Source organism: Paraburkholderia jirisanensis, assembly GCF_054782355.1.
The window spans coordinates 115,344-229,230 of sequence record NZ_BAAGSQ010000012.1 but is presented as its reverse complement, the minus strand read 5'-3'; the positions used below and the strand labels follow the sequence as shown (position 1 = coordinate 229,230).

At 64.4% G+C, this 113,887-nt stretch carries 104 protein-coding genes, 4 tRNA genes and 2 pseudogenes (2 of these 110 only partly in view); 70 read left to right on the top strand and 40 right to left on the bottom strand.

Annotation, left to right across the window (positions count from 1 at the left end; all coding sequences use genetic code 11):
* The 3 genes in view from ACYVNQ_RS07730 to ACYVNQ_RS07720 are tightly spaced (at most 49 nt apart) and all read left to right on the top strand, a layout consistent with a single transcriptional unit that may run on beyond the window.
* Positions 1-1,375, top strand: the 3' portion of a protein-coding gene (locus ACYVNQ_RS07730; RefSeq protein ID WP_460901897.1) for a TadG family pilus assembly protein. The gene continues 419 nt to the left of window position 1, outside the view; 1,375 of the gene's 1,794 nt are visible here — the last part of the coding sequence; its start codon lies beyond the left edge, outside the window; the stop codon is at positions 1,373-1,375.
* Between the two features lie 11 nt (positions 1,376-1,386).
* Positions 1,387-2,778 carry a sigma 54-interacting transcriptional regulator gene (locus ACYVNQ_RS07725; RefSeq protein WP_460901896.1) on the top strand — a complete coding sequence of 464 codons (1,392 nt, stop codon included), beginning with the start codon at positions 1,387-1,389 and terminating at the stop codon, positions 2,776-2,778.
* Positions 2,779-2,827: 49 nt separating this feature from the next.
* On the top strand, positions 2,828-3,547 hold the full coding sequence (locus ACYVNQ_RS07720; protein WP_460901895.1) for a DUF2968 domain-containing protein: 720 nt from the start codon (positions 2,828-2,830) through the stop codon (positions 3,545-3,547).
* Positions 3,548-3,813: 266 nt separating this feature from the next.
* On the opposite strand, the gene ACYVNQ_RS07715 is transcribed toward ACYVNQ_RS07720, so the two are convergent.
* On the bottom strand, positions 3,814-4,011 hold the full coding sequence (locus tag ACYVNQ_RS07715) for a hypothetical protein (protein WP_460901894.1): 198 nt from the start codon (positions 4,009-4,011) through the stop codon (positions 3,814-3,816).
* 350 nt (positions 4,012-4,361) lie between these two features.
* Between ACYVNQ_RS07715 and ACYVNQ_RS07710 the strand changes: the two genes are divergently transcribed.
* Positions 4,362-4,589, top strand: coding sequence for a hypothetical protein (locus tag ACYVNQ_RS07710; protein ID WP_460901893.1), 228 nt, complete (start codon positions 4,362-4,364; stop codon positions 4,587-4,589).
* A gap of 240 nt (positions 4,590-4,829) precedes the next feature.
* Here the strand turns inward: ACYVNQ_RS07710 and hfq are convergent, their stop codons facing one another.
* Entirely contained in the window at positions 4,830-5,345 is a 516-nt protein-coding gene (gene hfq, locus ACYVNQ_RS07705; RefSeq protein WP_460901892.1) for an RNA chaperone Hfq, read from the bottom strand.
* A gap of 361 nt (positions 5,346-5,706) precedes the next feature.
* Here hfq and ACYVNQ_RS07700 point away from each other — a divergent pair, with 361 nt between their 5' ends.
* The 6 genes from ACYVNQ_RS07700 to ACYVNQ_RS07675 all read left to right on the top strand — a co-directional run bounded on the left by ACYVNQ_RS07700 (position 5,707) and on the right by ACYVNQ_RS07675 (position 10,165).
* Positions 5,707-5,847: a hypothetical protein gene (locus ACYVNQ_RS07700; protein WP_460901891.1), complete on the top strand. Its 141-nt coding sequence runs from the start codon at positions 5,707-5,709 to the stop codon at positions 5,845-5,847.
* A 38-nt stretch (positions 5,848-5,885) separates the two neighbouring features.
* The gene (locus ACYVNQ_RS07695) at positions 5,886-6,407 is read left to right on the top strand and encodes a sigma-70 family RNA polymerase sigma factor (protein ID WP_460901890.1); all 522 of its coding nucleotides are present in this window, start codon (positions 5,886-5,888) and stop codon (positions 6,405-6,407) included.
* Positions 6,404-7,192: an anti-sigma factor family protein gene (locus tag ACYVNQ_RS07690; RefSeq protein WP_460901889.1), complete on the top strand. Its 789-nt coding sequence runs from the start codon at positions 6,404-6,406 to the stop codon at positions 7,190-7,192. Before ACYVNQ_RS07695 ends, ACYVNQ_RS07690 begins: the two co-directional genes overlap by 4 nt.
* Before the next feature lie 307 nt (positions 7,193-7,499).
* On the top strand, positions 7,500-8,045 hold the full coding sequence (locus ACYVNQ_RS07685) for a hypothetical protein (RefSeq protein ID WP_460901888.1): 546 nt from the start codon (positions 7,500-7,502) through the stop codon (positions 8,043-8,045).
* A gap of 18 nt (positions 8,046-8,063) precedes the next feature.
* Complete coding sequence (locus ACYVNQ_RS07680; protein WP_460901887.1) at positions 8,064-9,653, top strand: FAD-binding oxidoreductase; 1,590 nt, start codon at positions 8,064-8,066, stop codon at positions 9,651-9,653.
* 92 nt (positions 9,654-9,745) lie between these two features.
* Positions 9,746-10,165, top strand: coding sequence for a hypothetical protein (locus tag ACYVNQ_RS07675; RefSeq protein WP_460901886.1), 420 nt, complete (start codon positions 9,746-9,748; stop codon positions 10,163-10,165).
* A gap of 13 nt (positions 10,166-10,178) precedes the next feature.
* On the opposite strand, the gene ACYVNQ_RS07670 is transcribed toward ACYVNQ_RS07675, so the two are convergent.
* The 8 genes and pseudogenes from ACYVNQ_RS07670 to ACYVNQ_RS07635 all read right to left on the bottom strand — a co-directional run bounded on the left by ACYVNQ_RS07670 (position 10,179) and on the right by ACYVNQ_RS07635 (position 22,436).
* On the bottom strand, positions 10,179-11,180 hold the full coding sequence (locus ACYVNQ_RS07670; RefSeq protein ID WP_460901885.1) for a DUF1571 domain-containing protein: 1,002 nt from the start codon (positions 11,178-11,180) through the stop codon (positions 10,179-10,181).
* 51 nt (positions 11,181-11,231) lie between these two features.
* Positions 11,232-13,014, bottom strand: a pseudogene (locus ACYVNQ_RS07665) (AMP-binding protein).
* Positions 13,015-13,100: 86 nt separating this feature from the next.
* Entirely contained in the window at positions 13,101-14,402 is a 1,302-nt protein-coding gene (locus ACYVNQ_RS07660) for an acetyl-CoA C-acetyltransferase (protein ID WP_460901884.1), read from the bottom strand.
* Positions 14,403-14,469: 67 nt separating this feature from the next.
* Complete coding sequence (locus tag ACYVNQ_RS07655; protein WP_460901883.1) at positions 14,470-15,414, bottom strand: MaoC/PaaZ C-terminal domain-containing protein; 945 nt, start codon at positions 15,412-15,414, stop codon at positions 14,470-14,472.
* A gap of 2 nt (positions 15,415-15,416) precedes the next feature.
* Positions 15,417-16,901 carry a 3-oxoacyl-ACP reductase gene (locus ACYVNQ_RS07650; RefSeq protein WP_460901882.1) on the bottom strand — a complete coding sequence of 495 codons (1,485 nt, stop codon included), beginning with the start codon at positions 16,899-16,901 and terminating at the stop codon, positions 15,417-15,419.
* A gap of 124 nt (positions 16,902-17,025) precedes the next feature.
* Positions 17,026-19,524 carry an acyl-CoA dehydrogenase gene (locus ACYVNQ_RS07645; protein ID WP_460901881.1) on the bottom strand — a complete coding sequence of 833 codons (2,499 nt, stop codon included), beginning with the start codon at positions 19,522-19,524 and terminating at the stop codon, positions 17,026-17,028.
* Between the two features lie 484 nt (positions 19,525-20,008).
* Positions 20,009-20,881 (bottom strand): TetR/AcrR family transcriptional regulator, encoded by an 873-nt coding sequence (locus ACYVNQ_RS07640; protein WP_460901880.1) that lies wholly within the window; start codon positions 20,879-20,881, stop codon positions 20,009-20,011.
* Between the two features lie 328 nt (positions 20,882-21,209).
* On the bottom strand, positions 21,210-22,436 hold the full coding sequence (locus ACYVNQ_RS07635) for an MFS transporter (protein ID WP_460901879.1): 1,227 nt from the start codon (positions 22,434-22,436) through the stop codon (positions 21,210-21,212).
* A 418-nt stretch (positions 22,437-22,854) separates the two neighbouring features.
* Between ACYVNQ_RS07635 and ACYVNQ_RS07630 the strand changes: the two genes are divergently transcribed.
* Both ACYVNQ_RS07630 and ACYVNQ_RS07625 read left to right on the top strand, forming a co-directional pair.
* Positions 22,855-23,349, top strand: a complete 495-nt coding sequence (locus ACYVNQ_RS07630; protein ID WP_460901878.1) for a helix-turn-helix domain-containing protein — start codon at positions 22,855-22,857, stop codon at positions 23,347-23,349.
* Positions 23,346-24,623, top strand: a complete 1,278-nt coding sequence (locus ACYVNQ_RS07625; RefSeq protein ID WP_460901877.1) for a type II toxin-antitoxin system HipA family toxin — start codon at positions 23,346-23,348, stop codon at positions 24,621-24,623. The genes ACYVNQ_RS07630 and ACYVNQ_RS07625 overlap by 4 nt, the downstream gene beginning before the upstream one ends.
* A 286-nt stretch (positions 24,624-24,909) precedes the next feature.
* Here ACYVNQ_RS07625 and ACYVNQ_RS07620 read toward each other — a convergent pair.
* Together ACYVNQ_RS07620 and ACYVNQ_RS07615 are read right to left on the bottom strand one after the other, a co-directional pair.
* Positions 24,910-24,996, bottom strand: a tRNA-Leu gene (locus tag ACYVNQ_RS07620).
* A 206-nt stretch (positions 24,997-25,202) separates the two neighbouring features.
* Positions 25,203-25,289: transfer RNA gene (locus ACYVNQ_RS07615), tRNA-Leu, on the bottom strand.
* A 301-nt stretch (positions 25,290-25,590) separates the two neighbouring features.
* Between ACYVNQ_RS07615 and rnr the strand changes: the two genes are divergently transcribed.
* From rnr to ACYVNQ_RS07540, 15 genes are all read left to right on the top strand, one after another.
* On the top strand, positions 25,591-28,038 hold the full coding sequence (rnr, locus tag ACYVNQ_RS07610; protein ID WP_460901876.1) for a ribonuclease R: 2,448 nt from the start codon (positions 25,591-25,593) through the stop codon (positions 28,036-28,038).
* Between the two features lie 156 nt (positions 28,039-28,194).
* The gene (gene rlmB / locus ACYVNQ_RS07605; RefSeq protein WP_460901875.1) at positions 28,195-28,950 is read left to right on the top strand and encodes a 23S rRNA (guanosine(2251)-2'-O)-methyltransferase RlmB; all 756 of its coding nucleotides are present in this window, start codon (positions 28,195-28,197) and stop codon (positions 28,948-28,950) included.
* Positions 28,951-29,081: 131 nt separating this feature from the next.
* A complete protein-coding gene (locus ACYVNQ_RS07600; protein ID WP_460901874.1) occupies positions 29,082-29,957 on the top strand; it encodes an N-acetylmuramoyl-L-alanine amidase in 876 nt (291 codons plus the stop codon).
* A gap of 108 nt (positions 29,958-30,065) precedes the next feature.
* Entirely contained in the window at positions 30,066-30,761 is a 696-nt protein-coding gene (rpiA, locus tag ACYVNQ_RS07595; protein WP_460901873.1) for a ribose-5-phosphate isomerase RpiA, read from the top strand.
* A gap of 241 nt (positions 30,762-31,002) precedes the next feature.
* Positions 31,003-31,689, top strand: a complete 687-nt coding sequence (locus tag ACYVNQ_RS07590) for a hypothetical protein (protein WP_460901872.1) — start codon at positions 31,003-31,005, stop codon at positions 31,687-31,689.
* An 85-nt stretch (positions 31,690-31,774) separates the two neighbouring features.
* A complete protein-coding gene (locus tag ACYVNQ_RS07585) occupies positions 31,775-32,107 on the top strand; it encodes a RebB family R body protein (RefSeq protein WP_460901871.1) in 333 nt (110 codons plus the stop codon).
* Positions 32,108-32,245: 138 nt separating this feature from the next.
* On the top strand, positions 32,246-32,641 hold the full coding sequence (locus ACYVNQ_RS07580; protein WP_460901870.1) for a RebB family R body protein: 396 nt from the start codon (positions 32,246-32,248) through the stop codon (positions 32,639-32,641).
* Between the two features lie 190 nt (positions 32,642-32,831).
* A complete protein-coding gene (locus ACYVNQ_RS07575) occupies positions 32,832-33,164 on the top strand; it encodes a RebB family R body protein (protein ID WP_460901869.1) in 333 nt (110 codons plus the stop codon).
* A 283-nt stretch (positions 33,165-33,447) separates the two neighbouring features.
* Positions 33,448-33,969 (top strand): Crp/Fnr family transcriptional regulator, encoded by a 522-nt coding sequence (locus ACYVNQ_RS07570; protein ID WP_460901868.1) that lies wholly within the window; start codon positions 33,448-33,450, stop codon positions 33,967-33,969.
* A gap of 254 nt (positions 33,970-34,223) precedes the next feature.
* Positions 34,224-34,781: an RNA polymerase sigma factor gene (locus ACYVNQ_RS07565; RefSeq protein ID WP_460901867.1), complete on the top strand. Its 558-nt coding sequence runs from the start codon at positions 34,224-34,226 to the stop codon at positions 34,779-34,781.
* Positions 34,782-34,897: 116 nt separating this feature from the next.
* Positions 34,898-35,188, top strand: coding sequence for a RebB family R body protein (locus ACYVNQ_RS07560; protein WP_460901866.1), 291 nt, complete (start codon positions 34,898-34,900; stop codon positions 35,186-35,188).
* 31 nt (positions 35,189-35,219) lie between these two features.
* On the top strand, positions 35,220-35,831 hold the full coding sequence (locus tag ACYVNQ_RS07555) for a hypothetical protein (RefSeq protein ID WP_460901865.1): 612 nt from the start codon (positions 35,220-35,222) through the stop codon (positions 35,829-35,831).
* 751 nt (positions 35,832-36,582) lie between these two features.
* The gene (locus tag ACYVNQ_RS07550) at positions 36,583-37,608 is read left to right on the top strand and encodes a helix-turn-helix domain-containing protein (protein ID WP_460901864.1); all 1,026 of its coding nucleotides are present in this window, start codon (positions 36,583-36,585) and stop codon (positions 37,606-37,608) included.
* 149 nt (positions 37,609-37,757) lie between these two features.
* Positions 37,758-39,290, top strand: a complete 1,533-nt coding sequence (locus ACYVNQ_RS07545) for a mannose-1-phosphate guanylyltransferase/mannose-6-phosphate isomerase (RefSeq protein WP_460901863.1) — start codon at positions 37,758-37,760, stop codon at positions 39,288-39,290.
* Between the two features lie 173 nt (positions 39,291-39,463).
* Positions 39,464-40,534 carry a sugar transferase gene (locus tag ACYVNQ_RS07540; protein ID WP_460901862.1) on the top strand — a complete coding sequence of 357 codons (1,071 nt, stop codon included), beginning with the start codon at positions 39,464-39,466 and terminating at the stop codon, positions 40,532-40,534.
* A gap of 126 nt (positions 40,535-40,660) precedes the next feature.
* Here the strand turns inward: ACYVNQ_RS07540 and ACYVNQ_RS07535 are convergent, their stop codons facing one another.
* Entirely contained in the window at positions 40,661-40,981 is a 321-nt protein-coding gene (locus ACYVNQ_RS07535; RefSeq protein ID WP_460901861.1) for a hypothetical protein, read from the bottom strand.
* Between the two features lie 375 nt (positions 40,982-41,356).
* Between ACYVNQ_RS07535 and ACYVNQ_RS07530 the strand changes: the two genes are divergently transcribed.
* The 10 genes from ACYVNQ_RS07530 to ACYVNQ_RS07485 all read left to right on the top strand — a co-directional run bounded on the left by ACYVNQ_RS07530 (position 41,357) and on the right by ACYVNQ_RS07485 (position 55,055).
* Positions 41,357-42,517 (top strand): polysaccharide biosynthesis/export family protein, encoded by a 1,161-nt coding sequence (locus ACYVNQ_RS07530; protein ID WP_460901992.1) that lies wholly within the window; start codon positions 41,357-41,359, stop codon positions 42,515-42,517.
* Between the two features lie 97 nt (positions 42,518-42,614).
* A complete protein-coding gene (locus ACYVNQ_RS07525; RefSeq protein WP_460901860.1) occupies positions 42,615-44,837 on the top strand; it encodes a polysaccharide biosynthesis tyrosine autokinase in 2,223 nt (740 codons plus the stop codon).
* A 4-nt stretch (positions 44,838-44,841) separates the two neighbouring features.
* Positions 44,842-45,879, top strand: a complete 1,038-nt coding sequence (locus ACYVNQ_RS07520) for a glycosyltransferase family 2 protein (protein ID WP_460901859.1) — start codon at positions 44,842-44,844, stop codon at positions 45,877-45,879.
* 26 nt (positions 45,880-45,905) lie between these two features.
* Complete coding sequence (locus ACYVNQ_RS07515) at positions 45,906-47,009, top strand: glycosyltransferase family 4 protein (RefSeq protein WP_460901858.1); 1,104 nt, start codon at positions 45,906-45,908, stop codon at positions 47,007-47,009.
* On the top strand, positions 46,997-48,265 hold the full coding sequence (locus ACYVNQ_RS07510; protein WP_460901857.1) for a glycosyltransferase family 4 protein: 1,269 nt from the start codon (positions 46,997-46,999) through the stop codon (positions 48,263-48,265). Before ACYVNQ_RS07515 ends, ACYVNQ_RS07510 begins: the two co-directional genes overlap by 13 nt.
* A gap of 1 nt (position 48,266) precedes the next feature.
* Positions 48,267-49,217: a glycosyltransferase family 2 protein gene (locus ACYVNQ_RS07505; protein WP_460901856.1), complete on the top strand. Its 951-nt coding sequence runs from the start codon at positions 48,267-48,269 to the stop codon at positions 49,215-49,217.
* An 84-nt stretch (positions 49,218-49,301) separates the two neighbouring features.
* The gene (locus tag ACYVNQ_RS07500; protein WP_460901855.1) at positions 49,302-50,930 is read left to right on the top strand and encodes an O-antigen ligase family protein; all 1,629 of its coding nucleotides are present in this window, start codon (positions 49,302-49,304) and stop codon (positions 50,928-50,930) included.
* A 254-nt stretch (positions 50,931-51,184) separates the two neighbouring features.
* Complete coding sequence (locus ACYVNQ_RS07495) at positions 51,185-52,321, top strand: DegT/DnrJ/EryC1/StrS family aminotransferase (protein ID WP_460901854.1); 1,137 nt, start codon at positions 51,185-51,187, stop codon at positions 52,319-52,321.
* A 264-nt stretch (positions 52,322-52,585) separates the two neighbouring features.
* Positions 52,586-53,767 (top strand): glycosyltransferase family protein, encoded by a 1,182-nt coding sequence (locus tag ACYVNQ_RS07490; RefSeq protein ID WP_460901853.1) that lies wholly within the window; start codon positions 52,586-52,588, stop codon positions 53,765-53,767.
* Between the two features lie 34 nt (positions 53,768-53,801).
* Positions 53,802-55,055, top strand: coding sequence for a flippase (locus ACYVNQ_RS07485; RefSeq protein WP_460901852.1), 1,254 nt, complete (start codon positions 53,802-53,804; stop codon positions 55,053-55,055).
* Positions 55,056-55,129: 74 nt separating this feature from the next.
* Here ACYVNQ_RS07485 and ACYVNQ_RS07480 read toward each other — a convergent pair whose 3' ends face one another.
* Entirely contained in the window at positions 55,130-56,203 is a 1,074-nt protein-coding gene (locus ACYVNQ_RS07480; RefSeq protein WP_460901851.1) for a glycosyltransferase, read from the bottom strand.
* A gap of 153 nt (positions 56,204-56,356) precedes the next feature.
* Positions 56,357-57,241, bottom strand: a pseudogene (rfbA, locus tag ACYVNQ_RS07475) (glucose-1-phosphate thymidylyltransferase RfbA); the annotation flags it as partial.
* Positions 57,242-57,583: 342 nt separating this feature from the next.
* On the opposite strand from rfbA, the gene ACYVNQ_RS07470 reads away from it, so the two are divergent.
* Complete coding sequence (locus ACYVNQ_RS07470) at positions 57,584-58,750, top strand: glycosyltransferase family 2 protein (protein WP_460901850.1); 1,167 nt, start codon at positions 57,584-57,586, stop codon at positions 58,748-58,750.
* 156 nt (positions 58,751-58,906) lie between these two features.
* On the opposite strand, the gene ACYVNQ_RS07465 is transcribed toward ACYVNQ_RS07470, so the two are convergent.
* A complete protein-coding gene (locus tag ACYVNQ_RS07465; RefSeq protein WP_460901849.1) occupies positions 58,907-61,009 on the bottom strand; it encodes an acyltransferase family protein in 2,103 nt (700 codons plus the stop codon).
* A 332-nt stretch (positions 61,010-61,341) separates the two neighbouring features.
* Here ACYVNQ_RS07465 and ACYVNQ_RS07460 point away from each other — a divergent pair, with 332 nt between their 5' ends.
* The gene (locus tag ACYVNQ_RS07460; RefSeq protein ID WP_460901848.1) at positions 61,342-62,379 is read left to right on the top strand and encodes an acyltransferase family protein; all 1,038 of its coding nucleotides are present in this window, start codon (positions 61,342-61,344) and stop codon (positions 62,377-62,379) included.
* A gap of 167 nt (positions 62,380-62,546) precedes the next feature.
* On the opposite strand, the gene ACYVNQ_RS07455 is transcribed toward ACYVNQ_RS07460, so the two are convergent.
* Positions 62,547-65,753 carry an acetoacetate--CoA ligase gene (locus ACYVNQ_RS07455; protein WP_460901847.1) on the bottom strand — a complete coding sequence of 1,069 codons (3,207 nt, stop codon included), beginning with the start codon at positions 65,751-65,753 and terminating at the stop codon, positions 62,547-62,549.
* A 584-nt stretch (positions 65,754-66,337) separates the two neighbouring features.
* Positions 66,338-67,072, bottom strand: coding sequence for a Crp/Fnr family transcriptional regulator (locus ACYVNQ_RS07450; protein WP_460901846.1), 735 nt, complete (start codon positions 67,070-67,072; stop codon positions 66,338-66,340).
* Between the two features lie 1,230 nt (positions 67,073-68,302).
* Between ACYVNQ_RS07450 and ACYVNQ_RS07445 the strand changes: the two genes are divergently transcribed.
* On the top strand, positions 68,303-69,016 hold the full coding sequence (locus ACYVNQ_RS07445; RefSeq protein ID WP_460901845.1) for a FadR/GntR family transcriptional regulator: 714 nt from the start codon (positions 68,303-68,305) through the stop codon (positions 69,014-69,016).
* Positions 69,017-69,515: 499 nt separating this feature from the next.
* Positions 69,516-70,514, top strand: a complete 999-nt coding sequence (locus tag ACYVNQ_RS07440; RefSeq protein ID WP_460901844.1) for a Gfo/Idh/MocA family protein — start codon at positions 69,516-69,518, stop codon at positions 70,512-70,514.
* A gap of 241 nt (positions 70,515-70,755) precedes the next feature.
* Here ACYVNQ_RS07440 and ACYVNQ_RS07435 read toward each other — a convergent pair whose 3' ends face one another.
* From ACYVNQ_RS07435 to ACYVNQ_RS07420, 4 genes are all read right to left on the bottom strand, one after another.
* Positions 70,756-71,793, bottom strand: coding sequence for a quinone-dependent dihydroorotate dehydrogenase (locus ACYVNQ_RS07435; RefSeq protein ID WP_460901843.1), 1,038 nt, complete (start codon positions 71,791-71,793; stop codon positions 70,756-70,758).
* Positions 71,794-72,002: 209 nt separating this feature from the next.
* Entirely contained in the window at positions 72,003-72,827 is an 825-nt protein-coding gene (locus ACYVNQ_RS07430; RefSeq protein WP_460901842.1) for an arginyltransferase, read from the bottom strand.
* Between the two features lie 177 nt (positions 72,828-73,004).
* Positions 73,005-73,742, bottom strand: a complete 738-nt coding sequence (gene aat / locus ACYVNQ_RS07425; RefSeq protein WP_460901841.1) for a leucyl/phenylalanyl-tRNA--protein transferase — start codon at positions 73,740-73,742, stop codon at positions 73,005-73,007.
* Positions 73,743-73,754: 12 nt separating this feature from the next.
* The gene (locus ACYVNQ_RS07420) at positions 73,755-74,300 is read right to left on the bottom strand and encodes an NUDIX hydrolase (RefSeq protein ID WP_460901840.1); all 546 of its coding nucleotides are present in this window, start codon (positions 74,298-74,300) and stop codon (positions 73,755-73,757) included.
* A 217-nt stretch (positions 74,301-74,517) separates the two neighbouring features.
* Here ACYVNQ_RS07420 and ACYVNQ_RS07415 point away from each other — a divergent pair, with 217 nt between their 5' ends.
* Positions 74,518-74,691 carry a hypothetical protein gene (locus tag ACYVNQ_RS07415; RefSeq protein WP_460901839.1) on the top strand — a complete coding sequence of 58 codons (174 nt, stop codon included), beginning with the start codon at positions 74,518-74,520 and terminating at the stop codon, positions 74,689-74,691.
* A gap of 535 nt (positions 74,692-75,226) precedes the next feature.
* On the opposite strand, the gene ACYVNQ_RS07410 is transcribed toward ACYVNQ_RS07415, so the two are convergent.
* Positions 75,227-75,300, bottom strand: a tRNA-Met gene (locus ACYVNQ_RS07410).
* 267 nt (positions 75,301-75,567) lie between these two features.
* On the opposite strand from ACYVNQ_RS07410, the gene ACYVNQ_RS07405 reads away from it, so the two are divergent.
* Together ACYVNQ_RS07405 and ACYVNQ_RS07400 are read left to right on the top strand one after the other, a co-directional pair.
* The gene (locus ACYVNQ_RS07405; protein ID WP_460901838.1) at positions 75,568-76,065 is read left to right on the top strand and encodes a heme-degrading domain-containing protein; all 498 of its coding nucleotides are present in this window, start codon (positions 75,568-75,570) and stop codon (positions 76,063-76,065) included.
* A gap of 10 nt (positions 76,066-76,075) precedes the next feature.
* Positions 76,076-76,408 carry a DMT family transporter gene (locus ACYVNQ_RS07400; RefSeq protein ID WP_460901991.1) on the top strand — a complete coding sequence of 111 codons (333 nt, stop codon included), beginning with the start codon at positions 76,076-76,078 and terminating at the stop codon, positions 76,406-76,408.
* Between the two features lie 57 nt (positions 76,409-76,465).
* Here ACYVNQ_RS07400 and ACYVNQ_RS07395 read toward each other — a convergent pair whose 3' ends face one another.
* Both ACYVNQ_RS07395 and ACYVNQ_RS07390 read right to left on the bottom strand, forming a co-directional pair.
* Positions 76,466-76,828, bottom strand: a complete 363-nt coding sequence (locus ACYVNQ_RS07395) for a hypothetical protein (RefSeq protein ID WP_460901837.1) — start codon at positions 76,826-76,828, stop codon at positions 76,466-76,468.
* Positions 76,829-76,957: 129 nt separating this feature from the next.
* Positions 76,958-77,155, bottom strand: a complete 198-nt coding sequence (locus ACYVNQ_RS07390; RefSeq protein WP_460901836.1) for a hypothetical protein — start codon at positions 77,153-77,155, stop codon at positions 76,958-76,960.
* A 333-nt stretch (positions 77,156-77,488) separates the two neighbouring features.
* Between ACYVNQ_RS07390 and ACYVNQ_RS07385 the strand changes: the two genes are divergently transcribed.
* Positions 77,489-77,764 carry a hypothetical protein gene (locus tag ACYVNQ_RS07385; RefSeq protein ID WP_460901835.1) on the top strand — a complete coding sequence of 92 codons (276 nt, stop codon included), beginning with the start codon at positions 77,489-77,491 and terminating at the stop codon, positions 77,762-77,764.
* A gap of 137 nt (positions 77,765-77,901) precedes the next feature.
* Positions 77,902-78,189 (top strand): DUF1488 family protein, encoded by a 288-nt coding sequence (locus ACYVNQ_RS07380; RefSeq protein ID WP_460901834.1) that lies wholly within the window; start codon positions 77,902-77,904, stop codon positions 78,187-78,189.
* 80 nt (positions 78,190-78,269) lie between these two features.
* Here the strand turns inward: ACYVNQ_RS07380 and ACYVNQ_RS07375 are convergent, their stop codons facing one another.
* Positions 78,270-79,238 carry an NAD-dependent epimerase/dehydratase family protein gene (locus ACYVNQ_RS07375; protein ID WP_460901833.1) on the bottom strand — a complete coding sequence of 323 codons (969 nt, stop codon included), beginning with the start codon at positions 79,236-79,238 and terminating at the stop codon, positions 78,270-78,272.
* A gap of 116 nt (positions 79,239-79,354) precedes the next feature.
* Here ACYVNQ_RS07375 and ACYVNQ_RS07370 point away from each other — a divergent pair, with 116 nt between their 5' ends.
* Together ACYVNQ_RS07370 and ACYVNQ_RS07365 are read left to right on the top strand one after the other, a co-directional pair.
* A complete protein-coding gene (locus ACYVNQ_RS07370; RefSeq protein WP_460901832.1) occupies positions 79,355-80,074 on the top strand; it encodes a TetR/AcrR family transcriptional regulator in 720 nt (239 codons plus the stop codon).
* Between the two features lie 146 nt (positions 80,075-80,220).
* Entirely contained in the window at positions 80,221-81,351 is a 1,131-nt protein-coding gene (locus tag ACYVNQ_RS07365; protein ID WP_460901831.1) for an enoyl-CoA hydratase/isomerase family protein, read from the top strand.
* Positions 81,352-81,421: 70 nt separating this feature from the next.
* Here the strand turns inward: ACYVNQ_RS07365 and ACYVNQ_RS07360 are convergent, their stop codons facing one another.
* Complete coding sequence (locus ACYVNQ_RS07360; protein WP_460901830.1) at positions 81,422-81,847, bottom strand: hypothetical protein; 426 nt, start codon at positions 81,845-81,847, stop codon at positions 81,422-81,424.
* Positions 81,848-82,422: 575 nt separating this feature from the next.
* Between ACYVNQ_RS07360 and ssuD the strand changes: the two genes are divergently transcribed.
* Genes ssuD through ACYVNQ_RS07340 form a run of 4 tightly spaced genes read left to right on the top strand, consistent with a single transcriptional unit; the run spans position 82,423 to position 85,714 of the window.
* On the top strand, positions 82,423-83,580 hold the full coding sequence (gene ssuD, locus ACYVNQ_RS07355; protein ID WP_460901829.1) for an FMNH2-dependent alkanesulfonate monooxygenase: 1,158 nt from the start codon (positions 82,423-82,425) through the stop codon (positions 83,578-83,580).
* A gap of 17 nt (positions 83,581-83,597) precedes the next feature.
* On the top strand, positions 83,598-84,431 hold the full coding sequence (gene ssuC, locus ACYVNQ_RS07350; protein WP_460901828.1) for an aliphatic sulfonate ABC transporter permease SsuC: 834 nt from the start codon (positions 83,598-83,600) through the stop codon (positions 84,429-84,431).
* Positions 84,428-85,456, top strand: a complete 1,029-nt coding sequence (locus ACYVNQ_RS07345; protein ID WP_460901827.1) for an ATP-binding cassette domain-containing protein — start codon at positions 84,428-84,430, stop codon at positions 85,454-85,456. Before ssuC ends, ACYVNQ_RS07345 begins: the two co-directional genes overlap by 4 nt.
* Positions 85,457-85,498: 42 nt before the next feature.
* A complete protein-coding gene (locus ACYVNQ_RS07340) occupies positions 85,499-85,714 on the top strand; it encodes a TOBE domain-containing protein (protein ID WP_460901826.1) in 216 nt (71 codons plus the stop codon).
* Between the two features lie 96 nt (positions 85,715-85,810).
* Here ACYVNQ_RS07340 and ACYVNQ_RS07335 read toward each other — a convergent pair whose 3' ends face one another.
* Positions 85,811-86,071 (bottom strand): hypothetical protein, encoded by a 261-nt coding sequence (locus ACYVNQ_RS07335; protein WP_460901825.1) that lies wholly within the window; start codon positions 86,069-86,071, stop codon positions 85,811-85,813.
* 280 nt (positions 86,072-86,351) lie between these two features.
* Between ACYVNQ_RS07335 and ACYVNQ_RS07330 the strand changes: the two genes are divergently transcribed.
* Complete coding sequence (locus tag ACYVNQ_RS07330) at positions 86,352-86,549, top strand: hypothetical protein (RefSeq protein ID WP_460901824.1); 198 nt, start codon at positions 86,352-86,354, stop codon at positions 86,547-86,549.
* Between the two features lie 65 nt (positions 86,550-86,614).
* Complete coding sequence (locus ACYVNQ_RS07325) at positions 86,615-86,866, top strand: DUF6566 family protein (protein ID WP_460901823.1); 252 nt, start codon at positions 86,615-86,617, stop codon at positions 86,864-86,866.
* Between the two features lie 82 nt (positions 86,867-86,948).
* Here the strand turns inward: ACYVNQ_RS07325 and ACYVNQ_RS07320 are convergent, their stop codons facing one another.
* The 7 genes from ACYVNQ_RS07320 to ACYVNQ_RS07290 form a co-directional block, all read right to left on the bottom strand.
* On the bottom strand, positions 86,949-87,230 hold the full coding sequence (locus ACYVNQ_RS07320) for a hypothetical protein (protein WP_460901822.1): 282 nt from the start codon (positions 87,228-87,230) through the stop codon (positions 86,949-86,951).
* 318 nt (positions 87,231-87,548) lie between these two features.
* Positions 87,549-87,836: a hypothetical protein gene (locus ACYVNQ_RS07315; protein WP_460901821.1), complete on the bottom strand. Its 288-nt coding sequence runs from the start codon at positions 87,834-87,836 to the stop codon at positions 87,549-87,551.
* Between the two features lie 88 nt (positions 87,837-87,924).
* The gene (locus ACYVNQ_RS07310; RefSeq protein ID WP_460901820.1) at positions 87,925-88,287 is read right to left on the bottom strand and encodes a phage protein NinX family protein; all 363 of its coding nucleotides are present in this window, start codon (positions 88,285-88,287) and stop codon (positions 87,925-87,927) included.
* 238 nt (positions 88,288-88,525) lie between these two features.
* Positions 88,526-88,601, bottom strand: a tRNA-His gene (locus ACYVNQ_RS07305).
* Positions 88,602-88,687: 86 nt separating this feature from the next.
* The gene (gene dusA / locus ACYVNQ_RS07300) at positions 88,688-89,689 is read right to left on the bottom strand and encodes a tRNA dihydrouridine(20/20a) synthase DusA (RefSeq protein WP_460901819.1); all 1,002 of its coding nucleotides are present in this window, start codon (positions 89,687-89,689) and stop codon (positions 88,688-88,690) included.
* A 299-nt stretch (positions 89,690-89,988) separates the two neighbouring features.
* Complete coding sequence (locus tag ACYVNQ_RS07295; RefSeq protein ID WP_460901818.1) at positions 89,989-90,201, bottom strand: DUF3820 family protein; 213 nt, start codon at positions 90,199-90,201, stop codon at positions 89,989-89,991.
* A 28-nt stretch (positions 90,202-90,229) separates the two neighbouring features.
* Entirely contained in the window at positions 90,230-91,666 is a 1,437-nt protein-coding gene (locus ACYVNQ_RS07290; protein ID WP_460901817.1) for an MFS transporter, read from the bottom strand.
* Positions 91,667-91,927: 261 nt separating this feature from the next.
* On the opposite strand from ACYVNQ_RS07290, the gene mnmH reads away from it, so the two are divergent.
* From mnmH to ACYVNQ_RS07275, 3 genes are all read left to right on the top strand, one after another.
* Positions 91,928-93,019, top strand: coding sequence for a tRNA 2-selenouridine(34) synthase MnmH (gene mnmH, locus ACYVNQ_RS07285; RefSeq protein WP_460901816.1), 1,092 nt, complete (start codon positions 91,928-91,930; stop codon positions 93,017-93,019).
* A gap of 155 nt (positions 93,020-93,174) precedes the next feature.
* Positions 93,175-94,227, top strand: a complete 1,053-nt coding sequence (locus ACYVNQ_RS07280) for a permease (protein ID WP_460901815.1) — start codon at positions 93,175-93,177, stop codon at positions 94,225-94,227.
* A gap of 311 nt (positions 94,228-94,538) precedes the next feature.
* A complete protein-coding gene (locus ACYVNQ_RS07275) occupies positions 94,539-94,961 on the top strand; it encodes a hypothetical protein (RefSeq protein WP_460901814.1) in 423 nt (140 codons plus the stop codon).
* Positions 94,962-94,974: 13 nt separating this feature from the next.
* Here ACYVNQ_RS07275 and ACYVNQ_RS07270 read toward each other — a convergent pair whose 3' ends face one another.
* Positions 94,975-95,805 (bottom strand): ABC transporter permease, encoded by an 831-nt coding sequence (locus tag ACYVNQ_RS07270; protein WP_460901813.1) that lies wholly within the window; start codon positions 95,803-95,805, stop codon positions 94,975-94,977.
* 55 nt (positions 95,806-95,860) lie between these two features.
* Entirely contained in the window at positions 95,861-96,775 is a 915-nt protein-coding gene (nodI, locus tag ACYVNQ_RS07265; RefSeq protein ID WP_460901812.1) for a nodulation factor ABC transporter ATP-binding protein NodI, read from the bottom strand.
* A 365-nt stretch (positions 96,776-97,140) separates the two neighbouring features.
* Here nodI and ACYVNQ_RS07260 point away from each other — a divergent pair, with 365 nt between their 5' ends.
* Positions 97,141-97,605 carry a universal stress protein gene (locus ACYVNQ_RS07260; RefSeq protein WP_460901811.1) on the top strand — a complete coding sequence of 155 codons (465 nt, stop codon included), beginning with the start codon at positions 97,141-97,143 and terminating at the stop codon, positions 97,603-97,605.
* A gap of 54 nt (positions 97,606-97,659) precedes the next feature.
* On the opposite strand, the gene ACYVNQ_RS07255 is transcribed toward ACYVNQ_RS07260, so the two are convergent.
* The 3 genes from ACYVNQ_RS07255 to lexA all read right to left on the bottom strand — a co-directional run bounded on the left by ACYVNQ_RS07255 (position 97,660) and on the right by lexA (position 99,708).
* On the bottom strand, positions 97,660-98,301 hold the full coding sequence (locus tag ACYVNQ_RS07255) for a DUF2939 domain-containing protein (RefSeq protein WP_460901810.1): 642 nt from the start codon (positions 98,299-98,301) through the stop codon (positions 97,660-97,662).
* Positions 98,302-98,617: 316 nt separating this feature from the next.
* Entirely contained in the window at positions 98,618-99,031 is a 414-nt protein-coding gene (locus ACYVNQ_RS07250) for a hypothetical protein (RefSeq protein WP_460901809.1), read from the bottom strand.
* Positions 99,032-99,057: 26 nt separating this feature from the next.
* The gene (gene lexA, locus ACYVNQ_RS07245) at positions 99,058-99,708 is read right to left on the bottom strand and encodes a transcriptional repressor LexA (protein ID WP_460901808.1); all 651 of its coding nucleotides are present in this window, start codon (positions 99,706-99,708) and stop codon (positions 99,058-99,060) included.
* A 331-nt stretch (positions 99,709-100,039) separates the two neighbouring features.
* Here lexA and ACYVNQ_RS07240 point away from each other — a divergent pair, with 331 nt between their 5' ends.
* From ACYVNQ_RS07240 to ACYVNQ_RS07185, 12 genes are all read left to right on the top strand, one after another.
* Entirely contained in the window at positions 100,040-101,080 is a 1,041-nt protein-coding gene (locus ACYVNQ_RS07240; protein WP_460901807.1) for a sulfate ABC transporter substrate-binding protein, read from the top strand.
* A 129-nt stretch (positions 101,081-101,209) separates the two neighbouring features.
* Positions 101,210-102,109 (top strand): sulfate ABC transporter permease subunit CysT, encoded by a 900-nt coding sequence (gene cysT, locus ACYVNQ_RS07235; RefSeq protein WP_460901806.1) that lies wholly within the window; start codon positions 101,210-101,212, stop codon positions 102,107-102,109.
* On the top strand, positions 102,106-103,080 hold the full coding sequence (cysW, locus tag ACYVNQ_RS07230) for a sulfate ABC transporter permease subunit CysW (RefSeq protein ID WP_460901805.1): 975 nt from the start codon (positions 102,106-102,108) through the stop codon (positions 103,078-103,080). The genes cysT and cysW overlap by 4 nt, the downstream gene beginning before the upstream one ends.
* Positions 103,081-103,092: 12 nt before the next feature.
* Positions 103,093-104,154, top strand: a complete 1,062-nt coding sequence (locus tag ACYVNQ_RS07225; RefSeq protein WP_460901804.1) for a sulfate/molybdate ABC transporter ATP-binding protein — start codon at positions 103,093-103,095, stop codon at positions 104,152-104,154.
* 26 nt (positions 104,155-104,180) lie between these two features.
* A complete protein-coding gene (locus tag ACYVNQ_RS07220) occupies positions 104,181-105,119 on the top strand; it encodes a CysB family HTH-type transcriptional regulator (RefSeq protein ID WP_460901803.1) in 939 nt (312 codons plus the stop codon).
* A 245-nt stretch (positions 105,120-105,364) separates the two neighbouring features.
* Positions 105,365-106,393, top strand: a complete 1,029-nt coding sequence (locus tag ACYVNQ_RS07215; protein WP_460901802.1) for an asparaginase — start codon at positions 105,365-105,367, stop codon at positions 106,391-106,393.
* Positions 106,394-106,802: 409 nt separating this feature from the next.
* Positions 106,803-107,813 carry a putative 2-dehydropantoate 2-reductase gene (locus ACYVNQ_RS07210; RefSeq protein WP_460901801.1) on the top strand — a complete coding sequence of 337 codons (1,011 nt, stop codon included), beginning with the start codon at positions 106,803-106,805 and terminating at the stop codon, positions 107,811-107,813.
* 255 nt (positions 107,814-108,068) lie between these two features.
* A complete protein-coding gene (locus tag ACYVNQ_RS07205) occupies positions 108,069-109,391 on the top strand; it encodes an FAD-binding protein (protein ID WP_460901800.1) in 1,323 nt (440 codons plus the stop codon).
* Positions 109,388-110,128 carry an SDR family oxidoreductase gene (locus tag ACYVNQ_RS07200; RefSeq protein ID WP_460901799.1) on the top strand — a complete coding sequence of 247 codons (741 nt, stop codon included), beginning with the start codon at positions 109,388-109,390 and terminating at the stop codon, positions 110,126-110,128. The genes ACYVNQ_RS07205 and ACYVNQ_RS07200 overlap by 4 nt, the downstream gene beginning before the upstream one ends.
* Positions 110,129-110,162: 34 nt before the next feature.
* A complete protein-coding gene (locus ACYVNQ_RS07195; RefSeq protein ID WP_460901798.1) occupies positions 110,163-110,588 on the top strand; it encodes a GtrA family protein in 426 nt (141 codons plus the stop codon).
* A 175-nt stretch (positions 110,589-110,763) separates the two neighbouring features.
* A complete protein-coding gene (locus ACYVNQ_RS07190) occupies positions 110,764-112,185 on the top strand; it encodes a UbiA family prenyltransferase (RefSeq protein WP_460901797.1) in 1,422 nt (473 codons plus the stop codon).
* Between the two features lie 7 nt (positions 112,186-112,192).
* Positions 112,193-113,887, top strand: partial view of a hypothetical protein gene (locus ACYVNQ_RS07185; RefSeq protein ID WP_460901796.1) — the 5' portion only. Its footprint extends 285 nt past the window's final position; the window shows 1,695 of its 1,980 coding nt (coding positions 1-1,695); its start codon is at positions 112,193-112,195; the stop codon falls past the right edge of the window.

Sequence of the window (113,887 nt, the reverse complement as noted above, 5' to 3'; positions counted from 1 at the left end):
CCAGCAGCAGGTTCCGTTCATGTTCCTCGGGCCGGCACGCACCGTGAGCGCGAGCGCCACCGCCAAGGCCATCGACATCGGCACGTTTTCGCTCGCCACCGGCACGGTCGCGCTGAGCGGCGGCATGCTGAACAATCTGTTGAACTCTCTGCTCGGCACCAACCTCGCGTTGGGTGTGCTGACATATCAGGGGCTGGCCACGACCCAGGTGAAACTCGGCGATCTGGCCGCCGCGCTCGGCGTAGGTTCGGTCGATGCATTGCTGAACACCACGGTGAGCATCCAGGACCTGGTCCAGGCGATGATCACCGCCATCACCGCGAACAGCACGGTAAGCGTGGATGTCGCAAGCGCGCTTGCCACCATCAAGGCGACCGTGCCGAAAGGCCTGCAGGTGAAGCTCGGCGACACGGCGACGGGGCATGGCTTGCTTGCGATCGGCCTGGAAAATCCGCAAGGGGCGCTGTCGTCGAAAATCAGCGTGCTCGACGCGCTGCTGGTGTCGGCTGAAATTGCCAACACGCAGTCGGCGATCAACCTTGGCGCCGCGCTGAATCTCGGTGCGCTCGGCGCGGTCAGCACCAAGCTCGCGATCATCCAGCCGCCGGTCATCGCGATCGGCGAAGCGGGTGTCGACGCGAACGGCAATCCGCGCACCAGCGCACATTCCGCGCAGGTGCGGCTGGCGTTGAGCGTCAGCCTGTTGCCCAGCATCGATCTCGGGGTGCTGGCCAATATCAGCGTGCTGAACCTGCCGCTTTACATCGAGGTGGGAGATGCGACGGCGCACCTGCAAACCACCCAGTGCACTGCGTCGCGCGACACCAGCAGCAGCACCATCCTTACGCAGACAGGGGTGGCCGGCATCTGCATCGGCGGCAATGCGGCGGCCAATTTCACCGACAGCACGACGCCGCTCGCGTGTTCGCAGCAGATCGACATCACCAGCGTGCAACTGCTTTTGTCGCTGGTCCAGATTTTCGTATCGGTCGACAGCCTGAACCTGCAGTTGAACAATCCCCAGTCGACGCCACTAACCTTCGACGCCAGGGCCGGCAACAGCGACGACTATCAGTCGATCAATACGAACGGCCTGGGCGGTGCGACTGCCGGGCTGCTTGGGCAGATCCTCACGCAATTGCCGGGCGCGCTGCACGTGCGAGGCAAACTGCTGGGCTTGCCATTCGACTTGAGCACGGAGCCGGACAGCCTGATCAGCAACTTGCTGGCCGGCGTAGTCAATGCGCTCAGCCCCGTCCTCACCGAGCTCGACAAACTCCTCGTGCCGCTGCTCCAGGCCCTCGGCGTCCAGATCGGTGCCGCCACCGTCCACGACATCGCGCTTACCTGCGGTGAAGCACAACTCGTCAACTAAACCGCCCGCCAATGAGAACCCCAGCCAAAATCGATGAAGTCGACCTCTATGTGTGGGAAGGCAAAGCCGACATCATCGACCGCGTCGCACGCTGCATGGCGAGCTTCGACGTCGAGGTGATCCGCGCCGACGGCACGGCGCTGTCGCCGGAGCGGCTCGCCGCGCGGCCGTCGCTGGCGATCATCAGTGTGTCGGCGATCGACTCCGGCGCGTTGATGCCGACAGACTGGCAAGCCGCGCACGGCGTGCCGGTGATCTGGGTCGGCGCCGCGCCGCGCGACCGCGATCCGGCCAACTATCCGCCCGAATACTCACACGTGCTGCCGCTCGACTTCACCTGCGCCGAACTGCGCGGCATGGTCGGCAAACTGGTCCTGCAACTGCGCGCGCATGCCGCGCAGACGCACGAGTCGAGCGCGCTGATCGCAACCTCCGAGTGCATGCAGGCGCTGCTGCGCGAAGTGGATACCTTCGCCGACTGCGATACCAGCGTGCTGGTGCACGGCGAAACCGGCGTCGGCAAGGAGCGCATCGCGCAGCTACTGCACGAAAAACATTCGCACTACAACACCGGCCCGTTTATCGCGGTGAACTGCGGCGCGATTCCGGACGGCCTGTTCGAGTCGCTGTTCTTCGGGCACTCGAAGGGGTCGTTCACCGGCGCGGCCGCGACCCACAAAGGCTATTTCGAGCAGGCCGACAACGGCACGCTGTTCCTCGACGAAATCGGCGACCTGCCGCTGTACCAGCAAGTGAAGCTGCTGCGCGTGCTCGAAGACAGCGCGGTGACGCGCGTCGGCTCAGCCACGCCGGTGAAGCTCGACTTCCGGCTGGTGTCCGCGACCAACCGCAACCTGCAGAAGCTCGTCAAGGAAGGTACGTTTCGCGCCGACCTGTACTACCGGCTGGCGGTGATCGAACTGCGCATTCCGTCGCTCGAAGAACGCGGCGCGGCCGACAAGATCGCGATCTTCAAGGCGCTGATCGCGTCGACGATCGGCGCCGAGCGGCTGGCGCAGCTGCCCGACATCCCATACTGGCTGGCCGATGCGGTGGCCGATACGTATTTCCCGGGCAACGTGCGCGAACTGCGCAACCTGGCTGAGCGGATCGGTGTCACGGTGCGCCAGATCGGTGCATGGGATGCCGCGCGGCTGCAGCGCCTGCTCGCACTCGCGCGCAACAGCCAGTACGTGCCGGCAGAGAGCCCGGCCGAGGTCGTGATCGATCGCAGCAAGTGGGACATGACCGAGCGCAACCGCGTGCTCGCCGCGCTGGAAGCGAACAGCTGGCGCCGCCAGGACTCCGCGCAGTATCTCGGCATCAGCCGCAAGGTGCTGTGGGAGAAGATGCGCAAGTACCAAATTTTCGACGAAGAACCCGAAACGCGTGAAAGTGAGTAATAATGAGACGATTCGGTTACAACAAAAAACTGTTCAAAGCAGGAATTACATGAGCCAGAAGTCGAAAATCCGGCAGATTGCACTACCGGTGATGCTTGTCCTCGGGGGAATCCAGGTTGTTCATGCGCAAGCGTTGACAGACGACGCGGCCAGCGCGGCCGTGACGACAGTGGCGGCGCAGTCGGGCGCGTCGGCGGCTGTGGTCAGTGCGCCTGGGCAAACGATTGCGTTGACGCCGGACGAGTCGAAGCAATCAGCCAGCGGCAACGTCGCCGAACTCCAGCAGATGATCCACGGCCCCGATCTCACCGAGATGCGGACCACGTACAACGGCAGCTACGGTGCGAGCCTGCTGTTCTATGGCAAGGAGATGACGTACTACGTCGCGCTGTTCCAGCAGAAGAACTTCTGGCGCGTGGTCAAGACCCAGGACGACCAGCGTGCCGACCTGATCTACAAGGACTTCGTGCGTCAGACCGCGCAGTTGTCCGACGTCGAGATCCGCCGCACCAAACTCGAAGCGCAGAAGCGTTTCACCGATCGCATGATCGCGGTGTCGCAAGACCGTGCGAACCGCTTGCAGGCGGACCTGACGGTGGCGCACCAGCAGCAGGTGATCGTCAACAACCAGCAACAGCAAACGCGTGCCGAGACCACCGCGCTGCAGCAGCAGAAGAGCGAGGCTCAGGAGCAGTTGCGTGCCGCGCAACGCCAGGTGCGCGAACTGCAGCGACAGCTGGATAGCGGGCTGCCGACGTCGGTGCACTGAGTGCGGCTTGCTGCACGCCGGCCACGGTGAGCGACGCTTGCCGTGCGATCTCGCCAGGCTTGTCGTATGCGCCGGTGCGAAGGCAGCACCGGCGATCCGCATGGGTGCGCTTGGGACAAGGGTTCAGGCAGGGATTCAGGCAGCCGCCTTCTGAGGCCGGCGGCCTGATGCGCTGACAGAATCAATATCCGTATGCCGTAGAGCCTGCGCGAATCAGCGTGCAGGCTGCACACTCGCATGGGCGCATAGCCGCCGTGCTGTGCTGCTCAAGAAGCGTGCCGCGAGCGTGGCGTATGCGCGCGTTCTTTCGTGGCGCCTGCTTTTTCCTTGGGTTGGGCGACGCGCTGTGTGTCAGTACCGACTGCGATCGGATCGCTGGCCGGGAAGGTTTCTTCGAGCGCCTCGTCGAGGCGTTGCTCGAGGGCCGGTTCTGCGTGCGAGGCTTTCTGCTTTGCCGTGGACATTACGCTCTCCCGTGTGTGAAACGTCATCGAACCAGCATAACGTAAAGACCGGGTTCGCGAACCTTCGTCCGTTCGGCCTAAGACAGTTCTGCTTTTGTCCGATCCGCGATCCATGAACCACGATCCGCGGCGCGCTGCCCATTCACGCCACCGTTACGCCACTTCGCGCTGGCGTACGCCGCATCGGTCAATGTAAGCAAACGCCTCATGCGCCCTGCATCGCAGGCGCGCCAGATAAGCCGCTCAGCCTTCGATGGAATTTTCGCTGACGGACTTCGTTCTAGTTCCGTTGCATGACAACGGCCGCAACTGGCAGGTCGTTCGCGTGCGCCCATACGAGGAACTCAAATATGGAGACGAACGACCGCGACCGTGTGCCGCGCCGGAATGCGTCGCACGTAGTGGAAGCGGAACTGGAACATCTGGAATGGGCGACACGGCAGCCTTCGATGGCGATTTTCGATGCCGGATATTGGCGTCGGCGCTTGCTGGCCGTGCAAAGCGGCTATCAGCTGACGCGCCAGCAGGACTTGCGGCTCGAACGGATTCTGCAGCGGCTGACGCAGCCGCTCGAATGATGCCGTCGCGAGGGGTGACCTGAGACCTGAGACCTGAGACCTGAGCATTCAATCAGGCGAGGAGCCTGATGCGCGTAACGCCGAATGTGACAGATCTTCAACTGACCGCTGCCGCAGCAGCAGCGGTGCACAGATGCTTGACTACGTGCATAGCCTCGGTAGTCCACGGGCTACACATACAAACATGCGCGGTTGCGAGCACGGTGCAACGCAAGCCTGCTCGCGTTGCACCCACTCTGTTTACTCGTTGTTATTGTCCGAGCCGCCGTTGCCGTTGCCGCTGTTATGGTTGTTACCGTGACTGGTGCCGTGGTTGTTATCGCCGGCACCCGTGCCGAACAGCCGGCGGCGCCGCGTGACGACCACCGGCGCATCCGACGCGGGGCGCTCGGGTGCAGCCGGCGCGCTGCCGTACGATTCGCGCGGCTCACGGGGTTCACGCGGTTCGCGATGCTCGCGCTCGCCGCGATGCGGACCATGCGAGCCGTGCGGCCCGCGCGACGTGTGCTCGCCATGCGACGGGCGCGGCGTGCGCGGACCCGGGCGCGTGCCGGTATCGAGCTGGATCGTCGAGATGGCTCGTTTATAGATGCCCTGCAGCCCGACGGGCGTGCGCAGCATCACCAGGTACTGATCGAACGACTCGATGCATCCTGTCAGGCGAATGCCATTGACGAGATAAATTTCGACGCGTTTGCGCTCTTTGCGCGCTGCGTTCATGAAGTCGTTTTGCGGGTGCGATTCTGCGGAAGGCATGGACGAATATGTGTGGAAGAGCGGTTGTTCGCCGGGATTCTACATGGGACCGCGCGCTCGCGCGTTGCTCGGGCGGACTGACGCCCACTATAACGGCTTGTGGACACGGAAGCATCCGTTAAATACGATGTGTAACGTTGCGTTACGAATCTTTGCGTTTTCACGCGTGTCACTGCGTGCCGATTGGGCGCAGACATGAATACAAGACCGGAACGCGATACGGCATAACTTTAAAAATCGTTCTCCAGGGACGGAATAAAACTGGTCTAGATCTCGTTTTGTTCACGAGCAGCCATGTTTGACGGTTTACATAGCGGATTACGCTCGCCAGCCGCAATGCTCGTACCCACCGGAGATATCCATGAAGATGACACGTTTCGTTACAACCCTATGTATGGTCGTCGCGCTAGGCGCGGTGGCGTTCGGTACTTCCGCCTGTAGCGATATGTCGGGCGGCGGTGCGAGCAGCGGCAGCTCGAGCAGCAGCTCCGGCGGTTACTGAGCCGTTTTGACGCCGCAGATTATTTCCAAGACAGCCGGGTGAGTTTCGAGGCAGATGTGGTTTCGTGGCTCCCGCAGCTGCGTCGCTATGCGCGCGCACTGACGGGGGACCACGCATGGGCGGACGACCTGGTTCAGGATACGGCCGAGCGTGCGCTTGCGCGCTGGAAAGCGTTCCGCCCGAACAGTAACCTGCGTGCCTGGCTGCTGACGATTCTGCGGCATCTGTATATCGACCAGTTGCGTGTGCGCCGCGAGATCGCGGTCGACGAAGAGACTGCGCCGTGGCGCAATCTCGAGGCGCCGCGTGGCGAGGTCGACGGGCTGGTGTTGCGCGACGTGCAGCGTGCGCTTTATTGTCTGCCGCTCGAGCAGCGTGAAGTGGTGCTGCTGGTGTGCGTCGAAGAGCTCAGCTATCAGGAGGCATCGATCGCGCTCGGTGTGCCGGTGGGCACGATCATGTCGCGTCTGTCGCGTGCGCGCGAACAGATGAGAGTGCTGTTGACTGAAGGTCCGATTCACAAGTCCGTGTCGCTGAAAGTAGTGAGAAACTCTTCATGAACAACGACGCCCGACCTACCGACCCCACGCAAGCGCCCGATCTGCGCATGCTGTCCGCGTTCGTCGACGACGAACTGAGCGAGCGCGACAGTGCCGTCGTGCGCGAGCATCTTGCGCACGACGAAGAGGCTGCCGCGCAGGTCGCCGCATGGCGCGCGCAGCGGGCCGCATTGCGTGCCTTGTGCGGCGCGACCACGAGCGACGACACGCAGTTCGTGGTGTTGCGCGTGCAGACACCGTGGTGGCGCCGCGTAGCGCTGGCCGCGTGCTGGCTGGTGGCCGGCGCGGGGCTGGTGGTGTCGGTCGAACAGTTCGTGCTGCCCAATCTCGGCGGCGGCGAAACCGCGACCTTCGCGCGCCGCGCGGACGTCGCGTATGCGGTGTACACGCCGGAGAAGCGTCATCCGGTCGAAGTGGCGGCGGCCGAAGAAGAACATCTGATCACATGGCTATCCAAGCGGCTGAACCGGCAACTGTCGGTGCCTTCGCTGCAGGAGTACGGCTATACGCTGGTCGGCGGACGTCTGCTGCCGGGCGAGGCGGGGCCTGCCGCGCAATTCATGTATGAGAACCAGAGCGGCGCGCGCCTCACGTTGTATGTGTCCGGTATTCCGAAAGACGAGACTGCGTTTCGTCTGTTCCGCGACGGCAATCGACGCACGTTCTATTGGGTCAGCGACGGCATGGGCTATGCGTTGTCCGGCCCGATCGCCGAAGGCAAGCTGCGCTCGATCGCCGTCGAGGTGTGCAGCGCGTTGGGCGGTCGTCCCGAAGCGTGGCAGTGACCAGGTGACGCATCCCGAGGCGGCACTTGATGCAGCTTTTGTCGACGCGCATCAGGCCGCTTTCGAGGTCCTGAAAAGCCCCGCAGCGCGAGGCGAAATACCCGGTAACGAAGCTGCATAAATCGCTTACAAAGGCATCCGGAATACCTTTACGTGTCTTGTCGTTTTGATAAGTGCAGGCCCGTCACTACAGCGCACTCCCGCGCTGGCAGCATCGGCGGTGGCACGGGCCGCGCAGCTAAACGATATGGCCTTGATGGCGCCGGCTCCATGATACGAGCTGCGCCTGCGGGTCGAAGCGAGACACATGATGCGCAATATTCTCAAACTTGCAGCAGTGCTGTGCGTGTGTGCGGTGCCGGTCGGGCCGCAGTTGATGGCGCAGGAGAGCGGGCCGGCAGTCTACCCGCAGGCGGACGTTTCGCAGAACGGCCCGAATGGCACGCAGGAGTGCCAGCAAGTTAGCGGTGCCGCACAAATCGACGGCCAGCAGCAAACCATCAGCGGCCTCGCGTGCCGTCAGCCGGACGGCACGTGGCGCATCGCGCAGCCGGCCGATATGGACAACGCGTCGCCGTACGCGGGCGGTTATTATCAGTTCACGCCGGTGTATGACTATGATCCGTTCTACTGGGGCCCTCCGTTTGCATTCGGCTTCGGTGCCTCGTTCATCTTCGTCGACCGTTTCCACCACTTTCATCACATCGATCATGTCCACTTCGCAAACGGCCATGGCTTCGGCCACGGCGGTTTTTACGGCGGCGGCAGACATTGGGCCGGCTTCCATGGCGGCAACTTCGGCGGCGGTTTCCATGGTGGCGGCGGTCACGGCGGCGGCGGGCATGGCCGCTGATTCACGCGGAGCCACGCGTTGAGCGCGCCCGGCATCCGCCTGCTGCCGCCGGGCGTCGCCACCGCGCAGTTCGAGCGTGCGCTCGTTGCATGGCAGTCGATCGTCGGCAGCGAACATGTGCTGGAGGGCGCGGCGCTCACACCGTATCTCGATCCGTTCGCGCCCGGCCCCGAGGCCGCCGGCTTCGTGCCGTCGGCCGCGTTGCAGCCGGGCTCGGTCGAAGAGATCCGCGCGATCCTGCGCGTCGCCAACGAACAGCGCGTGCCGCTGTGGACCGTATCGACCGGCCGCAACTATGCGTACGGCGGCGCGGCGCCGCGGCTGACCGGGTCGGTGGTGCTCGACCTGCAGCGCATGAACCGCATTCTCGAAGTCGACGACAAGCTCGCTTATGCGCTGGTCGAGCCCGGCGTCAGCTACTTCGATCTGCATAACTATCTGCGCGAGCACGGCCACCCGCTGTGGGTCGATCCGCCGGCCGCGGGCTGGGGCAGCGTGATCGGCAATACGCTCGAGCGCGGCTTCGGCTACACCGCGTACGGCGACCACGCCGCCACGCAATGCGGCATGGAAGTGGTGCTGGCCAACGGCGACGTGGTGCGCACCGGCATGGGCGGGATCGAGATCGGCCATGCATGGCAGCTTTACCAGCCTGGCTACGGGCCGTCGTTCGATGCGATGTTCATGCAGTCGAACTACGGCATCGTCACGAAGATGGGCCTGTGGCTGATGCCGGCGCCGCCGGCGTATCTGCTCGGCGAAATCCAGTTTCACGACGAGCGCGATCTCGAAGCGATCGTCGAGATCCTGCGGCCGCTGCGGCTCGACGAGACGATTCGCAACCACGCGGTGATCGAGGGCGGCCTGCGCCGCGCGGCCGGGCTCGCGCCGCGCACGCAGTGGTACGACGGCCCCGGCGCGATGCCCGACGATGTGATCGACGCGATGCTGAAGAAGCTCGGTGTCGGCTACTGGAACCTGCACTACGCGTTATACGGCACACCGGAGTTGATCGAGGCGCGGCAGAAGATCGTGCAGCGCGCATTCGGCACGGTGCCGCGCGCGTCGATGTCGGCGAAGACCTATGCCGGCGACGCGCAGCCGACCGGCGGCGGCGACCGCAATCAGGCCGGCATTCCGGCGATGACAGCGTTTCGCATGCTCGACTGGCGCGGCGGTGCCGGCGCGCATATCGACTTCTCGCCGATCTGTCCGGCTACCGGCGTCGATGCGCTGCGTCAGTATCTGATGGTGAAAGGGCGTGCCGCATCGTATGGCTTCGACTACTACGGCGGCTTTACGGCGGGTGTGCGACATCTGCACCATATCTTCGCGGCGATCTTCGATCGCAACGATACGCAGCAAAGCGAGCGCTCGGCGGATCTGCTGCGCGCACTGATGAGCGACGCGCGCGCGGCGGGTTATGGCGAGTACCGCTCGCATCTGGTGCATATGGATTACGCGGCGGCGCAGTACACGTTCAACGATGGCGCGATGCTGCGCCTGTCGGAGACGGTCAAGGATGCGCTCGATCCGGCCGGCATCCTGTCGCCGGGCAAGCAGGGCATCTGGCCGAAAGCGTGGCGCGGGCAGCGCGGGTATACATAACCGCGCGTCACTGCGGCAACTGCGCGTAGTCGCACATCGTGGCGCAAGAGTCGACGTGCTCGCCACGAAGCGGATCGAGAAGGAGGCAACAGATGGACCGGCGCAGCTTCATCGCGACAGGGGTTTGGATTTCCGGCGGGGTGCTCACGCCGGCATGGCTGATACAGGCCACGCAGGCTGCTGAAGCTGCTCAGGCCGGGAACGGTCAGCACGCGCTGGCAATCTTCGATGCCTCGCTGACTGAAGCCGCCGCATTTGCCGGCCATACAGCGCACCTCGGTATTCCCGCTTTCGACATGGGCGACGACATCGGCGCGCTGTGGCATGCGACGCTTGCGCCGCGCGCGGCGAGCGGGCCGGTGACGCTACTCGGCGTCGTGCGCGCGGCCGATTACTTCGTGCTGTCGCGCCTCGCGCAGCGGCCCGCCGACGTGCTTCCACATGGCCTGCTACCGCTCGATGCGAGCCGCCTGCCGCGCAGCAGTGCGGTGTCGTTCGTGATGTCGTTATGACGACGGTCGACGTTCAGAACTTGTACGCCGGGTTCTGTGGATCGAAGGTCTCGTCGTCGAAGGTCTTCGGCGTGATGGTCTGAAACACGATGCGCTCGAAGATGTTCCCATCGTTGTCGTAGGACTCGACGGTGCGAAAGTACGGATGCCGCAGATCGAGCCCGAGCGTCTCGCGTTTCGCGTAGAACGCGGGCATACCGGTGTGCGTCTCGTAGGTGAAAGCAACCACGCGCACGCCTTCGAGGGTAATCGCCTCGATCTTCGTCGGCCGCGTGACGCCCGCCTGCGCATATTTCTCGCCCTCGGACAGAAACTGCGTGGCGATGTACTCGGTGCCGAGATCGCGGATCGAATGATTCGACTGCGTGCGCGCCAGCGAGCCATTCAGTGAAGCCCATAGCGGCAGGATGCGCAGGAAGCCGCCCAGGTGACCGTACATCTCGTCGGGCCGCCGCGCTTCGTCGTAGATCACTTCCTGGCCGGCATGTGCGCCGTCCGGCAGCCATTTCGCGTAAATCCGGATCGGGTCGCGCGTCACGCGTACCAGCATGTGGTCAGGCCGGCTCGGCCAGCTGCCGCGGATGCGTTCCTGGCGAAGCATCGTGAACTCGTACGACGGATAGCCGTTGGGGCCGTCCTTCACATAGCGCGGTACCGTCAACGGATCGAGCGACTGGAACAGCGTGGTGAGTTCCTCGTCGCTGAGCTTTTCGAGCAGGCCGCTTTGCGCGGCGCGGCGCAGCCAGCGCACCTGCTCGTCGGGCTTGAGCTTGCCGGCTTCGCTGGGGGCGACGAGCGGCGCGCCGTTGTCGGCTTTGGCGCTCGAACCGGCCGCCGGCAATGCCGCCGAAGCAGCCGCCGAAGCAGCCGCTGCCGACGCGGTCTTGCCCGCCGCGGCCGCTTCGTCATCCTGCGCGTGCGCCGCGGCGAGTGCGCTCAACGCTGCCCAGCAGACGACCAGACGCAGCGAGTGCTTCCGGTACAGACGGCGCGGTGCCGTCGTCGATGGCGGCATGAAAGACTCCTTCGGAAACCGGCGCCGGAGGATCACGCCGTATTAAGTGCATCAGGCAGGTTTTTGCTTCGCTAGTTCCTGATCGCGCAGTTCCCGGCGCAGAATCTTGCCGACGTTGGTCTGCGGCAGCGCATCGCGAAACTCGACGAGCTTCGGCACCTTGTAGCCGGTCAGGTTCTTGCGGCAATGCTCGATTACCTGCTGCTCGGTCAGCGATGCCTCGCGGGGCACCACGAACACCTTCACGCGTTCGCCTTGCACCGGATCGGGGACGCCGATTGCCGCGACCTCGCGCACGTCCGGGTGCATCGCGATCACGTCTTCTACTTCATTTGGGTACACGTTAAAGCCGGACACGAGGATCATATCCTTCTTGCGGTCGATCAGTCTGATGAACCCGCTCGGGTCCATCACGCCTATGTCTCCGGTGGCGAGCCAGCCTTCGTCGTCGAGCACTTTGGCGGTTTCTTCCGGCCGGTTCCAGTAGCCGCGCATCACCTGCGGACCCTGCACGCACAGTTCGCCCGGCTCACCGAGACCGGCCCAGCTGCCGTCATCCTTGCGAAAGCGCACCTGGGTGGACGGCGCCGGCAGCCCGATCGAGCCATCGAACTCGCGCATGTGCTTCAGGTCGACCGGATTCATTGACACGATCGGCGAACATTCGGTGAGGCCGTAGCCCTCGATGACCGGCTTGCCGGTCACGGCCTTGAAGCGTTCGGCGACTGCCTTCTGCATCGCCATGCCGCCGGCCATCGCGAGCTTCAGCTTCGAGAAATCGCGCTTGCAAAACTCCTCGTTGTCGAGAAATGCGTTGTACAGCGTATTGACCGCCGTGATGCCGGTGAAAGTTTTCGTGACGCAGGATCGACATCACGCGCTTCATGTCGCGCGGGTTCGCGATCAGGATGTTGCGCCCGCCAAGCAACATGAAGATGAACGCGTTCACCGTCAGCGAGTAGATGTGATAAAGCGGCAGCGGCGTGAGGATGGTTTCGACGTCGCCGGAGAGCTGGCTTTCCGACCAGACCTTTGCCTGCAGCAGGTTCGCGATGATGTTGCGGTGCGTGAGCATCGCGCCTTTCGCGACGCCGGTGGTGCCGCCCGTGTATTGCAGGAACGCGACGTCGGTCTGGTTCAGCGCAACCGGCACGAGCGGGCGGCGGTAGCCGGCAGCCAGCGCGTCGAGCATGCGTACTGCCTGCGGCAGGCCATAGGCGGGCACCAGCTTCTTCACATGCCGGAGCATAAAGTTGATCAGCCGGCCTTTCAGGTTCAGCCCGTCCTCGAGCAGGTCGCCGAGCGCGCTGATCACCACGTTCTGTATGCGCGTGCCAGGCAGCGCGTCTTCGACGGTCTTCGCGAAGTTCTCGAACACGACGATGGTTTGCGCGCCGCTGTCCTTCAGCTGATGCGCGAGCTCGCGCACCGTGTACAGCGGATTCACGTTGACCACCACCGCGCCGGCCTTCAGCGCGCCGAACAGCGCGACCGGATACTGGAACGTGTTCGGCAGCATGATCGCGACGCGCTCGCCGGGTTTCACGCCGATGCTCTGTAGCCAGCTGCCGAACGCATTGGCCTTGCGCGCGAGTTCGCCGTAGGTCAGGTTCGAGCCGGCGCTGACGTAGGCGACGCGCTCGCGGTACTTCTGCGTGCATTCGTCGAAGAACTGCGTGAGCGATGCGTATTGCGCGACATCGATTTCATGCGGCACGCCCGGCGGATAGGACGCGTACCAGATGCCGTCGGTATTCGGCGCGGGCTGCGGCAGCGCATGCGCGACGCGGACTTCGGCGGCGGCGGGCGGCAGCGTTTGGGTCGTCGGGCTCATCGGTTGTCTCCGGTGGTTTGTGTTTTATCTGTGTTGCTGCAGGGTTGTTTCAGTATGGTGCGCAAGCGCCTCGCTTGCCACGCTGTTCAGCGTTCGAGAATCGCCGTGACCCCCTGGCCGCCTGCCGCGCAGATCGAAATCAACCCGCGCGCGGTACCGGCCGGCTTGTCGAGCTGCGCGAGCAGTTTCGCGAGGTTGGCGACGATCCGTGCGCCGGTCGCCGCAAACGGATGGCCGGTGCCGAGCGAGCCGCCGTTGACGTTCAGCTTTGCCCGCTCGATCGTGCCGAGCGGGCCGGCCAGACCCAGCTGCGTACGGCAGTATTCGTCGTCTTCCCACGCGGCGAGCGTGCACAGCACCTGGGCGGCAAACGCCTCGTGAATCTCGTAGAAATCGAAGTCCTGCAACGTGAGGCCGGCGCGCGCCAGCATGCGCGGGACCGCGTACGCGGGCGCCATCAGCAGGCCTTCCTGCTTGTCGAAAAAATCGACCGCGGCGGTTTCGCAGCCGCTCAGATAGGCGAGCACCGGCAGTCCACGCGCCGCGGCCCACGCTTCGCTCGCGAGCAGCACGGCCGATGCGCCGTCGGTGAGCGGTGTCGAGTTGCCGGCCGACAGCGTGCCGGCATCGCGGTCGAATACCGGCTTCAATGCCGCCAGCTTTTCCGGCGTCAGATCGGCGCGCAGGTTGTTGTCGCGTGTGAGGCCGCGGTACGGCGTCATCAGGTCGTTCAGGAAGCCGCGCGCGTAGGCGTCGGCCAGCTTGTGGTGGCTGTCGAGCGCAAGCGCGTCCTGCGCTTCGCGAGAGATATGCCAGCGCTTGGCCATCAGCTCGCAATGCTCGCCCATCGACAGGCCGGTGCGCGGTTCGCTGTTGCGCGGCAGCTGCGGCTTGAACAGCATGCCGGGGCGCAGTTTGGCGAACGCGGCGAAGCGCGCGCCCGCAGTTTTGCTGCGGTTCGCTTCGAGCAGGATCTTGCGCAGCCGCTCGTTGATGCCGATCGGCGCATCCGACGTGGTATCGGCGCCGCCCGCGATGCCCACGTCGATCTGGCCAAGTGCAATCTTGTTGGCCACCAGAATGGCGGCCTCGAGGCCGGTGCCGCATGCCTGCTGCACGTCGTAGGCGGGCGTCTCTTTCGCCAGGGTGGTCGACAGCAGCGCTTCTCGCGTCAGGTTGTAGTCGCGCGAATGTTTGATCACCGCGCCGGCCGCGACTTCGCCCAGACGCTCGCCGTGCAGCTCGAAACGGTCGATCAGGCCTTGCAGCGTGAAGCTCAGCATGTCCTGGTTCGACGCGCTCGCGTACGCGGTGTTCGAGCGCGCGAACGGAATCCGGTTGCCGCCGAGGATGGCGACGCGGCGCACGGCGGGAAGCGGGTGGGGCATCGGCGGGCTCCTTCAGTTTCCTTCGGTTCGTTATGCGGCGCGGCAACGTGGCGGCGTGATTGTGTCATCACACGCTCCACTGAAACCGGCCGCGCAGGTGCGGCTTCACGCCGCCGGCATCGCGTACCTCGAGGTCGCAGCCAGCGGCATCGTGTGCGGCAGTCCACAGCGTTGCTTCGCCGGGCAGCAGCATCGGCGTCTTGAATTCGGCGGCGAAGCTGGCGGCGGCGAGCGGCCGGGTGGGCTGCAGTGCGGCCGCCGCGCGCCCGAGCGCCCACATGCCGTGCGCGATCGCGCGCGGAAAACCGAACACCTGCGCGGACAACGCGCTCAGGTGAATCGGGTTGTAGTCGCCGGACGCCTTCGCGTAATCGCGGCCCAGTTGCGCGGGCAACTGCCAGCGCGCGCTGCGCGCAAGCGCCGCCGTGTCGATCTCGAGTGGGCTTGCCGCTTCGCCATAGCCGCGCACACCGCGCTTCAGATAGAGACTGTCGCCTTCCCACACGGCCTCGCCGCGCCGGTACGCGCGCGCGTGCACGACGAACGCCTGTCCCTTCGGATGCCTCAGCTGCGCGCCGAACTCGGTTTCGATGCGCAGCACGTCGCCGCGCGCCAGCGGCTGGCGCAGCTGCACGCGGTTGGCCAGATGCACGATGCCGAGTGCGGACCACGGAAACGCCGGATCGGTCAGCAACAGCAGATGCAGCGGAAACGCCAGCAGATGGGGAAACGTGAGCGGGATGCCGTGCTCCGGAATGAAGCCGCACACGCGTGCATAGCGTTCGAGCGCGTCGGCTTCGAGCGGCACGGCGCTGCGCACCAGTCGCAGCGCGGGCAGTGCGGCAGGCTGCGCGCCGGGTTGCGCGCCGGAATGAGCGCGATGCCGCCAGCGCTTGAAAAGGCCCGGCAACGCGCGCGCATAGAGCTTGTGCGGCGCGGGCAGCGGATCGAGCAAGATGGTCTTCTTGCGCTCGGTGTGCTGCAGCGGATCGATCCCGGACGGCGTGCTCATCGTCATGCTCCGATCAGGCTTTGGCCGCACACGCGCACGAGTTGCCCCGTCACGCCTGCGCAGCGCGGATGCGCGAGCCATGCAATGGCGTGCGCCACGTCGGCCGGCTGGCCGCCCTGGCTCATCGAGTTCATGCGCCGGCCGGCTTCGCGCAGCAGCAGCGGCATCTTTGCTGTCATCTGTGTTTCGATAAAGCCGGGCGCAACCGCATTGATCGTGATGCCGCGTGCGGCGAGGCGCGGCGCCATGCTCTCCACACGCCCGATCACGCCCGCCTTCGACGCCGCGTAATTGGTCTGGCCGAGATTGCCGGCAATCCCGCTGATCGACGACACGCCGATGATCCGCCCGCCGTCGCGCAGCGTGCCGGCGGCGAGCAGCGCTTCGTCGATGCGCTGCTGCGCGCCCAGGTTGATGTCGAGCACGTCGTGCCACGCCGCCTCGGTCATTCTGGCGATGGTTTTGTCGCGTGTGATGCCGGCATTGTGCACCAGCACGTCGACGCCCAGTTCGTCGAGTGCGGCGGCGATCTGGGCGGGCGCGTCGGCAGCGGCGATGTCGCATGGCAGCGCGGTGCCGGACAGCGGGCGCAGCGTGGCTTCGAGCGCGTCGCGCGCGGCGGGGATGTCGATGCCGATGACATGCGCACCTTGCGCGGCGAGCACTTCGGCGATCGCCGCGCCGATGCCGCGGGCGGCGCCGGTTACGACGGCGCGCTTGCCGGTGAGTGGGCGGGACCAGTCGAATGTGGGTGGGGCGACGTCGGTTGGGTGGGTAGGGGCGTCGATGGCAGTGCTTGCCGCAACGCTGTCAATCTTTGCTGCACAGCCGATCCTCACCACCTGTCCCGACACATACGCGCTTCGCGGCGACAGGAAGAAGCGCAGCGTCGCTTCGAATCCCGCCTCGATCTGCGCTTGCGCGCCGTGCGCGACATACACGAGGTTGGCCGCGATGCCGCGCCGCGCCTCCTTGCCGAGCGAGCGCACCAGGCCTTCGAGCGCGCGCTGGGCGGTCCATTGCCGCGGCGCGTCGCACGCTTCGGGCGGGCGGCCGAGCACGACGATGCGGCCGCTGCGGTCGAGCGAACGCAGCGCATCGTGAAAGAATGCATACGCGCTGTCGAGCTGGCCGATTTCGTCGATACCGCTCGCGTCGAATACCAGCGCGCCGACGCGCGCGGGCGAACCGGCTTCGACCGGCTCGAAGCGTCCGCTCATCAGCCCGTGACGATTCGCGAGCGGCAGCCACGCGCGTGCGCCCGCATGCGCGACGCTGGTCGCGCCGAGATGCGCGATCACATCGGCCAGCGCGTCGAACAGTTGCGGCGCGGGCCCCGCGCCAAGCACGATTAGGCGGTCGAGCTCCGGCTGGTCTGCCTGGTCCGCGCGCCAGCGGCGCAGCACCTCGGGCCTGGGCAAGCCGAGCGCGCGCGCGATGCGTGCCCCGAACGGCGAATTGACGAAGTTCAGATACGAGTCAGTCATCAGGCAGGGGGCCGGTGGCCGGGGGTTCCGAAGGCGTCAGTGTGCATGGCGCGGGCGTCGCTCAGCAAGGCAGTCACGTGTCGTGCCGTCTCGTCCGACGTGCGCTCCAGATGCACGGCGCGCTTCACGCGGCGATTCCGATCGACTTGTCGAGCATCTCCTTGCGGTGCTGCAGATCCGCCAGCATGCCGAAGTCCGCCGCAAAATCGTCGACCTTCACGACTTCGGCGGCGTAGCGCGCATAGTCTTCGAGCACCTTGCGCTCGTCGGCGTCGACGAGGCCGCGCTGCTGGGCGGCTTGCGCCCACGCCCCGAGTTCGGCGAGGTTCTGCGGCATCGGCGCAAGCTGTCCTTGCCTGACCGCGTCGCGCAGCCGGCGTTCGATCGCGCTCACGCGCGGTGTCAGTTCGAACGCGAGTTCGCCGTAGCCGATCGTATCGACGTCGACGTGCGGCACATATGAACCGGCCAGCAAGCGCTCGCGTGCGGCGCCTGGCGTCTGCAGCAGTTGCGCCACTTCGTTGCCGATGCTGTCGGCCGGCGCGCGGTGCGGCATGCCGAACGGAAACGCAAGCACGCGCAGCAACGCAGCCGGAACGCGCCGCGGGAAATTGGCGAGCACGCCATCGATTGCCTGCTGGGCCTGCAGCAATGCATCTTCGACGCCCCAGCGGACCAGCGGCAGGTCGCTGGCCGCGCGGCCTTCGTCTTCGAAGCGCTTGAGCGTCGCGGAGATCAGATACAGCTGCGACAGCACGTCGCCAAGGCGCGCCGAGATCCGTTCGCGGCGTTTCAGATCGCCGCCGAGCACGAACATCGAGACGTCGGCAACCAGTGCGAATACTGTCGCCAGCCGCGTCGCCGAGCGGTAGTAGCGCGCCAGCGGCGCATGCGCGCGCTGCGGGCGCGCGATCAACGCACCGCCCGTCACGCCGTACACGAAGCTGCGCAGCAGGTTCGACAGCGTGAACGCGAGATGGCCGAACAGCGCTTCGTCGAAGGTGCGCAGCGCTTGCGCCGAGCGACCTTCGCGCGCCGCGGCCAGTTCCTTCAGCAGATACGGATGGCAGCGGATCGCGCCCTGGCCGAAGATGATCAGGCAGCGCGTCAGGATGTTCGCGCCTTCGACGGTGATCGCAATCGGAATCTGCTGGTACGCGCGCGCAAGAAAATTCGCCGGCCCCATGCAGATGCCTTTGCCCGCCACCACGTCCATCGCGTCGTTGATCACGGTCCGGCCGCGCTCGGTGATGTGATACTTCGCGATCGCCGAAATCACCGACGGTTTTTCGCCGAGATCGACCGCCTGCGCCGACAGCCGGCGCGCCGCATCCATCACGTACAGGTTGCCACCCATGCGCGCGAGCGCTTCCTGCACGCCTTCGAAGTTGCCAATCGACGTGCGGAACTGGCGGCGCACCGCGGCATACGCGCCGGTGCCGCGCACCGCGAGTTTCGACATGCCGACGCTCGACGACGGCAGCGAAATCGCGCGGCCCGCGGCGAGACATTCCATCAGCATGCGCCAGCCGTTGCCGACCTGGGCGCGGCCGCCGATCACCCAGTCGATCGGCACGAATACGTCGCGGCCGCTGTTCGGGCCGTTCTGGAACACCGCATTCAACGGCCAGTGGCGACGGCCGATCACGACGCCCGGGTGGTCGGTCGGAATCAGCGCGCAGGTGATGCCGGGCTCGTCGCCGCGGCCGAGCAGATGCTCGGGATCGAGCGTGCGGAACGCGAGGCCGAGCACCGTCGCGATCGGGCCGAGCGTGATGTAGCGCTTGTCCCATGTGACCCGGAAGCCGAGCGTCTCGCGACCTTCGAAGGTGCCGCGGCAGACGATGCCGAGGTCCGGAATCGCGGCGGCGTCGGAGCCCGCGTACGGGTTGGTCAGCGCGAAGCAGGGGATCTCGTCGCCACGCGCGAGGCGGGGCAGATAGTGGTTTTTCTGCGCTTCGGTGCCGTAGTGCATCAGCAGTTCGGCGGGGCCGAGCGAGTTCGGCACCATCACCGAAACGGCGGCCGCCGAGCAGCGCGTCGCGAGCTTCATGATCACCTGCGAATGCGCGTACGCGGAGAACTGCTTGCCGCCGTACTGGCGCGGAATGATCATGCCGAGGAAGCCCTGCTGCTTGATGTACTGCCAGGTTTGCGGCGACAGGTCCTGCCAGATCGCGGTGGTTTCCCAGTCGTTGGCGAGGTCGCACAGGCGCTCGCATTCGTTGTCGAGAAACGCTTGTTCTTCGGCGCTCAGTTGCGCGGGGCCGTAGCCGAGCAGCGTATCCCAGTGCGGGCGGCCGGAAAACAGTTCGGCATCCCACCAGACGGTGCCGGCTTCGAGCGCATCGCGTTCGGTCTGCGACATCTCCGGCATGATCTTGCGGAAGATCGTGAATAGCGGGCGCGTGAGCCACGCGCGGCGCAGCGGCCGCAGCGTTAGCACCAGAGCCGGCACGATCAGCAGCAGCGCGCAGATTGCAATCGCGAGCGGGCCGGCGGAGCCCGTCAGATACGCTGCCGCCAGCCAGACGAGCAGCGCGCCAAGCCACCATGGCGCGCGCGCCGCGCGATAGATCAGCACGCCGATCACGAGCACCAGGGCGATGATGAACCACGACATGGCGTGTCTCCGAAAGTTGTTCGAGCGGTGTTCGATGGTTGCGGGATTGTTGGGTGCGTTGCTGCGCGTCTGCCATGCGCGCGGCGCGCACCGTGCAACGCTGCAAGGTACGTGCCGCGTCGGGCGAGAGGCGTGGCGGTTAGCCGGTGCTTGCTACGAACGGCTTGCGGTGCAGTGCCGTGCCGTGAACTGCAGGCGGGCCGCGCAGTGCCGTGCTGCCGTGCCGCTTAACGCCGTGTTGCTTTGTGGCCGTGCAGCTCATGCCATGTCGCTTTCGCTATGCGGCTTTGGCTATGCTGCTTACGCCATGTCGCTTGCGCTATGCCGCTTTGGCCATGCCGCTTATGCCGCCCGCTCACGCCACTCGCGCCCGCTCACGCCACTCGCGCCACTCGCGCCACTCACGCCACTCGCGCCCGCTCACGCCACTCGCGCCCGCTCACGCCACTCACGCCACTCACGCCACTCACGCCACTCACGCCACTCACGCCGTGCCGCGCAGCGCTTCGCGCCGCTCGCGGCCCGCGGGCGCAGCGCCGTCGTCCGGTTGCGCTGTCTCGTGTGGCCCCACGGGCTCCTCTTTTTGACGCACGGTGCCAGACGCCGTTGCCACGCCCGACAGCGCGCCGAACGGACAATCAGCCGGCACGCCGTCGCCTGCATCGCCGAGTACCGACGCGAACACCGCAAGCTGCGTCGCGTCAGGCAGCGGCGCCTTCAGCGCGGCAACCATCAGCGACGCAAGCCGCGCCACCAGTTGCAGATCGTCGAGCGACTTGCCCTGCGCGAATTCACTGATCAGGCTGTCGGTGTCGTTGCCCGCCAGCACGCCGGACAGCGCGCCGATCGCGAAGTGCAGACGCCAGCCCACTTCCTCGCGCGGCAAATGCGGCAGTGCGCGCTGGAACGCATCGAAGAATCGCCCGGCCACCGACGCGTAATGCGCATTCAGAAAGTTGCGGATAAACGGCGACGGGTCGGTGTACGCACGGCCGAGCAGCCGCAGAAATGCCTTGCCGCCGATGCGCGGATCGCGTGCGACGCGCAGCGCCGGAATGAACATCGCACCGAGCACGTGCTCGCAGGTCAGGTTCGTGCCGAGCAGCGCGTCGAAGCGCTCGAGCAGCTTGATGCGTTCATCGTTCAACACATCGAGCCGGCGCGACAGCATCGCGTGGATCAGCGCTTCCTTGCTGCCGAAGTGGTAATTGACCGCGGCGAGATTGACCTCGGCGCGCGACGTGATTTGCCGTGACGACATGGCTTCGTAGCCGCATTCGATGAAGAGCGCCTCAGCGGCGTCGAGAATGCGCGACTTCGTGTCGCCGGCGTGCCGGCTGGTGGTGCGGGCTGCCATGGTTTGTCTTCCTCCCTGTGCCTGTCCGACGGCGCTCGCGCGGTGCGCTTGCCCGGCGTGTGACGGGTCTTCGCCCGCGCTTCGCCCGACCGTCAGCAATGCAATTCAAATTGGTATTTCAAACATGCGTTTTTCAGGATAAAGACGGCGATGGCGAACCGGCAAGCAGCGTGTGTGGATAAAGTCCTCTAAAAGAGCGGCAGGTTATGCGCGGTGCAGGAGGGCACGCCGCGGCCGCAAACGAAAAAGCCGTGCCGGAAAAAACCGGCACGGCCTGGCGACTGCGAAAAGCGTGTGCTGCTGGGTGCGCTATGGATTGCGCTGCGCTTTAATGAGCCGTTGCGGCCACAACCTGTTCGGCGGATTTTGTCATGTCGATGCCACGCCGTTCGCGGCTAAACAGGATCAGCACCGCAATCACGACGGCCACCGTACCGGCGACCACCGCCATCGCGAGCCCATAGTTCTTGTTGTTTGCTTCGGCAAAGCCGGATTGCATCGTGGCGTTCACCGATGCGAACAGATTGCCCAACTGATAGACGAGGCCTGGGAAGGTCGCACGAATTTCATCGGGCGAGATCTCGTTCAGGTGCACCGGAATCACACCCCATGCGCCTTGCACGGAAATCTGCATCAGGAACGCGCCGATTGCGAGCAAGACCGGGGTGGTCGAAAACGCCCACAGCGGCAGCACCGGCAGCGCGATCAGCGCACCGATGCAGATTGCGCGGCGGCGGCCGATCTTCTCCGACAGCGAGCCGAAGGTCAGGCCGCCGATGATCGCGCCGATATTCAGCGCGATCGTGATCAGCGACACCGTGTGCGGTTCGAAGTGATGTTGCTCGCGCAGGAAGGTCGGGTAGAGATCCTGGGTGCCGTGCGAGAAGAAATTGAACGCGGTCATCAGGATGATCGCGTAGACGGAGAGCGTCCAGTTGCGCTTCAGGGTTTCGAGCAGGCTGGGGCGGGCCTTTTTCTCGAGTGCGACCCAGGCCGGCGATTCCTTCACGCTCGAGCGCACGTACAGCACCAGCAGCGCCGGGATCACGCCGACGAAGAACATGCCGCGCCAGCCGATGTACTGGTACAGCACGCCGAACACGATCGACGCGAGCAGATAGCCGCTCGGATAGCCCGCCTGCAGCAGGCCGGACACGAAGCCGCGCGCGTGGGTGGGGACGGTTTCCATGGTCAGCGCGGAGCCGACGCCCCATTCGCCGCCCATCGCGATGCCGAACAACGCGCGCAGCACGATCAGCGTGGTCAGGTTCGGCGAGAAGCCGGACAGCAATTCGATCAGCGAGTAGATCGCGATGTTGACCATCAGCGTCGGGCGGCGGCCGAACTTGTCGGCGAGCCGGCCGAAGATCAGCGCGCCGAGCGGGCGCATCGCGAGCGTCAATGTAATGGCGAAGGCAACGTTAGGGATTTTCGTATTGAATTCGGCGGCGATATCTTTCAGGATGAAAACCATTAGAAAGAAATCGAATGCGTCGAGAGTCCAGCCTAAATACGCGGCGATCGTGACATTGCGTTGTTCGCGAGTCCAGCTCATGTTGCTCGTTCTCCTCTGTTTGATTGATCCAGTGACGTGCTGGCGATTCGTGGGCTGCGCCCAGGCCCCCGTGGCGCGGCTGCGCATCGAGTGTACGCCAGCCTGGCGGTGCACTGCATGGAGGGGCGTCGGTTTCAGTGGAATCCCTGATTAATCTTTGGATCGGGTGTTTTGATAATGTAATAAATGAATTGAATTTGATTATTATTGGAATGGTATTTGTAAAGTTTCGGTGCGATTTTGATAAAAGCGATTGATGTATTACACGCACTCGTGTGGAGTATTCGCCCGATATGAGAACAAATCCGGCGAGCAGCCTGAGGCGTTGCGCCTCGAGGTAGCGGGCTGCAACAGCCAACGCACTTAAAGTGACATTATTCTTTCTATTTTTTGTGATAAAGGATAGAATAATGACACTATGGCCAAGAAAACTTCTCCACTCCTACCCGCCGGCACCCTGCGGCTTCAGCAGTTCGGCGAGCGCCTGCGCCTCGCGCGCCTGCGCCGCAAGCTGACAGCGCTGCAGGTGGCGGAGCGTGCCGGCATGACGGTCGTCACGCTGCGCAATCTCGAGCGCGGCAACGCTGGGGTGACGATCGGCGCATGGCTTGCCGTGATGCAGGTGCTCGGTATCGAAGCCGATATCGATCTGTTGGCGAAAGAGGACCCGCTCGGCCGTGGGTTGCAGGATGCGGCACTGCTGCACGAAGCGCCCAGACCAGCACGTCCTCGAGCGCGTGCCGGGGTGCAGAAGCCCGTGGGTGACGCTGCGCCGACGCGCTACCCAGCGGCTGCGCCCGATGCGGAAAGCGAAGGCGCGATGTGGCTTGCCGACGGCGATTTTGTCAGTTCCGCCGATCTGGCCTCACTGATCACTCCGCCGGCGCCTGACAAGCCGAGGAAGAAGCGATGACCGACGCTATTGCTGTTTTCGCCGATTGGGATGGCTTATCCGAGCCGCTGCTGCTCGGCCAACTGTGCGCGCGGCGTGCGGCTGCGCGCGAAGTATTCGATTTCCAGTTTGATGCGGCGGCGCTCGCGCGGCCCGACTTTGCCAATCTGAAGCTGGATCCGCGCCTCGCGTTGTTCACGGGGCGCCAATACCCGCCCCAAGGGCAAGACAGCTTCGGGGTGTTCGCCGATGCGAGCCCCGATCGCTGGGGGCGGTTGCTGATGCGCCGGCGTCTGGAGCGGGCGCAGCGCGCCGGCCGTGCTGAACCCGGTGCGAAACTCTACGAATCCGATTTCCTGCTGGGCGTGCACGATACCTATCGGGTCGGCGCATTGCGATTGCGCCGCGCAGAAGGCGGCGCGTTTCTCGACGATCAGCATGACGCAGCCGCGCCGCCATTCGTGCAACTGCGCTCGCTCGAAGCAGCGAGCTTCGCGCTGGAGCGCGACGAGGACAACACCGCCGGCGGCGCGGACGAGTGGCTGCGCATGCTGATCGCGCCGGGCGGCTCGCTCGGCGGCGCACGCCCAAAAGCGAGCGTCGTGGATCCACAAGGACATTTGTGGATTGCCAAGTTTCCGAGTGTGCGCGACGGGCACGACGTGGGCGCATGGGAAATGGTGGTCCACACGCTCGCGAGAGCATGTGGACTGCACATGCCCGATGCGCTGGTGCGTCGTTTCGACAGCGTGCATCACACGTTTCTGGTCAAACGTTTCGATCGAACCGCGACGCAGCGGCGTTTGCATTTTGCGTCGGCGATGAATTTGACCGGCCATCAGGACGGCGACGATGCTTCAACCGGTGCGAGCTATCTGGAAATCGCGCGCGTGCTGATGACGGACGGCGCACATACCGAGCGTGACTTGCGCGAGCTATGGTCGCGGATCGTTTTCAATCTGCTGGTTTCGAATACGGACGACCACCTGCGCAATCACGGTTTTCTGCTTGAGCCGGGGAAGGGGTGGGCGCTGTCACCGGCATTCGATATGAATCCGTGCGCAGATGCGCATGGGTTGAAGCTCAATATAAGCGAAGTCGATAACGCGCTGGATCTCGATCTGGCGCGCTCGGTGGCGCCGTATTTTCGGGTGACTGCGGCGGCCGCCGAGCAGATCATCGAGCAGCAGCGCGGGGTGGTGCGCCAGTGGCCAAAGATCGCAGCGTCCCTGCAGATATCCGCGCGCGAGCAGCAGCGCATGGCGGATGCGTTCCGTCTTGCCGTCGCTCGTTAGTGAATTTCCTGGAAAGTCACGCAAGGAAAAGGCCGCTGCCCACTTTGGACGTGATAAAACCTCTGCTAATACCGAAGCCCGGCAGAGGAAATGTCACATTGACGAAGCTCGTCCCGCAGCGCGATCGGCGCTCAAATTGCTCGAGGCACAGCCAGTGATGCGCTTCAGACACTTGGCTGCCCGCGGTATATCTGTGTGCCGGAAAACAAAAAGCCCGCAATTGAAGTTGCGGGCTTTTTTCGTTTCAGAAGACATCGCAGGAAGCTTCCGACCATCTGTTGCTAGCTGGTGCCCAGGAGAGGACTCGAACCTCCACGGTGTTGCCACCGCTAGGACCTGAACCTAGTGCGTCTACCAATTCCGCCACCTGGGCACGTCTTGAAGCTAGACCGCTATTGTAGCGGCATGATGCAATGTGTCAAATGGAAATTGCTGAGGTTCGCAACGAGCTCGCAATGTTCATCGACGGATGGGCTGGCGCGCCGCGGAAAATACTCACGAGCGCGACACCAGACGGAATCAAGCGGGAATCAGACAGAACCAAACGAAAAAGCCACCCGAAGGTGGCTTTTTTGTATCTGGTGCCCAAGAGAGGACTCGAACCTCCACGGTGTTGCCACCGCTAGGACCTGAACCTAGTGCGTCTACCAATTTCGCCACCTGGGCAGGGTGCTTTGCGTGCCGATCTTGCGCGTGTTCTGCGTTTGATCTGCAGCGAAGACCGCAATTATAGCGAGGCGGCCGATGCTGTCAAGCGTTTCGCGCAAGTTACCGCATCCATACCCGACCCACGCCGCACCTCGCCTCCAAACGTGCGCCGCGCGCCCGCGCAAGCACCCGCCAACCCGCTGTGCATCAGGAGACGGATGATAGAATGGCCCGCAGCAGCACGTTGACACGGTGTGCGCCGCACCGCGGCACGTCTTCGTCGATGTCCAACGCCACGAGAAAAACCATCGATAAGCCCTTGAGCAAATATCCGTATCCGATCCCGAGCCGCGAAGAAATCCTCGGCGTGCTGCGCACGAGCGAAACACCGCTCGCGGCAAACGACATCGCCGAAGCGCTTTCGATCAAGCGCCAGGAGCGCGAAGGTTTCTTCAAGCGGCTCGCCGCGATGGAGCGCGACGGCCAGATCCGGCTCGATCCGCGCGGACATTACCAGCTTACCCATCCGTCGAATTTCGTCGCGGGCCGCGTGCAGGGCCATCGCGACGGCTACGGTTTTCTGATTCGCGACGACGGCCAGGACGACCTGTTCCTGCCCAACGGCGAGATGCAGAAGGTCATGCACAACGACCGCGTGCTCGCGCGCATCGTCGGCTACGACCGGCGCGGGCGGCCGGAAGGGCATATCGTCGAGGTCACCGACCGCGCCAACAAGCGCGTGATCGGCCGGCTGCTGAATGAAAACGGTGCGCTGATCGTCGCGCCCGAAGACAAGCGCATCGGCCACGACATCCTGATCACGCAGAACACCAAGAAGGCGAAGGTCGGCCAGGTGGTGGTGGTCGAGCTGACCGACTTCCCGAGCCGCCATTCGCAGCCGCTTGGCCGCGTGGTCGAGGTGCTCGGCGATATCGACGATCCGGGCATGGAAATCGAAATCGCGGTGCGCAAGTACGGCGTGCCGTACGAATTCAACCAGGCCGCGCTCGACGATGCCGCCAAGCTGCCCGACGAAGTGCGCGCGGTGGATCTGCGTCATCGCGTCGATCTGCGCGACGTGCCGCTCGTCACGATCGACGGCGAAGACGCACGCGATTTCGACGATGCGGTGTACTGCGAGCCGGTGAAGGTCGGCCGTGGCGACGGCTTCCGGCTGATCGTCGCGATTGCCGACGTGTCGCACTACGTGCTGCCGGGCAGCGGCCTCGACGTCGATGCGATCGAGCGCAGCACATCGGTGTATTTCCCGCGCCGTGTGATTCCGATGCTGCCGGAAAAGCTGTCGAACGGGCTGTGTTCGCTGAACCCGCAGGTCGACCGTTGCGTGCTGGTGTGCGACATGGTGATCACCGCGCGCGGCGAGATCAAGGCGTACCAGTTCTATCCGGGCGTGATGCATTCGGCGGCGCGCCTCACGTATACCGAAGTGGCGGCGGTGCTGACCAACACCAAAGGCCCGGAGGCTGCACGCCGTGCCGCGTTGTTGCCGGAACTGCAGAACCTGTACGGCGTGTACAAGTCGCTGTTCGCCGCGCGCCAGAAGCGCGGCGCGATCGATTTCGACACCACCGAGACCTACATCGTCTGCAATGCGCAGGGCAAGATCGAGCAGATCGTGCCGCGCCATCGCAACGAGGCGCACAAGCTGATCGAAGAATGCATGCTGGCCGCGAATGTCTGCGCGGCCGACTTCATGAAGCGCAACAAGCAGGCGGGCCTGTACCGCGTGCACGCCGGGCCGACCACCGAGCGGCTCGAAAATCTGCGCACCTTCCTGCGCGGCATGGGCCTGACGCTGACCGGCGGCGAGACGCCGCACGCGAGCGACTACGCGGCGCTGATGGCGCAGATCCGCGACCGGCCCGACGCGCAGATGCTACAGACGATGCTGCTGCGCTCGATGCAGCAGGCCGTCTACAGCCCGGAAAACATCGGCCACTTCGGTTTGGCCTACGAGGCGTACGCGCACTTCACCAGCCCGATTCGCCGCTACCCTGACTTGCTCACGCACCGCGCGATCTACGCGGTGCTGCAGGGCCGCAAGTATCAGCCGGAAGCGCCGCATGGCGTCGAACTGAACACGGCGCTGTCGCCGCGCGCCCGCGCGATGCAGGCCGAGGACGAAAAGCGCACCGGCCGCCGCCGCGACAACACCGCGATCTGGGAAGAGCTCGGTCTGCATTGCTCGGCCAACGAGCGCCGTGCCGACGAAGCTTCGCGCGACGTCGAAGCGTGGCTCAAGTGCTATTTCATGCGCGATAAGCTCGGCGAGGAATACGGCGGGATGGTGAGCGGCGTCACGTCGTTCGGCATTTTCGTGCAGCTCGATGCGCTGTTTATCGAGGGGCTGGTGCACGTCACCGAACTGGGCTCCGATTACTTCCAGTACGACGAGATCAAGAACGAACTGCGCGGCGAGCGCACGGGTATCCGCTACCGCTTGTCGGACCGGGTGCGGGTGCAGGTGAGCCGCGTCGACCTCGACGCGCGCAAGATCGATTTCCGTCTGGTGCGCGATACGCCGAAGGCGTCGTCGGCTGGCCGTGGCGCGCCGGCGTCGAGGATGGGCGCCGAGCGCAGCGACAGCGGTCCGCGCGTGCGCGCGCTGAGCAGCGCGCCGGAGGGCGGCGTGCATCGCAAGAAGGCCGCGCCGGCGCAAAGCGTCGCGGTGAAGGAAGCGCGTGCCGCGCGCGGCGCCGTGAAGAAACACGCCGCGAAGAAGGCCCAGACGCGCAAGAAGCGCTGACGCGGGTCCTGCCATTGCATTGCGCGCGGGCCGTGCCGGGCCGCGCGCGAGTCTGAACCGGCGGCGCGCCCGCTTACGCGCGGGCCGCGCTGCCGCACACGGTTTTCATTGTCGATCAGGCGCGCATCAGGCGCGCGATCAAAGGTTGCTTCAGTCATGTCACGTCTCAAGGTTCTTTACGGTTTTCATGCGGTGACCGCGCGTTTGCGGCACGACGCGTCGACGGTCGAGGACATCTACTACGATCAGAACCGGCGCGATCGCCGGATGACCGAGTTTCTGCACGTCGCGAAGGAGGCGGGTGTGCGTGTCATCGCCGCCGACGAGACGCGTTTGTGGGGGCTCGCGCATACCGAGCGGCACCAGGGGGTGGTTGCGCGCGCAACGGATATGCCGCTCGCGCAAAATCTGGCGGAACTGCTCGACGCGTTGAGCGGACCGGCGCTGTTGCTGGTGCTCGATGGCGTGACGGATCCGCATAATCTCGGCGCCTGCTTGCGGGTGGCCGATGCCGCCGGCGCGCATGCCGTGATCGCGCCGCGCGACCGCGCCGTGGGGCTCAACGCAACCGCGGCCAAGGTGGCGAGCGGCGCCGCGGATACGGTGCCGTACATCACGGTGACCAATCTGGCGCGTGCGCTGCGTGAATTGCAGGCGGCGGGCGTGTGGGTGGTCGGCACTGCGGGCGACGCACCGGTGGGCCTCTATCAGGCCAAACTCGATGGCCCGGTCGCGCTCGTGATGGGCGCGGAAGGCGAGGGCATGCGCCGCCTCACGCGCGACACCTGCGATGAGGTGATGCGGATTCCGATGGCGGGGAGTGTCGAGAGCCTGAACGTCTCGGTGGCGAGCGGGGTGTGTCTGTTCGAGGCGGTGCGGCAGCGGGCGGCGGTGGCGGCGGTGGGTAAATAAATACGCTCGAGAGAGGCGCGCGCGGTATGCGCGCCTGAGGCGCTTCACAGTGCGCCTTGGTTCGCCTTAGCACGCCTTATTGCACCTCGGAGCGCCTCGGCGCACCGATCCACCGTCGGCCAATCCAACCCATGAATCCAGCCAGGATCCGCGCACTGCGCGCCGCGCTGCTTTGCGCAAGCGCGGCGCTGCTCGCCGCCTGCACCAGCGCCACCATCGATCGCGGCACCTACTACGCCGACACGAGCCATCCCGCCCAATCCGCCGACTCCCGCATCCGCTTTCTGGTGATGCACTACACGGAGATCGGCGAAGCACAATCGCTGAACGTGCTGACCACCGAACCGGTCAGCGCGCACTACGTGGTGCCCGAGGCGCCGCGCGTCAAGAACGGCGAGCCGGTGGTCTGGCAGCTCGTGCCCGAATCGCAGCGCGCGTGGCACGCCGGCGTCAGTTCCTGGCAAGGCACCACCGAACTGAACGCGGCGTCGCTCGGCATCGAGAACGTCAACCGCGGCCCGATCGACACGCCGCAAGGGCGCACCTGGCAGCCGTATCCGCCGGCGCAGGTCGAAGCGCTGATCCGCCTCGCGAAAGACATCGTCACGCGCTACGGCATTGCGCCGACCCGCGTAGTGGGCCATAGCGATATCGCGCCGCAGCGCAAGACCGATCCGGGGCCGCTATTTCCGTGGAAGCAACTGTACGACGCCGGCATCGGCGCATGGCCGGATGCGTCCACCGTCAGCACCGATCTTGCCGGCCGCGCAGCGGATGCGCCTGCCGACGTGCGTGGCCTGCAACTGAAACTCGCGCGCTACGGCTATCAGGTGGCGACCGACGGCGTGCTCGACGACAAGACCCGCCGTGTGTTCGCCGCGTTCCAGATGCATTTCCGGCCGCGCGACTACGCGGGCAATCCGGATGCGGAAACCGACGCGATCGCGCAGGCGCTGCTCGACAAGTACGCGCCGGTGTTTCCCGGCAGCGTGCAGCCGGCGCAGTGACGCTGCGTCAAGCTTCACCGCCTGCATCGCGTTAGGCACGTTTGGCACGTTAGGCGCCGGCGACTCCGGTAAACTAGCGTTTTCCCCGCACGCCAGGCGTTTTTCTCCATGACTCAAGACGAACTCAAGCAACTGGTCGGTCAGGCCGCCGCCGACTATGTCAATGCCACTGCGCCCGAAGGCGCGGTGATCGGCGTCGGCACCGGCTCCACCGCGAACTGCTTCATCGATGCACTGGCCGCCAGCAAAGGCCGCTACCGTGGCGCCGTGTCGAGCTCGGTGGCGAGCACCGCGCGTTTGCAGGCGCACGGCTTCAAGGTATTCGACCTGAACGAGATCGACACGCTGCCGGTATATGTCGACGGCGCCGACGAGATCGATCACAGCGGCGCAATGGTGAAGGGCGGTGGCGGGGCGCTCACGCGCGAGAAGATCGTCGCGTCGGTTTCAGAAGTGTTTGTCTGCATCGTCGACGCCAGCAAACGCGTCGCCACGCTCGGCACATTCCCGTTACCGATCGAAGTCGTGCCGATGGCGCGCACTGCGATCGGCCGTCGCGTGACTGCACTAGGCGGTGTGCCGGTGGTGCGCGTCAAGCAGGACGGTGCACCGTTCATCACCGACAACGGCAACGAAATCATCGACGTCAAAGGTCTGCAGATAGATGATCCGCTCGCCTTCGAAGCGCTCGTCAACGCGTGGCCGGGCGTCGTGACCGTCGGGCTGTTCGCTGCGCGCGGTGCGAACCTGTGTCTGCTTGGCGCGGATACCGGTGTCGAACGGATCGATTACCCGCCGCGCTAAAACCCAACGCTTCAAACCTCAACGCCGTGTGTAGCGGGCTCGCTGCACACGGCGTTTGTATTTGTGCGCCTCGTCCCGGCGCAATCTGAAGCTCGTCGGACTTCACAGATCACCGTCGGCGACCGTCCTTACTGCCGTCCTGCCGAAATTTACGACAAGACTGTCATGAATCCTCGATCTGGGAGAACGCTATGTCATACGCATTGAACCGTTGCGACGAAGCCGCCGGGAGGTGCAAGCCATGAGTGACGAAGCACTTGACCCGCTGGTGCAGCAACTTGCCGAAAAGCGCCTGGGGCGCGCGCTTTCGCCGCAAGAACAACAGGTGCTGCTGGAGGGGCTACGGCACAACGCCGCGGGCCAGCCGGCATCGGCTGCAGGCAAGTTGCAAGCCCAGCGTCCGGCGAGACCGGCAGCGTCGCCGCCGCTGAAAACCCGTCAGGAAGCACGCGAGCAAATGAAGCATTTTCTGCAGCTCAATCAACAAAAGGCCTACGAGAAGATGCGCGGCATCCTGCAGTCGATCGAAGCCCAGAACGAAGCGACGCTGCAGGTGCTCGAGTCGGAACAACGGAAAGTTGCCGGCATGCTCGACGAGCGCGAGATGCCGGAAGACTCGCCCGCGTCGTCGGACCAGCCCGCTGCAGCGGATCCGCAAGACAGTAACCGTGAGGCGCTGATGCTGATCGGCAACCACCTGACCGAACTCATCAGGCAGGAAGTGGAAAAGTGCTTCCAGCAGCATCTCGATCCGCTCGCCGAACAGGTTCGGCAGATCCACGCATCGATGCAGGCGTTGTGTCTTCTTCCCGATGCACCGCCCGCGCCTGCGCCAACGCAAGCGCCAGCCGAGCCGGCATCGTTGGCGCCGCTCGATGTCGTGTCGGACAGTGTTCACGCGCCTGCCGCTCAAGCGTCCTTGGAGTAGCACGTGGGCTTTGCAGGCGACAAGAAAGTCGGTCGGCTCCCGGCGTGCGTCTTCCTGACTTTTAACCGCAATCAAGGAGTAGAAGATGTCTCATTGCAAAGTCTGTCAAGTCAATCCGGCGATCACCGATGCAGTCACGCAAGCCAACGTCAAGGTCGTGGCGGAAGCCCCGGCCATGGCGATGGGCTCGCTCTACCAGGCGCAAAGCCATTCGCTCAGCATCCTGTTCGAGAACGCGGTCCAGCAACAGTCGCAGGCCGCGATCCAGTCGCAAACCTCCACCAACGTGGGCACGATGCAGCTCTACACGATCGGGCCGGAAAGCGCCGGCGCGGCCGCCACCGAAATCGGTTCGAACGGTGTTCTGTCGGTGCTGGCCGACGTGATCGCGATCGCGAAGGTGATGAGCCCCGCCTGAAGGTAAGCGACGCCGGGGCGACGCGGCGGACTCGGTGATGCGAGCCGCCGCTCGCGCGGCATCGCTCTGATCCTTTGATCCACATCCACGCTGGGCGAGGCCGATGCGTCGGCGCTCAGCAAACCAGGAGAAGCGAACATGGCTGAATCGAACTTGGAAGCAGCGAAGGGGCTCGACGACGGCGATGATGACGATTGCAATTGCGAGTGTCGGACCTGTGAAGTCAATCCCGCGATTACCGACGCGGTCACGCAGACCAACGTCAAGGTGGTAGCCGAAGCACCGGCGATGGCGATGGGCACGCTGTATCAGGCCCAAAGCCATTCGCTCGGCATTCTGTTCGAGAACGCTGTGCAGCAGCAGTCGCAAGCTGCCGTTCAGCTGCAAACCTCGACGAATGTCGGCACGATGCAGCTCTACACGCTCGGGCCGGAGAGCGCGGGTGCGGCGGCCACGTCAATCGGCGCAAACGGCGTGCTATCGGTACTGGCCGACGTGATCGCGATTGCCGGTAGCGTCAGGGCCCGCGCCTGACACGCTGTCACACGCGCAGATCGAACGGCGGCCCGCCGACGCGGGCCGCCGTTTCTGCGGTGCCACGCAGCCATCCGCACAACGGCCGCAGGCAGCTCAACGCGAGTTGGGCCGCAGGTCGGATCGGCCCCTCGACACACACGCTGCGCCGACATGAATACGCAGCCGCCAGATGCACAGGAGAAACGCCATGCCAGATCACGTCGCACCGGCCATCACGGACGCGCTCACGCAGACCAACCTCAAGGTAACCGGCGAGGCCCCGGCCGTCGCGTTGGGCACGCTGTTCCAGTCGAACACCCACGCAACGGCCATTTTGCTGCACAACGCCGTGCAAATGCAGGCGAACCAGGCGGCTGCCAACCAGGCGTCGACTACCGTCGGCATCCTGCAGCTCTATGCAAGCACGCCGAGTGCCGTCGCGGCTGCGGCCGCGGCTCAAGCGGCGAACAACAACTTCGCGTCGCAACTCGGCGCGATCGCGCAGATCATGAATGCGATCGGCAACTGGCGCGGCGGCTAGGGCGGCACGCCCAGACGCCTGAGATCGTCGCCGGCCTTTTGCTGAAGACGCGCCTGGGTTTCTTCACAGCGTCCTTAAGACAACGTTTTCCGTCGGGTGGTTATCTTTCCTACAACTGCGCACGGAAAACATGTCTGTTCCTGCTAGCACTCAAGCGCCATGCAATGTACCGATACTGGAGGCTTTGCCGAAGAGCCTCGTTTCGCATATCGAGCAGCACCTCGCTCCCTGGCCTGAGCGAGGCAACCGCCTATTGTTTTTCAAAGGAGACCCTGAAGACTTTGTGGCGTTCGTTCATCGCGGTCGCGTCTATAAGGCGCTGCACGAACCCGGCGGGCGCGAAATCATTCTTGGCCACTCGCTACCGGGAGAACTCATCGGCGAGAGCGCGCTGCTGCGCGCGCACCGGCGAACCTTTACCGCGCAACTCAGCCCCGATTGCCGGATTTCGCTACTGCATCGCCAGTATTTCGCGCCGCTTCTGGCCGATGCGGAGTTCATGCTGCGCATCAACGAACAGTTGTGCCGCCACCTGCAGCAATTGAGCGACTTCGTCGAATCGGCGTGTCTATATCGTCTCGAAGCACGGCTTGCGCGCCATCTGCTGGACCGGATGCAAGGCGGCGATCACGAGGTGTCGTTACCCGAGAATCAAAGCATTCTCGCGGCCATGCTCAATGTCAGCCGGCCACGCCTTAACAACACGTTGCAGAAGCTGCAGCGCGAAGGTCTGATCCATCTTCACAGGAGAGGACTGACGGTGAAACGGCCCGATCGGCTCCGCTACATCATCAACAGCAACTAAAGCGTCCAGGCTGAAATGACTTATGTCTATGAACCTGGCATAAGCCGGCCGCGAGCGCGTCGCGATTGAGCTCGCGTCAAGCCGGCTTAGCGATGCTTGCTGGGTCGCGCATAGCGGCTCGACGATTCATGCCGCTTATTTCAGACCGTCCGATGACGTTAAAGCGGACCACGTGCCTTCTCTGTTACGTGCGTGACTGCGTTCTTCATACGAATGAACCGATCCTGTGTTTTCCACGGCAAGGAAAACACAAGATGAAACCGGCGAGACACACCGACACCTGCACAGACTCCTCATTGACGCAGCAACTCGATCGCACCTGGCGGGAAATGCAGGGCAAACTGCGGCGCCGCGCGCGCCTGCTGTGTAAAGGCGATATTCATCGCGCTGACGAACTGCTGTCGGACGCCGCGCTGAAAGTTCACATTTATCTGCAGCGCTCGCCCGAGCGCGTGCAGAACCTGGCCGGGTTTCTGTTCCTCGCGCTGAACCATGCGTTTCTCGACTACGCCCGGCGTAGAAGCCGCGAGAACAGCGTGCTCGAATTCAACGCCGATTGGGATGAAGACCATACGCTCGAACTGGCGGGCTACACGCCATCGGTGGAGCAACAGCTGTTGCTCAGGCAGCAGGTGTTGAACCTCGCGCAAACGTTGTCGCGGCTCACGCCGCAGCAGCAGATGCTGTTCACGCTGAAGTTCGAAGAGGACCGGCCGTACCTGCATATCGCGGCGACGCTCGGCATCAATGAACCGCTTGCCAGAAAGCGCGTGGAACTGTTGCGCAAGAAGTTGCGTGCGGAACTTGCGTGAGCGTCTTCACAAACCCGCCACCACAACGTCCGTAATGGCAGACGCGGTCTTGCCGGTTATCCGGCCTGCCGTTCCTGTTCATCCGATGCTGCACACCCGAGATCCGAGGAGGCCTCGTGGCAGATCAAGTCAACCAACAGGTGACCGATGCGCTGACGCAGACCAACGTCAACGTGGTCGCCGGCTCGCCGGCCCAGGCGCTGGGCATGCTCTATCAGATGTTCAGCCAGGCCGTGGGCATATCGGCGCAGAACATGACGCAGCAGCAGGCGGCGCTGAACCAGATTTCCAACGCAGTGGTTTCGAAGGCGGTGGCGATGATCCTGGCGGTCGAGCCGTCGGCCAAAGGCGCGACAGGCTCGCCGCCTGCAACTGGCGGCGCACCGGCCCAGCACCCCGATACGTAATGACGCCCTGACTCCTTGAGGCATACGACTCATGAACATCGAAAGCAATCGCAGCGACGACCGCGATGACGTGACGACCGATCCGGCGCTGCCCGAAAGCCGCGCACCCGACGCGTCGGTTCCGGTCGCAGCCGGGCAACGCGCGGACCGGCCCGCGGCACGCGGGCGTACGTGGCCGGTCAGCCGCTTGAGGAAATTCACCGACTTGCTGAAGCCGCCCAATGCGGTTGGCGCGCCGGACCGGCTCAACCGCCAGACGATGCAGTCTGTGCAGGCGATCAACGCCGAGACCGCGTCGTACGCGACGACCCAGATCGCAGTCGGCCCCGACATGATGATTGCCCAGGCGGGCGGCCTCGTCGCGCAGGCGGCGGCAAACTACTTCGAAGCATCGACCTCGCTCGCCATCGCGGGCAAGAGCGTGCTGTTGAAGGATCTCGCGCAGAAGACGATCGATGAGAACACCACTGGAATGGCCATGGATGCCGTGGGGCTGCTGCTCACCGACCTGTTCGTCGCGACCGCGGCGATGGTGGCGGGAGCGGCCGAAGCGATCGAAGGAGAAGCGGCGGGTATCGCGCTCGACAAGATCGACGAAAGCCTGCAGAAGTATCAGGCGCTGCTGGACAAGAAGGGGACTTGATCCGCATTGACGTGCATTGAAACGCGCGTTGACGCGCGCACCGTCGCCACCGGAACACACCTCGCACGGCCCGGCGTCGCTTACAGGCATGCCAGGCGCCACCGCAAAGGGCGCAGTCAGCGCGACTGCGCCCTTTGTCTTTTTCGCGCGCGACCATCGAGCCCGCATGCGGCTCGCCGCGCGTTCGCGATCGATACGTGGGATGCCGAACAGATGCGTGTTTTACGCGCACGAATAATGCTCCCGCGTGATGCAGCTAGCGCGTGCGAATCGCCGTTGCTTGCATCGCCGGATCTGCCATGTCATCGCCATCGACGCGTTCAGTCGAATCGTTTCCCCGCTGCAAACGCTACCGTCCTGCCGGTTTCTGAAATGGAAACGTGCGCTACCGCACGCCCCAGGCTTTCGTTGTTGCAAGCCTGAATGTGCGCTTGCCCACAGTGCGCCCGGGTACGTTGAAGACCGCACACAACGGCATGGATAGCGATGGCGTGCGGCGCAGATGCTGCTGTATAAAAGAACCGCCGATGTGATCGGATGTTTAGCGATACGGCAAGCAAGCCTCGTTGCTGCACTTCGATCTGAAACGAACCGGACGCAGTTCCGGATGGCAATACATCTGAGGTATCGATGTGCGACCAGCGTTCAATCTGTTTCGGATACCAAATAATCCGAACGACGTCGGCACCATGGCTTTCAGCGCTCTTATTCGAGTCGAGATCAACTCGAGCGGCCACTTGGGGAAATCAAAATGACGTACGCCGGGACAGAACATACGGGGGCGGCTAGCCATGCCGCAGGCGACGCGCCATGCGCGAAGCACCGGGTGGGCATCGTATTGTCGAAAGGCTTTTCGTTGCTGGGCGCGGGCATGGTTGCCGAAGTATTCCAGCTTGCCAATCAGATCGTAAAGGACGGGCGGGGCGAAAACATCGGCTATCAGGTGTCGCTGCTGTCGCTGCAAGGCGGCGCGGTGACATGTTCGGCAGCGGTTCAGGTGTGGACCGACGAACTCGATCCTTGCGCGCACAACGTGTTCGATGCGCTCTTTATCGCGACCGGCAGTACAGCCGTCGATGCATCGCCTGTCGGCCGCCCGGTGGAGCGCACCACCGGTACCAGGAGCACGGCAGACAGGCCGCACGATCAACTGGTTCACGACGCATCCGCTGCGTCTCACACCGCGGCCACCGGCGCGACGTCGGCGGCGTCCGTGTTCGATTTGCCCGCGGCGCAAGCCGACGACCGCTTCGAAGCGATGAAAAGCGCGCTGACGCTGGTGGTTCGCGACCACGGCCTCGATGCCGCGCGCGACATCGCCGAGCGTTTGATGCCGGGCGTGAGTCCGAAGCTGATGCCGCTCCTGGGTAGCGTCGGCAGCACGGTGGGCGAGAAAGTACGGCGCTCGGCGCAATGGCTGCGCGAAAACTGCGACCGGCCGATCTCGGTGACGGATGCCGCCCAGGAAGCCGCGATGAGCGAGCGCAATTTCCTGCGCCGCTTCAAGCTCGAGATGGGCAGCACCCCTTCCGAATACCTGCTGCAGGCGCGTCTCGACATGACCTGCCGGCTGCTGGCCGGCACCGAATTGCCGGTCGACAAGATCGCGCGGCGCAGCGGCATGGGCAACGGCGATCACCTCGCGAAGATCTTCCGCAAACGCTGGTCGATTTCGCCGACCGAATACCGGCTGCGCAATCGCCGCGAGCGTGCGGCGCGCACCGAATACGCGGTGCCGGCCGCATCTGAAGCGGAGGCACGCGACTTCGCGTTCTGAGTGTGCGGCATTGCTCGGACCAGATGGATGGCTAAGCGTGCTGGCGCACCGTCACACGATATTGCAAAAGGAAAACTGAAAGCTAACCGGACGCATGCAGGCGGTTCATTGTCCGATCGACGAAACGTCCAAACAGTTAGGAATGGGAAATGTTAGACAGCCAATCGACTGAAGTAATAGACCGCACGCTTGATGACCGCTCGCGTGCCTGTCTGGCGGGCGAAGTGCCGGCCGAACAAGGGCTGGCGCTTGCGCCGGTCGTGCTGGCGGGCGGCTCGGGCACGCGGCTGTGGCCGATGTCGCGCGCGAACAGCCCGAAGCAGTTGCTCGGCATCGTCGGCACGGAGTCGCTGCTGCAAACCACCGTGGCGCGCATGGTGAACTTCCCGGGCGAGCGCAAGGTGCTGGCCGCGCCGATCATCATGTGCGGCGAGGAGCACGGTTTCGTCGCGGTCGAGCAACTGCTGCAGAACGGCGTCAACGCACGGCTGGTGGTTGAGCCGGCCCGGCGCGACACCGCGCCTGCGCTGACGCTTGCCGCAGTGGTCGCGTCCGCGCAAGGCCAGGACGTGATTCTCGTCGCGATGCCGGCCGATCACGCGATCGCCGACGTCGGCGCCTTCCAGCGCGCGATTCTGGCCGCGGCCTGCCACGCGGAAAGCGGCGCGATCGTCACGCTCGGCGTGCCGCCGACGCGCCCTGACACCGGCTTTGGATATATCCGCTTCGGCGCTGCGCTGCAGGACGGCGCGCGCCGCATCGAATGCTTTGTCGAGAAGCCGGCTGCCGAACTGGCTGCGCAGTACGTGGCGGCCGGCAATTACTGGTGGAACAGCGGCATTTTCGTTGTGCGCGCATCGATCTGGCTGGAAGCCGTGAAACGTCTGCAGCCCGCGATGCACGACGCATGCGTGGCGTCCTTCGAGAACAGCAAGACCGACGGCGCGTTCCTGCGCCCGGGCGCCGCGCAATTCGCGCAAAGCCCGGCCGATTCGATCGATTACGCGGTGATGGAGCACCTCGGCACCGAGGCCTTGCCGTGTCACGGCGTGGTGGTGCCGCTCGAGGCTGGCTGGTCGGATCTCGGTTCGTGGGACGCGGTATGGGACGCGCACGACAAGGATGCCGACGGCAACGTCGCACGCGGCCGCGTGATGTTCGAAGGCGCGACCGCGACTTATGCGCATTCGGAAGGGCGCCTCGTCGCATGTGTGGGCACCACCAACGTGGTGGTGGTCGAAACCGCCGATGCGGTGCTGGTTGCCGACCGCTCGCGCGTGCAGGACATCAAGGGGCTGGTCGCGCGCATCAAGGCCGAACGTGCGCCGGAAGCGGACCAGCACCGCAAGGTGCGGCGCCCATGGGGCTTTTTCGATTCGATCGACCGCGGCGAGCGCTTCCAGGTGAAACGCATCGTCGTGCAGCCGGGCGCGCGTCTGTCGCTGCAGCTGCATCACCACCGCGCCGAACACTGGATCGTGGTGCGCGGCACCGCGCGCGTGACGCGTGGCGAAGAGCAGTTCCTGCTCGGCGAAAACGAATCGACCTATATCCCGCTCGGTGTGCGCCACCGCCTCGAAAACCCCGGCAAGTTGCCGCTCGAAGTGATCGAGGTGCAGTCAGGTTCGTATCTGGGCGAGGACGACATCGTCCGTTTCGACGATGTCTACGGCCGGGGATGACGTTTTGAGCAAACGCCCGACAGCGCTTGCGTGCCAGCCGCGACGACCCTGATGCGATGCCGCGTGCGCGCGGCTCGCCGGTCGCCGCGCGGGCGAGCGTTGGGTGTCGATTTGAGGGGAGCGTGACGCACTGTGCGCCACGCGCGGCGATGGCAACGGTGTGGGGTGACGAAATGTCTGGACTATTTCATAGAGCGCTCGATGTCGCGCTGATCGTGCTGGGCGCATTCGGCGCATTGCAGCTGAATGTGGGGAGCGCGGGAACGCATTACGAACTGGACGCGCTGCTGGTCGCATTCGTCGCCGCGCTTGCGCTATCGGTATTTCCGGCTTGCGGCACCTATCCGTCGAAGACGCAGGGCGCCCGCTCGCTGCTCAGTTCCGCCACCCGCACCACGATCGCATGGCTGATCGTGCAACTGTGCGGCCTTGCGCTGCTGTATCTGATCCAGCGCACCAGTGTGCTGTCGGTGCCGTGGTTCATGTACTGGACGCTGACGAGCGGCATCTTGCTGCTGGTTGCCCATTCGCTGACGGTGGTCGCGTTCAACGTCGCGGGCCAGTTGCGGCACCGCGTTGCGGCGGCTAGCGAAGCGCGCGCGCAACGCGTGCATGGAACCACCGGCCAGGGCGTGGCGAGCCTCGCGATCAAGCGCGGCTTTGACTTCGTGGTCGGCCTGGCGCTGGTCGTGCTGCTTTCGCCGGTGCTCGGTGTGTTGATGCTGCTCGTCAAGCGCGACGGCGGACCCGCTGTATTCGGGCATGTACGTGTCGGTTTGAACGGCCGGCGCTTTCGCTGCCTGAAATTCCGCTCGATGGTCACCAATGCGGACCAGGTGCTCAAACAGCTGCTTGAAACCGATCCGCAGGCACGCGCCGAATGGCAGCGCGAATTCAAGCTGAAGGACGATCCGCGCGTGACGCGGGTCGGCCGCTTTCTGCGCCGCACGAGCCTCGACGAGTTGCCGCAGCTGTGGAACGTGGTACGCGGCGATATGAGCCTGGTCGGCCCGCGTCCGATCATCGATCAGGAGCTCGAACGCTATGGCACCGACGTCGATTATTACCTGATGGCCAAGCCGGGCATGACGGGGTTGTGGCAGGTCAGCGGGCGCAGCAACACCGACTACGCAACGCGCGTATCGCTCGATGTGGCGTACGTGAAGAACTGGTCGCTATCGCGCGACATCACGATTCTGTTCAAGACATTCAAGGTGGTGGTGTACGGCAGCGGCGCGTATTGACGCGTGAACGGGCTTGAGCCTTTGGCTTGAGACGGCGGCTTTGGAACCTCGGCCTGGGACCTTCAAAACCTCCCAGGCCACGCTTGAAGCCAAACGCCGCGCGCATTCAGCAGGCGGCGCGCGGCATCAACGGGTCCACGGCGAAGGCGGTGCGACCGCAGGCGTGATCGGCGAACTGTAAAGCTGGCCGTTGCCGCGCACCGAGCTGCCGTCCCAGCCGCCATACGCATACGGATTCGGCATCGACGTCGCGTCGGTTTGCCGGGCAGGACGGTAACGGAAGCTTTGCATCGAAGGACGCGGTGCGCGGACCGGCGCACTGGCTGTCTGGCGGTTGGTGTTTTGCACGACGTCGGCGGCATTGGCGCCGACCGGATTTGCGCGGTTAGCAGCGCCATTCGCAGGTGTCGTGCTCGAGTATGCAGGACGCACGCCAGTGGCCGACATGCGGGTCGCACCGGTGTAAGTGGGATGAATGTGGGTTACCGCACCCGTAGACGCGCTTCTGATTGGCGCCGCGCCGGTTTGTCGTGCAGTCTCAGTAGTGGTGAGGGGTTGTCGGGGGGGTACCAGTTGAGCTGCTACGTGAAGTGAGAAAGCAGCCAGCGGTATCACGGTAAGAGTACGAAATAGTTCTTTGCTCATGGTGTTGCCTTTAACGGTTATGTGAGCGGGACTGCCAACAGATTGGGTAGAACCATGTTACACACCAAGTCCGGTTTTGCAAGCAAAGCCAAGGCTGTTAAGTGCGGCTTATCGCTTGAGTCCACAACCCTTGACGCAGACGCTGCGCACGGCCGGCACGGGGCCCTCGCACGCGCGCTGCGACGACATGCACCGCTTGCCGCGGTCGTCGCGATCGCGGCGCTGCTGTCCGGCTGCGCGATGTCGCCAGGCATGAGCTACAGCAGCCGTGTCAGCGGCACCGGCACGATCCAGTCGGATCCGTACGGTACGTCGGGTACCGCACGGACCAACGGCAAAGATGCGCCGCCGCCCAACACGCTGGTCGAAATCAACAGCGACCTGATTGCGAAAGAAACCGCGGCGCGTCCGAAAGGCATCCCGCAAGGCGTGACCAAACTGTTCGCAAAGCCCGCACCGTACGTGCTGGGCCCAGGCGACGTGCTGTCGATCGTGATCTGGGACCACCCCGAACTGAATCTGCCTGAAGCGATGGCCGCCGGCGGACAGGACGCCACCGGTTCGAACTCGGTGGTGTCGGGCTACACCGTCGACAACGCCGGCATGGTCCAGTACGCGTATATCGGCCCGGTCAAGGTGGCGGGGCTGACCGAAATGGACGCCCGCGATCTGCTTTCGAAACGGCTCAGCAAGTACCTGCGCAATCCGCAGGTCACGCTGCGGATTGCCGCGTATCGCAGCAAGCGCGTCTATATCGACGGCGAAGTGCGCAACCCGGGTTTGCAGATGTTGAACGACATGCCGATGACGCTGCCCGAAGCGATCAACCGCGCTGGCGGCTTCACGACCAACGGCGACCGCTCGCAGGTGGCGATCACGCGGCACGACGATACGGTGGTGGTGAACCTTCCGGACCTGATCGCGAAGGGCAGCAACCCGAACAACATCGTGCTGCGCGACGGCGACATGGTGCGGGTGTTCTCGTCGAACGACAGCAAGGTGTCGGTGGTCGGCGAAGTCGAGCGGCCGGGCAGCTTCGTGTTCAACAACGGCCGCATGAGCCTGAGCCAGGCGCTCGGCGAAGCGGGCGGCATCAACCAGGGCTCGGGCGATGCGTCGCAGATCTTCGTGGTGCGCAAACGCGAAACGGGCGAGCCGACCGTGTTCCATCTGGATGCGTCGACGCCCACCGCGATGGCGACCGCCGACGGCTTCGAGCTGAAGCCAAGCGATGTGGTGTTCGTCGACGCGTCCGCACTGGTGCGCTGGAGCCGCGTGATCGGCCTGATCCTGCCGAGCACGCAGGCGGCCTCGACGACGCGGGCACTGGGCTACTGATGATGAAACGCAACCTTGATCGACGCAGCGACAACGCATGCGCCAAGCCGGTTTCCGGCACGCTTCGATCCCACGCATACCGATGTGGAGTACGCACATGACACAGCGCGACCTGCAACTTGAAACGCTCGACGCCGATTCGCCGCAAGGCTCGCACGTCGGCAGCTTCCTCGATCTGCTGTACCAGAACCGCGGCATGATCGCCGCGATCACGTCGTGCTGCGCGCTGGTTGGCGTGTCGTACGCGATGCTCGCCGAGCCGGTCTACCAGTCGGATCTCCTCGTTCAGGTGGAAGAGAACCAGAGCTCGGCGCGCAACATGCTGAGCGACGTGTCGTCGATGTTTGCGGTGCATACCGCGGCGTCGGCAGAGATCGAGGTGCTGCGCTCGCGGATGGTGATCTCGCGCGCGGTGGATCGCACCAACCTCTACGTCAATGCCGAGCCGCGCTATTTCCCGGTGGTCGGCAAGTGGATCGCCGGGCATCTGTCGGGGCTGCTGCATTCGGGCCTCGGCGGCTATGCGTGGGGCGACGAGAGGATCAACGTGCCGACCTTCGAAGTGCCCGGCACGATGTACGGTGCGCCGTTTCGCCTGAAGCTCGGCGAGGGCGGCAACTACACGCTGTCGAGCAAGGAGCTGAAGCTCGAAGGCCGGGTCGGCGAGATGCTGCGTGCCGACACGCCGGCGGGCCCAGTCGAGCTGATGGTTACGCAGGCAACCGGTGCGCCGGGGGCCAGCTTCGATCTGACGCGCCATTCGCGGCTGACGACGATCCAGGTGCTGCAAAAGGCGCTGCTGATCACCGAAAAAGGCAAGCAGTCGGACGTGATCGGCGTCGCGCTGGAAGGCAGCGACCCGCGCCGCACCACCGAGGTGCTCAACGCGATCGGTTCCGAGTACGTGAAGCAGAACGTCGAGCGTACCGAGGAAGAGGCCGAGAAGTCGATCAAGTTCCTCGAGCGTCAGCTACCGGAACTGAAGAGCCAGCTCGAAGCCGCGGAAAGCAAGTTCAACACGTTCCGTTCCGATCATGGCACGGTCGACCTGAACGCCGAAGCGACTGCGCTGCTGCAGCGCTCGGTCGAAGCGCAAGGGCGTATCGCCGACCTAAAGCAGCAGCGTGACCAGCTACTTGCGCGCTTTACGTCGGAACACCCGGCGGTGGTGGCAATCGACTCGCAACTCGCCTCGGCTGGCGAAGAACTCGAGCATATCGCCGCGACCACCAAAGGCCTGCCGCCACTCGAGCAGAACCTGTTGCGTCTGCAACGAGATGTGCAGGTCAACACCGACCTCTACACGAATCTGCTGAATACGCAGGAACAGCTGCGCCTGCTGAAAGCCGGCAAGGTCGGCAACGTGCGGCTGGTCGACAGCGCGATCGTGCCGGAAAGCCCGATCCGGCCGAAGCGCGCGTTTGCGGTGGCGGGAGCCTTGCTGACTGGCCTGTTCCTCAGCATCGCGACGGTACTGGTCAAGCGCAAGCTGATCGATGGCGTGGGCGGCGCAGAAGAGATCGAATACGGCACCGGCCTGATGGTGTACGCACAGGTGCCGCGCAGCAAGACCCAGGAACAGATCACGCGCAGCCTGCCGACCAACACCGGCACCAACCTCGTACTGGCCCGCACGTCGGCCGGCGACGCGGCGGTGGAAAGCCTGCGCAGCTTCCGCAGCGCGCTCGAATTCGCACTGCTCGATGCGCCGAACAAGATCGTGTTGCTGGCGGGGCCGACCCCAGTGGTCGGCAAGTCGTTCGTGTCGGTGAACCTAGCGACGCTGATCGGTTCGTCGGGCCAGCGCGTGCTGCTGATCGATGCCGACCTGCGGCGCGGTTCGCTGCACCACTACCTCGGTGCGACCTGCACGCCGGGCGTCACCGAAATGGTGGTGGGCGGCCTGAGCTTCGAGCAGGTGGTGCGGCGCGAGATCCTGCCGGGCGTGGATTTCGTCGCAAGCGGCGGCTTTGTGCCGAATCCGAGCGAAATCCTGATGCACAACAAGTTCCTCGAATTCACGCAGCGCGTCGAGCAGGAATACGACGTGGTGCTGATCGACGCGCCGCCGATCCTGCCGGTGGCCGACTCGGGCATCGTCGCGAAGCTGGCGGGCAACGTGTTCGTGATCGCGCGCCAGGGGGTGACGAACCTCGCGGAACTGCGCGAGTCGGCGCGGCGCTTTGCGCAGATCGGCGTTCCGATTCGCGGCGTGATCTTCAACGACATGACGGCACGGCCAAGCCGTTACGGCAAGGAATACGGCGCCTACGGCTATACCAGCTACGGTAGCGATTCGCCTGAACCGGCAAAGGAATGACGTGATGAAGGACATGACGATCATCATCTGTAGCTACAACTACGAGCGCTTCATTCGCGACACGATCGATTCGGCGCTGTGCCAGGAACCGGCGCGCACCCAGGTGATCGTGATCGACGACGGTTCGTCGGACGGCTCGCGCGCGATCATCGAAAGCTACGGCGACCGTTTGACCGCGGTGTTCAAGGAGAACGAGGGGCAGGCGTCCGCGTACAACCAGGGCCTCGCGCTGGCGGATACCGAGTACCTGATCTACCTCGATTCGGACGACGTGCTGTACGACGGCGCCGTCAAGCAGGTGCTCGACGCGTTCGAACGCGGCGGCTATGCAAAGGTGCAGTTCACCCTCGACGTGATCGCGCAGGACGGCTCGCATACCGGTGCCCACGTGCCGAACTCGCAACCGCCGGTGGACTGCCGCAAGCTGCTGAAAAGCGGCTGGCTGTATCCGTCGCCGCCGGCATCGGGCAACGCATACCGCGTCAGCGCGCTAAGAAAGATTCTGCCGATTCCACTGGGCAGCGGCCGGCGTATCGCGGCGGATTTCTACGCGATCTACGGCGTCGCGATGGTCGGCGCGATCCATTCGATCGACAAGCCGCTCGGCGGCTATCGCGTGCACCGCTCGTTTGTCGCCGACGAACACGGCGGCGCGCCGAAGATCGGTCTGTCGATCGCGAACTGCCAGGACATCAACGAAGTGGTCAGCGCCTTTCCGCAACGCTGGAACGCGTTGCGTGAGCTGGTCGCGCAGCGCCTCGGCGAAGCGCTGCCGCCGCAGGGCGTCGATTTCTCGTACGAGAAGGCGCGCTTGTGCGCCGAGGTCTACGAAGCGCCGCTTGGAAAACGCTGGCACTGGTTCGCCTTCGAATCGCGGCACTACTTTCGCTCGGTGTTCGGCAATCCGTTCTGGGGCACCGGCAAGAAGCTCGGCGCGTTTGCGCTGACGGCCTTGTGTCTGGTGCCGTCGCGGCGCCTGTCGGACCACGTGGTGCGTTACATCGCGAATCCGCTCGCGAGGCAGGCGCATCCCGGGCGTTAGCGGTTCATCGGGTACGGGGAATCCACATGAAAAAAACAGCAGAACGCGGCCTTGTGATCAACGGCCGCTTTCTCGGACGTCAGGCGACCGGTGTCGACCGTTTTGCGTTCGAGACGGTTCGCGCGATCGACGAACTGATCAAGACCAACGATCCGATCGTCGCGAATCTGAATGCGCAGATCGTCGTGCCGCAGGCGCTGGGCGGATTGCCGAATCCGTTTGCGCATATCGGGCTGCGCGCAGTCGGCAGCGGTCACGGTATGCGCTGGGAACAGCTGAGCCTGCCGCGCGCCGCGCACGGCTCGCTGTTGCTCAATCTATGCAATACCGGGCCGCTGTTCGTGCGCGAGCAGGTCACCGTGCTGCACGATGCGGCGCCGGTGCGCATGCCGGACAGCTATAGCCGCGCCTTCACCGCGTGGTACCGCGTGATGGCGCCGCGCATGGGCCAGATCGCGCGGCGCGTGCTGACGGTCTCCGAATTTTCGCGCCGCGAACTGTGCGATGCGTACGGCATTGCGCCGGGCAAGATCGGCGTGGTGCCGGAAAGCGGCGAGCACATGTTGCGTGTGCGCGAGGCCGGCGTGCTGTCATACGGCGCCACCGCGCCCAGGCCCTACGTGCTGGCAGTCGGCAGCATGAACCGCCACAAAAACTTCCAGCTAGTGTGCGATGCCGCACGCCTGCTTGGCGATGCAGCGTTCGATATCGTCGTGGTCGGCGGTGGTGATGCGCGGGTGTACGGCAACGCACAGGAAGCGCTGCCCGCTTTCGTTAAACATCTGGGGTATGTCGCGGACGAAGATCTGAACGCGCTGTATCGGCATGCGGCCTGTTTCGTGTACCCGTCCCGCTATGAAGGCTTCGGGCTGCCGCCGGTCGAAGCGTTGGCGCTGGGGTGCCCGGTGATCGCGTCGCGGCTGCCGGCGGTGCAGGAAGCGTGCGGCGATGCAGTGCTGTACGTGTCGCCGGACGAGCCGCGCGAACTGGCCGCACTGCTTGAACGGATCACCACGGATACCGCGCTGCGCGCGTCGCTGCGCGCCAAAGGCCGTGCCAGAACCGCGCAGCTCACGTGGCGTGCGACGGCCATCAAGCTACTCGAAGAGATTTCGCCATGGCTGACCTAGCGCAATGCGAAGTACCCGATGACGACCACGCGAACGATGTATCGCCGCGGTACGGGCGCGTCGCGATCGTCAACGACTGGCTCGTCACTTACGCGGGCTCCGAGCGCGTGCTCGAACAGATCATCGCGATGTTCCCGGACGCGGACCTGTTCAGCCTCGTCGATTTCTTTCCGGACGAGCATCGCGACAAGCTGCTCGGCAAGCACGCGCAGACTTCGTTTATCCAGCGTCTGCCGCGTGCGAAGACGAAATACCGCACGTATCTGCCGCTGATGCCGCTGGCGATCGAACAGTTCGATCTGTCCGGCTACGACCTCGTGATTTCGTCGAGCCATGCGGTGGCGAAGGGAATTCTGACCGGACCGAACCAGGTGCACGTCAGCTATGTGCACTCGCCGATCCGCTACGCGTGGGACATGCAGCACGAATATCTGAACGAAGCGGGCATGAACCACGGCCCGAAAAGCTGGCTCGCACGCAGCGTGCTGCATTACATGCGGATCTGGGATCAGCGGACCGTGCACGGCGTCGATGCATTTGTGGCGAACTCGGCCTTTATCGGCCGGCGCATGCGCAAGACGTACGGCTGCGACGCAACGATTGTTTATCCGCCGGTGGACGTCGAGCGTTTCGCGCTCGGCACGCAGCGCGAAGACTTCTATCTGACCGCGTCGCGGATGGTGCCGTACAAGCGCGTGCCGCTGCTGGTCGAGGCGTTTTCGCAGATGCCGGACAAGCGCCTCGTGGTGATCGGCGATGGCCCGGACTTCGACAAGGCTAAGGCGGTAGCCGGCCCGAACGTGACGCTGCTCGGCTATCAGCCTGCCGACGTGCTGATCGACCATATGCAGCGCGCGCGCGGCTTCCTGTATGCCGCGGAAGAAGACTTCGGCATTTCGGTGGTCGAAGCGCAGGCGTGCGGCGCGCCGGTGATTGCGTACGGCCGCGGCGGTGTGCTCGAAACGGTGATCGAATCGCCCGACCCGATGCGTCGCACCGGCGTGTTCTATCGCGAGCAGAGCGTCGCTGCGATCGTGGCCGCGCTGACGCGTTTCGAAACGCTTGGGCCGTTTCATCCGGAAGTCTGTCATCGCAACGCGATCCGCTTTGCGCCGGAGCGCTTTCGCAACGAATTCAGACGCGTGGTCGACGATGCGTGCCGCGATGCGGTGATTCGCGCGCCGCTCTTTCCCGATGGCGCTGAGACGGGCATAGCCCGGGTCCGCCAACGTCCTGTGCTGATGGCCGAGGAATGATATGAAAAAGTACGTGATCATCGCGACCAAAGGGCGCGCAGTCGAAACTGCCACGCTGTTCGATTTCCTGTACCAGCAGGAGGCCCGTCCGGATGCGATCTACGTGGTCGGCGCAGAAAGCGCGGATCTGCCGCAGGTCGCGGGCCACCCGCTGCATGCGCATACACGCATCAAGCTGATGCTGTCGAAAGCGCCGGGCCTGACCGTGCAGCGCAATGTCGGCGTCGCGCAACTGCTGCGCGACCTCGACGACGAAAACATGCGCGAGCCGTGGTTTGCCGCGTTCTTCGACGACGATTTCCGGCCGCATCGCGCGTGGCTGGCGAAATGCGCGGCGCTGTTCAGCGAAGCGCCCGGCGTGATCGGCATGACCGGCCAGGTGCTGGCGGACGGCGTGCGCAACAAGGGCATCTCGGAAGCGGACGCGCTGAAGTATCTGCGCGGCGAATCCGCGCGGCAGCAGCACTGGGCGTCCGGCGACGAGCGCCGGCTGCTGAACTCCGCCTACGGCTGCAACATGGCCTTCGTCGAGCGCGTGATCCGCGCCTGCAAGTTCGACGAGGCGCTGCCGCTGTACGGCTGGCAGGAGGATCAGGACTATACGTCGCAGGCGCTCAAGCTCGGGCTCGGCGAGTTCCTGTACGAACCGGCGTGCATCGGCGTGCACCTGGGCGTGAAGGGCGGTCGCATCTCCGGTGTGCGCTTCGGCTACTCGCAGATCGCCAACCCGATCTTCCTGATGAAGAAAAACACCATGGAGCGCAGGAAGGCCTACAAGTTCATCACGCGACATCTGCTGTCGAACGTGTATCACAGCCTGCGGCGCGATCCGGTTTTCGATTATCGCGGAAGGCTCAAAGGCAATGTGCTCGCGTTCGTCGATTTCGTGCGCGGCAGCAGCCATCCGCAACGCATCCTCGATATCGGTATCGCAGCACGCGGCCGGCGCTGAAGGTTGCGCCGGCAACCAGTATCACGAAGCACGCAGTACGTAGCAGGTTCGATTACACGAAAGGCCGCCGGGGGGCGCAGCATCATGGAAATCCAGGTATTCGGCGTCATCGTGTTTGCATTGGGCGTGCTGTCGCTCAATCTGCGCTATCAGTGGGCGATCTATTTCATCGCGCTGTGCTGTCTGTTTGCGGCGGCCGCGACGATCTCGTTCCCCGCGCTCGGCGGCCTCGCGCTGGTGCCGGTCACGCTGTTTCTGGCGTTTTTCTCGCTGCGTGCGTTCAATATCGGCGGCGGCCCGATGCTGCTGCGCGCGATCGCGTTCGACCGGCCCGGCTTCTGGCTGGTGTGCGTTGTCTGCGTGGCGGCCTTCGGCGGCATTTTCCTGCCGCGCGCGCTGGCCGGCTCGACCCTTGTGTTCGCGATCGACCGCGCCGGCTCCGATCCGAATGCGGCCGCGATGACGCCGCTCGGGCCGGTGTCGGGCAACCTGAGCCAGTCGATCTATGCGGTGGCCGAACTGGTGATGTATTGCGCGATGTCGGTGTTTCTGTCGCGGCGCGAGGGCTACCAGTACTTCGCCAGGGCGATGCTGGTGCTGGCCGCGCTGAACATCTGCGCGGCAATCATCGATCTGGCCGGTGGCTCCGAAGTGCTGGCCGCGGTGAAGACCGCCGGTTATACGCTGCACGACAACGAAGAGCTCGCGGGCCTCAAGCGCATCACCGGCACGTTTCCGGAATCGGCTGCGTTTTCGTATTTCACGCTGCCGCTGTTCGCGTTCACTGCGAACCTGTGGCTGCTCGGCTATCGGCCGAAACTCACCGCGGTGCTGAGCGCCGCGTCCGGCGTGATGCTGATCATGTCCACTTCGGCGACTGCCTACGTCGGCTTTGCTGCGTATCTGCTGGTGCTGTTTTTCAGCCGCTCCGAGCGCGTCGCGCCGCACAGCCGGGTCCGCAAGAACCGTTTGTGCGTCGTGTTGGGCTGCGTCGGCGTGCTGGGCGTGATCTTCGCGATCGTGCTGAAGCCGAGCCTGATCACCGTGATCAGCGACTTCTTCGAGCAGACGCTGCTGGCCAAAGCCGATAGCGATTCGGGCGTCGAGCGTACCGCGTGGAATATGCAGGCAATCAAGAACTTCATCGAAACCTATGGGCTCGGAGTGGGTGTCGGCAGCTCGCGTGCGTCGAGTTTCGCGCTGGTGCTGATGTCCAACCTCGGCTTGATCGGCACGATCTGTTTTGGCCTGTTTGTCGCGCGTTCGGTGCTGTCGCCGATCTCGACCAGCCATCCGCCTGCCGATCGCGCGGTGTGCTACGCGTCGCGCCAGGGCATGCTCGGCGTGCTGATCGTGGCCTCCGTGTCGGGCACCGTGTTCGAGCTTGGCTCCTGTTTCTATCTGTTTGCCGCCGCCGCCGCAGGGCTCGCGCTGTCGGCCGGGCAGCGTGCACCTGCTGCGCACGGACGTCGCGTCGCGCAGCAAGGCGGCGTGCGTGCACCGCGTGCCGCGTATGCAGCAGGCCGTGCCGCACGGCCTGCTACGGCACATGCAGCGGCTGCTGCTGCCGCTGCTTCAGCCGCGTCGGCAGCCATGGCGGCCGCTGCGACCGCAGCCGCATCCGAGCCTGCCTGCAGCACCTCGCACGCACTCGTGCCGGTCACCGGCGCGCGCCGCCAGAGCCGGGTGCCCGCGTGGCCGCACAAGCAGTAAACGCATGGCCGAATACGCCGTGATTTCGGCGGATTCAGCACAGCTCGCTTACGTACAGTAAGTCTGAGCGTAGGGGTAGCAGTAGAGCGCAATGCCTCTGCAGCAGCCGCAACCGCGGGGTTTGTATCGGGCGGCGCTGCATCACGCGGGTGTCGATTTCGACGAGAAAGGCCGATTGCGTCGCTTGCCGGGCGCGGACCGAAAGGCCGCGTTACACAAAACCGGTAGCACGCCATAACTGTGCGAGCATTCACATGGACAATCAGAAAGCCAGCTTTGTGCCGGTGACGCAGCCGTACCTGCCGCCTCTGGCGGAATTCACCCCGTATCTGGAGCAGATCTGGAACAACAAGTGGGTGACCAACGACGGCCCGTTCCATCACCAGCTCGAGCAGGCGCTGTGCGAGCATCTGGGTGTCGAGCACGTCAGCCTGTTTTCGAACGGCACGATCGCGCTGATGACCGCGCTGCAGGCGCTCGATATCAAGGGCGAAGTGATCACCACACCGTTCTCGTTCGTCGCCACCACGCATGCGCTGCACTGGAACGGCATCAAGCCGGTGTTCGCCGACATCGATCCCGTCAGCATGAATCTCGACCCGGCGAAGATCGAAGCGGCGATCACGCCGCAAACCACGGCGATCCTGCCGGTGCACGTGTACGGCAACCCGTGCGACATCGACGCGATCCAGAAAATTGCCGACAAACACGGGCTGCGTGTCGTGTACGACGCGGCGCATGCGTTCGGCGTGAAGCGCAACGGGCAATCGGTGCTGCGTGCCGGCGATATGTCGATCCTGAGCTTTCACGGCACCAAGATCTATCACACGTTCGAGGGCGGCGCGATCATCTGCCGCGATCTGGAAACCAAGCGGCGCATCGACCGGCTGAAGAACTTCGGCATCGTCGATGAGGTGACGGTCGGCGCGGCTGGCCTGAACGGCAAGATGAACGAGGTGCAGGCCGCGTTCGGCATGCTGCAGCTCAAGCATGTGGACCAGGCGTTCGCCGCGCGCGCGCGTATCGATGCGCGCTACCGTGAAGCGCTCGACGGCGTGCGCGGGCTGAAGCTGCATGAGATTGCCGACAGCGACACGCGCAATCACGCGTACTTCCCGGTGCGGGTGATGCCGGAATTTCCGATGAGCCGCGATGCGTTGTTCGAGCAGTTCCGTGCGCGTCATATCGCCGTGCGGCGTTACTTCTATCCGCTGATCAGCGAGTTCGCGACGTATCGCGATCTGGCGTCCGCATCGCGAGACAACTTGCCGGTGGCGAGCATGACATCCGGACAGGTGCTGTGCCTGCCGCTGTACGCGATGCTCGAAGCGGCGGAGCAGGAGCGGATTATCGACATCCTGCTTGCGTGTGCGAACGGCACGATTGCGTGACGATGCGGCGCGGTGGTCAAAGCACGAGCACAAGCGGTTGCAGCAGCAATAGCGGTAGCCATGGCAGTAGCGGCAAACCCGCCCTTTGCCCGCACGCGGGTCAGCGTAGCGAAGGGCGGCGAATAAAAGAGCGCATGCGTCGGCAGCGAATTGCGCATGCAGGTTGGGGGCTCGACAGCGGAGGGCGCGATGCTAGAGATCGCACCGGATGACGCAGCAGGCGCAGGCGCGCAGCGCCGCACAGCGCGCGTACGGACGACGGACATGACAGATGCGCTGGACGCACCGGGCAGCGTGACGCCAGGCACGGGCTCGCGTACCGCTGGCGAGCAAGCCGAACGGCCAGCCGAACGGCGAGCGAAGCCGCGCGCAAACCAGCGCGTGCGCATCCTGCACTCGCCGTTCACCAACACGACCAATCCGTACATCGAAATGGTCAAGCGGATCTTCGCGCAAAGCGGCTACGACGTCGCGCCGATGTCCGCGCACAACCTGTTGCACGGCGGCTTCGCGCATCTGTTCAGCGCGCGCACGGTGCTGGTGTTCCACTGGCTGGAGTTGCGGCCGTTCAAACGCAAAGGCGGCCGCACGCTGATTTCGCCGCTTGGATGCCTCGTCTTCCTGTTCTATTGCTGCGCGATCGTCATTGGCCGCGCGAAGGTCGTCTACTTCGTGCACGACCACGCCGTGCACGACACGGTCGGCTTCATGCGCAAGCTGTCGATGGGGCTGATGGCGCTGGTACGCCGGATGGCGGACGCGCGCATCGTGCACGCGCCGACCTTCGAACGGACCTATCGCGCGCACTATCTGCCGCATCCGTTGTACTGGGACATGCCCGGCTACGAGGCGACGCCGCGCGCTGCGGTGCAGCCGGGGCATGCGCCGCAGTTCGCGATGCTCGGCACGATCCGTCCATACAAGGACCTTGCCGCGGTGCTCGAAGTATGGCCGCAACAATGCGAGCTCGAAATCGCCGGCAACGGCAGCGCGGAATACGTGCAGACGCTGCACGACGTGATCGCGCGCCGCGCGCTGCACGACACGGTGCGCATCGATGCGCGCTTTCTGTCGGATGCGGAATTCGAGCAGCGTATCAGCCGGACCGACGTGCTGGTGTTGCCGCACGTCGCCGACTCGATGCTGGTGAGCGGCGCGTTCTTCGAAGCGATCGGCCGCGTGCCGATGCTGATCGCGCGTGCCACGCCGTTCATGGTGTGGGCCGCGAAGAAGTTCGACAACGTGCTGCTGTTCGATCGCGTCGAGCAACTGCCGGAACTGGTCCGCTATGCCGCGAGCAAGTGGCAGCGCGCCGCGCAGCACGACAAGCGCGACGTGGCGACGGCCGAATTCGGCTGGCACACGTGCTGCCGGGACTATCAGCAGTTTTTCGATGCGCTGGTGAGCGGCGAAGAGCTGCAGCACAACGACCGCGCGCGGTATTAGCTCGCACCGCACGACTCTTACAGGAGACATCCCCTTGTCGGTCAAAAGAGACGCAGCCGCACTGTACGTGATACAGGCATGTGGCTATATCGTTCCGCTGATTGCGCTGCCGTTTCTGTCGCGCACGCTGGGCCCTGATCGCTTCGGTCAGGTCAGTTTCGCGGTGGCCTTCATGCAGTTTTTCATCACGGTCACGGATTTCGGCTTCGACCTGACAGCGGCGCGCAAGATCTCGATTCATCGCGGCGATCGCGACGTGCTGACGCGCAGCTACTGGATCGTGACGATCGCAAAAGGCAGCCTTGCGCTGCTATGCGCGCTGGTGGTGTTCGGGCTGGTGCAGTTCGTGCCGGCGCTGCGTGGCGATCGCGATGTGATCCTGATCGGCTTTCTGTCGCTGGCGGGCACCGTGATCAACCCGGTGTGGCTCTATCAGGGCCTCGAGAAAATGCCGTTGATGGCGGTGATTAGCCTGTCGACGCGTGTCGTCAGCCTGATCGTGCTGTTCTTTCTGGTAAAGACGTCTGATGACTATCTGTTCACCGCGGTGTGTTTCTTTGCGCCGCTGCTCGCCTGCGGCATCATCCTGACGGCGATCGCGCATTGCACCGGCATGCTCGGCAAGTGGCAGAAGATTTCGCGCGAAGAGCTCTGGCAGCAGTCGGTTGAAGCGTTCCACGTGTTCTCGGGATCGGCGTTCGCGTTTATGTACACGTACCTGAACGCGATCATCCTGAAGTTTCTGGTCGGCAACGAAGCAGTGGGTTTCTACGTGATGGCCGACAAGGTCGTGAGCCCGATCAAGTCGTTCTTCTCGCCGCTGATCCAGACGATGTTCCCGCGCATCTGCAAGCTGTACGCCGAGCACCATACGAAAGAAGCCGAGGATATGATTCGCAAGCTCGTGCTGACGGTGGTGGCGCTGAACGCGTGTGCGGTTCTGGCGGTCTTCATTGGCGGCGAGAAGCTGGTGGTGCTCGCGTTCGGTGCGCAATTCCTGCCGGCCGTGCCGGTGCTGAAGGCGCTGATTTTCTTCCCGGGCGTGGTCGGCATTGCGATGGTGCTGATGCAGCTGCGCCTCGTCGCGCAGGGCGAACTGCGCTCGTTGAAGCGCATCTATGGCATTGCGGCGGCGTTCCACTTCGTGCAGTCGGTGATTCTCGTCAAGGAGTTCGGCGCGACCGGTACGGCAGCATCAGTGGTGTTGACCGAGCTGCTGGTGGTTGGGTTGATCTGTCTGGAGTGCCGCGGCTTCAAGAATCGCCGCATGGCGGCGAGCGCGCAATGAGCGTTGCCGCGAGCGATGCAACAAGCGACGCAACAAGCGACGCAACAAGCGACGCAATGAGCGTTGCCGCGCGCCTAGTGTCGGTGCAGATGAAAGCCGTCGCCGCCGGAGTCGAAGTGCTTGCGCAATCCGCCCAGCGCAAACACGCCAAGCAGCAGGTCTTTCAGCGCGCTGCGGCTGTCCTTCGCCCATGCGCTGCCGCGGTAGCCGCCGCTTGCGACGATGCGCAGAAAGATCGCGCAGCGCCGCAGCAGCGATGGCGCGTTGTAGAGCTCGATACGCCGACGATACAGCACCGCGTAGGCGGAAAAACGTGTGGCGCCGGCAAGCGCGGCCGCCGCATGGTGCGGTGTGAAGGCCCCAGCGATATCGCGCAGGATCTCCGCGCGGCGCTCACAGCCCACCGCAAAGTTGCGCCAGTGCTGCTGGTTGTCGAACAGCAGCGGCGCGCTGCGTGCGAGCCACGACGCGCCGGCCCAGTGTGTGTGGGTGGCCGCTGCGCTATGCCGGCGATATCGGGCCAGCGGCGCGTCGACGTACGCAATCGCGCCGAACACGTTGGCGACGAAAAAGAGCCACTGGTCGTGCCCTTCGCGGCTGGTGCCGTCGTGAAAGTCGAGCGAGCGGTTCCAATACGGTGCGAACAGCAGTAGCTGGCGCCGGAACAGCATCGTAAAGCCGAGGCCATAGGCCAGTGGCCCGACGCTCAATGCCGGGTTGTACGCGGCCGGCAGCGCATCGCGTAGAAGCGTGTCGATCGGCTGCAGCTCGCTGTCGGTGACGATCGCGTTGTGGGCAAGCAGCAGCACGTCGCTGTTCACGAAGCGGTCGACGCAGACGGCCAGCTTGTTCGTGTGCCACACGTCGTCCTGGTCGCAGAAAGCGATCACGTCGGACTTGCATAGCTGCGCGGCCTGCATGAAATTGCCGCGGTAGCCGAGCCGCCTGGGGTTGACCACGAGCCTTACCGGAAACGGCGCCGTACGCGCAAATGTCTCGACAATGGACACGCTGCCATCGTTCGAGCAGTCGTCGCAGACCACCAGCTCGGCCGGCAGCCAGCTCTGGGCGGCGAGGCTCTCCAGCTGCGCCGCGAGGTAGCGCGCGCCTTCGCAGGTCGCGAGCGCCACCGATACGGTAATCGTCATGATCGCTTTGTCCTTGCTGCCGGCGTGCACTTGAGTGCCGCTCTTGTCGTGTGCGGTGCTGCGCGCCGCTCTTTACGGCGAGAGTGCGTGAGTGTGTCTGCCGAGCGTGCCGAGCAGATCGAAATCGTGCAGTACGGTGGGATCGAGATCGCGCGGCGTGGCCGGCAAGTCGTCCAGGATGCTCAGCAGATAGTCGCCGTAGCCGCTTTTCTTTAGCGGCATCGCGAGGTTCTGCAGCTGTTGTGCGTCGATCCAGCCCTGCCGGTAAGCCACTTCTTCCGGGCTCGAGACGATCAGCCCCTGGCGCTTCTGCAGCGTCGCAATGTACATCGCCGCATCGAGCAGCGATTCGTGCGTGCCGGTATCGAGCCACGCATTGCCGCGGCCCATGATCTCGACGTCGAGTCGTCCCTCGCGCAGGTAATGTGCGTTGACGTCGGTGATCTCGAGTTCGCCGCGCGGCGACGGCGCGATACCCGCCGCGATGTCGCACACCGTGTTGTCGTAGAAGTAGAGGCCGGTTACCGCATAGTTAGAGCGCGGCACGAGCGGCTTTTCCTCGATCGACAGCGCGCGCTGCTGGCTGTCGAATTCGACCACGCCGTAGCGTTCCGGATCGCTCACGTGATAGGCGAATACCGACGCGCCGTGCTTCCTCGCAGCAGCGCGCGCGAGCCGGTCGGGCAGCTCGTGACCATAGAAGATGTTGTCGCCGAGAATCAGCGTCGATGGCGAGCGGCCGACGAACTGCCGGCCGATGATGAATGCCTGCGCGAGGCCGTCCGGCGACGGCTGCATCGCGTACTGGATGTTCATGCCCCACTGATGTCCGTCGCGCAGCAGCGCGGCGAAGCGCGGCGTGTCCTGCGGCGTCGAAATGATCAGCACTTCGCGGATTCCGGCGAGCATCAGCGTCGACAGCGGATAGTAGATCATCGGCTTGTCGTAGACCGGAAGCAGCTGTTTCGATACAGCATGAGTGACGGGGTACAGACGTGTGCCCGATCCCCCCGCCAGAATGATGCCTTTGCGAGCCATCGAAGTCTCCGTGACGTCAGCGGCGCGGCAGCGCCGTGGTTGCGCCGGTCGCGGCCGGCGCGGCAAACCGGCCCGCGAGATGCGGCGCGGACCGATGCTCTTTACGGATTCTAGGCAGGCGAGGCCCGCCGCTTCGGCCCAAATCCCGGCGCTATCGGCCATTCGCGAGGGTGGCGGGCGTAAGGATCGGCAGGCCACATTGCACTGCAGAAACTTGCGCGCGCGAACATTGGCGGCGACGCGTTCGATGCTAGTATTTTTTTGCATGCGAAGCGATGCACAGCCTGCTTTGTATGAAGCTGCGCACGCCGCGCCCACTGCTGTCCGCCGGGGATTTTGCACATGACCACCAACGATCAATACACGCCCATACGCCTTGCACAACCGGCGAACGGGGTATTTCGCAACAGCGGAGAACGCAGTGCCGCGGAGCACGGCGCGCTGCCGGTTTACGGCGCGGATCCACAGGTGGCGCACGCGGCGCACGCGGACAGCGGCGGGCTCGGCGCATTGACGGCGTTGCTGTATGGCGTGGCCGAATTTTCGAAGGCGCACCTGCGGCGCATCGCGAAAGCGCATCAGGTATCCGCGGTACGCGTGACACCTGGGCTCGCGGCGGCGTCGCACGTGCTGATCGTGACGGTGCACAACGAAGCGCACCGGATGGCGTATTTCCTGCGCTATTACAAGTCGCTTGGCTTCGAGCAGTTCATCGTGCTCGATAACGAATCGACCGACGGTTTGCGCGACTTGCTCGAGCAGGAACCGGGCGTGTCGATCTTTGCCGCGCGCGGCTCGTACAAGAAATCGCGCTTCGGCAACGACTGGATCAATACGGTGTTGTCCAGATACTGCAGCGGAAAATGGGTGCTCTATGTCGATGCCGACGAGTTTTTCGTGTTCCCTCACAACGACACGAAAAGCATCGCGGACCTGACCGCCCATCTGATGCGCAATGGGCAACGCTCGGTGAACAGCCTGATGGTGGACATGTACAGCACGGGCAAGGCAAGCGAGAACACCTGCGCGCCCGGCGAAAACCCCGCGGCGGTGTGCCCGCTCTACGATGCTTACGGCTATCACACGCGTTACGATCCGCGTTCGCGTACTACGTGGGCCAAAGGCGGCGTACGCGCGCGCATCTTCTTCGACGATGCGTGGGATGGACCCGCGCTCAACAAGACGCCGCTCGTGCTGTGGAAGCGGCCGTATGCGTATCTGAAGTCGTCGCATCAGCTGTGGCCGGCGCGCCTGAACCAGCCGCTGTCGCGTTCGGGCAAGACGATGACGGGTGCGCTGCTGCACTTCAAGTTCCTCGCCGACATCGGTATGAAGCTGCAGGCCGAGGCGGTGCGCCGGCAGCATACGGCCGAATACGGCGCTTACACCGATCAGCTGCACGTGAAGCGCGATGAGCCGGATTTTGTCGGCGCGCCGACGGCGCGTTATGAAAGCTGGCGTTCGTTGCAACGCGACCGGTTGATCGGGGGCGACGACGAGTTTGCCTGAGAGCCTGAGCGCGGCACGGATAGCGCGATGACGTTGCGCGCTTTGCCTGTGCACGACTCAATCGACAGGAAGATATGAAAATGCGGCGTGTCATCGATTTCGATGGCACGCCGCATTCGTTTTAGCGCAGGGTGTCGAGCGCGGCTTGCGCCGCGCTCAGGTTTGCGGCGCGCTCATCAGATTCGCGATGAACTGCTGGAAGTTCGGCGCCAACAGCCGGTTTGCATAGCCGCTGATATGGTCGCCATCGAAGAACAGCGGCACGGTGCCCGCATGCGTCGAGCAGACGTCGTCCGGGCACAGGATCGGCAGCGGATCCCATACGCTGACCGCGGGCACCGCCTGCGTGATCCGCGCATAGGAATCGAGTACCGGCGTGCGATACGCTTCGACGTCGGCGCGCCGCACGCGATTGCCCGACTCGCAGATCGGATTGTCGCGGTTGAACCAGTCGGCGCAGCGGAACGCAGGCATCCTGAAGACCGGCTCCGGCGCTTCCAGCACGATCTTTACACCCTTGTCGGATAGCGCGCGCAACAGCCGGATGGCTTCCTGCTCCTGCACGCGCCGGTTCGCCAATGCGGCGCTGCTGAACATCGCGTCGTGCGCGGCGCGCTCGTCGAAGCGCGCGAACTGGTCCGAAAAGCGCGGCAGCCGCAGCGACGGCATGAACACCACGTCGCCGGCACGCACCTTGTCGAGAATTTCGGCGTACGCGTCGTCGTCGTAGGCCTTGCAGCGTTTGACGTCGGCGCTATCGACCGACAGGAAGCCGATGAATGCGCAACCGCCGTTGTTATACGCGAGCACTTCCACGCCGGTCTGCAGCGCCAGCTCGCGGAACATCAGGCTGTAGGCCATCGCGTGCGAATCGCCGATTACGTAGAGACGGCTCGCATAGCGCGGTGCGACCTGGCAGCCTACCCGCGAATACGCCCATACGGGGCCGTCGTCGAGCTTGCGCGTGTCCCACTTCTCGCTGCAGCCCGCGTAGCGCTCGTTCAGCGAGCCGTAGGGATACCAGTCGTCGGCCTGATGCGATACGACGCTGAGCGACAAGCGTGGTTGCTGCTGATAGATGCCGAAGCTGAGCGCGGCGCCGAGCACGATGGTGCCGAAACCGCCCGCGACCAGCGCCGCGCGCGGCATGACGCGCAGACGCGGCGCGCGGCGCACCGGGTTCTCGATCAGGTAGTACGACGCGGTGGCGAGCGCGAAGGTCAGCACGGCGGCGAGAATGCGCCAGCGCGCTTCGTCGACGCCGGTGGTCCAGCGCAGCAGCACGATCACCGGCCAGTGCCACAGGTATAGCGAATACGAGATCCTGCCAATAAACACCACACCGCGCGACGCCAGCACGCGGTGCAACAGGCCTTCGGTGCGCCGTCCATGCAGGAAGCCGAGCAGGCCGAGCGTGCCGGCCACCGGCGCGAGCGCGCCCGGAAACGGAAACGAGTTCGGCGTGCCGAACGCGAGGCTGGCCGCGAGCAGCGCAAGCGCCAGCAGCGCGCCGCCCGACGCAAGCCACGTGGCGCCGCGTTCGGCGACGCCGAACGGCCGGCCGCACAGGCTGAGCACCTGATACAGCAGCACGCCGGCAGCGAGCTCCCAGAAGCGGCTGAAGATCAGATAGAACGCCAGCGTCTCATGCGAGATCGACAACCACTTCGCGCACGCCAGCGATGCAACGAAGCCCACACCGAACAACCCGACCGTCAGCTTGCTGCGCGGCACCTTGCTGACCCACATGAAAAACAGCAGCGGGAAGATCAGATAGAACTGCTCTTCGACGCCGAGCGACCAGGTGTGCATATACGGATTGAACTCGACCCGCGGCGAGAAGTAGTCGTTGCCGGTTTTCGCGAGCACGAGATTGCTCAGGCCGAAGAAGGCGAACAAACCGGTTTTCGAATTCGTATCGCTTAGCCACGCCGATGGAATGAACAGCACAGAGGCGAGCGATGTGACAAGCAGGCAGACGATCAGCGCGGGCGCGATGCGTTGCACGCGGCGTGCGTAGAAGTACAGCACGAACTGCTTGAGGCTCACCGCGCGCAGCGCGCCGACCGACGCGCTAACCACGAAACCGGAGATCACGAAGAATACGTCGACGCCGGCCAGGCCGCCCGGCAGCCACTGCGGATGCAGGTGATAGACGATCACCGACAGCACGGCGAGCGCGCGCAAGCCGTCGATATAAGGCGCGTAAGCGTGTCGCTCCGCGGCGAGCATGCCGGTGCTCATCTGGCGAGGATTCATGGCGCACCCTTGGGTGTCTGTTGCGCGTTGGCGCTGATTGTGTGGTGTGGCGGTGGCCGCCGCCGGCGCCGCACGATGGCGTGCGGCGCTGCAGGTGGTGCCGTTGGCGCAACGGATCGATTGCGCGCTTTCCAGCGGCGCCGCCTGCATATCAATACTGGCCCGCGTGGCGTGGCAGCGTCGGCCATTCCCCAGGTGCGAGCGGACAAGCGTGCGGCGTTTCCGACGCAGCGCACACGCATGTGCGAGTAAGGCGGGCCGTCACCGGATGTTGTCCGTTTCACGCTATTTCGTCAGCCTAGAATCCGCACACCATCCATAGCGAGTCACCGATGCGTAAGCTCAACTCGATCAGGATTCTGCGTGCCGTAGCCGCGACAACGGTGATCGTGCACCACGTGATGATCACCAATGGCACCGCCTTCGGCGCGTTTCGCGTCGATATCTTCTTCGTGCTGTCCGGCTTCGTGATCGCCCTGGCGCTCGGCGCCGGCACGATCACGGTGCGCGAGTTCGCCGTGAGCCGCGTAGCGCGCATCGTGCCGTTGTATTGGCTGATGACACTGGTCGTGTTTTTCGGTGCGGTGCTGAAGCCCGATCTGTTCAATTCGACGACAGCGAACCTGTCGGAATTGCTGAAGTCGCTGTTCTTCATTCCGTATCTGAAAGAAAGCGGGCAGATGTATCCGATGCTGTTCGTCGGCTGGACGCTGAACTACGAGATCCTGTTTTATGGGGTGACGGCGCTCGCGCTGCTGTTGCTGCGCGAGCGGCGCTTTGCGTTCATCACGCTGCTGCTCGGCGCATTGTTCTTTTGCGCAAGCGCCGCGCATCCGACCCACGCACTCTGGTTGTTTCTCGCTCAGGACCGGCTGCTGGAGTTTCCGCTTGGCATCGCCGTGTGGCTCGCGTGGCAGCGCGGCACGCGCGTACCGGTGCCGCTGGCGGTGTTCGGCGTGGTCGCGATGTACGTGTTCATGACCTGCGCGGAATGGGTGTTGCCCGATAGTTCGCCGCTGATACGCAATGGCATGCCGTCGTTCTGCCTGGTGCTGTGCGCGTTGAGCCTCGAAGGCGTGATTGCAGACAATCGCTTCACGCGGATGCTGGCCTATATCGGCGACGCGAGTTATGCGACCTATCTGAGCCATCCGTTTGTGGTCGAATCGATGCGCAAGCTGTTGCCGCGTGTGGTTCATGGCTTCGATGTGCGCACCACGCTCGGCGCGCTGCTGGCGATTGTGTGCGCGACCTGCGTCGGCTGCCTGTTTTATAAGTTCGTCGACCGGCCGCTATTCAAGGCGGCGCGACGCGTACTCGAAGCACGGGTGCCTGGCGGGCTGGCGGCGGATAACAACGCGGTGCGTTAATCGCTGGAGCGCGAGCTGGATTGGTTCGCGCTGGAGGGGGGTAGTGGGCGTCCGCATGTGCGTCAGATGTGCGACGCGGGCGGTGTGTCGATTCGCTGAACGACGGCAATCAGCATGCGGCCACCGCGTTTTCAGGGCGGTGGCCGCGTTGTTTTGTCAAACGCCGCTCAGGCGTAACCGCTTTTCGTGCGCAGGCCGCTGCCGGCCGTCTGCGAACCTGCCGGCGCGATCTCATGGCCGAACACGCGGTCTAGCGTCGCCGCCAGCAACTCGACATTCGGTTCCAGAATCATCTCGGTGTGGCTGCCGCTCACCTGCGCGACGGCGAGGCCACGCCGCGCGATGCGTCGCCACAACGGCAGCGGATCGCCACGCTCCGGCTCCGGCAGCGCGGCGCGCACGTAGTGAACCGGGCTGCCGTCGTATGGCTGCGGACGATAGGTGGTCATCGCCACGCGCATCGCTTCGCGAACCCGCACGAGTACCGGCGGGAAATGCGCGATCTCGCGTAGCGGCGCATGCGCCATGCGGCCCAGACGCAGCCGGATCTTGTCCTTCAGGCCTGCGAGCTTGTACAGGATAAAGTGCTTGCGCTGTGCAAACGGCAGCTGGCTGAAGGTTTTCCACTGGCGCTTCGCCCACGCCTGCTGGAAGCGCAGCCATGTGCCGAACGGCAGACAGCGTTCGTGCACATAGGTGTCGACCAGACATACGAGCTCGATCTGTTCTCCCGCCCGATGCAACTGCTGCGCGATCTCGTACGCGACCAGCCCGCCGAACGAGTAGCCGATCAGCGAGTAGGGGCCCTGCGGCTGCACGCTGCGCATTTCGACGATGTAGGACGCTGCCATCTGCGCGACGTCCTGCAGCGGCGGCGTTTCGCCGCTCAGGCCGCGTGCGTGCAGGCCGATCAGTGGGCGCGGCGTACGCAGCGCATGCACGACGGCCAGACACTCCATCACCGAGCCGGCCATGCTGTGCACCCAGAACACCGGCGCGCCGCTGCCGGCGCGCAACGGCACGATCACTTGCGATTCGCTCGACGCATGGCTGCCGCGGACGTGCGCAGCCAGTTGCGCGATGTTCGGGGCGGCGAGCAGCGTGGCCAGCGTGACGGTTACGCCGGTTGCGTCACGCAGTTCGGCGATCATCGCCGCTGCCAGCAATGAGTCGCCGCCGAGTTCGAAGAAGCTGTCGGTACGGCCGATCGGGCTCAGGTCGAACAGGCGTTCCCATAGCGCTTGCAGATAACGTTCGAGTTGTTCGGGCGTGTCGCCGACCGGCGGCAACTCGCGGATGGTTTGTGCGAGAGCCGGGTGGTTGCGGATCTGCTCGAGGCATTCGGGGTTGCGCAGCGCGCCGCTGTTGCCGACCGTCTGGCCGTTCACTGCGCTCCGTGCGGCCGCTTCGGACGGCTTGCCGCTGTGCGTGACCGGCAGCGCATCGACTTGCATCACGACGTCGGGCACATGTGCGCGCGATGCGCGACGTGCGAGTTCGCGGCGGATCTGTGCGATCAGCGCGCCGTTCAGCGTGACGTCTTGCTGCAGTACGACCAGCAGCACGACGCGCCGGTCGTATTCGACCGGTGCGGCCTGTGCCGCTTGTGCTGCGCTCGCTGTTGGCGCGGCACTGGCCCGCGGCGTGCCGCCGGGCACCTGCTGCTGTACCACCATCGCTTCGCGAATGCCGTCGATGTCGCTGAGCACGCGATAGATCTCGCCTGGGCCGACGTTGACGCCCCGCACGTTGAGCACGCCGTCCGAGCGTCCGTGCAGGCGGCCGCTGCCTTGCGCGGAAAATTCGATCAGGTCGCCGTGAGTCCAGATGCCGTCGTTCGCAGCGAAATAAGCCTTGTGAAAGCGCGAGCCATCCGCATCGCCGAAAAAGCCCAACGGGCGCGATGGAAACGGATTCGTGCAGACCAGCTCGCCGATGCCGTCGGCCGGTGCGCCGGCTGCGTTGTCCCATGCGTGCACGTCGAGCGCGAGCGACTTGCATTGCGCTTCGCCGCTGAACACGGGCAGGCCCGGATTGCCGAGCACGAAGCAGCCGAGAATGTCGGTGCCGCCGGAAATCGATTGCAGCTGCAACGGCTTGACGTGATCGTGCACCCACTGGAATTGCGCGTCGTACAGCACCGCGCCGGTCGACATCATCGCGCGCAGCGCGTGCAGGTCGAATTGCTCGGCGGGCTCGAGCGCCGCTTCGCTGCACATCTTCAGATACGCGGGGCTGGTGCCGAACACATTGACGCGTTCCTCCGCGACCAGACGCCACAACGTATCGACGCTCGCAAGCGGCCCGCTGTACGTGACGATCTCGACGCCTGAAGCGAGAGCCGACAGCTGCCAGTTCCACATCATCCACGAACACGAGGTGTGGAAGTACATCTTGTCGCCGGGCCGCAGGTCGCTGTGCAGCCGATGTTCTTTCAGATGCTCGAGCAGCGAGCCGCCGGCGCCGTGCACGATGCACTTCGGCTTGCCGGTCGTGCCGGACGAAAACATGATGAACAGCGGCTGATTGAACGCAAAGCGCTGCCACACGAAGCCGCTGGCGTCGTTGCCGGCGATCAGTTTGCCCACTGAGTGCACCGGCTGAATGATGCCGGCGGGCAGCGGCCCATCGTCGAGCGTGACGATACCGTCGAGCGAGCGCAGTGCGGCGGCGAGCCTCGCGACTTTTTCGGCCGGCGTCATGCCGGTGTCGGCGGGCAGCGTCGCGGTGTGCGCGAACAGGAGGCGCGGCGCGAGCTGCTCGAAGCGGTCGAGCAAGGCCTCGCTGCCCATGTCCGGCGATGCGGTCGAGAGTGTCGCACCGATGGCCGCGACGGCGAGAGCGGTGACGATCGCCTGTTCGTCGTTGCGCATCACGGCGGCAATGCGGTCGCCGCTTTTGATACCGAGCCGCTCGAGCGCCGCCGCGAGGCGCGCTACGCGTTCGCGCAGCTCGCCACGGGTCAGACGCACGCGCCGGCCGTCCGCGTGACAGGCGGTCAGCGCAGGTGCGCTGGCCGGTGCGATCTGCGTGCCGAGCAGATTGTCCGCATAGTTGAGTTCGAGGTTCGGAAAGAAGCGCGCGTGCTCGCATACGTCGCCGACGCATACCGGCTCGACGTCGCCCGCATAGTCGAGACCGTGCGTCGATTCGACGAAGAAGCGCCAGAAGGTCCGGTAGTCGCGTACGGAAAACGCGTGCAAGGCAGGATAGCTGCTGCAGTCGACGCCGGTTTGCGCCTGCAGCGCCGCCGCGAAGGCGTTGATCTGCGAAGCGGCGACGCGCTCTCGCGATGGAACGTAAATCGGTGTGCGCGCAAGCTTTGCGCTGGTGGTCGCTGCGTCGCTGCTGCCGACACTGTGCTGCACTTCCATATACCCCTCCGCGAATGGCTGATTGCGCCGTGGCGGCGTCGCCATGCTCATGTAGGTGAGCTGCGCGCGCGAATTTATTGACGTGGCTGTGGTGGGTACCGTTGCCGCAGCGGTTGCCGCGTTTTCGATTCCCATGCCCGTGCACGCCAAGCTAAGCGCTATCGATCCGATGATCTGTTCGGCATCCAACCAACCCGGGTGATGCGCTGCGAACGCGTCTGCGCGATGCGCGAGCGCTGCCCGGGCCTGGCGCTGCCAACGGGCGCCATGACGACGTGCGATGCTTCGGCGGTCGGGAAAACGACGGTGGGTGGGCGCGCTTGCGTGCTCGCGCGCTGGCCGGTGCGTTGCCCTCTGTCGCGCGGCGCTTCAAACGCGCCAACGCTGCGGCGAGGCGTGGCATTGCTGGCGTTTCTGTTTGCGGGCAGGGCGGCAGCCGCATGCGGCTGCCGCCTGCTCCCATCCCCGTTCTGCGACTGCTGCGAGAGGCCGTTCCCACTGGCTGACGGTGCGCTCACACCCTTGCGGATGTGTCCAGGTCGCGCCGTGCCGAGGAAAGCCCGGACTGTCGTTATTCTTGTGATTCAGCTCACTGCTTCAGCCTGGCGCAGACGCGGCAGCAGGCGGTCGAACTCGCGCTTCACGAGACCGTAGCATTCGCATGCACGCGCTTCGAGGCCCTTGCGGTCCAGCACCTTGATATGGCCGCGGCTGTGATGGATCAAGCCCTGGTTGTGCAGTTTGCCGGCCGCTTCAGTGATGCCTTCGCGGCGCACGCCGAGCATGTCCGCAATCAGCTGCTGCGTGACGGTGAGCTCGTCCGACGCCATCCGGTCCACTTCGATCAGCAGCCAGCGGCACAGTTGCTGGTTCAGCGAATGGTGGCGGTTGCACGCAGCGGTTTGCGCGACTTGCGTGAGCAGTACGTGCATATACAGCAGCATCAAACGGCGCAGGAAGTCGGAGCGCGCGAAGTGCTGCTTGAGGCTTTGCGCGGACATCCGGTATGCGAAGCCGGCCGTTTGCACCTGTACGCGGCTCGGCATGGTTTCGCCGCCGGTGAGGATCGGCACGCCGGTCATCCCTTCGCGGCCCACGGCGGCGATCTCGACCGAGCCACCGTCTTCCATCGTCGACAGCATCGAGATGATCGCGGTGGTGGGGAAGTACACATGATGAATACGCTGCGCGGAATCGCACAACAACTGTTCGGCGCGCAGATGAACCAGTTCGAGATGCGGTGCCAGCGCTTGCCACTCATGCGACGGAAGTGCGCCGAGCAGGTGGTTGCCGTGCAGGTCAGATTGAAGGGTGAGCATGATCGGTCCTCGCGTGAAGCCGCTTGCGGCTTCTCTGTATCTATTCCGGTCCTCGCGTCCCTCGTATTGCGCCGCTGCAAGCGGCTGAGGGTGGCGGTGATCGGCCCCGTATCGCCCGTACGTATCGGCCTGGCTGGCTGTCTGCGTCCGCGCTGTGTGCTGCGCCTCACATTTAGCGAGGACTGTGCCAAGCAGCCCGAAAACCAGCCCTGATGCGTTGCAGCGAAGCGGCGCGGGGTGTCGGCTGGCCCGGGTTGTGCCTTTTTGTTTCAATTCTGCACAGTCCGGCGGCCCGCCGGCAATCCTGCCTGGACCGCTTTTTGTCTGATGCAAGTCATTGATATGATTGAATTTATCGTGCTGTAAGGAGGCCCGGACGAGGGGCCGCGGCAGGCGCCGAAGGACGCTTGAAAGGGCTTTGGGCTCGCGACGGGTTTGTGCCAGAAATGATTCACTTGTGTTCAGCCACTTGCGTGCGCTGGCGTACATAAACCCCGCTGGTGAGCGCGCGACGCAGTGGGACGGAATCCGTCTGTTGGTTGGCGGCACACACCCATTTCACGCAACGCAAGGCGCAGTGCGCGTCGTGGAGCAGTCCGCTAGCTGCGTGCGAGGTTTTCGTTGTATGGCGGCTCACTCCTCGCATCGAATGACAGCTTGCATGTCAATGTTGCCAAGCTTGTATCGCTAACTTTAAACAGAACAATAGTGGCGCTCTGATCGGACGATACGGTCATCTTCTTCGTGCCTTTTGTCGTACAACAGATCGTCAGGATCGCGAATGATATGAAATTTGCGGATTGACGGTTGGGTTGGCGCGCCACGACTTTCTTCTTTAGTACATCAGCTTGCGCGCAATGCGACGTTTGAACAGCCCGCTGTGTGCGCTATAGGACCGTTCCCTGTCGGTAGTGTGTTCCCACGCACAGAATATGCGGTCATTCGTCTGTTCCAATCGATCGCGGGTGCTACGGTTCATAACATTTGGGGACGCGCGAATGAATGCAAATTTTTCAGTCTCGCGTGTGTGGCTGCGGTGCCCGGCGCGCTTCGCTTCATCGCGCGTTGCACGAACGAAACAATTAGTAAGAGGGATAACCCTGTTAGGACGTTTCCTAACTGGCGCGAGGGTATTGAAGCAAGCAACGTGTCGAGATAAGTACGACAACAAAGGCACATGACGGGCGCGTGATCAACAGGCAGAAAACGCCGCATCGGGGAGATTGACTCATGGAACAAGGTACGAAAGAACGATCGTTGGTGAGCAAGGTGATGGACGGCCTCGTGACCGGCATCGTCGAAGAAAAATACGGCGCTGTGCTGCCGCCGCAGGATGTGCTGTCGAAAGAGTTCGACGTGAGCCGCACGGTGATGCGCGAGGCGCTGTCGATGCTGCTCGCGCGGCACATGCTCGACGTGCGTCCGAAGATCGGCACGCGGATCCGTCCGATGCGCGACTGGCGCATGATCGACGAGGATGTCGTGAACTGGCGCTTTCGCGCGAAGCCCGATCCGGCGTTTTTGCGCGACGTGATCGAGTTTCGCATGCTGATCGAGCCGCGTGCATCGTCGCAGGCGGCACGGCGCGGCAACGCGGCCGATATCGCCGCGATTCGCGAGGCCTTCGAGAATTTCCGCACAACCAATCCTGGCGAGCCTGGATTTCAGGCCGCCGACGAACTGCTGCACACGCGCATCGTCGCGGCGAGCGGCAATCAGTTCTTCCAGCAGATGGCGGCGATCGTGCGGGGCGCGCTTGCCGCGTCCAATCCGATCGTCACCGAAAACCGGCAGAGCTGGGACGAGGTGGTGCGCAAGCATGCGCGCGTCGTCGATGCGATCGAACGGCGCGATGCCGATGAAGCGGAAGCGGCTTCGCGCGAACTGATCGATTTCGCGGCTGACGAAATCGGCAACAAGCTGCCTGGCGGTGCGGATGCCTAAAGGCACGAACAGGCGGCGGTGAGTGTGGACGCGTGGCGGCAGCTTTGCTGCTGCGCGCCGTGCGTCGTGCGTATGCGTGAGTGCGTGAGCGTGAGCGTGTGAGTGCGTGAGCGTGCGAGTGCGAGTGCGAGTGCGAGTGCGAGTGCGTGAGCGTGCGAATGCGTGAGCGTGCGAATGCGTGAGCGTGTGAGTGCGTGAGCGTGCGAGTGCGAGTGCGTGAGCGTGCGAATGCGTGAGCGTGCGAATGCGTGAGCGTGCGAATGCGTGAGCGTGAGTGCGTGAGTGCGTGAGCGCGTGAGCGCGTGAGCGCGTGAGCGCGTGAGTGCGCGAGCCTGCGCCGTGCAAGGTTTCGCGCGGCGTTCAGGCGTGGCACGAACGCGTTGGCGGTGTGTGGCTTGGGTTCTGCATGACGCGTACGCGTAGCAGGCTGTTCCGGTTGTGACAGATGACAGACGCTCGCCCGACATGGGCGACAATAGCGCTGTTTGAACCGGACAGGATGCAACGATCGATGAGTCAACACACGGTAATCCGCTGGGGTATCGTCGGCGCGGGCAATATCGCGCGACGCTTTGCGCAAGGTCTCGCGCATGTGCCGGGCGCGCAGCTGAGCGCGGTATGGGCGCGGCGCGCGGACGCGGCACAGGCATTTGCGCGCGAGTATGGCGGCGCTGACTGCGCAGCCTGCCTGAGCTTCGACGCGTTGCTCGCCAGCGAAGTCGACGCAATCTATATCGCGACGCTGCAGGACAGTCATGCGCACTATGCGCAAGCGGCGTTGCGCGCCGGCCACCATGTGTTGTGCGAAAAGCCCGCGACGATCAACGCGGCGCAGCTCGAACAGGTGCTCGACGCGGCTGCGCGTGCGCAGCGGCTCTTCATGGAAGCGATGAAGCCGCCGTTTTATCCTCTATATCGTCAGTTGCGCGCGCAACTTGCCGCCGAGCCGATCGGCGCGATCGGACTGGTGCGCGCAGGCTGCTCGATCGCCAATGCGCCGGCCGATCATCCGGCTTTCTCGTTCGAGCACGCGGGCGGTGCGCTACTCGATATCGGCGTCTATGAGATGTTTCTCGCGGTCGACTGGCTCGGGGCGCCGCTCGATGTGCAGACCTTCGGCCGGCTCGGGCCGAGCGGCGTCGATATTTTCGCGAGCCTGCATTGCCAGCAAGAGCGCGGCTACGCGCAGCTGTTTTGCGGGCTGGACCTGCATGGCAAGGGCGATGCGCTGCTCGCCGCACCGGGTGGTAACGTCACGATCCACGAGAACTGGTGGAACCCGGTGCGCGCGACGATCCGGTATGTCGGCGGGCGCGTGGTCGAGCTCGATGCGCCGTTTGAAGGCGGTGGCCTCAACTACGAAACCGCGCACTTCTGCGAGCTGATTCGAGACGGCATGCTGGAAAGTCCGGTGATGCCGCATGCGACGTCGCGACAGATGATCGCGATGGCCGATGCGGCGCGGCGGGCGCTGGGGGTGAGGTTCGCGGGGGAGTAGCGGGGTGGTGTGAGGGGCGGCGCCAGCGACCTGGGCATGCATGGAGAGGTTTGCCGCGTGAAACAGGGCAAGCGTGGTCACCGGGGCATCGGTAGTGCTTGCCTTGCCAGTGCGACGGCGAGCACCGTTACGCCGGGCGTCGATACACCGGGCGTCGACACGCCGGGCGTCGACACGCCGGGCGCCAAGCGCCTGGTGTCGTCACCCATTCGTCACGCTGCCGTCGTGTGCGGCGTCTCCATCACGCAGCAGTCATCCTGCCGAGCGCCTGCGCACAATCGGCAACGAGCCCCGGTCCGCGGTAAATAAAGCCGGTGTACAACTGCACGAGCGATGCGCCTGCTGCGATTTTCGCGCGGGCATCGTCGCCCGAGAAAATCCCGCCCACCCCGATGATCGGCACGGCGTCGCCCACTTCGGCGCGCAGTTTGCGGATCACGCCGTTCGACGCATCGAATACCGGTTGGCCCGACAGGCCGCCGGCTTCGTCCGCATGCGGCAGCCCCGTGACCGCGCTGCGCGACAACGTGGTGTTGGTCGCGATCACGCCTTCGATCTGGTGCCGCAGCAGGGTGCCGGCAATCGATTTGACCTGCTCGTCGTCGAGATCGGGTGCGATCTTCAGCGCGAGCGGCACCAGCTTGCCGTGCAGGTCCGCCAGACGCTGCTGCTTGTCCTTCAGCGCCGCGAGCAATGCGTCGAGTTCGCCCGCGCCTTGCAGCTGGCGCAGATTCTTCGTGTTCGGCGACGAGATGTTGATCGTCACGTAGCTGGCAAACGGGTACACCCGTTCGAGACAGTACAGGTAGTCTTCGGCGGCCCGCTCGATCGGCGTATCGGCGTTCTTGCCGATGTTCAGGCCCAGCACGCCGCGATAGCGCGCCGCCTGCACGTTCTTCACGAACTGGTCGACGCCGGCGTTGTTGAAGCCCATCCGGTTGATCAGCGCGTTCGCCTGCGGCAGGCGGAACATGCGCGGCCGCGGATTGCCCGGCTGCGCGCGCGGCGTGACCGTGCCGACTTCGATGAAGCCGAAGCCGAGCGCGGCGAGCCCGTCGATGCAGGCGCCGTCCTTGTCGAGCCCCGCCGCGAGGCCGACCGGATTGCGAAACGTCAGGCCCATCACGGTGCGCGGCGCATCCGGCACGCGTGCGGCCAGCGCGCCCGCCATGCCGGTACGGCCGGCGGCGCCGAGCATACGCAGCGTCAGGTGGTGGGCGTCTTCCGCATCCATGCGAAAGAGTTGGGCGCGTATGAGCGGGTAGAGGGAACTGAACACGGCGGTGGGGGTGACGAAAAATGGCAACCCGCTATTTTACGGTATTGAGGGCGCGGTTTTTCGGTGCGGCTGTTCGGTACGGCTTTTCCGTACGGTAGGGAGTGCAGCGCTTGTCCCTGTGGGAAGCGCCGTACGCAATGAGCACGATGTGTGCTGTGTGCAATGAGTGGGCAGCGGGCGCGCGCCCGACCCACACACGCTATACGGCGCTACAGATAAATCGAACCGCGCCTGCCCGGCGGCGCCGCATCGACGCCCGATTCGACCCGCTGGTCCGGATCGAGCGTCTTCCAGCCACCTTCGATCAGGCCTTCGAGCGGACGATAGTTCGACTTGTACGCCATCTTCGGACTTTCGCGAATCCAGTAGCCGAGATACACGTACGGCAGATGCAGGCTGCGCGCCTGTTCGATCTGCCACAGGATGTTGTACGTGCCGAAGCTGCTGCGGGTCTGATCCGGATCGAAAAACGTGTAAACGGACGAAAGCCCGTCGCCGAGAATGTCGATCATGCTGATCATGCGCAACACGCCGACGCCGCTCGCGGCCGGGTCCGCCGGCGGCTCGCGGAATTCGACGAGGCGCGAGTTGATCCGGCTTTGCAGCAGGAATTGTTCGTACTGGTCGCGGCTGTCGCGATCCATCCCGCCGCCCGCGTGGCGCGCCGACTGGTAGCGCATATAAAGCGCATAGTGCTCTTCGTCGTAGTGCAGCGGTGCGACTTTCGCAATGAGTTCGCCATGCAGCTTTGCGATGCGCCGCTGGGTACGGTTCGGCGTGAAGTGTTCGACCGGCACGCGCACCGGAATACAGGCGCGGCAGCCGTCGCAGTATGGCCGGTACGTGAACACGCCGGAGCGCCGGAAGCCCGCCTTGACGAGATCGGTATAAACGTCGGAGTTGATCAGGTGGCTCGGTGTGGCGACTTGCGAGCGTGCGATGCGCCCTTCCAGATAGCTGCAAGGGTAAGGCGCGGTTGCATAGAATTGCAGCGCGGAAAGCGGTGAAAGCGGCAGCTCGTTAGGATGAGTCACGTTGGCAGCTCGCGAAGCGTTTTCTATGTCAGGTAAACCCGGTGCAGTAGCAGACGATGCAGCCGCGCACAGCGAAGGCGGTTCGGGTCGAGGTTGTCTCCGATGCGCGCCGAGGCAAACCGCTCTATTGCCATTCCGGGTTCGTGCTGAATGATGCGAATCGTGCGATATCGTGCATCACGCCGCGGCGCGGGTCAGATCGAGCAGGACGGTCTTGTCGAAGCGCCAGGGTAGTGCAGGCGCATCGACCGACGCGCGCACATGCGCGACGAAGGCCTTGCGCGCAATCTCGCGGCCGCCGAGCGACGCCAGATGCGACGTATTCTGCTGGCAGTCTATCATTTCTATTTCGTGACGTTGCAAGTGTGCGACGAGCGCGGCCAGTGCGATCTTCGATGCATCGGTCACCTCTGCGAACATCGACTCGCCGAAAAACATCTTGCCGAACGATACGCCATACAGGCCGCCGACACGGCGCCCCGCGTGCCACGTCTCGATGCTGTGCGCATCGCCGCGCCGGTGCAGCGACGAATAGGCTTCGATGACGTCCGCGGTGATCCACGTGCCGCGCTGGCCGTGGCGCGGCGCCTGCGCGCAGGCGCGCATCACCGCGGCGAAGTCGGCATCGACGCGCACTTCCCACGCATCGTCGCGCAGCACCCGCTTCAAGGTCTTGCGCAGCGACGGCGATACCTTGAATTCGCGCGGGCGCAGGATCATGCGCGGGTCCGGGCTCCACCACAGCACCGGCTGGCCATCCGAATACCACGGGAAGATGCCGCGGCGATAAGCGTCGATCAGGCGCGACGGCAGCAGGTCTGCGCTCGCGGCGAGCAGGCCGGGTGCGCCGCTCGCCGCGCCGAGCGCACGCTCGACAGGCGGAAACGGGTCGTCGGGGCTAAGCCAGGGAACCATGCGCTCGTGCGCTCAGCCGTCGCGCAGCGACCGGAAAATGTCGCCGGTATGCAGACCGAAAGTGCCCGAGGCGCGATCGGCAAAGAAAAAACGCAAGGTCTGGCCGACTGTTGGAAACGCGATCTCGTCCCACGGGATATCGCGTTCTTCGAAGAGTTGCACTTCGAGACTCTCTTCGCCGGCCGCGATATCGAGATCGAGCAGCCGCGCCAGATAGAACAGATGTACCTGGTGTACGTGCGGCACGTTCAGCAGCGTGAACAGGCTTTGCACCTCGACGCGCGCGCCGGCTTCCTCGAGTGTCTCCCGGGAGGCGGCCTCGGAGGTGGTTTCGCCCATTTCCATGAAGCCTGCCGGCAGGGTCCAGTAGCCGTAGCGCGGTTCGATCGCGCGACGGCACAACAGCACCTTGTCGTCCCAGACCGGAACCGTGCCGACCACATTGCGCGGATTCTGATAATGCACCGTGCCGCAGGCCGCGCAAACGAAGCGCTCGCGGTTGTCGCCGGGCGGAATGCTCACGCTGACCGTATGGCCGCAGACAGAACAGAATTTCATGGAGACGGGGACGGGGATCGGTGACGGAAGTTTATCATCCAGCCACGTTTCGCGACGCGCAGCGGGCATTGCCGACCGGCGATGCCCCGGTATGCAACGCATCGGGTGTGCTGGCCCTGGCCGATCGGCTAACGGGTGCGATTTTTCGTGTTGAGTGGTGCGAGATTAGTTAGAATTGCTACCTTAATGAGTGAGCCATTAATTGGATGAGAACGCCATGCGTCAAGAAAACATTTTTACTCGTCTCAAGCTGGTCGCCGACGTTGCACTCACGGGTGCGGTGACCTTGAGCATCGCCTTTGGCTGGATTATTCCGTCGGTCGACTTGCATGCTATCGGAGCCATCCTGGGCGCAACCGCAGCTTCTCTGAAGATCTTCCACGTGGCCTAAGAAGGCTGCGATTGAGTGCGTTATTTCTATGGATATATTTGGACTACGGATCGACGGAAACTGGATCGACAAATGTTCATTCGTGATGTCCGCTGTGTGGGTGATCGCGCGTCATGTGAGGCAGCAACGCATGGTCCGGGCGGCGAGTGCGATGCGAGTGGGGCGTTCGCGAAGGCGGGCGCGATCGATGCGTCCCGCTGCCGGGCGCACATTCTTTGGTCGGGCCACTGCAGCGGATCTCGCTAGCGGAATGAGCGTCTTCCCGCTATGTATCCTCGCGCTCTCAGTATTCTCGGACTAGCTGCTCAATGCATTGCTGCTGGCGAACCGGGCAATATTGAGCGTTGCGGGTGTCTCGGCACTGTTCGGTGTTCTAGAGGACTCTCGCTCGAACAGGCGGCGGTAGGGCAAAGCTGCATGAATGAACCGCCGAAATGAACCGCCAGAAACAAAAAAGGCCTGCCGGTATGGCAAGCCTTCTATGCACTGAGAACATGTGACCCGACGAAGCCGATGCAATGTGTCTCTAATTGGGTTGCGGGGGTAGGATTTGAACCTACGACCTTCGGGTTATGAGCCCGACGAGCTGCCAGACTGCTCCACCCCGCGTCCGTCGAAGAAAAGATTATAGGGCAAAGAGGAGTCTCGTGCAACACTCTTCTTGTGTTGCGTGCTCATGTTCGATCACGCATCGCAATTCGCACACACGCGTCACATGCGCAGCACACGCAGATCGCGTGCGTACGGGTCGCTACAGCGTCGCGCGGACATCGCGAACGGCTGAGCTAGAATCGCACATTCCTACTTCTGTCTGCAGCGCGCGCAGTGCAGCGACGCCGCATGCAGCCGCCATCTTCTTTCGCCAGTCAATCGCATATGGACATCGCTCACGATCTGCAGTCGGTCGCTGCTCAAGAGAAAGCATTGGTATTTGCACAGTTCGATGCCGATCGTGCATGGCAACTCGGTGCGTATCTGCGCGAAGTCGCAAAGGCGCGTGGGCTTGCGCTGGTTGTCGACGTGCGTACGTTCGGGCAGCCGCTGTTTTTCTGTTCACTCGAAGGCGCGACGCCAAGCAACGTCGATTGGGCTCGACGCAAAGGCAATGTGGTCGCACAGTTCCGGCGCAGCTCGTACGCGGTCGGGTTGGGTCTGCAGCAGGCGGGCGCGACGCTGGCCGACAAGCACGGGCTTGCCGTCGCCGACTATGCGTCGCACGGCGGCGCATTTCCGCTGACCGTGGCGGGTGTCGGCGTGGTGGGCTCCGTCACGGTATCGGGCTTGCCGCAGCGCGCCGATCATGAGCTCGTTGTCGAAGCGCTATGCGCGCAGCTCGGCCACGACTACAGCAAGCTCGCGCTCGCGAGTGCCTGACGCGATGCGCTTGCCTCCCTATGCGCTGCTGGGCATCGCTATCGTCGCTGAAGTGATCGCCACGTCGGCACTGCGGGCCTCCGACGGATTTTCGCGCTGGCTGCCCGCCACCGTGGTCGTGATCGGTTACGGCCTGTCGTTCTACATGCTGTCGCTGACATTGCGCAGCATTCCGGTCGGCATCGTCTATGCGATCTGGTCGGGTGTCGGCATCGTGCTGATCACGCTGATGGCGATCGTTGTGTACAGGCAGGTGCCGGATCTGCCTGCGCTCGCCGGGCTCGGACTGATCGTCGCGGGCGTTGCCGTGCTCAATCTGTTTTCAAAGATGCAGGCGCACTGACGAGCAGCGCTCAAGTGCCGCGTGTGCGGCGCTGTCCGTCGGGCGCAGCGCCGGCGCTCATTTGCAACGAATGATCATCGAGCGGTTCTTCACGTTGGCCGATACGACGTTCGTGACGCTGCCGCCGGCGGTGCCGCCTTCGTCGTTGTCCTTCGAGACGATGTCGTAGCCGGTCGGTCCGCAGGCCTTGCCGGCCTGCACATAGCAGGAGGCCCAGCTCGATCCTGCATCTGCGCCACTGCAATTCACCGCAAAACCCGTCTCGCCATTGGGCAGATTGATCAGCGATGTGGTGTTGGACGACGCGCACGCGCCGAGGCTCGCGGCCAGCAACGCGAGGCACGGCCACAAGGCTGCGCGGGCTGCCGCATGGCCGCGAATCGATGCTGACGGGCGCAAGCGTCGCGTGAGGTGCTTCATGGGTGGTTCCTCGTGTGAAATGATCCGGAAGTGGCTGACGGGGCTGCGGGCTGCGTCGATCGTCCGGGCTTGCCTGAACTCACCTCGCCAGCTGCAGCGCCGTCGACGCTTCGAGCGCGCCGATGCGCGTCAGGCCAGACCAGTCTCGATACGGATGCCCGCGCCGCTGACGACCCGCCGGCTGTCGGCGCCGTCTTTCGTGGCAGCGTCTTCCCAGATGCTGATGGCTTTCGGCACGTCGATGCCCTGATCGCCTGCATAGGCGAACCACGCGCAGGCTGCGTCGGGTTCGTCGACTTCGGCGTCTCGAAGAAAGTATTTTCCCATATCGCGATTGGCGGCCCGCTCACGCGGTTCCTTACGGTTGTGTTGCGCATCTAGATGGACAGGTGGCCGCGTACGGCTGCGGCCGGCAGCGCGTTGGACCGTGGCACTGCCGATAAGTGCGACGCGTGTCCTGTGCGAAGCCGGCGTAGCGCTGCGCACTGCAGCGTCGCCGGCTTCGCGTCGAACTATTTGCGCCGCCGCGCGACTTAGATGAATACGAGCGGAATCTGGGCGCACACCGTCCATCGCTACAACCGGCGCTGCGCGATTCCCAAACATATGATCGTTGCCGACGCGCGCCGCGCGTGGTGCAAGCACAGGGAGGCATAAAACATGGCAGAACGCGTCAGCGGCCCGTATCGCGGCTATTACATCAGTGCGGCCGCGCGGCTCATCGCGGCGCACGACGCAGTACAGCAGGCCGGCGCTGCCGGTGCGATCTATGTGGGCTCGGTGAGCCTGTCGCGGCGCGGCCCCGACGATCCTCACTGCATCGAAACGCTGCTCGAGCTCGGCGGCGAACAGCGCTTCGCCACCGAAGAAGCGGCGCTCGAACACGTCGAGCAGGCCGCGCGTGCCTACATCGATCGCTTACTGCTGGCTTCGTGAACGTACGTTCGCCCTGCGTTGCGGCGCTTCCGGCATCTGGACGCTGCGTCGGGCAGACGGGTACCATAAGCGCGTTGTATTTGCCGCGCCGGCTGGCGGCGCAGCCGGTTTCGCACGATCATTCTGGTGAGGTCAACATGGAGATCCGTTTCCTCGCGGACGCGCCTGCGTATCGCGATTCAAACCTGACTATCGTGTTTCGCGCATGGGTCGACGGCGAGCCCGTGCCTTGCGCGATTTCTGTCGAAGCGCTCGAAGATCATTTCGGCGCGCGGTCCGAAGACCTCGACGGCTGGATGCGCGCATTCGACAAAGGGCGGCCGCGTATCGAAGCGGTGGCGCGCGAACATTTGCAGATCAGCAATGGCACGCCCGTGCTGTTGAAGAGCGGCCATTTTCCGCCGGGCGACGTCGTCGGCCCATAGAAATCCAGAAGGGTGGCGTGGGCGATTCGCTGTGAGTTATTTGCGGCGAGCGCGAGAGCCCGGCAGGCGCGCAGGCACAGTTAGCGCGGCGCTGCTGCGCGCGCTCGTGCCGCGTCCAGCGAGAGCCGGATGCCTTCGTTGTACGCGGTCTTGTTCACGGGGCCGATCAGCGCCTGCAAGGCGGAGTCGTCGAGCATCAGCGGCTCGCTCAACAGATAGTGCATCTCCACCAGTTCCCGCATCACCGGATCGAAAAGTCCGGCGAGGCGCAACATCGTTTTTCCCGCCACGATCCATCTGGGTTGGTGTCCGGCGAGCGCATAGGCGCGCAGCGCCACGTCGCGCTGCGTGATGGTGCCGGCGCCGGCCAGGTGCAACACGCGTCCGTAGGCTTGCGCCGACTGTGTGAGTGCCGCGACCACCGGGCCGACGTCGGGCATGAACACGAACTCGTGTGGCGTATCGATCGGGCCGAGCAGCTGCGCACGCCGGCCGCGTGCCGCGCCCTCGAACACGCCGTGCAGGAAGCTTCGCTCGACGCCCGGGCCGTAGAAGTCGGGCAGGCGCAGCACGAGCGTGGCGAGGCCATTGCGCCCATGCGCATCGAGCACCAGATTTTCCTGCTCGAGTCGCATCCGGCCTTTGAACGTATGCGGTTCGCGCGGATGCGTTTCGGTCACCGGGTTGCCGCGCGCGCGACCGTACGGATAGACGGTGCCGATCAGGATCAGCCGTTCGACGCCTGCCGCAGTGAGACCGGCCAGTGTGTTGCGCATCAGCGGTGGATGTAGCGCGAACTGGTTATACGGAACACCGACCAGATAGACAGCGCTCTGCAAGCCCTCTGCGGCCGCGACGACCGACGCCGGGTCGTCCGGATTCCAGGTGACGATCTGCGCGTAGGGATCGTTGCCGAACGCGGCTTCGAGTGGTTGCCGCGCGCGGCCAATCGCGCGGTAGCGTTGGCCCGCCGCGCTCAATGCCGCCGCAATGCTTCGACCCGCGGCGCCGGCTGCCCCGAATAGACCTACGATGCCTGAATCCTGCATGAACGCTCCCTGGAAAATGCCCGCGACAATACGTGCATAATTTGATGAACACTGTTCAATAAACAGTGTTCAGTTTAATTTGACTTTTCAATATGTCAACCTGAAAATGCAACGCCATGGGAATCACCGAACGCAAAAGTCGTGAGAAGCAGGCGCTGCGCGAACGCATCCTCGATGCGTCGCGGCGCATCGTGATGCGCGAAGGATTGGGCGCACTGTCGATGCGCAAGATCGCCGATGCGATCGAATATTCGCCGGCCACGCTCTATCTGCACTTTCAGAATCGCGACGAGATCGCCCGTGCGCTGTGCACCGAAGGCTATGCGCAGTTGCTGGCTTCATTGATGCCGCACGCGTCGCTTACCGATCCTGCCGAGCGACTCAAGGCGCTGTGGCGAGCGTATGTCGCATTCGGCGTCGAACATCCGGAAACCTACCGGCTGATCTTCATGGAAGATCCGACCTACCTCAGTGCGGCGTTCGAAAGCGCGGCACAAGACGGCGAGGATACGGGCGATGTGGCGTTCAGGCTGGTGTCCGACGCATTCGACGAACTGAAGCTGCAAGGCCGCTTGCCGGCCGCGTCGGACAGCAGCGTCTGTACCGAAGCGCTGTGGGCGACGATGCATGGCATCGTCGCATTGCGGCTTACGTGCCCGGTCTTTCCGCGCGCGCCGCTCGACGCTGTGGTGAATGCGGCGCTCGATGCGTGGTTCGGCGCTCATGCGGCGGCGGCCGACAATGCAAAACCGCGCGCGCGAATGGGCACGTCGGCGACTGCGTCATCAGGCACAGGCCTGGCCGCCGCGGCGAAAACCAAACCGGCGCGCACATAGCGGGCGGGGCGCATACGGGAGCCTCGCGCGTTGCTTGCAACAACCGCGACGAACGCCGCCACCGCCACAACCCCCAGTCACAATACCCATCGCTCGCGCGTGTTACCGTTAAAACCGCGATCGTTATTTTCTCTGCGCCATCCACCATGTCGACCACCGAAGCATCCGCCATCAGCGAAGAAGTCGTCACCTATATCGCCAACCGCATCGGTTTTATCGAGCTCGAACGCCCGAAAGCGCTCAACGCATTGACAACCGGCATGGTCAACGCGATGCGCGCAGCGCTTGAAAGCTGGCGCGACAATCCTGAGGTGCTCGCTGTCGTGGTGCGCAGTGTGCATGCGCGCGCGTTTTGCGCGGGCGGCGACCTGCGTTTGCTGTACGACGCGCAGCGGCGCGGCGATCAGCCAGCGCTCGATACGTTCTTCATCGACGAATACCGCCTGAATCATGCGATCTTCACCTATCCGAAGCCGTACATCGCGCTGATGAACGGCATCGTGATGGGCGGTGGGATGGGCATTTCGCAGGGAGCGCATCGCACCGGCGGGCTGCGCGTCGTTACATCGTCGACGCGCCTCGCGATGCCCGAAACGCGCATCGGCCTGTTTCCCGACGTCGGCGTGAGCTGGTTCCTCGCGCGCACGCCTGGCGCGCTCGGCCGTTATCTGGCGGTGACCGGCGAAGCGATCGGCGCCGCCGACGCGCTCTATGCGGGTCTCGCCGATGCATTTATCGAAGACAGTGCGCTGCCCGGCCTGGTCGACCGGTTGAAGAGCGAAGCATTCAACGAAAGCGCAGAGGTGGTGCGCTGTGTTGCGCGCGAAGCGGCCGCGTACAAGGTCGTGCCGACACCCGACACGTCGCCGCTTGCCGATGCGCGCACGCTGATCGACCAGCACTTCGCGCTGCCGGATCTCGCGCAGATTGCCGCGTCGCTCGATGCGCAGCCCGAGTGCGCGGCGGCCGAGTGGGCCGAGCAGGTGAGCGGTGTGATGCGCGAACGCTCGCCGCTGTCGATGGCGGTTTCGCTCGAAGTCGTGACGCGCGCGGAAGGATCGATGGCGGACTGTCTGCGTCGCGATCTCGATCTGACGCGTTCGGTATTTGCGCGCGGCGACGTGATGGAAGGCGTGCGTGCGCGCATCATCGACAAGGACAACCGGCCGAATTGGCGTTTCGCGCGGATCGAAGACGTGCCGGCTGACTACGTCGCGCAGATGTTCGATAGCCCGTGGCAGGGCGCAGAGCATCCGCTTGCCGATCTGCGCGGCTGAAATCAGCGGGACCTCAGCTGATCGGGCTGGGGCGGTTTTCCACCGTCAACCTGTCTTGCCCGGACGGCTGCTACGCGTCACCGTCGCGCGCCATGAACGCACGCATAAACACCAGTGCCCCCCAGCCCCACATCGCATTGGCCGCGAAACCCACCGCGAGGCGCGGCAACATATTGCCGCTCGGCCAGATGCCGCGCACCGGATCGACCACGAACACGCTGCCCGCGGTCAGTACGATGCCGCCGAACAGAAACGCGGGCACCCACGGCGCGGCGCGTTCCGGCGACACGCGCAGCAGCCAGGCCATCAACACGCCCCACAGCGCGCTCCAGATCGCATTGGCGATGAACTCGGGCATCCCGAGTGGCGCGAATGGCGCAGTGGAGAAGCCGGTCAGGTCGATCATGCCGGCGGCGTGCAGCAGCCCCAAGGTCGCTTCGTGAAAAAACAGCGACGCGAGAAATCCGGACACGAACGGCAGGATAAGTTTTTGCATCTGTTGCCAACGCCTTGAGCAGGGCCGATACCGGGCTTGCGCGCGGCCGTGCGGGATTGTCGAAAAACGTGCGTCATTATATCGGCGGTGCTGTGCGATCCGGTACGCATTGATGGTCTGCGTACGCAGCAGCGTGGGATAAAGCACGAAAGCGGAAAACCTAAGCTCAAAAAAATCGTTCAAAACAGAAGCCTCGATCCATAGACTGTTTTCCCATGCAGACGGCGTTGACGCCGTCGTTTTCTGATCCGATGCGTTCGATGCGCGGGTCGTCTTCAACGAGGGAAGCTGCCGCGATGTCCTGTCCTGTGCCGGTCTGCGCGAGTCCACACGCGTTACGCATGCGCTCGCATCCGCGCTGTTAGCGCGAGCCCTCTATTCCATCGCGTTTTCTGTGCTGCGACGTAAGCATGCGCGGCCGGCGGCGTGCGCTCGCGTGTCGCAGGCGCAGCTCATGCGCGGTCCGCGCGCGGTTCGTCACGGTGCGTCGCGGTTCGCGGTTTGTATTCGTCGCCAGCGCGCCTCACTCAACCTGATTCGATCCTGTCCGGCATTCCGGCACATAAGGCAAGCAGATGAATGTTTTCTGGTTCATTCCCACGCACGGCGACAGTCGTTATCTCGGCACGTCCGAGGGCGCGCGTGCCGCCGATTTCAGCTATTTCCAGCAGATCGCCGTCGCCGCCGATACGCTCGGCTACGAGGGCGTGTTGCTACCTACCGGGCGTTCGTGCGAGGACGCATGGGTGGTGGCGTCGAGCCTGATTCCGGTCACGCGCCGGCTCAAGTTCCTGGTGGCGATCCGTCCGGGCATCGCGTCGCCGGGGCTGTCGGCGCGCATGGCCTCGACCTTCGACCGGCTGTCGGGTGGCCGGCTGCTGATCAACGTGGTGACCGGCGGCGACACGGCCGAGCTCGAAGGCGATGGCCTGTTCGTCGATCACGACACGCGCTATGAGATCACCGACGAGTTCCTGCGTATCTGGCGCGGTCTGCTGACCAGCGCGCATCGCGGCGAATCGCTCGATTTTATCGGCCGGCATCTGACGTCGAAGGGCGGCAAGGTGCTGTATCCGCCGGTGCAGAATCCGCATCCGCCGCTGTGGTTCGGCGGTTCGTCGCCGGCCGCGCATGAAATGGCGGGCGAGCACATCGATACGTATCTGACGTGGGGCGAGCCGCCTGAGGCAGTCGCGAAGAAGATCGCCGATATTCGCGCGCGGGCCGCCCAGCATGGCCGGCAGATCCGCTTCGGGATTCGCCTGCATGTGATCGTGCGCGAAACCGAAGAGGAAGCATGGGCCGCGGCCGACCGGCTGATCAGCCGCCTCGACGACGATACGGTCGCGCGTGCGCAGACCGCGTTCGCGAAGATGGACTCGGAGGGCCAACGCCGCATGGCCGCGCTGCATGGCGGCAAGCGCGGCGGACGCGACGTGCTCGAGGTGTACCCGAATCTGTGGGCCGGCGTCGGGCTGGTGCGCGGCGGCGCGGGCACCGCGCTGGTCGGCAATCCGGAGCAGGTCGCGGCGCGCATGCGGGAGTATGCGGAACTCGGCATCGAAACCTTCATTCTGTCCGGCTATCCGCATCTGGAAGAGTCGTATCGCTTCGCTGAACTGGTGTTTCCGCTGTTGCCCGGGCGGCAGCGCGCCAGCGTCAGCGGGCCGCTGTCGGGACCGTTCGGCGAAATCGTCGGCAACCACTACGCGCCGAAAGCCGCGCAAAGCTGAAGCGAGGAGTGTTCGTCATGTCCCGAAGCTTGTCTGGTGGAGCGCCACGCACTGCGTCGAACGTTGCAGTGCGCCTTGCATCCTACGGCCGGCGCGCCGCGCCATGGATCGTGCCGCTTGCGATCCTCATCGCGTGGGAGCTCGCCGCGCGCAGCGGCGTGCTGTCGACCCGTGTGCTGCCCGAACCGCTCGCGGTGCTGAAGGCCGCGTGGTCGCTGATCCAGTCCGGCGAGATGTGGGCCGACGTGAAGGTCAGCACGTGGCGTGCGCTGTCGGGGTTCGCGATCGGCGGCGGCATCGGCTTCGTGCTGGGCGTGGCGACCGGCGTGTTCAAGCCGGCCGAGATCGCCCTCGACTCGACCGTGCAGATGATCCGCAATATCCCCGCGCTCGCGATGATTCCGCTCGTGATCCTGTGGTTCGGCATCGACGAGCAGGCGAAGGTGTTTCTCGTCGCGCTCGGCGTGTTCTTTCCGATCTACGTGAATACGTTTCACGGCATCCGCTCGGTCGACGCGAATCTGGTCGAAATGGCGCGCAGTTATGGCGTCAAGGGCTTCGCGCTGTATCGCGAGGTGATCCTGCCGGGCGCGTTGCCTTCGATCCTGGTCGGTGTGCGTTTCGCGTTCGGGCTGATGTGGGTCACGCTGATCGTCGCCGAAACGATCTCCGCGCAATCGGGCATCGGCTACATGACGATGAACGCACGCGAGTTTTTGCAGACCGATGTGGTGGTGGTCGGGATTCTGCTGTACGCGGTGCTGGGCAAGCTGGCCGATCTGCTCGCCAAGGCGCTCGAGCGGGTCACGCTGCGCTGGCATCCCGCCTATCAACGAGGAGCGAAGGCATGAGTGCAACGGGTTTGTCCGCATCGTTCGGCGAGATCTCCGGCGCCGATCTGGAGGCTGAACTGGCACAACTGCATGGCCGCGGGCGGGCAGCCGCGCCGACCGGCGACAGCGATCGTCAGGATGCGTATGCCGCGCGCGAACCGCGCGGCGCAACGCGGCCGCGCACGACGGGCGACGCGACCGGCGCGCATGCGCTCGAGCGGCAGCGCGCGTCGGATGTCTCCGTCGAATTGCGCGGCGTGCGCAAGCAGTATGGCGAACGCACGGTGCTGGCGGACTTCGACCTGTCGATCGAGCGCGGCAGTTTCGTCGCGATCGTCGGGCGTAGCGGCTGCGGGAAATCGACGCTGCTGCGGCTCGTTGCGGAACTCGAGACGCCGAGCGCGGGCAGTGTCGAAAAGCATGCCGGCGCAGCGGGCAGCGCCGCGTTCGACACCCGCATCATGTTCCAGGATGCGCGTCTGCTGCCGTGGAAAAGCGTGCTGCAAAACGTGATGCTCGGCCTTGGCCGCGGTGCACGCGAAGATGCGCGCGCGGTGCTCGCCGAAGTGGGTCTCGCCGAACGCGCGAACGACTGGCCCGCGCAATTGTCCGGCGGCCAGCGGCAACGCGTGGCGCTGGCGCGCGCGCTGGTGCACCGGCCGCAGTTGCTGCTGCTCGACGAACCGTTGGGCGCGCTCGACGCGCTCACGCGCATCGAAATGCATGCGCTGATCGAACGGCTATGGCGTGAGCATCGCTTCACGGCACTGCTCGTCACGCACGATGTGCATGAAGCCGTGGCGCTTGCCGATCGCATCCTGTTGATCGATGAAGGGCGCATCGCGCTCGATCAGCCGGTGCCGCTGGCGCGTCCGCGCGAGCGTGCGTCGGTGGGTTTTGCGGCAATCGAAGCACGGGTGTTGCAGCGCGTGCTGGGCAGCGGCAGTGAACCTCACACAGCGGCGCAAGAGGCGGCTGCTGTGCAGGCCGGATCAACTGTCGCGCCGCTCATACGTCCGACCGACGCGCGCTGGGCCATATAAGCGCAAGCCGTTTTCGTCAATTTTTTCAGGGAGCTAACCACAATGGGCATCGCCGCAATCAACGTGCGCAATCAGTTCAGAGGCAAGATCAAGGAAATCATCCGCGGGCCGGTCGTGTCGGAGGTCGATGTCGAGACGCCGTTCGGCATCGTCACGTCGGTGATCACGACGCGTTCGATCGACGAACTCGAACTCGGCATCGGCGCGGAAGTGATCGCGCTGGTGAAGTCGACGGAAGTGTCGATCGCGCGTATCTGACGCGTGCCTGAGGTAGCAGGCAGCGCGTGGCTCGCGCCGCGCGTGCGCGGTCGTTATCAGCGCCTCGCTTGTGCGATAAGCGCCGTCACACGGTGCTTATTTCGCGTTTACAGCGCTTGCCGGCGGCGCACGCATCATCTTGTCGTTGGTCGGCACTTGCGGTTTCTTGACGGGCATATTGTCCGGATTGTTCGACCCGCCGGAAGCCGCCGACGGCGGCTTGACCATCGATGCACCGCTATCGGGCGCCGGCTGCGCGGGCGCGGTCTGCGCCAGCGCGCCGGCACTTTGCCACGCTGCGATGGACCACAGCGCGGCGCTTGCTGCCAGTATGCGCAGTTTGTCTAGCCTGTTCATTCGCTCTCCCTTTGTTAGCAAGACTTCTGTCGTCGATCTCGCACATCGCAAAAAACTGCCGATCGATCGGCATGCAAGGCACGAGCGCGCCGTCGGTTCAGGCCGCTCGGGTCGCTAACGCACCGGCAAGATCTGTCGGAAGTGCTAGCATGAATCGAGCACGCTCCTTCAACAGCAGGCAACGCAGACCTGCAGCCGACCGGCCTGAACGGCCGAAACTCCCGCCACTCAGGACTCCAACGACAAATTGCGGCGATTCCCCTAGCTTGCGGAGGTTGTAATGACGAAAGCGTTGAGTCCCGATGCAATCGACACGTTGCGTCAATTGAACGACATGCAAACCGGCGAGGCGGCCGAGCCGCTGCCTGTGACGGTGGTCGCCGAGTTGCTGGGCGCCGGGCTGGTGGCGAAGGCCGGCAGCGGTGGGGTCGAAATTACCTGTGACGGCAGAAAGTACTTGTCGGGCGATTGCGACTGAGCATCGGGGTGCGCGTCGAACGAAAACAGAGCCGTGCTCTGCCGGAGATACTGAAGGAGCCAGCTATGGAGCCGACCGGGCTCGACATGGGCGACTACCACGAGCGCTACAGGGAATACGACATCGAAGTCGCGGTGGAGCAGGTGCTCACCGGCGTCAAGGCGCATTTCCGCGTGCTGAAGGACGGGACGACGGTGCTGGACTGGCGGCTCGTCGCGATCGACGGCTTCTGGCAGACTGAGCGAGCGGCAGCACAAGCAGCGTTGCGTGCGGGACGAGGCGCAATAGATGGCGAACTCGCGTCCGCGGGGACTTGAGCGCAGGACTCAAATAAAAAAACCGGGCGTTCGATTTCGAACGCCCGGTTTTTACTACAGCAGACTGCTTGCAGCGCCTGGCTTAGTGGCCGAAGAACACCGAGCCGCGGCCCGAAGTCGGTTCCGACGCACGGTTGCCGGCTTGCGTCGTGCCTTCATGCACGCCACCGTAAGCAACCGAATTGTCGGTGGCTTGCTGTTCTTCAGCCGCGACGGTTTGTGCGCTTTGGCCGCGTTGCGAAGCCGGCGCGCCAACGGCCGGGCGGTAGAACGGTGCCGGGCCGTAGCCGCTTGCGAATGCCGGAGCGGCAGCAGCAGCCGAGGCAGCGATCAGGACAGCAGCGATGAGTTTGGTGGTTTTCATGACAGCTCCAATAAGTTTCGATACAGGGAGACGTCGCTTGAGTTGCTTCGAACAGGGTGTCGCGACATCGATGGGAACGGAGTGTATACCCGTACTATCGAAACTTTGTGTCCGATATCTCGAAATTACTATTCTGTCAATCGAAACAATCCCCGGGCCTTGTCTGGCGTGGGTTTCCCGAAATGTGGGCGCTTTATTCCGACGGAAATGAATCGTTGATGGCGGAACTTGCGGAGAATTTGGCCCTGGGCAGAGTAGGGTCGGGCAGGGATGCTGAAGAAGTGCTCGCCACAGTGGTTTTGCGAGCTGGCAGCGGCATCAGGCGCCGCTTGTGCTCCCGCTTGTGCTCCGTGACGCAGCCGCATGCGGCATCAGATCGACCAGCCTGCGGCCTTCCGCATATCCGGCGTCGCGCGCCTCGTCTTCACTGCGAAAGGTCGTGACCATTTCCTGGAAGCGGGTGCTTTGGCCTGCCAGATGCGCGTCGGCGCCGTGCCGGCAATAGTACGCGGTGTAGTGCCACAGCGTGGTGGGCGCGGGCGGCCCGTACGCCAGCACCGGCAGCACCCAGATCTCGAAACCGTCGTGCTCGATTCGATCCCACATGGCAGGCTCCCGCGGCGATTTGCAGAGATCCTAGCATGCAGCGCGGTTCGGAACCGGTGCGCACAGGTGCGGCGCGCGACAGCGTAGGCTAGGCGATTCCTTCTTCGTCGGGCACCTGGTCACCGTACTGCCGGGCGACATAAAAGCGCATCGCGGCGATCAACGGGGTGACGCCATGGCTGCCGAAGTGCGGCGCGTCGGCGGCGGTACCGGCACCCCAGCCGTTCTGTTCAGTGAAGCCGATGCACAGATGCTCGCGCTCGATGATCGGGCCACCATGCATCCAGTCGGTCGACGGCGCATAGGCCGCTTCGAGCGCGCTGGCCGGATCGCCATCGCACGCGGGTTCCTCGATCCAGCAGAAGCCGTCGTCGACGCGCGGTTGCGGCAACTGCGCGACGCGTGCGACCCAGTAGTCGAGCAATGGGCCTTGCAATTCGGCAACCTTCATTTGTTCTCCTTGGATTGCAACGGCAATTCGGATAGTAGCGTCTGTCGGCGAAGGATGCTGATTGCGGCGTCAGGCTGCGCGCAGCATCGGTGCGAGGGGCCAACGGCGGGTCTGACAGAGCAGCCAACAACGCGTGAACCTTGACGACCGGCAATGCGTACGACGACATGCGAGCTCGCACCCCGGATGTCGCGTAGTCGACGCAACGGGGAGGGGAAGAGCAAGCTTGAGGGAAACATGGGGTGGCTGATGGGACTCGAACCCACGACGACAGGAATCACAATCCTGGACTCTACCAACTGAGCTACAGCCACCACTGGGACATCTGCTTGGCTTGCCAGAACTGGCTTGCCGATCAAGAAGCGAGATTATACAAACACGATTGGCGTTTGCCTAGCCCTTATTCGAAGATTTCGACAGGCTCGCGCAAATGCTGCCGCGCTTCGTCGAAGATCGCGAGATCGCGTGCAGCGAGCTTGCGGCTATCGGACAGCACGCGGCGCCAGCCGCGCGCACCGGCCTCGCCGCGATACAGGCCGAGCACATGGCGCGTGATCGCACCGAGATAGTTGCCGCGCGCCAGTTCGGCGGCGCAGTACGCGATCAGCTTCGCTTCGATTTCTTCGCGCGTCGGCACGGCGGTGACCGCGCCATAAAAGCGCCGGTCGACTTCGGCGAGCACGTACGGGTTGTGATACGCCTCGCGGCCCAGCATCACACCGTCGACGTGCTGCAGATGCAGCTCGACTTCGTCGAGCGTCTTGATGCCGCCGTTGATGATGATCTCGAGCTGCGGAAAATCGCGCTTGAGCCGATAAGCGTAGTCGTACTTCAGCGGCGGAATCTCACGGTTCTCTTTCGGGCTCAAGCCTTTGAGAATCGCATTGCGCGCGTGCACGATAAACACGTCGCAACCCACATCGGCAATCGTGCCGACAAAGTCGCGCACGAACCCATACTCTTCGACTGCATCGACGCCGATCCGATGCTTGACCGTGACCGGCAACGCAACCGCATCGCGCATCGCCTTCACGCAATCGGCAACCAGTTGTGGTTCGTTCATCAGGCACGCGCCGAAGGCGCCGCGCTGCACGCGCTCGGACGGGCAGCCGCAATTCAGGTTGATCTCGTCGTAGCCCCACTGTTCGCCGAGCCTGGCCGCGCGCGCGAGGTCGTCGGGCTCGCTGCCGCCCAGTTGCAGCGCGACCGGCGCCTCCGTTGCGGTGAAGGCGAGATGCCGCGCGACGTCGCCGTGGATCAGCGCGCCGGTCGTGACCATTTCCGTGTACAGCCACGTATGGTGCGAGATCGCGCGATGAAAATAGCGGCAATGGCGGTCGGTCCAGTCCATCATCGGTGCCACGCTGACGCGGCGAGGACTGGGGGCTTGAGCGGATGACATAAGAAGAAGCCCAACGCAGGGCAAACGACGGAATCCGCAATTTTAACGTAGACGCGCGATCCGGCTGTCGACGCATCGCGCGATCTGCGCGGCGGCGCCCTGCTCAAGGCAAAAAAAACCCCGCTAAAAGTCGGGAGCGGGGTTGCGCATGAAAAGGTTCCTTGGAGATCAAGCGCGGCAACTACAGTATCTGCTTAAAAGGCGGATTACAAGCCGCGAAAATGACAAATCGTTACGAAAGTGTGCGCTATAGGCGGCTTCATGTCGTGAACGTGACAAGTCCCTCGGGTGCGGCGTAATTATTTCCTGCGTAGCGGATCGAGCAGCGACTTCAGGCCGTTGTGGTCGATTTCATGCATCAGCGCGATCAGCCGGCCGATTTCGCCGGGCGGAAAGCCCTCGCGCGCGAACCAGTTCAGATAGTGGCCCGGCAGATCGGCGATAACCCGGTCCTTGTATTTGCCGAAGGGCATCACACGCGTGACGAGCAGTTCGAAGTCTTCGGTTTTCATCTTCAGTTTTCGTCAATAACGTACTGCGCTAGGTGCGCGAAGCCGAATGGCCGCTGACATGCGCGCCGGCGCGGGCGTCGAGTCCGAACACATCGATGATCGACGCAAACCCGACCACCGACACCAGCAAAAACGCCACGCTGAAATCCGCGCTCGTTACGGTTTGCGCGCCGTGCCCGTGCAGCCACGCAGCCACCCGCAGCGCAATCGCGCCCAACGCCACGCCCATGCCGATCGTCAGTTGCTGCATGGTGCTCGACAGCGTCGAGGCGCCGCTCATCTGCGGCTTGGGCACGTCGGCGAAGCTCAGCGTATTGAACGCGCCGAACTGCAGCGAGCGCACCAGCCCGCTGACAAACAGCACGGCGACAGTCAGCCAGTACGGCGTATCGATCGTAAGCAGGCTCATCACCGCGAGCGACAGCGCGGCCAGCACGCCATTCACCAGCAGCACGGTGCGAAAGCCGTAGCGCCGCATCAACTGGGTCGACCCGACCTTCATCGCCAGATTGCCGGCAAACACCGCGAGCGTCAGCAGCCCCGAGTGGAACGCGTTCATGCCGAAGCCGACCTGGAACATCAACGGTAACAGGAACGGCACTGCGCTGATCGAGATGCGAAACAGCGAACCTCCGGCCATCGATACCGCAAAGGTCTTCACGCGCAACGCCGACAGATCGACCACCGGATGCCGCGTGCGGCGCAGATGCCAGAGTGCGCCGGCGCCCGCCGCGCAGCCGAGCGCGAGGAAGCCGAGCGCCTGCTGCCACTGTGTGTCGGCGCGGCCGAGCAGTTCCATCGCATACATGATCACGGTGCCTGCGAGCGCACACAACACGAAGCCGGGCGTATCGAACGGACGCTGCGGCGCATCGTCCGGGTTGCGCACGAAGCGCCACGCGAGCACGAGCGCAACGAGGCCGAGCGGCAGATTCAGATAGAAGATCCAGCGCCACGACGAGTACGTGGTGATGAAGCCGCCGAGCGGCGGCCCGATCACCGGTGCGGCCAGTCCGGGCCAGGTGATGATCGCGATGGCGCGCATCAGCTGTTCTTTCGGCGTGACGCGCAGCACCGCGAGCCGCCCGACCGGCACCATCATCGCGCCGCCGATGCCTTGCAGGATGCGCGCCGCAGTAAAGCTGACCAGTCCGTCGGCCATGCCGCACGCCATCGACGCCGCGACGAACACCGCGAGCGCCGCGGTGAACACGTTGCGTACGCCGAAGCGGTCGGCGGCCCAGCCGCTGATCGGGATGAACACGCCGAGCGTCAGCAGATACGACGTGATGCCGATGCTCAGATCGACCGGATGCACATTGAATGAGCGTGCCATTTGCGGCAGCGCGGTGGCGATGATCGTGCCGTCGAGATTCTCCATGAAGTACGCCGCGGCGACGAGCATCACGATCAGCGACGAAGTGCCTGATCGGGCGGCGGCGGGTGGCGAATCTGACATCTGCATTACGCTCCGGACGGTTAAAAACGCACCTTGGAAAACACCGTGACAGGCGTGATGGCGCGGCATCGGAGCGACATTCTAACGACGCGACGGGCTGATGCGGTGTTTTTGCATCGTATTGGGGCACGCGGCGTTCCAGGGACGCCGCGCCGACATGCTGGCGCGCTGCGCCTAACCAGCCACGACGTCGCATGCGATAATTCGATGTTCACGCGCCCGCCGCAGGCGGCGAGCGCAAGTCCCAGTTCACTATGTGTCGTCCAATTGAAGAATCTGCTTGCGCCGCTCAATGAGCTGTCGCGTTTCGATGAAGTGATCGATGTGCGCACGCCGCTCGAGTACGCCGAGGATCACATCCCCGGCGCAATCAACGCGCCGGTGCTGACCAACGAAGAGCGCGTCATCGTAGGCACGATGTACAAGCAGGTCTCGCCGTTCGAGGCGACCCGCGTCGGCGCGGCAATGGCCGCGCGCAACATCGCGCTGCATCTGGATACGACCTTCGCCGAGCGGCCGCGCAACTGGCGTCCGCTCGTCTATTGCTGGCGCGGCGGCAAGCGTTCCGGCTCGGTTACGACGCTGTTCAACATGATCGGCTGGCAGGCGCGGCAGCTCGACGGCGGCTACAAGACGTACCGGCGCTCGGTGGTCGACACGCTCGTTGAACGACCCGGCAGTTTCGATTACATCGTGCTGGTCGGTCATACCGGCACCGGCAAGACACGCCTGCTACACGCGCTGCGCGAGGCGGGCGCGCAGGTGCTCGATCTCGAAGGTCTCGCGCGTCATCGCGGTTCGCTGCTTGGCGCATGGCCGGGGCAGCCGCAGCCGTCGCAGAAGGCGTTCGATACCGCGCTGGTCGGCGCGCTCGCGCAACTGGATCCGGCGCGGCCGGTGTTTATCGAATCGGAGAGCCGCCGCATCGGCGCGATCGCGTTGCCTGATGCGCTGCTCGAGCGCTTTCACCGCGGCGCGTGCATCGAGGTGCGCGCGCCCCTCGACGAGCGCGTGGCGTTTTTGCTCGACGACTACGGGCATCTGCTCGACGAGCCGGCGGTATTCAAGCAGCAGCTCGGCCATCTGGTGGGGCTGCATAGCCATGCGCAGGTGCTGCGCTGGCAGCAAATGATCGACGACGACGCACGCGGCGAATTGCTGCACGAATTGCTCGAGCGCCACTACGATCCGGCTTATCAGCGCAGCAGCCGCAAGCATTTCAAGCGGCTCGAAGAGGCGGGGCATTTCACCTTCAGACCGACCGCCGCCGATACCGTGAGCCAGGCGCGCGCACTACTCGAACAGTTGACGGTGCGTGACAAGGATGGCGTCGCGCAGCCGCTCGGCGCGGTGGTGTAGGGCATCGCGGGTCGCGCGCGCCGCACGCCGTACGCTGCGCGCCGGCAACGTGCGGCAACGTGCGGCAGCGGCCCAGGCCATTGCATCCAGACCGTTGCAGCCAGCCGCATCGACACCTATAAAACAGCAATCAACGACAACCGGAATAATCAAAAATGAACACCACGCGCCAAGCCAATCCTGCCGCAGGATGGATGGTCTTTCTGCTGCTTGCCGTTGCAGGCCTTTTCTATGTGAAGTGGTTCCCGTACTACAACCGCGCGTTCACCGCGGCGTCGACCCATTCGATCGGTTCTTCGATCCTGATGGGGCATGAGACCAGCGCCCCGCAGCCGTCGCTGTCGGCTGCGCTCGGCTACGCGCTCGCCTATGGCAAGGCGATCTGGCAGGCGATGGTGCTTGGCCTGCTGCTCGGCTCCGCCGTGCAGGCCTTGCTGCCCGCGCACTGGGTGGCGAAGCTGCTCGGCAAGACGGGTTTCGGCAGTGTCGCGGCAGGCGGCCTGCTGGCGATCCCCGGCATGATGTGCACCTGCTGCGCCGCGCCGGTGGTGGTCGGCCTGCGGGCGCGCGAAGCGTCGCCGGGGGGCGCCATCGCGTTCTGGCTCGGCAACTCGGTGCTCAATCCGGCCACGCTGATCTTCATGGGCTTCGTGCTCGGCTGGCAGTGGGTGGGTTTGCGGCTCGCGTTGGGCCTGCTGATGGTGTTCGGTCTCGGCTATCTGGTGAATCGCCTTGTCGCGCCGCACGAAGCGCAGGCGGCCGATGCGCGGCTGGCCCAACTGGTCGTCGAACAGCAGCAGGGCCATGCGTTCGCGCGCTGGCTCGCGATTCTCGCGCGCATGGTGGTGCGCCTCGTGCCCGAATATCTGGTGCTGATCCTGCTGCTCGGCGCGGCGCGTGCGTGGCTGTTTCCGCATATCGGCCCGCAGATCGGCAACGAAATCGGCTGGATCGTGGCTTTCGCGGTGGCCGGCATGCTGTTCGTGATCCCGACGGCGGGCGAGGTGCCGATCATCCAGGCCATGCTCGCACTGGGCATGGGCGTTGGGCCGGCGGGCGCGCTGCTGCTGACGCTGCCGCCGATCAGCGTGCCGTCGCTGGCGATGCTTGCGCGCTCGTTCCGGCCGCGCCTGCTGGCCGTGGTCGCGGTTGCGGTGGTCGGCCTGGGTATTGTCGCGGGGCTGCTCGCGGTAGGTCTCGGCTTCTAGACGGCGGCAGGTGCGCGCGCAGGCAGGCACGGTCGATGCGGACTGCATTGCGGCACCGAAGCAAGGCAGATAGCGGTCTCCCATTGGCCGATCTCATCCTAAACTGGGTGAACTGGCGCGCGCACGGACGTCTATGTGCGTTAGCCGGTATTACAGCAGTGGGCATTACAGCCGTGGGTATTGCAACCGTGCCGGGTGCAGATGGTACGATGCAAACCCCAAAAAGGCCGCGGCAACCCGCTGCGGCGGGCGGTCGAGCCTCCGAGGGCAGGCCCGTCATACATAAGAACGTACGAATTCAGGAAAAACGCATGGCGCAACAGAAGACGAACCCGAAGCTCGAGCAGGCGCTGACGCGCGGGGACCTCGCGATCCGCCAGGCCAATTCGGCCCGCGCAACCGCGCTGTTGCGCGCGTTGGGCAAGATGATCGTCGATGCATCGGCGACCATCGGCGTGGACGCTTTTACATCCATTCCGGATGGCGACCGCATTTACGATCCGGCTGACGGCGTATGGCCGCAGGCGCTTCTGATCTCGCTCGACGGCCCGGTCGAAGAGTCCGATCCCGACGAAGTGCGCACCGTGCGTCTGCTGGCGGATCAGCCGGGCACCGTGTTCCGCGTCGAATGGCATCGCGCCGACGGCAAGCAGGGACGCCAGGAAGGCGGTCCGTTCGCGACGGTCGAGTTCGTGTCCGACGTCGAGATTCCGTGGTCCGACGACGAAGATTGATGCGCGCTGGCGCTCAGCGCATCATCCGGCGCCGCAGCAGCACCGCCGAAATCAGGAACGGCACGATCGTGTAAAACACCAGCACGGCGACGTGCAGCGCCGCGTCGTCGATCGGCCGGCCGAGCATTGCCGGCCGGATCAGGTCGACCGCATGCGTGAGCGGCAGCAATTCTGTCGCGAAGCGCGCGGCGGCCGGCAACTGCGACACCGGGAAGAACACGCCCGATAGCAGCAGCATCGGCGTGAGCGCGAGCGTCTGATAAAACATGAAAAAGTCGTACGACGGCGCAAGTGCCGTGACGATCATCGCGAGGCTCGCGAACGCAAGTCCGGCAAGCAGGATCACCGGCAACACGACGAGCGTCGACGGAAATTGCGCGTAACCGAGCGCGCCGGCCACCAGCAGAATCGCAACACCGGACAGCACCGACTTGCTGGCCGACCAGACAATTTCCCCCAGCACGATATCGCCGAGCGTCATTGGCGTGTGCATGATCGCTTCCCATGTGCGCTGCACATGCATCCGCGAAAATCCCGAATACATCGATTCGAAGCTGGCCGACATCATCACGCTCGAAGCGACCGTGCCCGCCGCCAGAAACGCGATATACGACACGCCATCCACGCGTCCGACCATCAGGCCCAGCCCGAAGCCGAGCCCGAACAGGTAGATCATCGGGTCGGCCAGATTGCCGAACATCGATGCCAGCGCGAGCTTGCGCCACACCAGGTAGTTGCGGCGCCATACGGCGAACCAGTTCGCGGCATTCGCCGGCAGCGCGGCGAAGCGTTCGTGTGCCGGCTTCATCGGGCGATCGGGTGGGTCGTAGGAGCGTGCGTCCATGGGGAAGGTGGGTGTGTGAGTGTTTGACGGGCGCCGCGCGCGGCGCGTGCCGCCGCTATTCCTGCATGTCCCGGCCGGTCAGGCGCAGGAATACGTCTTCGAGGTTCGCGGGCCGGTGCAGATAGCGCAGATCGTTACGCTGCTTGAGCCGCGCCAGCACCGGTTGCGGGTCGTTGACATAGCAGAACAACGTCTCGCCGCTGATGTCGGTGCGCACCGCGAGCGGCGCCAGTTCGTCGCGCAGCGCGAACGGATCCGCGCCGTACGCTTCGATCACATCGCAGCCGATCTCCGCGGCAATCAGCTCCTTCGGTGCGCCCTCGGCGATCTTGCGTCCTTCTTCGATTACGCACAGCCGGTCGCACAGGCGTTCGGCTTCTTCCATGAAATGGGTGGTCAGCAGAATCGTCTTGCCGCGCGACAGCAGCGAGCGCAGGCGCTCCCAGATCAGATGACGTGCCTGCGGATCGAGGCCGGTAGTGGGTTCGTCCATTACCAGCACGTCGGGGTCGTTGACCAGCGCGCGCGCCAGCGTCAGGCGCCGCTTCATGCCACCCGACAGTTCGCTGACCCGCGCATCGGCCTTGTGCTCGAGCCGCGCGAACTCCAGCAGCGACGGCACCAGCGCGCGCGTATCGCCGGTCGACAGACCGAAATAGCGGCCGAATACCAGCAGGTTCTCGCGCACGGTGAAGTCCGGATCGAGATTGTCGAACTGCGGCACCACGCCGACGCGCGTGCGGGCATGACGCGCGCGCGCCGGTATCGGTTCGCCGCACAGACGGATCGAGCCGGCATCGGGCGCGGCAATACCGAGCAGCATGCGCAGCGTGGTGGTCTTGCCGGCGCCATTCGGGCCGAGCAGTCCGAAACATTCGCCGGGGCGCACGTCGAACGACAGATCGTCGACTACCGCCTTGCCGCCGTAGTGCTTTTTGACACGATGAAATTCGATGGCGGCTTCGGTCATAAATCGGCGATGGCTCGATAAGGATGCAAGGAAGCTTGGGCGCGGCGCGCTGTGTGAGCTGCCACACGGTCCGCATGCTCACTGTGTGGCCGCGCAGACAGCCCCGCGCGTCGCGTTGCGGGTGCCGTCCGGCGAACGTGCGCAAGCGCGCTGAGACCCGTGAAGGGCAGCCTATTCTAGGCTATCGGCGCACCGTGCCGGCGAGCGCAACCATGCGTCCGCGGCCCGCGGCAGGGTCATCCCGCAGTGCGGCAGCGCCGCTCAGGCGTGCTGCGGACAGTTAGCGTTTTCCACGCCTTGCAAGCGCAATTGCGGCGCACCATGATTGTTTCGAGACCGCGATCCACGCGGGAGGGAGATCCACGATGGCGAGCTACAACAAGATTCTGCTGTGCTACGACGGCTCGCGCGAAGGGCGCAAGGCACTGCGCTGCGGCGCGGATCTGGCGCTCGATCTGAAAGCCGAAACGCATTTGCTGTCGGTGGTCGACATGCGCTCGAGCATCGCGCAAAGCGCCGGGCTGTTGACCGACGTCGCGTGCGGGAGCTTCGAAAAAACCGCGCGCGAGATCCTGCAGGAAGGCGTCGACTGGCTGACCGAGCGCGGCGTCAGTGCCCAGGGGCACTTCGCGTTCGGTCATCCGATCGACGAGATCGCGGCGCTGGCCGAAGAGTTGAAGGTGGATCTGGTGGTGGTCGGCCATCGCTGCCGCACGGGCTTGTCGCGCTGGTGGATGGGGGCGGGCAACACGCCGCTGCTCGATCGCGTGTCGTGCAGCATTCTGGTGGCCTGCTCGGCGCCGGGCGAGCAGGCGGCGGCGGCTGCGTAAGCGGGGTCGGCCGGAGCTATCTGGCCGCCGGCGTGCATTTGCCGGGAACGGGCGTCAGTCGGCCAGATCGACCGCCGCGAGCTTCCACGAGAACAAACCTTCGCGACGCAAAATTGCCGCATAGCGCGTGTCGCCGACGCCGTGCCGGTAGGTGACGACGAACTCGTTGATGCCGCGATAGCCGGCCGTGGTTTGCGGCGGCTGCGGTGGCGTGTCAGGCGCATTCGCCGGGGCTTGCGCATTGGGTTGCGCGGGTGACGGTGCGGGTGACGACGTGCCTGCGCCGGCGTTATCCACGTTGGAATTCGCATCGGGCGGTGCGGGCGGCCGTTCTCCCGGTTCACCGCGTGGCGGCATGCCGTTGAGCAGTGCCGCGACGCCATCTGGCGTTGCATACGCATCGACCAGCGGTCCGATCACCGCGACGCCGATCATCGCGCCGATCGCGGCGAGCGGATTGCCGTGCCCCGAACCTTCGAGCCGACGCTGGAGCAGCCCGACCAGTTGCTGCTTGAGGCTGTCGCGCAGCGCGGGAAAATCGACGTATTGATTGACTGTTTGCGCATCGCGCGCATCGGCGGCGCGCTTGAGCCGTTCGAGCGCGATGTACGGCGACGCATAAGCGAACGCCAGCGCGGCGACGATCGCCAGAATAACCAGCGCGATCGCCATCGACCGTGTGAAACGGCCTTGCATCGAATATTTTGAGTGAACGCGGACGGTACGAACCTTCATCGTGCGGGACATGGATTGAACGTGGGAATCAACTAGACTCCGCGCGCGCAAAAACGATCCCGCACTATGCCGACCGGATGAAGAATCCACGCGGGCCGTGGCGCGGACGGCGCGATGTAGCGCACTCGCCGCGCTGCGGGTGCGGCGGCCAGTCTACGCCGCGCGCGGCGGCGACTGCGCGGGTTACCACCGCGACCGACCGCCGTGACCTACCGCCGTGACCTACCGCAGCAGCCACCTCAAGCAGCCACCTCAAGCAGCTCTCGCGCCCGCCAACTCAAACGGCGCCGCCTTGCAGCGCCGCGCTTTCCTCGGCGATGCAACGATCGATCATCCGGCACACTGCGTCGACGGTGCCGACCATGATGAGCCGCGACGGCCCGTGATAAACCCGCACCGGCGCGCGTTGCGCCGGCTGCGCATTGATCGACGACTTCAGCGACACGCGCGCAAAGGCCGGCAGCGACGACGGCAGCGCAGCGGCGCCCGGCGCACCGACGCCCGGCGCAGTGGCGCCCGGCGTACCGACGCCCACCGCATCAGACGGCAGCTGATCGCTCACCTCACTATCGAACAACGAACCCGTGCGCGCCGCATGTAGCGCCTCAAGCGGCATACACGGTACGAGGCTGCGCAAATGACGCAGACGGCCGAACTGGCGAAAGGGCAGCAAACGGGCAAGGCGTTCCATGGATCTCTCCGGGGGAGGTTCGGATATCAGAATTCGGTAGGCCGGATCAGGCCCACGGCGATGCCTTCGAGCGCAAATTCCGCGCTGCCGGCCTCGACGAAAATGTTGTCGTAATCGGGGTTCTCGGCGATCAGTTCGACGCCGTTCGGGCGGCGCTTCAGGCGCTTGACGGTGACGTCGTCGCCCAGCCGCGCGATGATGATCTGGCCGTCTTTCGCTTCGCTGCGCTTTTGCACGGCGAGCAGGTCGCCGTCGAGAATGCCGGCGTCGCGCATCGACAGCCCGCGCACCTTCAGCAGGTAGTCCGGCTTGCTGGAGAACAGCGCCGGGTCGCATGCATAGGTTTGCGCGATGTGCTCCTGCGCGAGGATCGGGCTACCTGCCGCGACACGGCCCACCAGCGGCAGCGACAACTGCATCAGCCCCGCGTGCGGCAGCGTGAACTGATGCGGCGCGTCGTCCTGACCGGCCAACAGACGGATGCCGCGCGACGCGCCTGCTGCGAGTTCGATCACGCCTTTACGGGCCAGCGCGCGCAGATGCTCTTCCGCCGAATTGGCCGAGCTGAAGCCCAGTTCGGCAGCGATCTCGGCGCGCGTGGGCGGAAAGCCGCTGCGCTCGATGGCGCGGCGGATCAGATCGAAAACCTGCTGCTGACGTGCGGTGAGTTTGGTCATGGCGCCACTGTATGGATGAACAGGTGGCTGTATTTTTATACAGTATCGGCGGCAATTCAAGCGTTACTTGAAGTTCGTCCGTTTGGGTGCCGCTGCAACGGCGAAAACCGCTGCTAAGACAGCGCCTTACATGCGTCAACGCCGCGCCTGGCCGTCATTACCACTTTTGAGTATTAAAAAATGAAGAAACATTATTTTTAATGATGAAGGGCCCCGGATAGACTGGCCTCCATCGATGACTGGCGCGGCGAACAGGCAAGAGCAAAGCGAAAAGCACAAGCCCAAAAGTAGCAAGCCGCGCCTGCAAACTTGTTGCGGGTGGAGAAGAGAAATGGTCAAGCACACTACGGGGATCGCAGCAAACATGAAGAAATTCTTCGCGGGATTGGCGTTCGGCGGCGCGCTTGCGCTCAGTTTGGGCACGGCGGCGCACGCTGCGGATACGACCCTTCTGAACGTGTCGTACGATCCGACGCGTGAGCTGTACCAGGACATCAACGCGGCATTCGGCAAGCAATGGAAGGCGAAGACCGGCGAGTCGATCACCTTCAAGCAGTCGCACGGCGGCTCGGGCGCGCAGGCGCGTTCGGTGCTGGACGGCCTGCAGGCGGACGTGGTGACGCTGGCACTTGCCTACGACATCGACGCGCTCGCGAACAAGGGCCTCGTCGATCCGGGCTGGCAGAAGCGCCTGCCGGACAACGCGTCGCCATACACGTCGACCATCGTATTTCTGGTACGCAAGGGCAACCCGAAGCACATCAAGGATTGGGACGATCTGACCAAACCAGGCGTGTCGATCGTCACGCCGAATCCGAAGACCTCGGGCGGTGCGCGCTGGAACTACCTGGCCGCATGGGCGTACGCACTGCATCAACCGGGCGGCAACGAGCAGAAGGCCAAGGAATTCGTCGCGAAGCTTTACAAGAACGCCGGCGTGCTCGATTCGGGCGCACGTGGCGCGACCACCAGCTTCGTGCAGCGCGATATCGGCGACGTGCTGATCGCGTGGGAAAACGAGGCGTTCCTGTCGCTGAAGGAGTTTGGCCCGGAGAAATTCGAGATCGTCGTGCCGTCGGTCAGCATTCTGGCTGAGCCGCCGGTCGCGGTGGTCGACAAGGTGGTCGACAAACACGGCACGCGCAAGCTGGCCGAAGCGTATCTGAACTTCCTGTATAGCGAGGAGGGCCAGGAGATCGCAGCGAAGAACTTCTACCGTCCGCGTTCGGACAAGGTGCCGGCCGCGCTGACGTCGAAGTTTCCGAAGCTGAAGCTCTACACCGTCGACGATACGTTCGGCGGCTGGACCAAGGCGCAGAAAACCCACTTTGCCGACGGCGGCGTATTCGATTCGATTTACCAGCCGCAATAACCAGCGCGGCTGATTGCACCGCAAAGCGCGCCTCGCGAGGCGCGCTTTGCGGTTTGTTCGCGTAATGAAGGCACCTGAAGAAGGCACCTGCAGCACCTTGCGCACAACCTGAGTAAAAGAGCCTAGAGCATGACGACGTTGACCTTCCGCAAACCGAGCGCGCTGCCCGGCTTCGGCATCACGCTCGGTATCACGGTCGCTTATCTGAGCCTCGTGGTGCTGATTCCGCTGGCGGCCACCTTCCTGAAAACGGCGACGCTCGACTGGAGCCAGTTCGTGCGCGCGGTCGCTTCGCCGCGCGTGATCGCGTCGTACCGGCTGACCTTTTTCGCAGCGCTCGGCGGCGCGCTGCTCAATGCGGTGTTCGGCTTTCTGGTGGCGTGGGTGCTGACGCGCTACACGTTTCCGTTCAAGCGCGTGGTCGACGCGGTGGTCGACTTGCCGTTCGCGTTGCCCACCGCGGTGGCCGGTATCTCGCTCGCCGCGGTCTATGCGGGCAACGGCTGGATCGGGCAGTTTCTCGAGCCGCTCGGCATCAAGGTGGCGTTCACGCCGCTTGGCGTGCTGGTCGCGCTGACCTTTATCGGTCTGCCGTTCGTGGTGCGCACGGTGCAGCCGGTGCTCGAAGAGTTCGAGCGCGAACAGGAGGAAGCCGCCGCATGCCTCGGTGCATCGCGCTGGCTGACGTTTCGGCGCGTGATTCTGCCGGCCGTGTTTCCGGCCTTGTTGACAGGCTTCGCACTGGCGTTCGCGCGTGCGCTCGGCGAATACGGCTCGGTGATCTTCATCGCCGGCAACGTGCCGATGAAGTCTGAAATCACGTCGCTGCTGATCATCACGAAGCTCGAGCAGTATGACTATGCAGGCGCTACCGCGCTGGCCGTCGTGATGCTGGTCGTGTCGTTCCTGATGCTGCTGCTGATCAACACGCTGCAATGGTATCTGCAGCGGCGCACGAGCCGCAGCGCGGCGCCGCCGGCGCCTGCCGTAGCAACGCTGAACACGGCCCGGCCGGGAGGCGCGCAATGACCGACCATTCCGCCACGCTGCAAAACGCGCCGCGCTCAGCCGCCAACGCTACGCGCCACGACGGCCCGGTCACCGAACCGCGCGCGGTGCGCTGGATCCTGACCGGCATCGCGCTGGTGTTTCTCGCGCTGTTCCTCGTGGTGCCGCTCGCCGCGGTGTTCTACCAGGCGTTTGCGAAGGGCATCGCGTTCTACTTCGAGTCGCTCGCCGACCCGGACGCACTGTCCGCGATCAAACTGACCTTGATAACCGCGGCCATCGCGGTGCCGCTGAACCTGGTGTTCGGCCTCGTCGCATCGTGGTGTATCGCGAAGTTCGAATTCCGCGGCAAGGCGCTGCTGACCACGCTGATCGATCTGCCGTTCTCGGTGTCGCCGGTGATCTCCGGTCTGATCTACGTGCTGATGTTCGGCGCGCAGGGCTGGTTCGGCCCGTGGCTGCAGGCGCACGACGTGCAGATCGTATTCGCGGTGCCCGGCATCGTGCTCGCGACGATCTTCGTCACCTTCCCGTTCGTCGCGCGCGAACTGATTCCGTTGATGCAGGCGCAAGGCACCGACGAGGAAGAAGCCGCGCACGTGCTCGGCGCGTCGGGCTGGCAGATCTTCCGTCGCGTGACGCTGCCGAACGTGAAATGGGGCCTGCTGTACGGCGTGATCCTGTGCAATGCGCGCGCGATGGGCGAATTCGGCGCGGTGTCGGTGGTGTCGGGTCATATTCGCGGGCAGACCAACACGATGCCGCTGCACGTCGAAATTCTCTACAACGAATACAACTTCTCGGCGGCCTTCGCGGTGGCGTCGTTGCTGGCGCTGCTCGCGCTGGTGACGCTCGGCCTGAAGCAGCTGGCCGAGCGCCATATGTCGGCGCAAGGGCGCGATGGAGCCGCGACCGCGGTGCCCGCATACGCCGGTCCCGCAGCGGTCGCCGCCGCTGGTGCGCACGCGCCGGCCGACGGCCAGCCTCAATAAGGAGTGTCACAGATGAGCATCACCGTTCGCAATCTGCACAAGCGCTTCGGCGACTTCACTGCGCTCGACAACGTGTCGCTCGACTTTCCGGCCGGCGAACTGGTTGCGTTGCTCGGGCCGTCCGGCTGCGGCAAGACCACGCTGCTGCGGGTGATCGCCGGCCTCGAATTTGCCGATGCCGGCCAGGTCGTGCTGCAAGGCCAGGACGTCGCGGAAGTCGGCGCGCGCGAGCGCGAGGTTGGCTTCGTGTTCCAGCATTACGCGTTGTTCCGTCATATGACCGTGTTCGAGAACGTCGCCTTCGGCCTGCGCGTGAAGCCGCGCCGCGAACGCCCGTCCGAAGCGGTGATCCGCGACAAGGTGCATGAGCTGCTGAAGCTGGTGCAACTCGACTGGCTCGCGCAGCGCTATCCGTCGGAGCTGTCGGGCGGCCAGCGGCAACGCATTGCGCTGGCGCGCGCGCTCGCCGTCGAACCCAAGGTGCTGCTGCTCGACGAACCGTTCGGCGCGCTCGACGCGAAAGTGCGCAAGGAGCTGCGCAGCTGGCTGCGGCGTCTGCATGACGATCTGCATATCTCGACGTTGTTTGTCACGCATGACCAGGAAGAAGCGCTCGAAGTGGCGGACCGCATCGTCGTGATGAACCGCGGCCACGTCGAACAGGTCGGCAGCCCGCAGGATGTGTACGACCATCCGCAGACATCGTTCGTCTACGAATTTCTCGGCGCCGCCAACCGGTTGCACGGTAGTGTTGCGCGCAACGGTTTCGTTGCTGAAGGTGCGGCACAGCCGATCGCGATCGAAGCGGCTTTCGAAGGACCGGCGTTCGCCTACGTGCGACCGCACGATCTGGTGCTGTATCCGCAGGCGGCCGGCGGCCATACCGACGGCATCAAGGTCGGCGTGCGGCGCGTCGTCACGCTGGGCGGCTCGGTGCGTGTCGAACTCGAGGGGCAGGGCGGTCATCTGCTCGAAGCGGAACTCGATCGCGAAACCTGGCGCGAACTGCGCCTCGCGGTCGGCGACGGCGCGACGGCGGTGCCGCGCGCGTTGCGGGTATTCCCCGCGCAATAGCGCGGTATAAACAGCGGGAGACAAATATGAATTTCCAGCAGCTGCGCTTCGTGCGCGAGGCCGTGCGCCAGAACATGAACCTGACCGAAGTGGCGAACGTGCTGTACACGTCGCAATCGGGGGTGTCCAAGCAGATCAAGGATCTTGAGGACGAACTCGGCGTCGACATCTTTATCCGCCGCGGCAAGCGTTTGACGGGGCTGACCGAGCCGGGCAAGGCGGTGCATCAGCTGATCGAGCGGATGCTGCTCGACGCCGAGAACCTGCGCCGCGTCGCACGCCAGTACGCGGACCAGGACAACGGGCACCTGGTCGTCGCGACCACCCACACGCAGGCGCGCTATGCGTTGCCGAAGGTGATCCGCCAGTTCACGGAAGTGTTTCCGAAAGTGCATCTCGCGCTGCGCCAGGGCAATCCGCAGCAGATCGCGCAGATGATCATCAACGGTGAAGCGGATATCGGCATTTCGACTGAAGCGCTCGACCGCTATCCGGATATCGTGACGTTCCCATGCTATTCGTGGCATCACGTGGTGGTGGTGCCGAAGGATCATCCGCTGGTCGGCCGCGAGAACGTGACGCTCGAAGAGATTGCCGAGTATCCGATCGTCACGTATGAGCAGGAATTCACCGGCCGCTCGCACGTGGACCAGGCGTTCGCGAAGGTCGGCGCGATGCCGGACGTGGTGCTGACCGCGATCGATGCGGACGTGATCAAGACCTATGTCGAGCTCGGCATGGGCGTGGGCGTGGTCGCGGCGATGGCGTTCGATCCGAAGCGCGATACCGAACTGGTGGCGCTCGATACGCAGCATCTGTTCGAAGAGAGCACCACGCGCGTTGGGCTGCGCAAGGGCGCGTTTCTGCGCGCGTACGCGTACAAGCTGATCGAGATGTTCGCGCCGCAGCTGAAGGAAGCCGATATCGCGGCGCAGTTGCGCGAGCCTGTTGCGCGAGATGCGTGACGCGTGATTGATGCGTAGCAGGCGTGTGGGGTGGCCTCGTGGACTGAGTCGCGGCGCCGGCCCGTTCCGCTGACGCGGCGATCCGGCAACCCGGCAACCCGGCAACCCGGCAACCCGGCAACCCGGCAACCCGGCGACACCGCGACACCGCGACACCGCGACACCGCGACACCGCGACACCGCGACACCGCGACATGGCGCGCCCGCTGCCTGCCGGCCGCGGCGCATCGCTTACAATCGCCGCCATGAATACCACTTCTTCCTCTTCGCCCACGCTGCCGCGCATCGCGGTGCTTGCCACCGGCGGCACGATCGCCGGTTCGGCAGCCGATGCGGCCAGCACGGCCGGCTATCAGGCCGGCGTAGTCGGCGTCGACCGGCTGCTCGCCGCGGTGCCCGCACTGTCGGGAGTCGCGCAGATCCACGCCGAGCAGGTTGCGAGCATCGACAGCAAGGATATGTCGCTCGCGCTGTGGACCACGCTCGCGCAACGCGTCGACACACTGCTGGCAAGCGACGATATCGACGGCATCGTCATCACGCATGGCACCGATACGCTGGAAGAAACGGCGTACCTGCTGCATCTGACCGTGAAAAGCACAAAACCGGTGGTGCTGACCGCGGCGATGCGGCCCGCGACCGCGTTGTCGGCCGACGGACCGCTGAACCTGCTCAACGCGGTAACGGTCGCGGCGAGCCGCGCGGCGCATGCGCAAGGTGTGCTGGTTGCGTTCAATAACCGCATCCATAGCGCGCGCGACGTCGTGAAGACCAGCACCTTCGCCGTCGATGCGTTCCAGTCGCCGGAAGTGGGGGCGCTTGGCTGGGTGCAGGACGGGCGGGTCGAATTTCAGCGCCGCGTGGTGCGGCCGCATACGCTTGCTACCGGTTTCGCGATCGGGCCGGCGTCGCCAGCAGCGTGGCCGGCGGTCGAGATCGTCATGAGCTATGCGGGCGCGACGCGCGTGCTGGTCGATGCGCTGCTGCAATCGCGTGTGCGCGGCATCGTGGTGGCCGGCACCGGCAACGGCTCGATCCACGCGTCCTTGCAGCAGGGGCTGGCCGATGCGGTGGCGCAAGGAATCGCGGTGGTGCGCGCGTCGCGGGTCGGCTCAGGACATGTGATGCACAACGGCGCGGCCGCCGACGATGCGCTCGGCTTCGTCAGCGCGAACGGCTTGAACGCTTATAAGGCGCGCGTGCTGCTGATGCTGGCACTGGCGGCAGGGAGCACGGAGCGCGGCGCGTTGCAGCAGATTTTCGATACGTTCTGAGCGGCTCAGGGCGGCTCAGGGCGGCTCAGGGCGGCTCAGGGCGGCTCAAGGCGGCTCAAGGCGGCTCAAGGCGGCTCAAGGGGGCTCAAGGGGGCTCAAGGGGGCCCAGGGCGGCACAGGGCGGCACAGGGCGGCACAGGGCGGCACAGGGCGGCACAGGGCGGCCACAAGACGCCAGGACGGCCCAACGCAGCTTCAAACCAGGTCTCCGCGGCCAGACGCAGCCGGTCGACGCGCACCGCCGCGTCGCCGCCCACCGGCCGCAGCCGTCGGATATCCTCATCAACTCTCCCCGGCCGGCACCTGCAGGCCTGCCTTCCAGCCTGCTCGCCCGATCCGCTGGAATTTTTCGCCATCCCGATTGTTCTTTTCGATGTAGCACAGGTTTGTTCTGATCGATGAGGGCTTTATGACGATGCAATTTCCACGGATCGGCATGATCGGCAGTGGCGCGATCGGCGGCTATTTCGGTTATCACCTCGCGCGCGCGGGTTATGACGTGCATTTCCTGCTGCGCAGCGAATACGACGTGATCGCGCGCGACGGTTTGACGCTCGAGGGCAAGTCGTTTCCACACGCACTGCCGGTGGCCGTCAACGTGTACCGCAGCATCGACGAGATGCCGCCGTGCGACTGGCTGTTCCTCGCTGCGAAAGCGACCAGCAACGCGGCGCTCGCACCGCTCGTCACGCGCGCCGCGGCGCCGGGTGCAACGGTGGTGTGTCTGCAGAACGGGCTGGGCGTCGAGGACATGTTGCGGCAGATGTTGCCTGCGTCCGTGCATCTGCTGGGTGGGTTGTGCTGGCTCGGCGTGCAGCGCGATGCACCCGGTGTGGTCAGGCATGTTGCATTGAACGAGGTCCACTTTGGCTACCATTCAGGCCCGCATGACGCTGCGCGCTCGCCGCAGCACATCGTCGACGAAGCGGTGGCGATGTTCGCGGCGTCCGGCGTGAGTGCGAAAGCGCTGCCGGATCTGACCGAAGGGCGCTGGCGCAAGCTGATCTGGAACGTGCCGTACAACGGCCTGTCCGCGTTGCTGAAAGTCGGCACGCGCTTGCTCACCGGCAATCCGGACAGCCGCTCGCTGCTGCTTGCGTTGATGAACGAGGTGATGCAAGGTGCGGCCGCGTGCGGCTACCGGTTACCCGACGGCTTGCCGCAGCAGATGATCGAGCTGACCGCATCGGTCGACGATTATCTGCCGAGCATGTATCACGATGCGGTGCTGCAACGGCCGATGGAGCTCGACGTGATGTACGCACGGCCGCTCGCCGCGGCAGGCGCGGCGGGATGCGCGCTGCCGCGCGTCGATGCGTTGTATCGTGCGCTGTGCGTGCTCGACACGTTAAGAGACGCTGTGGGCGAGCAACGCGCAGGTCGGGCGGCGCTGGCCGACGCTGCGGGCGCGCTTCAATAGCTTGCGCAGCGGTGCGTGGGGTGGCCCGAGCGGCCAACCCACGCAGTCAACCCACGCAGTCAGCCCAGGCAAAAGGCCGGAGCAGCCAGCCCCGCACAGCCAGCCCACGTAAGGCCCCCACGCCCGCGCAGCCGCGCGCGCCGCTGCCACTGCGTGCGCCCGCCGCCATTCTTCTGCGCCTCTCTGTGAGGCAACCCACGGTCGCCGGAAAAACGCGCCGCTACACTCGCGCTCATCCTGACGAGGCGGGGTCCAATGAGCGCGTCCAAGCTACAGTCGTGGGGCCACTATCCCCACGCGCCCCAATCTGGCCATCCACTGGCGTGGCGCGACGCGATCGACGCGGAGCTGCGGCGCACGAGCGTGCGCTTCGGCACGACGCTCGCGTTCGGCAATGGCCGCAGTTACGGCGACAGCTGTCTCGCGGCCACCGACCACGTATTGCACATGCGCGGCGTCAGCCGCTTCATCAGCGCGGACTGGGCCACCGGTGTGGTTCGCGCCGAGGCAGGCGTCACGCTCGGCGAAGTGCTCGGCGCCGCAGTGCCGCGCGGCTGGATGCTGCCGGTCACGCCCGGCACGCAGTTCGTCACATTGGGCGGCGCAGTCGCGAACGACGTGCATGGCAAAAACCACCACGTGCGCGGCACGTTCGGCCGCCATCTGCGGCGTTTTTCACTGCTGCGCTCGGACCGCGCGCCCGCCGAATGCGCACCCGGCGAACACGACGACCTGTTTCGCGCGACCATCGGCGGCCTCGGCCTGACCGGCGTGATCGAATGGGTCGAAATCCAGCTGATGCCGGTGCGCTCGAGCCGCATTGCGACCACCTCGATCCGCTTCGATAACCTCGACGGCTTTTTCACGCTGTCCGACGAACTGGATTCACAGCACGAATACGGCGTTGCATGGGTCGATTGCCTCGCGCGCGGCGCATCGCTCGGACGCGGCATCTACATGTGCGGCGATCATGCGCAAGACGGCGAGCTGGCGCTGCCCGCGCCGCGCGTGCGCAGCATGCCGTTCGCGCTACCGTTGTCGCTGATCAACCGCTATACGCTCAAGCCGTTCAACGCGTTGTACTACCACCGCCAGCGGCATCGCACTGCACACGCCACGGTCGATCTGAACGGTTTCCTCTACCCGCTCGACAGCATCCTGCACTGGAACCGCATCTACGGCCGGCAGGGCTTTCAGCAGCACCAGTGCGTGCTGCCCGAAACCAGCGCGCGCGACGCGCTGCACGCGATTCTCGCGGCGATCTCGCACAGCGGCTCGGGCTCGTTTCTCGCGGTGCTCAAGCGCTGCGGCGCGCTTGTTTCGCCGGGCCTGCTGTCGTTTCCGATGCCCGGCGTGTCGCTCGCGCTGGACTTCCCGCAGCACGCACGCCGCAACGATGCACTGTTCGCCACGCTCGACGCGATCGTCAGCGAGGCGGGCGGCCGGCAGTACCCCGCCAAGGATGCCCACATGAGCGGCGCATGTTTTCGCGCCGCGTATCCGGCATGGCAACAGCTCGAACGGCACCGCGACCCGGCCTTGATGTCGCGCTTCTGGAAACGGACCACTCAATCATGAAAAACGTACTGATCGTCGGCGGCTCGTCCGCCATTGCGGCCGCCTGCGCGCGGCGCTGGGCCGCACAGGGGGCCAACCTGTTCCTGACCGGCCGCCACCCGTTGCGGGTCGAAGCGGTGGCGCAGGATTTGCGCGTGCGCGGCGCGGGCCTGGTCGCCACACACGTGCTCGACATGAACGACCACCAGCAGCATCAGACGATGCTCGACGCCTGCCTCGCGAGCCTCGGGACCATCGACATCGTCCTGATCGCACACGGCTCGCTGCCCGATCAGTCGCAATGCGAGCGCGACGTCGGCGCCGCGCTGCATGAACTGTCGACCAACGCACTATCGACGATCGCATTGCTGACGCTGCTCGCCGGCCAGTTCGAGCGCCAGCGCAGCGGTTCGATTGCCGTGATCGCGTCGGTGGCGGGCGACCGCGGCCGTCCTTCGAACTACGTGTACGGCGCCGCGAAGGCGGCCGTCGTGACGTTCTGCGAAGGGCTGCGCGCGCGCCTGTTCAAATCGGGCGTGCGCGTACTGACCATCAAGCCCGGCTTTGTCGCGACGCCGATGACCGCCGGCCTTGCGTTGCCGGGGCTGCTGGTCGCGTCGCCGGAGCGGGTTGCGTCGGACATCGTGCGCGCGATCGAACGCGGCAGGGATGCGCTGTACACGCCGTGGTTCTGGAGCGGCATCATGCTGGTGATCCGTTCGCTGCCGGGCTTCGTGTTCAAGCGGGTGTCGCTATGAGCTCGCGGCGCCGCGCGTGGGAGGCCGCGCACCCATGAACAGCCCGACTCTCGCCGCGCCGCTGCCGCGCGCGCGCCTTGTCGTTGCATACGCAACGTTTGCAGCGCTGTCGATCGTCGCCAACCTCGCGAGCCAGAAGCTCGCGTACTGGCTCTATCACGGCTGGCTTGCGATACCGCTGTCGGTCTGCGTCGGCACGGGTGTCGGGCTGATCGTCAAATACCTGCTCGACAAGGCGTGGATCTTTCGTTATCCGCATCGTAGTGTGGCGCACGGCATCCAGACCTTCACGCTATACGTGGTAATGGGGCTCGGCACCACGGCGCTGTTCTGGGCCGTCGAATTCGGCGCCGATCTGTTGTTCCATACCGAGCCTGCGCGCCTTGCCGGCGGCGCGCTGGGCCTCACGCTCGGCTACTTCGCGAAGTATCACCTCGACAAGCGTTTCGTGTTCGCTTGAATCGTCGTGCGGTTGCGCACAGAGCCGAACTTTCTGCGTCGATAGCATGCACCTGGTCACGACGCGTTCCGTATGACGAACGCTGTCCGACCTGACCGATCTGCTCAATCGATTCGCGCGGCGCTGTACGGCACGCGCGACGCATCGAAAAAAACGTAAGCCTACGAGGTACGACATGGCGAACACAGCGGTTCCGTTGTGCGTCGATCTGGACGGCACGCTCACGCGCACGGACTTTCTGCTCGAAGGGTTTCTCGTGCTGATCAAGCACAACCCATGGGCGATTTTTCTGTGCATCGCATGGCTGCTGCAAGGCAAGGCTTATCTGAAAGAGCAGATTGCGCGGCGCGTGACGATCGATGTCGGCGTGCTGCCGTATAACAGCCAACTGGTCGACTATCTGCGCGACGAGCATTCGGCGGGGCGGCCGCTGTATCTGTGCACCGCTTCGAACCATCGCTTTGCCAGCCAGGTGGCCGAGCACTTCGGCCTGTTCAAGGGCGTGCTGGCGAGTTCGGCCGAGCGCAATCTGCTTGGTCGCAACAAGGCCGACGTGCTGGTCGCCGCATTCGGTCATCAAGGTTTCGATTACTGCGGCGATGCGCTGGCCGACGTGCCGGTGTGGCGGCGCGCGCGCCGGGCGATCGTGGTCGGCGACCGGCATATCGAGGCTGCGGCGCGCAAGGTCAATGCGGCGATCATCCTGTTCGAGCGCAAGCGGCGCACCGTGCCGCTGCTGCTGAAGGGCATGCGCGTGCATCAGTGGGTCAAGAACGTGCTGATCTTCGTGCCGGTGCTGACCGCGCACCGCTATACCGATCCGCAGGCGCTGCTCACCGCGTGTATCGCGTTCGCGTCGTTCTGTTTGAGCGCTTCGTCGGTGTATCTGCTCAACGACATGCTCGATCTCGATGCCGATCGCCGTCACGAGAGAAAGCGTAGCCGGCCGTTTGCGTCGGGCAATCTGTCGCTATCGTTCGGGATTGTGATGACGCTGGCGCTGCTCGCGGGCGGCGCGGCGCTCGCGTTGCTGCTGCCGTGGCACTTCGGCGTGGTGCTGGCCGCGTATCTGGCTGCGACCGTCGCGTATTCGTTCAGCCTGAAGCGGATCGCGCTGGTCGACGTGTTCACGCTTGCCTGCCTGTACACGGTGCGCGTGATCGCCGGCGGCGCGGCCACCGATATCGCGTTGTCATACTGGCTGATCCTGTTTTGCGTGCCGATCTTCCTGAGTCTCGCGATGGTCAAGCGCTACGTGGAACTCGAAAGCATCTTGCGGCAGGGCAAGATGGAAGCGGCGGGGCGTGGCTATATCACGCAGGACATGTCGATCCTGCGATCGTTCGGCACGTCGTCGGCCTACCTCGCGGTGCTGGTGCTGGCGCTGTATCTGAATTCGCCGGAGCTCACGCAGTTGTACCGGCATCCGCAATTGCTGTGGGCCGTATTCGCGCTGACGCTGTACTGGGTCAGCCGGATCTGGATGTTCGCGTTTCGCGGGCAGATGCACGACGACCCGATCGTGTTCGCGTTCAGGGATCGCGTGAGCGGCGCGGTGATCGGAATGTGCGTGCTGAGCATGATGCTGGCGATCTAGCGTTTGTGTGAGTGCGCGTTGGCGCGGCAGTTGCGCTGCTTGTCGTGACAAGGGCGGTGACGGTCACGGCTACAACTGTGGCTACAACCGCGGCTACAACGGCGGCTACGACCGCCGCTACAACCGCGGCTACAACCGCGACTACAACCGCGACTACAACCGCGACTACAACCGCGGCCATTGCGGCTCATTCGATTCGATGCAGGCGACCCGCGCGGGCGATGCGCGCGCTTCTTATGCCGTCGGAGGTTTTACCAGCATGCAAGCGGCTCAGTTCTACCGTTACGTGACCGGCATGGCCGGCGGCCCGTACGTGATGCCTCCGGCGCCCGCGACGTCTGAAACCGCGTGTTGCGCACGGCAGGCAGAGCGCGACACCGCCGGTACCAGGAGCACGGCACGCGCGGCATACTACATCGCGGTTCTGTTCGTACTGGGCGTCGCCGCGCTAGCCGCTGCCGCCTATGGTTTTCTGACCGTCGATTCGTGGAATTACCTGCATCTCGCGCAAGCGTTGCGCAACGGCCAGGGCTGCAGCGTCGACGGCGCGTATTTCGCGATCTTTCCGTGCGGCTATCCGCTGGCGATCGCGCTGACGGCACCGTCGCACGACATCGCGAGCCTGATCGTCAGCAGCAAGGCAACCAATCTGTTGCTCGCGTTCGGCGGCTTCTGGCTGCTGACGAAGACCTTCCGCAATCCGCTGGTGCCCGTGCTGGTGATGCTCAACCCGCTGACACTCGCGCTGTATCAGTACACGTGGTCGGAGAATCTGTCGCTGTTCGCGTTTTGCGGCGCGATGTATGCGGTCTCCCGAATTCACCGCAGCACGACGCGCTATCGGCATGTCGTGCTGCTGGCGGTGTTTCTGATCGTCGGCTGCTCGTCGCGCTATTTTTTTGCGCCATTCGCGGCGGCGATGTTTGCCGGCGTGTTGCTTGCGTATGGCAAACGCAGCGCCGTGACCGCGTTACCGGCGTTCGTAGCCGCCGCGCTGTTTTTCGTCGGCTACCAGAAATTCAATGTCGATCTGACCGGCTTTGGTACCGGTATCCCACGTATCCCGGCACCTGAAACGTTCGGCTTTCTGCTGCTGAAGTTCGTTCTGCAACTGGCCAAGGAGTGCGCGTGGTTCGGGCTCGCTGCCGCGCTGCTGCTGTGGCTTGCGAGAAGACATTGGGCGCCGGTGGCGAGTGTGGCTGGCATCCGCTGGGGCACCGCGCGCGCCTGGTATGCCGGACGTGCCGGACGCAGCGCACGCACCGCACGCACCGCCGAGGCGCGCGCAGGCCTTTTTCTGCTCTACTGCGGTCTCGGTTTTCTGCTGCTGACGTTCTACCTGCGCACCAAAACGCAATACGATCTGTATTCGCCGCGCACCGTCAGCTATGGCCTTATCTTCGTTGCGGCCGCATCGATCGGTCTGCTGACGCGCATCGAGCCGCGACGCGGCTGGCCGGCGTGGCCGGTCGCGTGGTACGGCGTATTTGCGCTGGTCGTCGCGCAAGACCTGCTGCTGCCGTTCCAGTTGAAGGATTCGCTCGCGAACGGTTACGTGTATCCGCCGCAATTGCTGAGCCGCTACCACAGCAAGGCCACCGACGCGGACCTGATCATCACGCTGCAGGTGCCCGACCTGACGCCGATGGTCGACGGCTTTGGCAGTCTCTACTATCCGAAGGGCAAGACGATCCTTGAAATC

Coding starts and splice junctions, on each gene's coding strand:
- ACYVNQ_RS07310 (WP_460901820.1), bottom strand. CDS start 88,287: ATGAAGGTTGCCGAATTGCAAGGCCCATTGCTCGACTACTGGGTCGCA.
- ACYVNQ_RS07320 (WP_460901822.1), bottom strand. CDS start 87,230: ATGAAAACCACCAAACTCATCGCTGCTGTCCTGATCGCTGCCTCGGCT.
- ACYVNQ_RS07490 (WP_460901853.1), top strand. CDS start 52,586: ATGACAGATGCGCTGGACGCACCGGGCAGCGTGACGCCAGGCACGGGC.
- ACYVNQ_RS07725 (WP_460901896.1), top strand. CDS start 1,387: ATGAGAACCCCAGCCAAAATCGATGAAGTCGACCTCTATGTGTGGGAA.
- ACYVNQ_RS07650 (WP_460901882.1), bottom strand. CDS start 16,901: ATGACTGACTCGTATCTGAACTTCGTCAATTCGCCGTTCGGGGCACGC.
- ACYVNQ_RS07395 (WP_460901837.1), bottom strand. CDS start 76,828: ATGAAGCACCTCACGCGACGCTTGCGCCCGTCAGCATCGATTCGCGGC.
- ACYVNQ_RS07210 (WP_460901801.1), top strand. CDS start 106,803: ATGACGATGCAATTTCCACGGATCGGCATGATCGGCAGTGGCGCGATC.
- ACYVNQ_RS07370 (WP_460901832.1), top strand. CDS start 79,355: ATGGGAATCACCGAACGCAAAAGTCGTGAGAAGCAGGCGCTGCGCGAA.
- ACYVNQ_RS07295 (WP_460901818.1), bottom strand. CDS start 90,201: ATGAAAACCGAAGACTTCGAACTGCTCGTCACGCGTGTGATGCCCTTC.
- nodI (WP_460901812.1), bottom strand. CDS start 96,775: ATGACCGAAGCCGCCATCGAATTTCATCGTGTCAAAAAGCACTACGGC.
- ACYVNQ_RS07670 (WP_460901885.1), bottom strand. CDS start 11,180: ATGCCGCCATCGACGACGGCACCGCGCCGTCTGTACCGGAAGCACTCG.
- ACYVNQ_RS07550 (WP_460901864.1), top strand. CDS start 36,583: ATGACGTACGCCGGGACAGAACATACGGGGGCGGCTAGCCATGCCGCA.
- ACYVNQ_RS07345 (WP_460901827.1), top strand. CDS start 84,428: ATGAGTGCAACGGGTTTGTCCGCATCGTTCGGCGAGATCTCCGGCGCC.
- ACYVNQ_RS07580 (WP_460901870.1), top strand. CDS start 32,246: ATGGCTGAATCGAACTTGGAAGCAGCGAAGGGGCTCGACGACGGCGAT.
- ACYVNQ_RS07555 (WP_460901865.1), top strand. CDS start 35,220: ATGAACATCGAAAGCAATCGCAGCGACGACCGCGATGACGTGACGACC.
- ACYVNQ_RS07685 (WP_460901888.1), top strand. CDS start 7,500: ATGATGCGCAATATTCTCAAACTTGCAGCAGTGCTGTGCGTGTGTGCG.
- ACYVNQ_RS07290 (WP_460901817.1), bottom strand. CDS start 91,666: ATGCAGATGTCAGATTCGCCACCCGCCGCCGCCCGATCAGGCACTTCG.
- ACYVNQ_RS07630 (WP_460901878.1), top strand. CDS start 22,855: ATGGCCAAGAAAACTTCTCCACTCCTACCCGCCGGCACCCTGCGGCTT.
- ACYVNQ_RS07715 (WP_460901894.1), bottom strand. CDS start 4,011: ATGTCCACGGCAAAGCAGAAAGCCTCGCACGCAGAACCGGCCCTCGAG.
- ACYVNQ_RS07220 (WP_460901803.1), top strand. CDS start 104,181: ATGAATTTCCAGCAGCTGCGCTTCGTGCGCGAGGCCGTGCGCCAGAAC.
- ACYVNQ_RS07280 (WP_460901815.1), top strand. CDS start 93,175: ATGAACACCACGCGCCAAGCCAATCCTGCCGCAGGATGGATGGTCTTT.
- ssuC (WP_460901828.1), top strand. CDS start 83,598: ATGTCCCGAAGCTTGTCTGGTGGAGCGCCACGCACTGCGTCGAACGTT.
- aat (WP_460901841.1), bottom strand. CDS start 73,742: ATGGTTCCCTGGCTTAGCCCCGACGACCCGTTTCCGCCTGTCGAGCGT.
- ACYVNQ_RS07330 (WP_460901824.1), top strand. CDS start 86,352: ATGACGAAAGCGTTGAGTCCCGATGCAATCGACACGTTGCGTCAATTG.
- ACYVNQ_RS07720 (WP_460901895.1), top strand. CDS start 2,828: ATGAGCCAGAAGTCGAAAATCCGGCAGATTGCACTACCGGTGATGCTT.
- ACYVNQ_RS07365 (WP_460901831.1), top strand. CDS start 80,221: ATGTCGACCACCGAAGCATCCGCCATCAGCGAAGAAGTCGTCACCTAT.
- ACYVNQ_RS07565 (WP_460901867.1), top strand. CDS start 34,224: ATGAAACCGGCGAGACACACCGACACCTGCACAGACTCCTCATTGACG.
- ACYVNQ_RS07645 (WP_460901881.1), bottom strand. CDS start 19,524: ATGTCGTGGTTCATCATCGCCCTGGTGCTCGTGATCGGCGTGCTGATC.
- ACYVNQ_RS07495 (WP_460901854.1), top strand. CDS start 51,185: ATGGACAATCAGAAAGCCAGCTTTGTGCCGGTGACGCAGCCGTACCTG.
- ACYVNQ_RS07240 (WP_460901807.1), top strand. CDS start 100,040: ATGGTCAAGCACACTACGGGGATCGCAGCAAACATGAAGAAATTCTTC.
- ACYVNQ_RS07380 (WP_460901834.1), top strand. CDS start 77,902: ATGGAGATCCGTTTCCTCGCGGACGCGCCTGCGTATCGCGATTCAAAC.
- ACYVNQ_RS07255 (WP_460901810.1), bottom strand. CDS start 98,301: ATGCAAGGCCGTTTCACACGGTCGATGGCGATCGCGCTGGTTATTCTG.
- cysT (WP_460901806.1), top strand. CDS start 101,210: ATGACGACGTTGACCTTCCGCAAACCGAGCGCGCTGCCCGGCTTCGGC.
- ACYVNQ_RS07250 (WP_460901809.1), bottom strand. CDS start 99,031: ATGGAACGCCTTGCCCGTTTGCTGCCCTTTCGCCAGTTCGGCCGTCTG.
- ACYVNQ_RS07405 (WP_460901838.1), top strand. CDS start 75,568: ATGGACATCGCTCACGATCTGCAGTCGGTCGCTGCTCAAGAGAAAGCA.
- ACYVNQ_RS07390 (WP_460901836.1), bottom strand. CDS start 77,155: ATGGGAAAATACTTTCTTCGAGACGCCGAAGTCGACGAACCCGACGCA.
- ACYVNQ_RS07470 (WP_460901850.1), top strand. CDS start 57,584: ATGACCACCAACGATCAATACACGCCCATACGCCTTGCACAACCGGCG.
- ACYVNQ_RS07505 (WP_460901856.1), top strand. CDS start 48,267: ATGAAAAAGTACGTGATCATCGCGACCAAAGGGCGCGCAGTCGAAACT.
- ACYVNQ_RS07195 (WP_460901798.1), top strand. CDS start 110,163: ATGAACAGCCCGACTCTCGCCGCGCCGCTGCCGCGCGCGCGCCTTGTC.
- ACYVNQ_RS07385 (WP_460901835.1), top strand. CDS start 77,489: ATGGCAGAACGCGTCAGCGGCCCGTATCGCGGCTATTACATCAGTGCG.
- ACYVNQ_RS07700 (WP_460901891.1), top strand. CDS start 5,707: ATGAAGATGACACGTTTCGTTACAACCCTATGTATGGTCGTCGCGCTA.
- ACYVNQ_RS07315 (WP_460901821.1), bottom strand. CDS start 87,836: ATGTGGGATCGAATCGAGCACGACGGTTTCGAGATCTGGGTGCTGCCG.
- rlmB (WP_460901875.1), top strand. CDS start 28,195: ATGTCACGTCTCAAGGTTCTTTACGGTTTTCATGCGGTGACCGCGCGT.
- hfq (WP_460901892.1), bottom strand. CDS start 5,345: ATGCCTTCCGCAGAATCGCACCCGCAAAACGACTTCATGAACGCAGCG.
- ACYVNQ_RS07640 (WP_460901880.1), bottom strand. CDS start 20,881: ATGGCAGCCCGCACCACCAGCCGGCACGCCGGCGACACGAAGTCGCGC.
- ACYVNQ_RS07440 (WP_460901844.1), top strand. CDS start 69,516: ATGCAACGATCGATGAGTCAACACACGGTAATCCGCTGGGGTATCGTC.
- ssuD (WP_460901829.1), top strand. CDS start 82,423: ATGAATGTTTTCTGGTTCATTCCCACGCACGGCGACAGTCGTTATCTC.
- ACYVNQ_RS07655 (WP_460901883.1), bottom strand. CDS start 15,414: ATGAGCACGCCGTCCGGGATCGATCCGCTGCAGCACACCGAGCGCAAG.
- lexA (WP_460901808.1), bottom strand. CDS start 99,708: ATGACCAAACTCACCGCACGTCAGCAGCAGGTTTTCGATCTGATCCGC.
- ACYVNQ_RS07325 (WP_460901823.1), top strand. CDS start 86,615: ATGGAGCCGACCGGGCTCGACATGGGCGACTACCACGAGCGCTACAGG.
- ACYVNQ_RS07520 (WP_460901859.1), top strand. CDS start 44,842: ATGAAGGACATGACGATCATCATCTGTAGCTACAACTACGAGCGCTTC.
- ACYVNQ_RS07515 (WP_460901858.1), top strand. CDS start 45,906: ATGAAAAAAACAGCAGAACGCGGCCTTGTGATCAACGGCCGCTTTCTC.
- ACYVNQ_RS07190 (WP_460901797.1), top strand. CDS start 110,764: ATGGCGAACACAGCGGTTCCGTTGTGCGTCGATCTGGACGGCACGCTC.
- ACYVNQ_RS07675 (WP_460901886.1), top strand. CDS start 9,746: ATGGACCGGCGCAGCTTCATCGCGACAGGGGTTTGGATTTCCGGCGGG.
- ACYVNQ_RS07660 (WP_460901884.1), bottom strand. CDS start 14,402: ATGCCCCACCCGCTTCCCGCCGTGCGCCGCGTCGCCATCCTCGGCGGC.
- ACYVNQ_RS07625 (WP_460901877.1), top strand. CDS start 23,346: ATGACCGACGCTATTGCTGTTTTCGCCGATTGGGATGGCTTATCCGAG.
- ACYVNQ_RS07710 (WP_460901893.1), top strand. CDS start 4,362: ATGGAGACGAACGACCGCGACCGTGTGCCGCGCCGGAATGCGTCGCAC.
- ACYVNQ_RS07450 (WP_460901846.1), bottom strand. CDS start 67,072: ATGCTCACCCTTCAATCTGACCTGCACGGCAACCACCTGCTCGGCGCA.
- ACYVNQ_RS07545 (WP_460901863.1), top strand. CDS start 37,758: ATGTTAGACAGCCAATCGACTGAAGTAATAGACCGCACGCTTGATGAC.
- ACYVNQ_RS07420 (WP_460901840.1), bottom strand. CDS start 74,300: ATGAAATTCTGTTCTGTCTGCGGCCATACGGTCAGCGTGAGCATTCCG.
- ACYVNQ_RS07200 (WP_460901799.1), top strand. CDS start 109,388: ATGAAAAACGTACTGATCGTCGGCGGCTCGTCCGCCATTGCGGCCGCC.
- ACYVNQ_RS07215 (WP_460901802.1), top strand. CDS start 105,365: ATGAATACCACTTCTTCCTCTTCGCCCACGCTGCCGCGCATCGCGGTG.
- rpiA (WP_460901873.1), top strand. CDS start 30,066: ATGACTCAAGACGAACTCAAGCAACTGGTCGGTCAGGCCGCCGCCGAC.
- ACYVNQ_RS07575 (WP_460901869.1), top strand. CDS start 32,832: ATGCCAGATCACGTCGCACCGGCCATCACGGACGCGCTCACGCAGACC.
- ACYVNQ_RS07585 (WP_460901871.1), top strand. CDS start 31,775: ATGTCTCATTGCAAAGTCTGTCAAGTCAATCCGGCGATCACCGATGCA.
- ACYVNQ_RS07335 (WP_460901825.1), bottom strand. CDS start 86,071: ATGAACAGGCTAGACAAACTGCGCATACTGGCAGCAAGCGCCGCGCTG.
- ACYVNQ_RS07340 (WP_460901826.1), top strand. CDS start 85,499: ATGGGCATCGCCGCAATCAACGTGCGCAATCAGTTCAGAGGCAAGATC.
- ACYVNQ_RS07415 (WP_460901839.1), top strand. CDS start 74,518: ATGCGTCAAGAAAACATTTTTACTCGTCTCAAGCTGGTCGCCGACGTT.
- ACYVNQ_RS07480 (WP_460901851.1), bottom strand. CDS start 56,203: ATGACGATTACCGTATCGGTGGCGCTCGCGACCTGCGAAGGCGCGCGC.
- ACYVNQ_RS07500 (WP_460901855.1), top strand. CDS start 49,302: ATGGAAATCCAGGTATTCGGCGTCATCGTGTTTGCATTGGGCGTGCTG.
- ACYVNQ_RS07590 (WP_460901872.1), top strand. CDS start 31,003: ATGAGTGACGAAGCACTTGACCCGCTGGTGCAGCAACTTGCCGAAAAG.
- ACYVNQ_RS07510 (WP_460901857.1), top strand. CDS start 46,997: ATGGCTGACCTAGCGCAATGCGAAGTACCCGATGACGACCACGCGAAC.
- ACYVNQ_RS07270 (WP_460901813.1), bottom strand. CDS start 95,805: ATGGACGCACGCTCCTACGACCCACCCGATCGCCCGATGAAGCCGGCA.
- ACYVNQ_RS07540 (WP_460901862.1), top strand. CDS start 39,464: ATGTCTGGACTATTTCATAGAGCGCTCGATGTCGCGCTGATCGTGCTG.
- ACYVNQ_RS07445 (WP_460901845.1), top strand. CDS start 68,303: ATGGAACAAGGTACGAAAGAACGATCGTTGGTGAGCAAGGTGATGGAC.
- ACYVNQ_RS07360 (WP_460901830.1), bottom strand. CDS start 81,847: ATGCAAAAACTTATCCTGCCGTTCGTGTCCGGATTTCTCGCGTCGCTG.
- ACYVNQ_RS07225 (WP_460901804.1), top strand. CDS start 103,093: ATGAGCATCACCGTTCGCAATCTGCACAAGCGCTTCGGCGACTTCACT.
- ACYVNQ_RS07375 (WP_460901833.1), bottom strand. CDS start 79,238: ATGCAGGATTCAGGCATCGTAGGTCTATTCGGGGCAGCCGGCGCCGCG.
- ACYVNQ_RS07525 (WP_460901860.1), top strand. CDS start 42,615: ATGACACAGCGCGACCTGCAACTTGAAACGCTCGACGCCGATTCGCCG.
- ACYVNQ_RS07635 (WP_460901879.1), bottom strand. CDS start 22,436: ATGAGCTGGACTCGCGAACAACGCAATGTCACGATCGCCGCGTATTTA.
- ACYVNQ_RS07465 (WP_460901849.1), bottom strand. CDS start 61,009: ATGAATCCTCGCCAGATGAGCACCGGCATGCTCGCCGCGGAGCGACAC.
- dusA (WP_460901819.1), bottom strand. CDS start 89,689: ATGTCATCCGCTCAAGCCCCCAGTCCTCGCCGCGTCAGCGTGGCACCG.
- cysW (WP_460901805.1), top strand. CDS start 102,106: ATGACCGACCATTCCGCCACGCTGCAAAACGCGCCGCGCTCAGCCGCC.
- ACYVNQ_RS07275 (WP_460901814.1), top strand. CDS start 94,539: ATGGCGCAACAGAAGACGAACCCGAAGCTCGAGCAGGCGCTGACGCGC.
- ACYVNQ_RS07535 (WP_460901861.1), bottom strand. CDS start 40,981: ATGTCGGCCACTGGCGTGCGTCCTGCATACTCGAGCACGACACCTGCG.
- ACYVNQ_RS07690 (WP_460901889.1), top strand. CDS start 6,404: ATGAACAACGACGCCCGACCTACCGACCCCACGCAAGCGCCCGATCTG.
- ACYVNQ_RS07600 (WP_460901874.1), top strand. CDS start 29,082: ATGAATCCAGCCAGGATCCGCGCACTGCGCGCCGCGCTGCTTTGCGCA.
- ACYVNQ_RS07460 (WP_460901848.1), top strand. CDS start 61,342: ATGCGTAAGCTCAACTCGATCAGGATTCTGCGTGCCGTAGCCGCGACA.
- ACYVNQ_RS07455 (WP_460901847.1), bottom strand. CDS start 65,753: ATGGAAGTGCAGCACAGTGTCGGCAGCAGCGACGCAGCGACCACCAGC.
- ACYVNQ_RS07260 (WP_460901811.1), top strand. CDS start 97,141: ATGGCGAGCTACAACAAGATTCTGCTGTGCTACGACGGCTCGCGCGAA.
- ACYVNQ_RS07205 (WP_460901800.1), top strand. CDS start 108,069: ATGAGCGCGTCCAAGCTACAGTCGTGGGGCCACTATCCCCACGCGCCC.